The 110,909-nt window shown below is 73.7% G+C and carries 103 protein-coding genes and 3 pseudogenes (1 of these 106 only partly in view); 48 read left to right on the top strand and 58 right to left on the bottom strand.

What is annotated here, in order from left to right:
• The 5 genes from AB0O82_RS12170 to AB0O82_RS12150 all read right to left on the bottom strand — a co-directional run.
• On the bottom strand, nt 1–1,899 hold the 5' portion of the coding sequence (locus AB0O82_RS12170; RefSeq protein ID WP_363582757.1) for an amino acid adenylation domain-containing protein. It extends 1,212 nt beyond the left edge of the window; only the first 1,899 of its 3,111 coding nucleotides appear in the window; its start codon is at nt 1,897–1,899; the stop codon falls past the left edge of the window.
• Between the two features lie 320 nt (nt 1,900–2,219).
• On the bottom strand, nt 2,220–3,494 hold the full coding sequence (locus AB0O82_RS12165) for a non-ribosomal peptide synthetase (protein WP_363582755.1): 1,275 nt from the start codon (nt 3,492–3,494) through the stop codon (nt 2,220–2,222).
• Nucleotides 3,495–3,568: 74 nt separating this feature from the next.
• Nucleotides 3,569–4,861, bottom strand: a complete 1,293-nt coding sequence (locus AB0O82_RS12160; protein ID WP_363582753.1) for an MFS transporter — start codon at nt 4,859–4,861, stop codon at nt 3,569–3,571.
• A gap of 389 nt (nt 4,862–5,250) precedes the next feature.
• Nucleotides 5,251–6,339: a PP2C family protein-serine/threonine phosphatase gene (locus tag AB0O82_RS12155; RefSeq protein WP_363582751.1), complete on the bottom strand. Its 1,089-nt coding sequence runs from the start codon at nt 6,337–6,339 to the stop codon at nt 5,251–5,253.
• Nucleotides 6,340–6,567: 228 nt separating this feature from the next.
• Complete coding sequence (locus AB0O82_RS12150; RefSeq protein ID WP_363582749.1) at nt 6,568–7,221, bottom strand: maleylpyruvate isomerase family mycothiol-dependent enzyme; 654 nt, start codon at nt 7,219–7,221, stop codon at nt 6,568–6,570.
• Nucleotides 7,222–7,292: 71 nt separating this feature from the next.
• Here AB0O82_RS12150 and AB0O82_RS12145 point away from each other — a divergent pair, with 71 nt between their 5' ends.
• Entirely contained in the window at nt 7,293–8,255 is a 963-nt protein-coding gene (locus AB0O82_RS12145) for a LysR family transcriptional regulator (RefSeq protein WP_363582747.1), read from the top strand.
• Between the two features lie 33 nt (nt 8,256–8,288).
• On the opposite strand, the gene AB0O82_RS12140 is transcribed toward AB0O82_RS12145, so the two are convergent.
• Nucleotides 8,289–9,434, bottom strand: a complete 1,146-nt coding sequence (locus tag AB0O82_RS12140) for an erythromycin esterase family protein (RefSeq protein WP_363582745.1) — start codon at nt 9,432–9,434, stop codon at nt 8,289–8,291.
• A 90-nt stretch (nt 9,435–9,524) separates the two neighbouring features.
• Between AB0O82_RS12140 and AB0O82_RS12135 the strand changes: the two genes are divergently transcribed.
• Nucleotides 9,525–10,322, top strand: a complete 798-nt coding sequence (locus AB0O82_RS12135; RefSeq protein WP_363582782.1) for a TioE family transcriptional regulator — start codon at nt 9,525–9,527, stop codon at nt 10,320–10,322.
• 33 nt (nt 10,323–10,355) lie between these two features.
• Here AB0O82_RS12135 and AB0O82_RS12130 read toward each other — a convergent pair whose 3' ends face one another.
• Complete coding sequence (locus tag AB0O82_RS12130) at nt 10,356–11,219, bottom strand: AfsR/SARP family transcriptional regulator (protein ID WP_363582743.1); 864 nt, start codon at nt 11,217–11,219, stop codon at nt 10,356–10,358.
• A 236-nt stretch (nt 11,220–11,455) separates the two neighbouring features.
• A complete protein-coding gene (locus AB0O82_RS12125; protein WP_363582741.1) occupies nt 11,456–12,109 on the bottom strand; it encodes a ScbR family autoregulator-binding transcription factor in 654 nt (217 codons plus the stop codon).
• A 461-nt stretch (nt 12,110–12,570) separates the two neighbouring features.
• On the opposite strand from AB0O82_RS12125, the gene AB0O82_RS12120 reads away from it, so the two are divergent.
• The 3 genes from AB0O82_RS12120 to AB0O82_RS12110 all read left to right on the top strand — a co-directional run bounded on the left by AB0O82_RS12120 (nt 12,571) and on the right by AB0O82_RS12110 (nt 15,272).
• A complete protein-coding gene (locus AB0O82_RS12120) occupies nt 12,571–13,575 on the top strand; it encodes a ScbA/BarX family gamma-butyrolactone biosynthesis protein (protein ID WP_363582739.1) in 1,005 nt (334 codons plus the stop codon).
• A 285-nt stretch (nt 13,576–13,860) separates the two neighbouring features.
• A complete protein-coding gene (locus AB0O82_RS12115) occupies nt 13,861–14,391 on the top strand; it encodes a DUF5959 family protein (protein WP_363582737.1) in 531 nt (176 codons plus the stop codon).
• Between the two features lie 215 nt (nt 14,392–14,606).
• The gene (locus tag AB0O82_RS12110; protein WP_363582735.1) at nt 14,607–15,272 is read left to right on the top strand and encodes a response regulator transcription factor; all 666 of its coding nucleotides are present in this window, start codon (nt 14,607–14,609) and stop codon (nt 15,270–15,272) included.
• A 44-nt stretch (nt 15,273–15,316) separates the two neighbouring features.
• Here the strand turns inward: AB0O82_RS12110 and AB0O82_RS12105 are convergent, their stop codons facing one another.
• From AB0O82_RS12105 to AB0O82_RS12095, 3 genes are all read right to left on the bottom strand, one after another.
• Complete coding sequence (locus tag AB0O82_RS12105; protein ID WP_363582733.1) at nt 15,317–16,633, bottom strand: sensor domain-containing protein; 1,317 nt, start codon at nt 16,631–16,633, stop codon at nt 15,317–15,319.
• Nucleotides 16,634–16,769: 136 nt separating this feature from the next.
• Entirely contained in the window at nt 16,770–18,158 is a 1,389-nt protein-coding gene (locus AB0O82_RS12100; RefSeq protein WP_363582731.1) for an FtsX-like permease family protein, read from the bottom strand.
• Nucleotides 18,155–18,925, bottom strand: a complete 771-nt coding sequence (locus AB0O82_RS12095) for an ABC transporter ATP-binding protein (RefSeq protein ID WP_363582780.1) — start codon at nt 18,923–18,925, stop codon at nt 18,155–18,157. The genes AB0O82_RS12100 and AB0O82_RS12095 overlap by 4 nt, the downstream gene beginning before the upstream one ends.
• Before the next feature lie 317 nt (nt 18,926–19,242).
• Here AB0O82_RS12095 and AB0O82_RS12090 point away from each other — a divergent pair, with 317 nt between their 5' ends.
• The 5 genes from AB0O82_RS12090 to AB0O82_RS12070 all read left to right on the top strand — a co-directional run bounded on the left by AB0O82_RS12090 (nt 19,243) and on the right by AB0O82_RS12070 (nt 24,127).
• Complete coding sequence (locus AB0O82_RS12090) at nt 19,243–21,378, top strand: serine/threonine-protein kinase (protein ID WP_363582729.1); 2,136 nt, start codon at nt 19,243–19,245, stop codon at nt 21,376–21,378.
• 180 nt (nt 21,379–21,558) lie between these two features.
• Nucleotides 21,559–22,104: a hypothetical protein gene (locus tag AB0O82_RS12085; RefSeq protein WP_363582727.1), complete on the top strand. Its 546-nt coding sequence runs from the start codon at nt 21,559–21,561 to the stop codon at nt 22,102–22,104.
• Nucleotides 22,101–23,012, top strand: a complete 912-nt coding sequence (locus AB0O82_RS12080; RefSeq protein WP_363582725.1) for a 2-dehydropantoate 2-reductase — start codon at nt 22,101–22,103, stop codon at nt 23,010–23,012. Before AB0O82_RS12085 ends, AB0O82_RS12080 begins: the two co-directional genes overlap by 4 nt.
• A gap of 186 nt (nt 23,013–23,198) precedes the next feature.
• Entirely contained in the window at nt 23,199–23,600 is a 402-nt protein-coding gene (locus AB0O82_RS12075) for a hypothetical protein (protein ID WP_363582723.1), read from the top strand.
• Between the two features lie 143 nt (nt 23,601–23,743).
• Nucleotides 23,744–24,127, top strand: a complete 384-nt coding sequence (locus tag AB0O82_RS12070) for a hypothetical protein (protein WP_363582721.1) — start codon at nt 23,744–23,746, stop codon at nt 24,125–24,127.
• Between the two features lie 164 nt (nt 24,128–24,291).
• Here the strand turns inward: AB0O82_RS12070 and AB0O82_RS12065 are convergent, their stop codons facing one another.
• The 8 genes from AB0O82_RS12065 to AB0O82_RS12030 all read right to left on the bottom strand — a co-directional run bounded on the left by AB0O82_RS12065 (nt 24,292) and on the right by AB0O82_RS12030 (nt 28,703).
• Nucleotides 24,292–24,555: a hypothetical protein gene (locus AB0O82_RS12065; protein WP_363582719.1), complete on the bottom strand. Its 264-nt coding sequence runs from the start codon at nt 24,553–24,555 to the stop codon at nt 24,292–24,294.
• 124 nt (nt 24,556–24,679) lie between these two features.
• On the bottom strand, nt 24,680–25,249 hold the full coding sequence (locus AB0O82_RS12060; protein ID WP_363582717.1) for a GNAT family protein: 570 nt from the start codon (nt 25,247–25,249) through the stop codon (nt 24,680–24,682).
• A complete protein-coding gene (locus AB0O82_RS12055; protein ID WP_363582779.1) occupies nt 25,239–25,946 on the bottom strand; it encodes a lasso peptide biosynthesis B2 protein in 708 nt (235 codons plus the stop codon). The genes AB0O82_RS12060 and AB0O82_RS12055 overlap by 11 nt, the downstream gene beginning before the upstream one ends.
• Before the next feature lie 19 nt (nt 25,947–25,965).
• The gene (locus AB0O82_RS12050; protein ID WP_363582715.1) at nt 25,966–27,777 is read right to left on the bottom strand and encodes an albusnodin/ikarugamycin family macrolactam cyclase; all 1,812 of its coding nucleotides are present in this window, start codon (nt 27,775–27,777) and stop codon (nt 25,966–25,968) included.
• A gap of 77 nt (nt 27,778–27,854) precedes the next feature.
• A complete protein-coding gene (locus tag AB0O82_RS12045; protein ID WP_363582713.1) occupies nt 27,855–27,998 on the bottom strand; it encodes an albusnodin family lasso peptide in 144 nt (47 codons plus the stop codon).
• Between the two features lie 97 nt (nt 27,999–28,095).
• Complete coding sequence (locus tag AB0O82_RS12040; protein ID WP_363582711.1) at nt 28,096–28,260, bottom strand: hypothetical protein; 165 nt, start codon at nt 28,258–28,260, stop codon at nt 28,096–28,098.
• 27 nt (nt 28,261–28,287) lie between these two features.
• Nucleotides 28,288–28,488: a hypothetical protein gene (locus AB0O82_RS12035; protein ID WP_363582709.1), complete on the bottom strand. Its 201-nt coding sequence runs from the start codon at nt 28,486–28,488 to the stop codon at nt 28,288–28,290.
• A gap of 41 nt (nt 28,489–28,529) precedes the next feature.
• Nucleotides 28,530–28,703 (bottom strand): hypothetical protein, encoded by a 174-nt coding sequence (locus AB0O82_RS12030; RefSeq protein WP_363582707.1) that lies wholly within the window; start codon nt 28,701–28,703, stop codon nt 28,530–28,532.
• A 349-nt stretch (nt 28,704–29,052) separates the two neighbouring features.
• On the opposite strand from AB0O82_RS12030, the gene AB0O82_RS12025 reads away from it, so the two are divergent.
• The gene (locus AB0O82_RS12025) at nt 29,053–29,295 is read left to right on the top strand and encodes a hypothetical protein (protein ID WP_363582705.1); all 243 of its coding nucleotides are present in this window, start codon (nt 29,053–29,055) and stop codon (nt 29,293–29,295) included.
• A gap of 135 nt (nt 29,296–29,430) precedes the next feature.
• Nucleotides 29,431–30,618, top strand: a complete 1,188-nt coding sequence (locus tag AB0O82_RS12020) for a helix-turn-helix transcriptional regulator (RefSeq protein WP_363582703.1) — start codon at nt 29,431–29,433, stop codon at nt 30,616–30,618.
• Nucleotides 30,619–30,641: 23 nt separating this feature from the next.
• On the opposite strand, the gene AB0O82_RS12015 is transcribed toward AB0O82_RS12020, so the two are convergent.
• A complete protein-coding gene (locus AB0O82_RS12015; protein WP_363582701.1) occupies nt 30,642–30,803 on the bottom strand; it encodes a hypothetical protein in 162 nt (53 codons plus the stop codon).
• Nucleotides 30,804–31,218: 415 nt separating this feature from the next.
• On the opposite strand from AB0O82_RS12015, the gene AB0O82_RS12010 reads away from it, so the two are divergent.
• Complete coding sequence (locus AB0O82_RS12010) at nt 31,219–31,503, top strand: hypothetical protein (RefSeq protein ID WP_363582699.1); 285 nt, start codon at nt 31,219–31,221, stop codon at nt 31,501–31,503.
• Nucleotides 31,504–32,091: 588 nt separating this feature from the next.
• Here AB0O82_RS12010 and AB0O82_RS12005 read toward each other — a convergent pair.
• Both AB0O82_RS12005 and AB0O82_RS12000 read right to left on the bottom strand, forming a co-directional pair.
• A complete protein-coding gene (locus AB0O82_RS12005) occupies nt 32,092–32,229 on the bottom strand; it encodes a hypothetical protein (RefSeq protein WP_363582697.1) in 138 nt (45 codons plus the stop codon).
• Between the two features lie 127 nt (nt 32,230–32,356).
• A complete protein-coding gene (locus tag AB0O82_RS12000) occupies nt 32,357–32,890 on the bottom strand; it encodes a hypothetical protein (RefSeq protein ID WP_363582695.1) in 534 nt (177 codons plus the stop codon).
• Nucleotides 32,891–33,162: 272 nt separating this feature from the next.
• On the opposite strand from AB0O82_RS12000, the gene AB0O82_RS11995 reads away from it, so the two are divergent.
• Complete coding sequence (locus AB0O82_RS11995; protein ID WP_363582693.1) at nt 33,163–34,338, top strand: trypsin-like serine protease; 1,176 nt, start codon at nt 33,163–33,165, stop codon at nt 34,336–34,338.
• Nucleotides 34,339–34,416: 78 nt separating this feature from the next.
• Here the strand turns inward: AB0O82_RS11995 and AB0O82_RS11990 are convergent, their stop codons facing one another.
• From AB0O82_RS11990 to AB0O82_RS11975, 4 genes are all read right to left on the bottom strand, one after another.
• Entirely contained in the window at nt 34,417–35,625 is a 1,209-nt protein-coding gene (locus AB0O82_RS11990; RefSeq protein ID WP_363582691.1) for an ROK family transcriptional regulator, read from the bottom strand.
• A gap of 235 nt (nt 35,626–35,860) precedes the next feature.
• Nucleotides 35,861–36,712, bottom strand: coding sequence for an SDR family NAD(P)-dependent oxidoreductase (locus AB0O82_RS11985; protein ID WP_363582689.1), 852 nt, complete (start codon nt 36,710–36,712; stop codon nt 35,861–35,863).
• A gap of 124 nt (nt 36,713–36,836) precedes the next feature.
• On the bottom strand, nt 36,837–37,949 hold the full coding sequence (locus AB0O82_RS11980) for an aminotransferase class I/II-fold pyridoxal phosphate-dependent enzyme (protein WP_363582777.1): 1,113 nt from the start codon (nt 37,947–37,949) through the stop codon (nt 36,837–36,839).
• A gap of 268 nt (nt 37,950–38,217) precedes the next feature.
• Entirely contained in the window at nt 38,218–38,595 is a 378-nt protein-coding gene (locus tag AB0O82_RS11975; RefSeq protein WP_363582687.1) for a hypothetical protein, read from the bottom strand.
• A gap of 483 nt (nt 38,596–39,078) precedes the next feature.
• On the opposite strand from AB0O82_RS11975, the gene AB0O82_RS11970 reads away from it, so the two are divergent.
• The gene (locus AB0O82_RS11970; RefSeq protein WP_363582775.1) at nt 39,079–40,590 is read left to right on the top strand and encodes an LCP family protein; all 1,512 of its coding nucleotides are present in this window, start codon (nt 39,079–39,081) and stop codon (nt 40,588–40,590) included.
• Between the two features lie 116 nt (nt 40,591–40,706).
• On the opposite strand, the gene AB0O82_RS11965 is transcribed toward AB0O82_RS11970, so the two are convergent.
• The 4 genes from AB0O82_RS11965 to AB0O82_RS11950 all read right to left on the bottom strand — a co-directional run bounded on the left by AB0O82_RS11965 (nt 40,707) and on the right by AB0O82_RS11950 (nt 43,681).
• Complete coding sequence (locus tag AB0O82_RS11965) at nt 40,707–41,366, bottom strand: zinc ribbon domain-containing protein (RefSeq protein WP_363582685.1); 660 nt, start codon at nt 41,364–41,366, stop codon at nt 40,707–40,709.
• 258 nt (nt 41,367–41,624) lie between these two features.
• A complete protein-coding gene (locus AB0O82_RS11960) occupies nt 41,625–41,849 on the bottom strand; it encodes a hypothetical protein (RefSeq protein WP_363582683.1) in 225 nt (74 codons plus the stop codon).
• Nucleotides 41,850–42,011: 162 nt separating this feature from the next.
• Nucleotides 42,012–43,016, bottom strand: coding sequence for a signal peptidase I (lepB, locus tag AB0O82_RS11955; protein WP_363582681.1), 1,005 nt, complete (start codon nt 43,014–43,016; stop codon nt 42,012–42,014).
• 68 nt (nt 43,017–43,084) lie between these two features.
• Nucleotides 43,085–43,681 carry a helix-turn-helix transcriptional regulator gene (locus AB0O82_RS11950; RefSeq protein WP_063350727.1) on the bottom strand — a complete coding sequence of 199 codons (597 nt, stop codon included), beginning with the start codon at nt 43,679–43,681 and terminating at the stop codon, nt 43,085–43,087.
• Nucleotides 43,682–43,776: 95 nt separating this feature from the next.
• On the opposite strand from AB0O82_RS11950, the gene AB0O82_RS11945 reads away from it, so the two are divergent.
• Nucleotides 43,777–44,133, top strand: a complete 357-nt coding sequence (locus AB0O82_RS11945; protein WP_363582679.1) for a hypothetical protein — start codon at nt 43,777–43,779, stop codon at nt 44,131–44,133.
• A 127-nt stretch (nt 44,134–44,260) separates the two neighbouring features.
• Here the strand turns inward: AB0O82_RS11945 and AB0O82_RS11940 are convergent, their stop codons facing one another.
• The 3 genes from AB0O82_RS11940 to AB0O82_RS11930 all read right to left on the bottom strand — a co-directional run bounded on the left by AB0O82_RS11940 (nt 44,261) and on the right by AB0O82_RS11930 (nt 48,732).
• A complete protein-coding gene (locus AB0O82_RS11940; RefSeq protein ID WP_363582677.1) occupies nt 44,261–45,772 on the bottom strand; it encodes a hypothetical protein in 1,512 nt (503 codons plus the stop codon).
• Between the two features lie 506 nt (nt 45,773–46,278).
• On the bottom strand, nt 46,279–47,100 hold the full coding sequence (locus AB0O82_RS11935; protein WP_363582675.1) for an SDR family NAD(P)-dependent oxidoreductase: 822 nt from the start codon (nt 47,098–47,100) through the stop codon (nt 46,279–46,281).
• A 462-nt stretch (nt 47,101–47,562) separates the two neighbouring features.
• Nucleotides 47,563–48,732 carry a magnesium and cobalt transport protein CorA gene (locus tag AB0O82_RS11930; protein WP_363582673.1) on the bottom strand — a complete coding sequence of 390 codons (1,170 nt, stop codon included), beginning with the start codon at nt 48,730–48,732 and terminating at the stop codon, nt 47,563–47,565.
• Nucleotides 48,733–49,190: 458 nt separating this feature from the next.
• Between AB0O82_RS11930 and AB0O82_RS11925 the strand changes: the two genes are divergently transcribed.
• The gene (locus AB0O82_RS11925) at nt 49,191–50,528 is read left to right on the top strand and encodes an FAD-dependent monooxygenase (protein WP_363582671.1); all 1,338 of its coding nucleotides are present in this window, start codon (nt 49,191–49,193) and stop codon (nt 50,526–50,528) included.
• A 97-nt stretch (nt 50,529–50,625) separates the two neighbouring features.
• Here AB0O82_RS11925 and AB0O82_RS11920 read toward each other — a convergent pair whose 3' ends face one another.
• Nucleotides 50,626–51,549, bottom strand: a complete 924-nt coding sequence (locus AB0O82_RS11920) for an alpha-L-glutamate ligase (protein WP_363582669.1) — start codon at nt 51,547–51,549, stop codon at nt 50,626–50,628.
• Nucleotides 51,550–51,779: 230 nt separating this feature from the next.
• Here AB0O82_RS11920 and AB0O82_RS11915 point away from each other — a divergent pair, with 230 nt between their 5' ends.
• Nucleotides 51,780–53,381: an ABC-F family ATP-binding cassette domain-containing protein gene (locus tag AB0O82_RS11915; RefSeq protein ID WP_363582667.1), complete on the top strand. Its 1,602-nt coding sequence runs from the start codon at nt 51,780–51,782 to the stop codon at nt 53,379–53,381.
• A 75-nt stretch (nt 53,382–53,456) separates the two neighbouring features.
• Here AB0O82_RS11915 and AB0O82_RS11910 read toward each other — a convergent pair.
• Nucleotides 53,457–53,606, bottom strand: a pseudogene (locus AB0O82_RS11910) (SAM-dependent methyltransferase); the annotation flags it as partial.
• Between the two features lie 239 nt (nt 53,607–53,845).
• On the opposite strand from AB0O82_RS11910, the pseudogene AB0O82_RS11905 reads away from it, so the two are divergent.
• Nucleotides 53,846–54,079: pseudogene (locus AB0O82_RS11905) on the top strand (alpha/beta hydrolase); the annotation flags it as partial.
• Nucleotides 54,080–54,189: 110 nt separating this feature from the next.
• Here the strand turns inward: AB0O82_RS11905 and AB0O82_RS11900 are convergent.
• Both AB0O82_RS11900 and AB0O82_RS11895 read right to left on the bottom strand, forming a co-directional pair.
• A complete protein-coding gene (locus AB0O82_RS11900) occupies nt 54,190–60,384 on the bottom strand; it encodes a DNRLRE domain-containing protein (RefSeq protein ID WP_363582665.1) in 6,195 nt (2,064 codons plus the stop codon).
• Between the two features lie 497 nt (nt 60,385–60,881).
• Nucleotides 60,882–61,085, bottom strand: coding sequence for a hypothetical protein (locus tag AB0O82_RS11895; RefSeq protein ID WP_363582663.1), 204 nt, complete (start codon nt 61,083–61,085; stop codon nt 60,882–60,884).
• Nucleotides 61,086–61,369: 284 nt separating this feature from the next.
• Between AB0O82_RS11895 and AB0O82_RS11890 the strand changes: the two genes are divergently transcribed.
• Nucleotides 61,370–62,356 (top strand): helix-turn-helix transcriptional regulator, encoded by a 987-nt coding sequence (locus AB0O82_RS11890; protein WP_363582661.1) that lies wholly within the window; start codon nt 61,370–61,372, stop codon nt 62,354–62,356.
• Between the two features lie 235 nt (nt 62,357–62,591).
• On the opposite strand, the gene AB0O82_RS11885 is transcribed toward AB0O82_RS11890, so the two are convergent.
• Nucleotides 62,592–64,025: a hypothetical protein gene (locus AB0O82_RS11885; RefSeq protein ID WP_363582659.1), complete on the bottom strand. Its 1,434-nt coding sequence runs from the start codon at nt 64,023–64,025 to the stop codon at nt 62,592–62,594.
• A gap of 362 nt (nt 64,026–64,387) precedes the next feature.
• Here AB0O82_RS11885 and AB0O82_RS11880 point away from each other — a divergent pair.
• Nucleotides 64,388–64,938, top strand: a pseudogene (locus tag AB0O82_RS11880) (hypothetical protein); the annotation flags it as partial.
• A 387-nt stretch (nt 64,939–65,325) separates the two neighbouring features.
• On the opposite strand, the gene AB0O82_RS11875 reads toward AB0O82_RS11880, so the two are convergent.
• Nucleotides 65,326–66,144: a methyltransferase domain-containing protein gene (locus tag AB0O82_RS11875; RefSeq protein ID WP_363582657.1), complete on the bottom strand. Its 819-nt coding sequence runs from the start codon at nt 66,142–66,144 to the stop codon at nt 65,326–65,328.
• 415 nt (nt 66,145–66,559) lie between these two features.
• On the opposite strand from AB0O82_RS11875, the gene AB0O82_RS11870 reads away from it, so the two are divergent.
• Both AB0O82_RS11870 and AB0O82_RS11865 read left to right on the top strand, forming a co-directional pair.
• Nucleotides 66,560–67,342, top strand: a complete 783-nt coding sequence (locus tag AB0O82_RS11870; protein ID WP_363582655.1) for a class I SAM-dependent methyltransferase — start codon at nt 66,560–66,562, stop codon at nt 67,340–67,342.
• Nucleotides 67,343–67,395: 53 nt separating this feature from the next.
• On the top strand, nt 67,396–67,848 hold the full coding sequence (locus AB0O82_RS11865) for a hypothetical protein (protein WP_363582653.1): 453 nt from the start codon (nt 67,396–67,398) through the stop codon (nt 67,846–67,848).
• A gap of 85 nt (nt 67,849–67,933) precedes the next feature.
• Here AB0O82_RS11865 and AB0O82_RS11860 read toward each other — a convergent pair whose 3' ends face one another.
• Nucleotides 67,934–69,052, bottom strand: coding sequence for a DUF6745 domain-containing protein (locus AB0O82_RS11860; RefSeq protein ID WP_363582652.1), 1,119 nt, complete (start codon nt 69,050–69,052; stop codon nt 67,934–67,936).
• A 187-nt stretch (nt 69,053–69,239) separates the two neighbouring features.
• Nucleotides 69,240–69,566 carry a hypothetical protein gene (locus AB0O82_RS11855; protein ID WP_063350717.1) on the bottom strand — a complete coding sequence of 109 codons (327 nt, stop codon included), beginning with the start codon at nt 69,564–69,566 and terminating at the stop codon, nt 69,240–69,242.
• A gap of 200 nt (nt 69,567–69,766) precedes the next feature.
• Here AB0O82_RS11855 and AB0O82_RS11850 point away from each other — a divergent pair, with 200 nt between their 5' ends.
• The 7 genes from AB0O82_RS11850 to AB0O82_RS11820 all read left to right on the top strand — a co-directional run bounded on the left by AB0O82_RS11850 (nt 69,767) and on the right by AB0O82_RS11820 (nt 76,843).
• Nucleotides 69,767–70,723, top strand: coding sequence for an STM4015 family protein (locus tag AB0O82_RS11850; RefSeq protein WP_363582651.1), 957 nt, complete (start codon nt 69,767–69,769; stop codon nt 70,721–70,723).
• Between the two features lie 87 nt (nt 70,724–70,810).
• A complete protein-coding gene (locus AB0O82_RS11845; protein ID WP_363582649.1) occupies nt 70,811–71,755 on the top strand; it encodes an STM4015 family protein in 945 nt (314 codons plus the stop codon).
• 15 nt (nt 71,756–71,770) lie between these two features.
• Nucleotides 71,771–72,910, top strand: coding sequence for an STM4014 family protein (locus tag AB0O82_RS11840; protein WP_363582647.1), 1,140 nt, complete (start codon nt 71,771–71,773; stop codon nt 72,908–72,910).
• A gap of 47 nt (nt 72,911–72,957) precedes the next feature.
• Nucleotides 72,958–73,905 carry an STM4013/SEN3800 family hydrolase gene (locus AB0O82_RS11835; protein ID WP_363582773.1) on the top strand — a complete coding sequence of 316 codons (948 nt, stop codon included), beginning with the start codon at nt 72,958–72,960 and terminating at the stop codon, nt 73,903–73,905.
• Complete coding sequence (locus AB0O82_RS11830) at nt 73,902–75,233, top strand: STM4012 family radical SAM protein (protein ID WP_363582645.1); 1,332 nt, start codon at nt 73,902–73,904, stop codon at nt 75,231–75,233. Before AB0O82_RS11835 ends, AB0O82_RS11830 begins: the two co-directional genes overlap by 4 nt.
• Entirely contained in the window at nt 75,230–76,183 is a 954-nt protein-coding gene (locus tag AB0O82_RS11825; protein ID WP_363582643.1) for an STM4011 family radical SAM protein, read from the top strand. The genes AB0O82_RS11830 and AB0O82_RS11825 overlap by 4 nt, the downstream gene beginning before the upstream one ends.
• A gap of 279 nt (nt 76,184–76,462) precedes the next feature.
• Nucleotides 76,463–76,843, top strand: coding sequence for a VOC family protein (locus AB0O82_RS11820; RefSeq protein ID WP_363582641.1), 381 nt, complete (start codon nt 76,463–76,465; stop codon nt 76,841–76,843).
• A gap of 159 nt (nt 76,844–77,002) precedes the next feature.
• Here the strand turns inward: AB0O82_RS11820 and AB0O82_RS11815 are convergent, their stop codons facing one another.
• Nucleotides 77,003–78,610 (bottom strand): YDG/SRA domain-containing protein, encoded by a 1,608-nt coding sequence (locus AB0O82_RS11815; protein ID WP_363582639.1) that lies wholly within the window; start codon nt 78,608–78,610, stop codon nt 77,003–77,005.
• A gap of 261 nt (nt 78,611–78,871) precedes the next feature.
• Here AB0O82_RS11815 and AB0O82_RS11810 point away from each other — a divergent pair, with 261 nt between their 5' ends.
• Both AB0O82_RS11810 and AB0O82_RS11805 read left to right on the top strand, forming a co-directional pair.
• Nucleotides 78,872–79,201 (top strand): hypothetical protein, encoded by a 330-nt coding sequence (locus AB0O82_RS11810; RefSeq protein ID WP_363582638.1) that lies wholly within the window; start codon nt 78,872–78,874, stop codon nt 79,199–79,201.
• 180 nt (nt 79,202–79,381) lie between these two features.
• Nucleotides 79,382–80,272, top strand: coding sequence for a YhjD/YihY/BrkB family envelope integrity protein (locus tag AB0O82_RS11805; RefSeq protein ID WP_363582637.1), 891 nt, complete (start codon nt 79,382–79,384; stop codon nt 80,270–80,272).
• A 67-nt stretch (nt 80,273–80,339) separates the two neighbouring features.
• On the opposite strand, the gene AB0O82_RS11800 is transcribed toward AB0O82_RS11805, so the two are convergent.
• Entirely contained in the window at nt 80,340–81,047 is a 708-nt protein-coding gene (locus AB0O82_RS11800) for a rhomboid-like protein (protein WP_363582635.1), read from the bottom strand.
• On the opposite strand from AB0O82_RS11800, the gene AB0O82_RS11795 reads away from it, so the two are divergent.
• The 5 genes from AB0O82_RS11795 to AB0O82_RS11775 all read left to right on the top strand — a co-directional run bounded on the left by AB0O82_RS11795 (nt 81,031) and on the right by AB0O82_RS11775 (nt 85,478).
• A complete protein-coding gene (locus AB0O82_RS11795; RefSeq protein WP_363582633.1) occupies nt 81,031–81,489 on the top strand; it encodes a hypothetical protein in 459 nt (152 codons plus the stop codon). The two genes, AB0O82_RS11800 and AB0O82_RS11795, sit on opposite strands and share 17 nt — an antisense overlap.
• A 146-nt stretch (nt 81,490–81,635) precedes the next feature.
• A complete protein-coding gene (locus AB0O82_RS11790; protein WP_363582631.1) occupies nt 81,636–82,244 on the top strand; it encodes a rhomboid-like protein in 609 nt (202 codons plus the stop codon).
• A 75-nt stretch (nt 82,245–82,319) separates the two neighbouring features.
• Nucleotides 82,320–82,850, top strand: a complete 531-nt coding sequence (locus AB0O82_RS11785; RefSeq protein WP_363582629.1) for a hypothetical protein — start codon at nt 82,320–82,322, stop codon at nt 82,848–82,850.
• Between the two features lie 238 nt (nt 82,851–83,088).
• Nucleotides 83,089–84,513, top strand: coding sequence for an argininosuccinate synthase (gene argG, locus AB0O82_RS11780; protein ID WP_063350707.1), 1,425 nt, complete (start codon nt 83,089–83,091; stop codon nt 84,511–84,513).
• Between the two features lie 296 nt (nt 84,514–84,809).
• A complete protein-coding gene (locus AB0O82_RS11775) occupies nt 84,810–85,478 on the top strand; it encodes a GAP family protein (protein WP_363582627.1) in 669 nt (222 codons plus the stop codon).
• Nucleotides 85,479–85,585: 107 nt separating this feature from the next.
• On the opposite strand, the gene AB0O82_RS11770 is transcribed toward AB0O82_RS11775, so the two are convergent.
• The 3 genes from AB0O82_RS11770 to AB0O82_RS11760 form a co-directional block, all read right to left on the bottom strand.
• Nucleotides 85,586–86,275 (bottom strand): hypothetical protein, encoded by a 690-nt coding sequence (locus tag AB0O82_RS11770; protein WP_363582625.1) that lies wholly within the window; start codon nt 86,273–86,275, stop codon nt 85,586–85,588.
• The gene (locus AB0O82_RS11765; protein ID WP_350882705.1) at nt 86,272–86,844 is read right to left on the bottom strand and encodes a sigma-70 family RNA polymerase sigma factor; all 573 of its coding nucleotides are present in this window, start codon (nt 86,842–86,844) and stop codon (nt 86,272–86,274) included. Before AB0O82_RS11765 ends, AB0O82_RS11770 begins: the two co-directional genes overlap by 4 nt.
• A gap of 256 nt (nt 86,845–87,100) precedes the next feature.
• Nucleotides 87,101–87,574, bottom strand: a complete 474-nt coding sequence (locus tag AB0O82_RS11760) for a MarR family transcriptional regulator (RefSeq protein WP_363582623.1) — start codon at nt 87,572–87,574, stop codon at nt 87,101–87,103.
• A 117-nt stretch (nt 87,575–87,691) separates the two neighbouring features.
• Between AB0O82_RS11760 and AB0O82_RS11755 the strand changes: the two genes are divergently transcribed.
• Nucleotides 87,692–88,102, top strand: a complete 411-nt coding sequence (locus AB0O82_RS11755) for an organic hydroperoxide resistance protein (RefSeq protein ID WP_363582621.1) — start codon at nt 87,692–87,694, stop codon at nt 88,100–88,102.
• Between the two features lie 119 nt (nt 88,103–88,221).
• Here AB0O82_RS11755 and AB0O82_RS11750 read toward each other — a convergent pair whose 3' ends face one another.
• On the bottom strand, nt 88,222–88,563 hold the full coding sequence (locus AB0O82_RS11750; protein WP_363582619.1) for an SHOCT domain-containing protein: 342 nt from the start codon (nt 88,561–88,563) through the stop codon (nt 88,222–88,224).
• A gap of 156 nt (nt 88,564–88,719) precedes the next feature.
• Here AB0O82_RS11750 and AB0O82_RS11745 point away from each other — a divergent pair, with 156 nt between their 5' ends.
• Entirely contained in the window at nt 88,720–89,091 is a 372-nt protein-coding gene (locus AB0O82_RS11745) for a hypothetical protein (protein WP_363582617.1), read from the top strand.
• 10 nt (nt 89,092–89,101) lie between these two features.
• On the opposite strand, the gene AB0O82_RS11740 is transcribed toward AB0O82_RS11745, so the two are convergent.
• Both AB0O82_RS11740 and AB0O82_RS11735 read right to left on the bottom strand, forming a co-directional pair.
• Nucleotides 89,102–89,752 (bottom strand): beta-glucanase, encoded by a 651-nt coding sequence (locus AB0O82_RS11740; protein ID WP_363582615.1) that lies wholly within the window; start codon nt 89,750–89,752, stop codon nt 89,102–89,104.
• A 166-nt stretch (nt 89,753–89,918) separates the two neighbouring features.
• The gene (locus tag AB0O82_RS11735) at nt 89,919–90,548 is read right to left on the bottom strand and encodes a CBS domain-containing protein (protein WP_363582613.1); all 630 of its coding nucleotides are present in this window, start codon (nt 90,546–90,548) and stop codon (nt 89,919–89,921) included.
• A 342-nt stretch (nt 90,549–90,890) separates the two neighbouring features.
• Here AB0O82_RS11735 and AB0O82_RS11730 point away from each other — a divergent pair, with 342 nt between their 5' ends.
• Nucleotides 90,891–92,741, top strand: coding sequence for a hypothetical protein (locus AB0O82_RS11730; RefSeq protein ID WP_363582611.1), 1,851 nt, complete (start codon nt 90,891–90,893; stop codon nt 92,739–92,741).
• Here AB0O82_RS11730 and AB0O82_RS11725 read toward each other — a convergent pair.
• On the bottom strand, nt 92,725–93,999 hold the full coding sequence (locus AB0O82_RS11725) for an FAD-dependent monooxygenase (protein ID WP_363582609.1): 1,275 nt from the start codon (nt 93,997–93,999) through the stop codon (nt 92,725–92,727). The two genes, AB0O82_RS11730 and AB0O82_RS11725, sit on opposite strands and share 17 nt — an antisense overlap.
• Before the next feature lie 114 nt (nt 94,000–94,113).
• On the opposite strand from AB0O82_RS11725, the gene AB0O82_RS11720 reads away from it, so the two are divergent.
• The 3 genes from AB0O82_RS11720 to AB0O82_RS11710 all read left to right on the top strand — a co-directional run bounded on the left by AB0O82_RS11720 (nt 94,114) and on the right by AB0O82_RS11710 (nt 96,160).
• Nucleotides 94,114–94,824 carry a TetR/AcrR family transcriptional regulator C-terminal domain-containing protein gene (locus AB0O82_RS11720; protein ID WP_363582607.1) on the top strand — a complete coding sequence of 237 codons (711 nt, stop codon included), beginning with the start codon at nt 94,114–94,116 and terminating at the stop codon, nt 94,822–94,824.
• Between the two features lie 74 nt (nt 94,825–94,898).
• Nucleotides 94,899–95,699, top strand: a complete 801-nt coding sequence (locus tag AB0O82_RS11715; protein ID WP_363582605.1) for a HEAT repeat domain-containing protein — start codon at nt 94,899–94,901, stop codon at nt 95,697–95,699.
• A gap of 191 nt (nt 95,700–95,890) precedes the next feature.
• A complete protein-coding gene (locus AB0O82_RS11710) occupies nt 95,891–96,160 on the top strand; it encodes a GlsB/YeaQ/YmgE family stress response membrane protein (protein ID WP_363582603.1) in 270 nt (89 codons plus the stop codon).
• A gap of 83 nt (nt 96,161–96,243) precedes the next feature.
• Here AB0O82_RS11710 and AB0O82_RS11705 read toward each other — a convergent pair whose 3' ends face one another.
• Entirely contained in the window at nt 96,244–98,145 is a 1,902-nt protein-coding gene (locus AB0O82_RS11705; protein ID WP_363582601.1) for an amino acid transporter, read from the bottom strand.
• A gap of 357 nt (nt 98,146–98,502) precedes the next feature.
• Here AB0O82_RS11705 and AB0O82_RS11700 point away from each other — a divergent pair, with 357 nt between their 5' ends.
• The 3 genes from AB0O82_RS11700 (at nt 98,503) to AB0O82_RS11690 (ending at nt 102,442) form a co-directional block, all read left to right on the top strand.
• Nucleotides 98,503–100,080, top strand: coding sequence for a N,N-dimethylformamidase beta subunit family domain-containing protein (locus AB0O82_RS11700; RefSeq protein ID WP_363582599.1), 1,578 nt, complete (start codon nt 98,503–98,505; stop codon nt 100,078–100,080).
• A gap of 270 nt (nt 100,081–100,350) precedes the next feature.
• A complete protein-coding gene (locus AB0O82_RS11695) occupies nt 100,351–101,091 on the top strand; it encodes a polyprenol monophosphomannose synthase (protein ID WP_063350695.1) in 741 nt (246 codons plus the stop codon).
• A gap of 115 nt (nt 101,092–101,206) precedes the next feature.
• The gene (locus AB0O82_RS11690; RefSeq protein WP_363374742.1) at nt 101,207–102,442 is read left to right on the top strand and encodes an aromatic acid exporter family protein; all 1,236 of its coding nucleotides are present in this window, start codon (nt 101,207–101,209) and stop codon (nt 102,440–102,442) included.
• A gap of 46 nt (nt 102,443–102,488) precedes the next feature.
• Here AB0O82_RS11690 and AB0O82_RS11685 read toward each other — a convergent pair whose 3' ends face one another.
• From AB0O82_RS11685 to AB0O82_RS11660, 6 genes are all read right to left on the bottom strand, one after another.
• The gene (locus tag AB0O82_RS11685; protein WP_363582597.1) at nt 102,489–102,938 is read right to left on the bottom strand and encodes an SRPBCC domain-containing protein; all 450 of its coding nucleotides are present in this window, start codon (nt 102,936–102,938) and stop codon (nt 102,489–102,491) included.
• Nucleotides 102,939–102,942: 4 nt separating this feature from the next.
• Complete coding sequence (locus AB0O82_RS11680; RefSeq protein WP_363582595.1) at nt 102,943–103,416, bottom strand: VOC family protein; 474 nt, start codon at nt 103,414–103,416, stop codon at nt 102,943–102,945.
• A gap of 97 nt (nt 103,417–103,513) precedes the next feature.
• On the bottom strand, nt 103,514–105,505 hold the full coding sequence (locus AB0O82_RS11675) for a phosphocholine-specific phospholipase C (protein WP_363582593.1): 1,992 nt from the start codon (nt 105,503–105,505) through the stop codon (nt 103,514–103,516).
• A 14-nt stretch (nt 105,506–105,519) separates the two neighbouring features.
• Nucleotides 105,520–106,953, bottom strand: coding sequence for an endonuclease/exonuclease/phosphatase family protein (locus tag AB0O82_RS11670; protein ID WP_363582591.1), 1,434 nt, complete (start codon nt 106,951–106,953; stop codon nt 105,520–105,522).
• Nucleotides 106,954–107,306: 353 nt separating this feature from the next.
• The gene (locus tag AB0O82_RS11665; protein WP_363582589.1) at nt 107,307–107,573 is read right to left on the bottom strand and encodes a metal-sensitive transcriptional regulator; all 267 of its coding nucleotides are present in this window, start codon (nt 107,571–107,573) and stop codon (nt 107,307–107,309) included.
• Between the two features lie 144 nt (nt 107,574–107,717).
• Nucleotides 107,718–108,074: a PRC-barrel domain-containing protein gene (locus AB0O82_RS11660; RefSeq protein WP_363582771.1), complete on the bottom strand. Its 357-nt coding sequence runs from the start codon at nt 108,072–108,074 to the stop codon at nt 107,718–107,720.
• Between the two features lie 235 nt (nt 108,075–108,309).
• Between AB0O82_RS11660 and AB0O82_RS11655 the strand changes: the two genes are divergently transcribed.
• Both AB0O82_RS11655 and AB0O82_RS11650 read left to right on the top strand, forming a co-directional pair.
• The gene (locus tag AB0O82_RS11655; RefSeq protein WP_363582587.1) at nt 108,310–109,140 is read left to right on the top strand and encodes an SAM-dependent methyltransferase; all 831 of its coding nucleotides are present in this window, start codon (nt 108,310–108,312) and stop codon (nt 109,138–109,140) included.
• 256 nt (nt 109,141–109,396) lie between these two features.
• Entirely contained in the window at nt 109,397–110,122 is a 726-nt protein-coding gene (locus AB0O82_RS11650) for a DUF4097 family beta strand repeat-containing protein (RefSeq protein ID WP_363582585.1), read from the top strand.
• Between the two features lie 48 nt (nt 110,123–110,170).
• Here the strand turns inward: AB0O82_RS11650 and AB0O82_RS11645 are convergent, their stop codons facing one another.
• The gene (locus AB0O82_RS11645) at nt 110,171–110,821 is read right to left on the bottom strand and encodes a hypothetical protein (RefSeq protein WP_363582583.1); all 651 of its coding nucleotides are present in this window, start codon (nt 110,819–110,821) and stop codon (nt 110,171–110,173) included.
• Between the last annotated feature and the right edge of the window lie 88 nt (nt 110,822–110,909).

The raw sequence follows: 110,909 nt of genomic DNA, 5'->3' as shown, positions 1-110,909 counted from the left end.
GAACAGCAGCACCCGGTCGGCGGTGGTCAGTTCGTAGCGGGCGGCGATCGCGGCGACGTACCCGGCGAGCGCGTCGCGGCCGACCAGGACGGGCTTGGGCACGCCGGTGGAGCCGGAGGTGTGGATCAGGTAGGCGGCGCCGTCCAGCACGGCGGCGGGCTCGGCCTTGGGGAAGGCCGGGCCGTCCAGCAGCGCGGGGGTGACGCCCTCGGCGGGCAGGGCGAGCGCGCTCTGCCGGGTGGCCAGCACCAGGGCCGGGGCCAGCCGGTCCAGCAGCAGGCCGAGCCGGGCGGCCGGGTCCTCGGCGGACAGCGGCGCGTACACGGCGCCGTACCGCAGGCAGGCGAGCAGGGCGACGACGCTGTCCACGCCGCGCGGCAGCACGGCGGCGACCGGCTGGCCGGGGGTGACGCCGGCGGCGCGCAGGCGTTCGGCCAGCTGGGTGACGCGGCGGTCGAGCTCGCCGTAGCTGAGGCGCTCGGTGCCGGCGATCATCGCGATGGCCGTGGGGTCGTGGGCGGCGGCCGGGTCGAGACCGGCCCGGGCGACGGCGATGGCGGGTTCGGCGGCCGGGGCGGGGTCGAGCGCGGCGAGCGTGGCCTCGGGCCGGTCGAGGTAGCAGCGCAGCAGCTGGAGCAGGCGGTCGGCCAGCAGGGTGGCCTCGGCCTCGCCGAACAGGTCGGCGTCGTAGTCCCAGACCAGGGTCATCCCGGCGCCGCCGTGCTTCTCGCCGACCACCCGGCGGTCGTCGGGCAGCAGCACCAGGTCGAGGTCGAAGCGGGTGGTGCCGGTGTTGAAGCCCTCGTACAGCGAGACTTCGAGACCGGGCGCCTGGACGTCCGGCAGCGCGGCGTCGTGCGCGCTGAACATCACGTTGAACAGCGGGTTGTCGGCGCCGCCGGTGTGCAGGCCGAGCCGGCGGGTCAGCTCCTGGACCGGCAGGTCCTGGTACGGCAGCGCACGCAGCAGGACGTCGGTCACCTCGTCGACGGCCTCGGTGCCGGGGGCGGCCGGGTCCAGCCGCAGGTGCAGCGGCACGGTGTTCACGAACATGCCGACGGTGCCCTCGAAGCCCTCCGGGCGGTTGCCGACGGCGGTGCCGACGACGAGTTCGCGGTGCCCGGAGTGCCGGCGCAGCAGTTCGGCGAAGAGCGTGAGCAGCGTGCTGAACGGGGTGTGCCCGTCCTCCTTGCTGCGGGTGCGCAGCCGCTCGGCGAGGTCGGCGCCGATCGACTGGCGCATCTGGCCGCCGCGGTGGCGGCGCACCGCGCCGGGGTTGGCCAGCCCGGGCAGGGTGACCTCGCGCGGGGCGTCGGCCAGCTCCCGCAGCCAGAAGGCGAGCGCGCGCTCACGGGCGTCCGGGTCGACGGCCGTGCGGGCGTGCTGCTCGTACGAGGGCGCCTCGGGCAGCTGGTAGGGCTCGCCGAGGACGTGGGCGCGGTAGACGGTGAACAGGTCGCGCAGCAGGATCGCGAAGGAGTGGCCGTCGTGGACGAGGTGGTGCTCGACGTGGATCAGCCGGTGGTGGTCCGTGCCGAGGCGCACCAGGTGCCAGCGCAGCACCGGCGCCTTCTCGGTGTCCACCGGCTCCTCGGCCTCGGCGGCCAGCAGCTCGCGGAAGGTGGCCTCCGGGTCGGCCTCGGCGGCGAAGTCGCTGCGGCGCAGCGTCGGTTCGCAGTGCTCGGCGACCCGCTGGCCGGGCAGGCCCTCCGGGCGGGCGACCAGTTCCAGGCGCAGGCCCGGGTGGTGTGCGAGGACGGCGGCCAGTCCGGCGTGCAACGCGTCCTCGTCGAGGGTGCCCCAGAGGTCGAGCACGGCGGTGAAGTTGTACGCACGACTGCCGGGCAGCATCTGCTCGTGCAGCCAGACGATCTCCTGCGAGGAGGAGAGCGCAAACATCGGTGACTCCCTTGTGTGGTGGGCGTGTTGGCCCTGTGGTGGCGGGGCGGGCGTGGATGGCCCGGCCCTGGTTCCGGGCACGCCGGGGTGGTGGCGCGGCCCGGCGGTCGGTGTGGGGGCTCGGTGGCGGCTTCGGTCCGGGGCGGGTCAGGCGTCCGGGGCGGGCGTCCTGATGCGGACGTCCGGTGCAGGTCCGGTACGGCTTCGGGTCGGGTCCGGGGCGGCTTCGGGTCGGGTGCGGATCAGGCGTCCGGAGCGGGCGTGCGGATCAGGCGTCCGACGCGAGGTCAGGCCGGGGGGCGGGGTCAGGCCGGGGCGGGTCAGGCCGCCCGCAGGTGGCGGCGCAGCGTGGCGAGCAGGTCGTCGAAGGCGGCGGTGGCGGCGTCCTCGGGGAACCGCTCGCGGTCCCAGGCGAGGCGCACCAGCAGGTCGTCGCCGTGCGAGGCGGCGACCGCGAACGGCGCGGCGAGCGGCCGCCCGGCCAGGTGGGTCTCCCGGCCGGGCACGCCGCCGAACACCAGCGGCGGGCGGCGGTGCAGGTCCTCCAGGGTGAGCATGCCGTCCAGGGCGCCCGTCCACGGGGCGCCGGCGGTGCGGGCGGCCCGGACCACCTCGTCGAACGGGGTGTCGGCGTGGTCGAGGTCGTCCCACCAGGCGTCGGCGAGGTCCTCCAGGGCGGCGGCCGCGCCGGGTGCGGCGGGGTGCACCAGGGTGTTGAGGAAACAGCCGAGCGCGGCGGGCGCACCCGGCGGGCGGCCGCCCCACGGGTAGCCGAGGGCGAGCTGCCCGTCGGTCCGGTGCAGCCGGTGGGCGGCGGCCGCGGTGGCGTCCAGCAGGGCGGGGAAGATAGCGGTGCGAGCGGCCCCCTCGGCGGCGGGCAGCCGGTGGCTGAGCATGCCGGTGGAGCCGGCCGCTCCCCCGCCCGTCCCGGTGACGCCGCCGAGCCTGCGGCCCCAGTGGGCCTGTGCGGCGGGGCCGGCGGCGGCGTCCTCGGCGGCCAGTTGCCGTTCGACGGCCTCCCGGTAGGCCGCCAGGGCGTCCTGGTCGGGGGCGGCGACGGCCTCCTGGGCGTGGTCGTCCCGGGCGTAGGCGTCGGTGAGGTCGGCGGTGAGGATGCCGAGCGACTGCTCGTCGCAGGCGGCGTGGTCCACCGCGAGGGCGAGCAGTTCCTCCTCGCCGTCCGGCTCCCGGGCCACCAGCAGGCGCAGCGCGGGCCCGTCGGCGGGCCAGTCCAGCAGGGCCTCGCGCAGGGCGGAGCGGGCGGTGCCGCCGGGCGGGACGGCGATCCGGGCGGCCTCGGCCGAGGGGGCGCCGACCCGCAGGACGGGCGTGCCGCGCACCGTTCCGAAGCCGCCGCACAGCGCCGGGTGCCGGGCGGCGGTGGCGGCGGCGGCGCGGGCCAGCCGGGGCAGGTCGAGGGTGCCGCCCGGGTAGGCGTGGAACAGCGGGACGACATCGGGCCGGCCCTGCGGCGCGAGCCTGCGGGTGATCAGGAAGCGCCGCTGGGCGCCGGTGAGCGGGAGCAGGTCCATCGGGGAGTCGGCGGCGGCGGAACGGTACCGGGCGAGGTAGGCGGCGGTGATGCTGGCGTGCACGGAACGGTCTCCGGTTTCCGGTTTCGGTTCGGTTCGGACGTCAGGCGGCGGGGCTCGTCGGGCGGCCGGGTGCGTCAGGCGGCGGGGCTCGCGACGGGCTCCTCCCCGGCCGTGGCGGCGGTGTCCGCCGGGAGGTCCCGCAGCCGGCGCAGCGGCGACAGCAGAAGCGGCACCGGGACGAGCAGGAAGCCCGCCGCGCACAGCCACAGCGCGGCGCGCGGTCCGGCCGCGTCGGCGACGGTGCCGCCGACGAGCGCGCCGATCGGCAGCGTGCCCCAGACCAGGAAGCGCATGGTGGCGTTCATCCGGCCGAGCAGCTCCGGCGGGCACAGGCTCTGCCGGAAGCTCACCTGGGCGACGTTGTAGGCCACCGCGCCGAACAGCACCACCGCCGAGGCGATTCCGAACAGCACCACGCCCGCGCCCCGGCCGGACAGCGGCCACAGCAGCGCGAACGGCGCCGTCACCACGGTGGCGAGCCAGATCAGCCGGGCCTGGCCGAGCCACGCCGCCAGCCGCCCCGCGCACAGCGCCCCGGCCAGGCCGCCGACGGCGGAGGCCGACAGCAGCAGACCGATGGCGCCCGGCGCGAGGTCGAGCACCCGCACCCAGAACACCGTCTGCACGGCCGCCAGCACGGCGGCGAACAGATTGGACACGGCGGTCGCGGCGGCGATCGCGCGCAGCAGCGGGTGCCCGAGCACGAAGCGCACGCCCTCGGCGACCTCGGCACGCAGCGACCGTCCGGGCGCCGGCTCCGGTCGGGGCTCCTCGACCCGGATCCGGGCGAGCAGCAGGGCGGAGGCGAGGTAGCCGACGGCGTCGGCCACGATGGCGAGCGACGCGCCGAGCAGTTGGACCAGGCCGCCGCCGAGCCCGGGCCCGACGATCTGCGCCGAGGAGCGGACCGTCTCGATCGCGCCGTTGCCCCCGACCAGTTGCTCGCGCGGCAGGACGGACGGCAGGAAGGACTGGTGGGCGACGTCGAAGAAGACCGTCGCCACCCCGGTGACCAGCGCCACCAGGTAGAGCTGGGCCATGGTCAGCACGCCGAGCGCGGCGGCCGGCGGGATCGACCCGACGGCGAGGCAGCGCACCACGTCGGCGCGGATCAGCACCGGGAGCTTGCGCATCCGGTCCAGCCAGGCGCCGGCCGGCAGGCCGACCAGTAGGAACGCGGCGGTCTCGGCGGCGGTCAGCAGGCCGACCTCGAAGGGTGTGGCGTCGAGCACCATCACCGCCACCAACGGGAGCGCGACCAGGGTCACCTGGCTGCCCGTCTGGGCCGTCGCGGCTCCGGTGAGCAGGAGTCGGAAGTCGCGGTGGCCGAGCAGGCGGTCGCGGCGGGGGCTTGGCGTCTCGTTCATCAGTGCGACTTTCGGTCACCACTTCGCTACTGGGCAAGCATCGCGTCCGTTTCCGGACGAACCACGGGTCGGCCGGATCGCGCCACTCCCGCGACCCGCCCTTACGGACCCCATACGACCGAGCACGCTCCCGCCGGGACGTCCGCGCAGGCCGCCGACCTGGGGCGGACCACTCGCACGGCCACCCGGCGCACCGCGGGCCCCGCACGTCCAATTCGCCGTCCGCTATGCGGGCATTCGCATTCCGGCCACCGGACGCCGTCACTCAACTTGGCTGGATCATGCGAAACACTGACTGTCCGTCATCTGATCGTGATATCGGCCGCGTCGCGGGAGGCCGTGGGAAGAAGCACCCGCGCCGCCGAACGGGCCGGACCGGGCCCCGCCGCTCAGTCCGCCTCCCGGCAGGTCACCGCCAGCACCGCCATGTCGTCGTCCCGCGGCCCGCCCGTCCACCGCTCCACGTCCGCCACCAGCGCGTCGACGGCCTCCTGGGGGCCGTCGAACGGGCCGAGCGGGCCGAGGGCGAGCAGCGGATCGTAGAACTCCCCGGCCGCGTCCCGGGCCTCCGTCACCCCGTCGGTCACCAGCAGCAGCGTGCACCCCGGCGGGAACGGCCGGGTCTCCGGCGCCGGCCGGGCCACGCCCAGCGAGCCCATCCCGAGCGGCAGCCCCGGGTCGGCGGCATCCAGCCGGCGCACCGCCTCCGGCCCGCCCAGCAGGTACGGTCCCGGGTGCCCGCAGTCGAGCGTGCGCACGACGTCCTCACCCGGCGGGAACTCGACCAGCAGCGCCGTGATGAACCCCTCCAGCCGCACCTCCTCGGCCAGCAGCGTGTTCTCCCGGGTCAGCGCCCGCTCCAGCCCGTCGGCCAGCGCCACGAGGTCCGGCGCCCGGTGGGCGTCCTCCCGGAACGCGCCGAGCAGCACCGACACCGCGCCGACCGCCTGCAGCCCCTTGCCCCGCACGTCCGCGATCAGCACCCGCACGCCGTACGGGGTCGCCTGCAGCGCGTACGCGTCGCCGCCGATCAGCGCCTCGGTCTGCGCCGCCCGGTAGCAGGCGGCGACCGACAGTCGGCCCACTCGCGCGGGCGGCTCGGGCAGCACCGCCCGCTGGGCGGCCTCGGCCACCGACCGCACCTGCGCCAGCCGCTCCCCGTGCCGGGCGACGACGCGGTTGACCCAGACGCCGAGCAGCGCGGCGAAGGCCGTGTTCACCAGCTCCAGGTAGCCGTCCTGGGTGCCGATCGAGCCGTCCCGCACGGCCAGCACGAGGATGCCGGTCACATTGGCGACGCCCACCGCGAGGGTGTCCCGCAAGGTCAGCAGGGCGCCGGTCAGGACGGCGGCGGCCGCGAGGAGCGGGTCGCCCCAGTAATCGGCGGGATCCAGGGAGTTCCAGACGAGCCCGGCGACGATCAGCAACCACGGCGCGAACCGCACGTACGGCGGCCACTGCTCGGACCTCGGGGCCATCGGAGACCTTGCTTCCCGTCTCACCGCCTATCCGGAATGGGCGATTCCGATCCTAGCCACCCCTGCGCGCCCCCGCGCGCGCCCGACTGCGCCGCGGGGAGCGAACCGCGCGGTGGCGCCCCTCGGCCACCGGGGCCGGGGCGGGACCGTGGGTCAGCCCGGTGATCTGCTCCGGCACCCGCACGGCGCTCCCGCCGACGGCCGGGCACGCGAGAGCGGACGCGCCCGCTACCCGTCCAGGGTGAACCGCCCCGCGCCCGGGCCGGTGAGGAGGCCGGGCGGCAGCCGGCGCCCGTAGGTGAGCAGCAGGAGGTGTTCGGCCCGGCCCTCCACCACGGCCGGGCCCTCGCCGTACGCCCAGGCGGTGTCGGTGGCCCGCAGGTGGACACCGTCGAGTCGGGCGCCGAAGAAGCGCAGGCTGCGCCGGGAGACGGTGGCGAGCAGGGCGGTGACCCGAGGCAGCGGTAGGCGCGAGGGCAGGCCGAGCGCGGTGGTGATGTCGAGGCCGTGCACGACGTCGTGGGCGAGGGCGGCGATCCGGCCGCCGACCGGGGGGCGCCAGGGGTGTTCGGCGTGGTCGGCGAGAGCGGCGGCGAGTTGGCGGTCGGTGAGGGCGGCGGCGTCGCGGCGCGCCACCCGGTCGGTCATCCGGTGGAGGGAGCCGCCGGCCCGCATGAGGTCCGCGAGACTGCGGGCGGTGGAGTGGCGGAAGCCGGTGCTCATGTGGGCGGCGACCTCGCGAACGCGCCAACCTGCGCACAGCGAAGGGGAGTTCCACTGGTCCGGGGAGAAGGTGGTGAACACCTCGGCGAGTTCCCGGCGTTCGGCCGCGATCTGCTCGCGGACCCAGTCGACGGCCTGGTCGTGCTGCACGGTTCCCATGCCTCCAGCCTGCGGCCGGGACCCTCCGGACGTCCAAGACCGGGGAGTTCTTCCACCTATCATCAGAAGTTATGGAACTCCGGCAGCTCCAGTACTTCGTCACCGTGGCCCAGCAGGGCAGCTTCACCCGCGCCGCCGAACTGCTGCACCTCACCCAGCCCGGGGTCAGCGCCCAGATCCGGCAGCTGGAGAAGGAATTGGGCCACCGGCTGCTGGACCGCGGCGGGCGCGGCGTCCGGCTCACCCCGGTCGGCGAGGCGGTGCTCCCGCACGCGCGGGCGGCGCTCGCCTCCGCCGCGGCGGCGCGGCAGACGGCGCAGGACTTCGGCGGACTGCGGCGCGGGCACGTCCGGCTCGGGCTGGTCTCCGGGGCAGCCCTGGGTCCTGTCCCGCCGGCCGGGGCGGACGGCCTTCCCGGACTCGCCACCACGCTCGCCGCGTTCCGCCGCGACCACCCGGGCATCGACCTCTCGCTGGCCGAGGACGGTACCGCGCGGATGCTCGGCGCCCTGCGCGAGGGGCGGTTGGACCTCGCCGTGATCGGCCTGCCCACCACCGCGAGCGGACGGGACGACGACGACGGCTGGCGGACGCTGGCCGGGCTCGCCCTGCACACCGTGCTGGAAGCCCCGCTGGTCGCCGCCTTCACCGGGCACCACCCGCTGGCCGGCGGACCGGACGGCCCCCTGCCGGTCGCCGCACTGGCCGGGCACGCCCTGGTGAGCACCCCGCGCGGCACCGGCCTGCGGACGGCACTGGAGCAGGCCCTGGCCGCGGCCGGGGCACGCCCCACGGTCGCGGTCGAGGCGTCCGCCCCGCCGCAGCTGGCCGAACTCGCCGCGCACGGGCTGGGCGTGGCCGTGCTGCCGGATCCGCCGCCCGCCGCCGGGCTGCGGATCCGGCCGCTCACCGACCCCGTCCCGCTGGTGCGGATCGCGCTGGCCTGGCCGACCGGCCGCCCCACCGCGCCGCCCACGGCCGCGCTCCTGGGCCACTTGCGGACGTCCTATCCGGGCCCGGGGGCCCGCACCTGACGCTGCCGGGGGTCCGTCCTCCGCAGGCCGCCGTCAGAGCGCGGCGGCGGCGGTCCCGTCGCCGATGTGCAGGATCGCGTCGGCCCCGTCGAGGACCGCCCGGTCGAGCGGGAAGTAGCCCTGCTCCGGCGTGGTGTCGGTGCGCGTCCGGCCACCGGCGGCCGCACCGGGCTCGACCAGTCCCCAGGTGGCGGCCCCGCGCTGGAGCGCGCCCTCGTGGGTGTCCGGCTCGGGCTCCTGGAGCCCGACGGCCTCGCTGCGGCCCAGGCTGCCGGGGACGAAGGTGTACGGCTCGTCCAGGGAGTTCAGGATCGCGCCGACGCCGCTCCAGGTCAGGTCCAGGTCCGCCAGCCGCATGGCGCTCGGCTGCCGCTGCAGGTGGAGGTTGTGGGCGAAGACGAGGGTCCCCCCTCGGCGGGCCTCGCCGCCGCGGATGTCGAGGAGGTTCTGGGCCATGAGCACGTCCCGGGTGCCGAGGAGGCCGGACAGCCGGGCGCCCGGCTCCAGGCGCTCGGCCGACTGCCGGTGGTAGCGGAGCAGACCGAGGCCGGCGGTGAGGTGCGTCCTGGCCCTGAGCCACTCGGCGCGCGAGGTCGCCGCGACCAGTTCCGGGGCCCGCGCGTACAGCAGGGTGAGCAGGTCGTCGGCGACCGTCCGCAGCTTCTCCGCCTCGGCGGAGGCGCCGGGCGACATCTCCGGGTCCAGGACCGCCTCGGGGCGGCTCCAGCGCTGGTCCTCGCCGACCAGGCCGGCGAGGTCGAGGTCGAGCCCGAGGTAGTCGCGGGCGTGTTCGAGGTAGCGCCGCGGGCTGGGTGCGCTGGTGTTCTCCGTCTGCGCGTCGAAGCCGTGGAAGGCCAGACGGTCCGCCGGCGGCCGGCTCCGGTTGTAGTCGCGCATCCAGGCGACCAGCCGCCGGTTGCCGTCCAGCTCTCCGAAGCCGTGGGAGAAGCCCTCGCCCATCACCGAGTCGAGGGTGCCCACCCCCTCCTGGACGAAGTCGTTCACGGTGAGCGCGGCCACCCGGTCGGTTTCGAGGGCGATCGACCGGAATCCCCGGTCGACCAGTTGGGCGAACAGCTCGTTGCGGATCCGCGCGAAGGCCGGTTCCCGGTGGGTGGGTTCACCGAGCGCCAGCAGTGCGCATGACGGAGGGACGAGGTCTCGCAAGTCCTGACTCATGACCCTCAAGCGTATCCTTGAAAGAACGGTTGAGACTTTTCCTGCTCCGACCGCCCGATCCTCCGCTGAAGTCTCAAACCGGTGACCACCATGCGCCCCTCCGACCTCGCCCGCGGGCACGGCCTCTCGACCCAGGCCGTGCGCAACTACGAGCGGGACGGCTTCCTCCCGCCCGCCGAACGCACCGCCAGCGGCTACCGCATCTACACCGAGGTGCACGCGGCCGCGCTCGACGCCTACCGCTCCCTGGTCGCGGCGTACGGCCACGCGACCGGCGGCCGGATCATGACCGCACTCCACCGGGGCGGGCTCGACGACGCCCTGACGGCCATCGACCGCGGCCACGGCCAACTGCTCCGCGACCGGGACACCCTGGACGCGGTGCGGGAGGCCGTGCACCACCTGACGGCGCGACCCGACGCGGCGCGGGATCTCTCGGCGGACCTTGCAGCGGACCTTGAGACGGATCTTGCGGCGGATCTTGAGGCTGGCCCATCGGCGGAGCCCGCGGTGGACGGCGCCGTCCTGAGCATCGGCGAACTCGCCCACCGGCTCGGCGTCACCCCGGCGACCGTGCGCAACTGGGAGGGCGCGGGCATCCTCACCCCCGCCCGGGACCAGGCCACCGGGCACCGCGCCTTCCGCGCCGACGACATCCGCGACGCCGAACTCGCCCACCTGCTCCGGCGCGGCGGCTACCCGCTGGACCACATCGCCACCGTGGTCCGACAGGTGCGGACGGCCGGCGGCACGGCCTCCCTGGCCGACGCCCTCGACAGCTGGCAACGCAGGCTCACCGCCCAGGGCCTGGCCATGCTCGACGCGGCCGCCCGGCTCGGCCACTACCTGGGCCTGACCGGCCACCCGTGGCCGGACCTGGGGTCTTAGTCAGCGATTCGGCGGGCCGCCTCCGTGGCGGGCTCAGCCGACGCGGGTGAGCCGGGTGGTGCGAGGAGGGGTCTGGTCGGCGGGGGTGGCGGGGCCGGCGGCACGGTCGGGCTCGGGGCGATCGGGGTTGGCGAGCAGGATGGAGCGCTGGAGCCGTCGCAGTCCGGCCGAGGGTTCCATGCCCAACTCCCGTACCAGGGTGTTACGCAGGCGCTGGTAGGCCTCCAGGGCCTCGCCCCGTCGGCCGGAGCGGTGCAGGGCGATCATGTACTGGCCGTGCAGGCTCTCGTGGGTGCGGTAGCGGTCGACCAGGACGGTGAGTTCGGCGAGCAGGACGCGGTGGCGGCCCAGCCGCAGGTCGGCCTCGATCCGCTGATCCAGCGCGCAGAGCCGGGTCTCCTCCAACCGCTTGGCCTCGACGGCGAGTTGACCGCCGAGCGGGACGTCGGCGAACGCCGGACCGCGCCACAGGCCGAGCGCCTCGCCCAACTGGCGGGCGGCGAGCGGGAAGTCGCCGCCGTCCATGGCCCGGTAGCCGAGGCCCGCGAGGCGGTCGAACTCCTGGAGGTCGACCAGTCCGCCGCCGCTGTCGAGCCGGTAGCCGCCGGGCGAGGTCACCAGGACGTCCTTGGCTCCGCACGCTCCTCCGGCGTCATCGCGGTGGGCGAGCGCCCGGTCGATGAGGTCGCGCAGTTGGAGGACGTAGGTCTGGACGGTGGTGCGCGCGCTGCGTGGCGGATGGCCGGACCACAGTTCCTCCGCGAGGACGCCCGCCGAGATGACCTGGTCGGCGCGCAGGGCCAGCAGGGCGAGCACTTGCCGTGGTTTCGGCGCCGAGGGCACCACCGACACCCCGCACACCTGGACCCCCAAGGCCCCCAACACCCGGATCTCCATGACGTCCACCCCAATCCAGACGGATCGGCGACCCCGACGGCCACCGGCCGGCCGGTACTGCGGCTACCGCACAGCCGAGCACCAGGTGCTCATCCAAAAACAGGACGGACGGTTTGTCAATACAAAACCGAACGAGCTGTTTGTTTTTGAACGGACCATCGAGCTCCGGACCGCGGCGACCGACCGGACCGACCCGCCGCCGCAAGTGCCGCCGCGTCAGCCCCGGGCGCAAGCCGTCAGGCGCCACCAGCACGGGCCGCCGCCAGCTCGGCCACCACCCGCCCACCACGGTCCGCGCCCAGATCCAGCGCGGCCAGCACCCCGGGGACCGCGATGCTCGGCATCACGTGCCGGTACAACACGGCCACCCGGCGCTCCAGATCCGCCCGGCCGGACATCTTCTGGGACTGGATCTGCACGCCCGTCCAGGCGCCCGTCATCAGCCACGCCGTCTCGGCCGGCAGCACGTGCGGCAGCAGCTCACCCCGCTCACCGGCTGCCGTCAGCACCGCCTCCAGCCGGGCGATCCACCCGGGCGTGGCACCGCCACTGAGGTCGCCGAACACGTCCTGGCCGAGCGAGAGCCGCGCGCCCGCGCTCAACAGCGGGTCACCCGGCATGAGATGGGCGACGACCATCCCCAGGTCGACGAACTCCTGGAGCTTGCAATGCCGTTCGGGGATCTCGTCCCGACCGAACTGCTCCTCCACGACGCCCTGCGCGAGCTCCCGCTTCGACGCGAAGTGGAAGTACACCGCACCCCGGGTCACACCCGCACGGGCGACCACCTCACCGATCGTCGCCCCCTCGTACCCGTGCTCGTCGAAGACCGAGGCCGCCGCCTCCAGGATCAGCCGACGCGTCCGGATCGCCCGCTCCTGCCGCACCACCGCAACCACCCCGCCCGAAACGCTCGGCAAACAAAACCAAACACCCTGTATCTTACCCGCCGGTCAACCGGCGATCCCTCGCCCCCAGGTCGCATGCACCCGCCTTCGAGTGAAGGAAAACCGCGTGGACGCTACAGGGCGGGAAAGCGACCGCCACCCCTCCCCCGGCCGACAGAGCCGGAATCCGGCTCCCCACTTCCGGCCGCATCCCACCGAAAACGGCCCGCCGTGATAATGCACCTGTCACCCCACTTTTGGGGATTCCTTTGCAGGCCAGGCGGCATCCGCCCCAGGTTCAGGCCACCCGGACGGCCATCGCGCGGCACCTGGAGCGACCACCCGACCACGCTCGGCCGCCAACGAACCTTCGTTCGGGCTCCTTGAAAACCAAACCGGAAGGTACGTATCTTACGAGCCCTGAGCAGCCCACCCCGCCCGCCACGGCCTTCCGGAGCGCTCCCATGACCCTGCTTGCCTACCGCGCCCCCGCCATCTCCCGCGTCGCCGGCGCGGACCACGGCACCACCCCCGGCCGCACCGCCGGACCGGCCGTGCCGACCGGACCGGCACCGCGCCTGACCAGCACCGTTGCCAAGGAGTACGTCCACCGGGCCTGTCACGCCGAGGTCTTCCTCACCGGCAGCGAGCAGCTGAACGAGACGACCTTCGCCGTCACCGCGCAGTGGCCGCGCGCCCACACCTTCTTCACCACCCCCGACGGAACCCGGCACGACCCGATCCAGGCCGCTGAAACGATCCGCCAAGCCGGGCTCTACCTCGCGCACACCCGGTTCGGCGTCCCGCTCGACCACAAGTTCATGATGTGGAACCTCGACTACACCACCCGCCCCCGCCAACTGCTCATCGGCGCGGCGCCCACCGACCTCACCATCGAGGCCAGACTCGTCCCACAGCCGCGCCGGGCCGGCACCACCATCGACTTCACCCTCAGCACCGTCATCCGACGCGGCGCCCACCTCGCCGCCACCGGACACGCCCGGTTCACCACCGTGCCGGACTCCACCTACCGGCGGCTGCGCGGGGCACGCCGCGAGGCCGACCCGGCGCCCGCCGTCTCCGGCGAGCCGCTGGCCCCGGGCCGAGTGGGCCGGATCCGCCCCTGCGACGTCGTCCTGACCCCGGCCGACGCACCCGGGACCTGGCACCTCACCCCCGACCTCTGGCACCCGATCCTCTTCGACCACGCCAACGACCACATTCCCGGCATGGTCCTACTGGAGGCCGCCCGCCAGGCCACCAACGCGCTCGTCTCACCGGCCACCGTCATCCCCGCCTCCGCCGCGACCACCTACCACCGGTACGCCGAGCACGACGCCGCCACCACGATCACCGCCCGGCACACCCCCGGTGACGACCCGGACGCCCTCACCACCACCGTCACCGGCCACCAGAACGGCGAGCCGATCTTCACCACCGTCCTGACCGGCCACGCCGACCAGCGGTGACCGGCGCCGCCGGACACTGACGGGCACTGACGGGCGCCGACGGACTCCCGTCGACCCGCGCCGGCCCCGACCAGTCCCGACCAGTCCCGGCCGGTCCCGACCAGGGCGGACCAGCCCTGAACAGCTCTGACCGCCAGCCGGCCACCGCCCCACCCGGCCCGTCCGACCTCCACGGTCGGGCGGGCCGTCGGCGCGCCGGAGACGAACCCCTCCCACGGACTGGCACCGGACGAACACCTGCGCGAGGATGTCAGCCCTTGGATTCGCAGTGACCGGGAGTACACAGTGCGTGAAGTCGCTTCGCACCAGAACGAGTTGATCAGACTGACGGACCGCCCCGGCACCGACGACGCCACCGGGCACGAGGGGCGCACCGGCGGGCGGAGCGTACGGGTGCGGGTGCTGGGGCGGCACGCACCGGGCTCCCTGCTCGGCCACGACTGGCTGGACTGCGAGATCACCGTCACCGCCGACTCGGCCCGCGGGCAGTTCGTCACACTGGTGACTGGACGTCAACTCCAGCAGTGGGAAGCCGCCCTGGAACGTCTGGCGCGACGCGAGGCGGTGCGCTGGCTGGACGAGGAGCACGGCCCGGAGCTGCGGATCGAGCCGGGGCGACCCGGCGGCCTCTGGGTGACCGTCTCCGACGCCGAGGACTCCGGCGTCACCCTCCGGGTCGTCCTGTCCCCCGCCCCCGGCTGGCTGGACGAGCAGCGCGCCCTGCTCAAACTCGTCCGGGACGCCTACCCGTTCGAGGTGGTCGAGGTCGCCCCCGGCGTCCACGCCTGGCGCGCACAGCAGGGGGACGAACACTGACGCACCGTCAATACCATTCTGACGAAGGGGCCGACGCCCCGCGCAGCGAGCCGTCGGGCAGGGCGAGGAGGAGGAGCCGCACGGCACGGGCGGCGAGTTGGACGGCGGAGCCGCACGGCACGGGCGGCGAGTTGGACGGCGGAGCCGGCCGACAGCCGGCCCCGGGCGGCCGGGCGCCGACCGGCGGCGGACCGGCCACCGCCGATAATGGCGACATGATCGAGAAGCAGCTCCGCGTCGTCCTCGCCGAGGACTCGGTGATCCTCCGGGACGGCATGGTCGAACTCCTCACCGCGCGCGGGTGCACCGTGGTCGCCACCGCCGGGACGGCCCCCGAACTGATCGCCGCCGTCGACGAGCACCGGCCCGATGTGGCCGTGGTCGACATCCGGATGCCGCCCAGCCACACCGACGAGGGCATCCGCGCCGCCGTCGAGTTCCGCTCCACCTCGCCCGGGGTCGGCATCCTGGTCTTCTCCCAGCACGCCGAGACCGCCTGGGCGGCCCGGCTGCTCGCAGGTGGCGCCGCCGGCGTCGGCTATCTGCTCAAGGAACGCGTCGCCCGCACCTCGGAGTTCGTGGACGCGCTGCACCGGGTGGCGGCCGGCGGCACGGCGCTCGACCCGGAGATCGTCAACGGCCTGATGCACGGCGGGCGGCGAAACCGTGTCGACGCGCTCACCCCGCGCGAACGGGAGGTACTGGAGCTGATGGCGCAGGGCCACTCCAACCGTTCGATCGCCGGGCTGCTCGTGGTCTCGGAGCGGGCGGTGGAGAAGCACGTCGCCGCCGTCTTCGCCAAGTTCGACCTGCCGGCGACCGAAACCGACAACCGGCGCGTCAAAGCCGTCCTCACCTACCTCGCCGAAACCGGCGGCTGAGCCGGGAGCAGCGGTTCCGTGGACGGCCGCGCCGCGGCCACCCGTCACAGGCGGCTCGGCAGTTCGGCGGTGACCGACGTCGGCCCGCCCGGCGGGCTGTCCACCCGCAGCACCCCGTCCACCGCCGCGAGCCGTTCGGCCAGGCCCGCCAGGCCCGAACCCGAACCGGAGCCCGAGCCGGAGCCCCCGCCCGGGGCGGCGCCCCCGCGGCCGTCGTCGCGCACCGTCAGCCGCACCCGCCCGTCGGCTGCGCTCGCCGCGAGCTCCGCCGCCGCCGCGCCGCTGTGCTTGCCGACGTTGGTCAGCAACTCGGCCGCGCAGAAGTAGACGGCCTGCTCGATCGCCGCGTCCGGCCGCTCCCTCAGGTCCAGCCGTACCGTGACCGGCACCGGTGCGGTGGCGGTGAGCCCGGGCAGCGCCTGGGCGAGGCCGCCGTCCAGCGCCACCGGGTGGATGCCCCGGGTGAGCCGGCGCAGTTCCGCGATGGTGTCGTCGGTCTGCCGACGGGCCCGGTCGACCAGAGTGCGCAGGCGCTCGGTGTCCGGAGCGCCGGGCGGGCCGGGCAGCCCGGTCAGCCCGGGCTGGGCGTCGCCAACGGCCTCGCCAACGGCCTCACCGGTGACCGCACCGAGGGCGTCGTCGGCCAACGAGAGGGTGATGGCGAGCGCGACCAGTTGCGCCTGCGTCCCGTCGTGCAGATCGCGTTCGAGGCGGCGCAACCGGTCGGTGTTCTCGGCGAGCAAGGTGGCCCGGGCGGTCTCCAGCTCGCGCACCCGCTCCTGCGACCGCACCGGGCCGAGCAGCAGCCGGGCGAGGCCCCGATTGGCCGCGCTCACCGCCCGCAGCGCCGCCGGCACCGCCGCCAGTACGGCGAGCCCGGCCGGGGCCCCGGCCACGTCCAGCCAGCCGACCGGTCTGGGCCCCGGCTCCAGCAGCCGCACCCACAGCGGGAAGCCCACCAACCAGACGCAGCTGAGCGGCAGTCCGACCGCGACCAGGAAGCCGAGCACCCCCAGTGGCAGCCGCAGCAGCAGGTAGAGCAGCGCCCGCCAGGCCACCGGGTCGGTCAGCACCGCCCGGCCCCGGGCGATCGCCCCGGACGGCCGGGGCAGCGCGCCCGGGGCCGACACCCGCTCGCCGAGCAGCCGCCCGACCAGTCGCCGGTGCAGCCCGCCCAGCCCGCGCGCCCCGGCCAGGGCGGCCACCACGAACGGCAGCCCGAGCACGGTGAGCGAGAGCAACGCCCCGGCATAGAGCACGGCCACGGCGTAGACCCCGCCGAGCACGCCGATCGGCAGCCCGAGCAGCGCGAAGGCCAACTCGCCGCCGCGCACCGACAGATACCGCCGACGCTCAGCCACCGTCCACCTCACCACTCCCACTCACCACGCTCACCGCACTCACCACTCACCACTCACCACTCACCGCTTCGACGACACACCCAGGCGGCTTCGACCCGGCCCCACCGCACCTGGCGAAGGGCCCGGCCACCCCCGCTCACCCCCGCTCACCGCCGACCGCCTCGACCGCGCGCCCCCGGATCGCCCGCAGGCCGGCGCCCAGGATTCCCGGTACCGTCAGCGCCGCCGCGCCCGCCACCACCCAGCCGCACGCAGCGCCGGGCACCACCGGCAGCACCGACCCCGTCACCGCCCGGGCGAACGCCCCCGTGGCGACGGCCGCCACCGCCGCACCCAGCAGCACGCCGACCGCCGTGGTGAGGGCCGCCTCGACGGACAGCATCCGCAGCAGTTGCCGCCTGGTCGCGCCGACCAGGCGCAGTAGCGCGAACTCGCGCCACCGGTCGGCCGTCAGGGCGACCAGCGTGTTGACGGTGGAGACGGCCGCGAAGCAGACCAGCATCCCCAGTTCCGCCTCCCGGAGCCAGACGTCCGTCACCTTGGTGACGCTGGTCGCGGCGCCGGTCGTACGGACCACGTGCTCGGCGGTGCTCGTCATGATCAACATGGTGCCCGACAGCCCGACCAGGAGCGCGACCGGCACCACGGCCGAGGAGAGCCGGGCCGCGTAGCCGCGCAGGTTGGCGTCGGCGAGCCAGCCCGCCCCGGGGGCCAGCACCCGTACTGGCGCGCCGAGCACGGCGGCCACGGCCCGTGCGGCGAGCGGCCCGAGCAGGGCGAGGGCGACCAGCAGCACCAGCGAGCCGAGCATCGCCGCCCGCCCCGCCTTGTCCAGTTCACCGGCCCCTCTGGTGGCGGCGAGCCGCAGCAGCAGCACCCCGCCCGCCAGGACGGCCAGCCCGGCCAGCACCCGCAGCACGCCCGTGCGCCGCTGGCCCGAGGTGTCGGCGGTCAGCGCGGCGGCCGGGGTGAGCCGGGTGATCCGTCGGGCGGCGAGGGCGGCGGCGGCCAGGCCGACCAGCAGCGCCACCGCCAGTGCGACCAGCATCGGCACCGGCGTCCCGGGGATCCGCAGGCCGGGCGCGGCCAGCCCGCGCCGTCGGAGCGCGGCGAGGAAGCCCCGGGCGGCGAGGGTGCCCGCCGCGCCGCCGGGCACGGCTGTCAGCAGGACGGTCTCCGCGACCTGGGCCCGCACCAGCCGACGCACCTGACGGGGTGTCGCGGCGACCGTCCGCAGCAGGGCGAGGTCGCGGTGCTGCTGGCGGAGGGTGAAGCCGAGCGCGTTGACCACGACGAACAGCGCGACCAGGACGGCGATCTCACCGAACGCCCCCGCGATCAGCAGCAGGCCCGGCCCGGCCACCGCCCGGCGAGCCACCGCGGCGGGGGCCGTGGCCTGGGCGGCGACCAGCGAGCCGAACAGCGTCACCGTCGCCACCGCCAGGAACAGCGCCACCGCCAGCCCGGCGAAGGCGGCCGGTCGGCGCCGGATCTGACCGGCCGCCAGGGAGAGGACGGGGCTCATCGCGCTCCCCCGCCCAGCCGGCTCAACCGCTCGCCGACCTGTGCGGCGGTCGGCCGGTCGAGCTCGTCCACCAGCAGCCCGTCGGCCAGCAGCAGCACCCGGTCCGCGTAGCCGGCGGCCACCGGGTCGTGGGTGACCATCACACACGTCCGCCCGTCCACGTCCACACCGGAACGCAGCAGGTCGAGGACGTCGTGCCCGGTCGCCCGGTCGAGCGCGCCGGTCGGCTCGTCCGCGAACAGCACGGCCGGCCGCGCGACCAGCGCCCGGGCGATCGCCACCCGCTGCTGCTGGCCGCCGGACAGCTGCCCGGGCCGGTGCCGCTCCCGCCCTGACAGGCCGACCCTGGCGAGCGCCTCCCGCACCTGCGCCCCGTCCGGCCGCGCCCCCGCGAGCCGCCCGGGAAGCTCGACGTTCTGCGCGACGGTCATCGCGGGCATCAGGTTGAACGCCTGGAACACGAACCCCACCCTGGTGCGGCGCAGCTGCGCGAGCCGCCGCTCGGGCAGCCGGGACACCTCCGTCCCGCCCCAGCGGACGGTGCCCCGGGTGGGGCGGTCCATCCCGGCGAGGCAGTGCATCAGCGTCGTCTTGCCGGAACCCGAGGGCCCCATCACCGCCGTGAACGTCCCCGGCGCGAAGGCCACGGACACCCCCCGCAACGCCCGGACGGCGGCCGTGCCCCGCCCGTACTCCCGGTGCAGCCCGTCCCCGGTCAGGGCCGCGCCCGCCACCTCACCGCTCGCCGCCGCGGCGGCTGTCGTCATCCCGTTCATGCCCTCCATCCTGGGCATGAACGGCCGCACGATCGATTGGGCTGGCCCCCCAATTCGGGGTTCGGAAAACCGAACCCCGCAGGTGGCCCTACCTCCGGACCCAGGACGCGTACGTCGGGTCGAGGCCGTCGCGGTCCCGTCCCACCCCGGCACCGTCGAGGTCCGGTCCCATCCCGGCACCGTCGAGGTCGAGGTCGACCGACCGACCGACCGACCCGAGCCACCGTCACGGCGCCCGCCGGTGCGGTACTAGGCTGGCTCTCGTTTGACCGGGGGACGGGGGACGGGTGTCTGAGGACGGGGGTCACGTGACCTTGCTGGAGAACGATCCGCGCGAGATCGGCGGGTACCGGCTGGAGGGCCGGATCGGCGCGGGCGGGATGGGCGTCGTGTACCGCGCGCGGTCGCTGTCCGGGCGGCAGGTGGCACTCAAGGTGATCCGCCCCGAGCTCGCCGGGGACGAAGAGTTCCGGGCCCGGTTCCGACACGAGGTCGAGGCCGCCCGCCGGGTGAGCGGGGCGTTCACCGCACCCGTCGTCGACGCGGACCCCGACGCCCCGTCGCCCTGGCTGGCCACCCTGTACGTCCCGGGCCCTTCGCTGGCCGAACGGGTCGCCCGGCAGGGCCCGTTGAGCCCGCCGGAGGTACGGCGGCTGGCGACGGGCCTCGCGGAGGCGCTGCGGGACATCCATCGTGCCGGGCTGGTGCACCGGGACCTCAAGCCCGGCAACGTCCTGCTCGCGGAGGACGGCCCCCGCGTGATCGACTTCGGCATCGCCCGCGCCCTGGACGGCACCCAGCTCACCAGCACCGGCGTCGCCGTCGGCACACCGCCGTTCATGGCGCCGGAGCAGTTCCGGCGCGGCGACACCAGCCCGGCCACCGACGTGTTCGCGCTCGGTTCGGTGCTGGCCTTCGCGGGCACCGGGCGCGGTCCGTTCGGCGCGGACTCCTCGCACGCGGTGGGCTTCCGGGTCGTCTACGAGGAGCCGGACCTCGCCGGGCTGGCGGCGGAGCTGCTCCCCATGGTCGCGGCCTGCCTCGCCAAGGAGCCGACCCGACGGCCCACCCTGGAGACGTTGCTGACGTGGTCCGTCGCGGGCGTGGAGCCTCCCCCGGCCGCGCCCGACACCCGGCCCGCGACCGTGTGGGAGCGGCCCGCCGTGCCGCCCGTACCGACCGAGCCGGACGTCCGCTCGGCACCCCTCGCACCCGCCCTCCCCCCGCCCGCCGGGCCCGCCGTCATACCGGCGCCGACCGACCCCGTCGTCCCCAGGCCACGCCGCCGGACGGCCGCGCTCGTCGTCGCGGTCGCCGTCGCGCTGGCCGCGGCCGGCGGCGCGGCCGTCCTGCTGCGGCAGCAGGAGAAGGACAGCGGCGGTGCCGGTGCCCTGCCCCCGGCCGCCTCGGCTCCGTCCACTCCCGGTCAGACAGGCCGGTCCGGCCCGCCCGACTGCCCCTCGGCCCGCGCCGTCGTGGGCGGAGACGGGCCGTTGAAGACCGTCATGAGCCGTTGGACGGCCGACTACCACCAGGCGTGCCCCACCGCGAACGTGGCCACCGCCGACCTGGGCGGCACCGCCGACCAGCAGTTCGTCGCCGGCCAGGTCGACGCCGTCACCCTCGACGACGCGCCCCTGGGCGACGAGGGTGACGGCCTCGGCAAGCGGTGCACGGCCGCCCGGCCCGCCCAACTCCCGCTCGCCGCCCTGCCGATCGCGGTCGTCTACAACGTCCCCGGGCTCGACTCGCTGGTACTGGACGCCCCGACGGTGGCCCGGATCTTCAACGGCCAGATCACCAGCTGGCGGGATCCCGCGATCGCGACGCTCAACCCCGGCCGGGTGCTGCCCGACTCGGCCATCACCGCGGTCCACCCGTCGGCCGAATCGCCGATCACGCTCGGCTTCACCCGTTACCTCGCCAAGGCCGCGTCCGCCGCCTGGCCGTACCCGACGGCCGCCCGCTCCTGGCCCGCCCAGGCGACGGGCGGTCTGGCGGTCGGCGATCTCGGCGCCGTCCGCCAGACGGTGACCGGCAAGTCCGGCGCGATCGCCTTCCTCCCGCTCAAGGACGCCGACGGGCTGCGGACCGCGAAACTGTCCGCCGGCTCCGGCCCGGTGGCCGCCACCACCGAGGCCGCCACCGCCGCCCTGGTCGGCGCCAAGGTCACCGGCACGGGCGCCGGCCTGACGGTCGACGTCGACTACGCGAACCCCGGCTCCGGCGCGTACCCGCTCGTCCAGGTCGGCTACGCGGTGTTCTGCGACACCAACGCACCGGACAACCGCGGCAACCGCCCGACCCAGGCACTGGCCGGTCTGCTCTCCCACGCGGTGAGCGCCGCCGGCCAGCCGGCCGCGACGCAGCTGGGCTACGCCGCACTGCCGCCCGCCCTCGCCCGTCAGGTCACCGACGCGCTGAACGGTCTGACGGCCGGCTGACCGGCACGGTGGGCGCCCGGACCGCCGCCCCCTCCCGCCCGGAGAGTCGGTGCCGCCGCTCACCGACCGCGACGCCCGACGGCAGGACGCGGTTCGGGCCACCGCCTCGGTACGCCCGCGAGCTGAGCCTCGCCCGCCCCCGGGCCCCGCGCCGCCCATCCGACGAGGGATCATGAACGGGTGACCATCGACCTGCTGCCCGGCCACGGCGTCCGCCTGCCCGCGCCGCTGCCCGGACTGCGCTTCGGCCTCACCGAGGCGACGGTCCGCCGCCTGCTGGCCCCGCACCACGAGGCGCTCCCGGGCGGTGTGCGCCCCATCTTCGTCTGCGGCTCCAGCTGGGCTCTGCACTTCACCCTGCCCGGGGTCGGCGTCACCCTCTGCTCGGGCTCGGGCGAGCGCCTCCGGGCCGTCTTCCTCTCGCGCCGCCCGGTGGAACCGCTGGAGGGTGCGGCCGCCTGCCCGGTCGGCCTCCACGGCGTCGACGTCTTCGGCCGGCCGGCCCACGAGGTGGTCGAGGCGCTGCGCGCCGGGGGTCTGCCCGTCCCCGATCCCGCCCACGGCAACGTCCGGTACGACACACTGCGCCTCAGCCGAAACACCCCCGTGCGCTGGACCCCGGCCGGCGGGCGGAAGCCGCGCCACGAACCGCCGTTCACCTTCGGCCTCGTCTCCCTCTCCGCCCCGGAAGCCCACCCCTCACCCCTTCACCAGGAGTCGACATGACCACCACCCCCGCGTCCACCTCCGCGACCACCCCCTTGACCATCGCCGTCCTCGGGCCGGGCGGCGTCGGCGGCCTGATCGGCGGACTGCTCGCGCGCGCCGGGCACCGGGTGATCTGCCTGGCCGGCGAGGAGACCACCGCCGTCCTCAACCGGGACGGACTGCACGTCCGCAGCGGGCAGTTCGGCGAGTTCACCGCCCGGGTCGAAGCCGCCACCGAACTGCGCGAGCCGGTCGACGCCGCGTTCGTGACCGTCAAGGAGACGGCGCTGGCCGACGCACTCGACCGGATGCCGCCGCAGGCCCTCGGCTCTGCCGTCGTGGTGCCGCTGCTCAACGGACTCGACCACGTCGCGGCGCTGCGCGAGCGCTACCCGGCCGGGCAGGTCGCGGCCGGCACGATCCGGGTCGAGGCCACTCGGACCGCGCCCGGGCGGATCGAGCACACCAGCCCCTTCACCGTGCTCGAACTGGCCGGAACGGCAGCGGACTTGGCCGAGCAGCTGCGGCGCACCGGCCTCGATGTCACGCTTCGCGAGGACGAGACCGCGATGCTCTGGAGCAAGCTCTCCTTCCTCGCCCCGTTCGCGCTGCTCACCACCCGCCACCGCAGCGAGGTCGGCGTCGTACGCACCGAGCACCGGTCCGAACTGCTCACCGTCCTCGACGAGATCGCGGCCGTCTCCGGCGCGGCGGGCGCCCCGGCGGACGCACAGGCACTGCTCGCCGCCTTCGACCGGGTGCCCGGGTCGATGAAGTCCTCGATGCAGCGCGACGTGGAGGCAGGCCGTCCGATCGAACTGGACGCCATCGGCGGCGCCGTCCTGCGGGCCGCCGCCGCACACGGGGTCGACACCCCGACCCTCGCCGGACTGGTGCGCGACCTCTCCGGACCGGCCAACCGGTAGCAGTCCCGGCCGACTTCACGTCATGGGCAGCACCCCTGACGTGAAGTCGGCGAAGTCGAGTCCGGAATCTGATGTTCCATCAACTCCCTTTCCTGGCCGACAGTAAAGGTTCACCCATGATTCACCCGATCGGGCGGAACCACGAGCGGGCGATCAGGCGTTGTTGCCGGCGGGAGGGATACAGACATGACAAGGAAACCGTACCGACTGGCCGCCGCCGCACTCGCGCTGCTCGCCACCGCTCCACTGCTCAGCGCATGCAAGGACGTCGACCAGGCACTCGACTGCGGCAAACAGGCCGTCAGCATCACCGGCGACATCCAGGACCTCGCCTCATCGGCCATCAACGTCGGCCAACTCACCGACCAGGATCGCCGCAAACACACCTCCGACGCCCTGAAGAAGGTCGGCGACGACATCAAGAAGCTCCGCGACCACAACAGTGGGGACAAGCTCGACAAGGCCACCGACAAGCTGAACAAGGCCGTCTCCAGCGCCCAGGACAACGTCTCCAAGGGCAAGATGCCCGACATCGGGGCGATCACCGACGCCGCCGGCGACGTGACCAGCGCCTGCGCCGGGTCCTGAGCCACCGACCGCACCGCCCGCTCCCGGCCCCGCACCCGCGGGGCCGGGAGCAACCCGGGGCCCGCCCCGGCCTGTCGCCACCGACCGGGCCCCGCCAGGCGGTAGGAATGGCACCGGGACCGAACCGCACCACGGAGGCACCGGTGAACCACCCGATCCTCGACCAGATCCGCGACCTGCGCGCCGAGTTGGCGCCCGGCGACGCCGCCCCGGCACTCGTCACGGCGCTCGCCGACGGCACGGCGCCCCGCTCGGCCCTGGCCGAACTCGCCGCCCAGCAGCACCGGATCATCGCCTCCGACCGGCGCAGCCTGCTGCTGCTCGCCACCCGCAGCGCCGACCTTCCGGTGAGCGCCTGGTTCGCCGCCCTCGCCGGGGCGAGAGCGCCGCGCTGCGCACCCTGCCCGGCCTCGCCGCCGCCTGCGGCCTCGGCCCGGACGAACTCGCCACCCGGCCACCACTGGCCGGCTGCCAGGCCTACCCGGCCTACCTCGCCTGGCTCGCCTACCTCGCCTGGCTCGCACTGAACGGCGAGCCCGCCGCCGCGGCCGCCGCGCTGGTCGCCAACTTCGCGGCCTGGAGTAAGTATACAGACGTAGACTTAACCCCTGGCCTGCGGAAACACGCACAGCTCACCAGCTACGCGCTCGTCGCGTGAGCTTGGAGGCTCCGGTTTGAGCGGGGCGCCCAATCAGGGCATCGTCTTCCGCCCTGGCATGCTGATAGGCATCCACGGCCAGGGTGCGGGGCGCAGACCGGTTGCTTCCTCAAGCGGCCGGACGCGGTACCCGGCCTTGATCATCTGGGCCTGGAGCCAGTTGGAATCGCACCCGTAAACCGTCGCGAGCCTTCTGACGCCGACGCCGGAGGCGTACCGGAGGGCGATGGCCGGCAGCGCGGCGATCACGAGTGCCCTGAGCATGGCCTGCCGGTCTTGTTCGGTGGTGGCCCACATGGCTACTCCTGAGGAGGGTGGAGAGTCCTCCGCCCTGCGGCAGCGGGGGCAGCCGCAGGGCGGGGGTGGGCCCGCCGCTGGGGGTTGAGGGCGGCGGGGGTGCGAGGTGGTCAGGACTCGCCGGTCAGTCTGCCGATGCCAAGACGCTGGGGCCCGAGAACTCCGAGGCCAACGCGTCCATGATCAGCTCGTCGCACACCGCGCCGCGCCAGTACCCGGCCTGGCGCATCGCGCCGACGTGCTTGAAGCCGGCCTTCTCGTAGACGTGGACGGCGGCCTTGTTGGGCGCGAGCACCTTGAGCCAGATGGACCGAAGGTTGGCGACGTGGAACCCGAAGTCCAGCGTCAGCCGGGTGGCTCGGGTGGCGAGGCCCTTGCCGCGCGCCTCGGGCGCGATGACGAGGATGTATTCGGCGGTGCGGGCGTAGGTGTCGGGCTGGAGCGTGGTCATGCCGCTGGGCACCGGGGTCTCGGCGTCCGTGAGGTCGTAGACCGTGAACCTGATGTTCCTGCCGGCGAGCTGCTGCTGAAGTCCCTGGGTCCGGCTTTGCAGCGACTCGGGAACCGGGCGGCCGAACCCGATCAGGGAACTCGGGTTCTCCTCCCAGCGCCAGTACTGCTCTGCCAGGTCAGATCGAAGGGGGCCGAGCCCGCAGGTGCCATCGGAAAGCCAGATCATCTGTTCAACGGACATAGTGTGCTCCGGGGATGCTAAGAATCGCTGTGAACAGCCCAACTGACGTGGACTCGGCGACGGGCGTGCCGTCCATGGTCTCGATCCAGGCGTGCAACCGTATCGGGTCAGGCGCGACGCCATGACGCCAAACCGCGGCCTTACCCGTGAGCTGGAGCAGCAGCATCGCGGCTGCCGACTCCTCCAGGCAGTTGGTTCGTCCGGGCGAGTACCAGCCCGCGCTACGTACGGCGTGGACGGCCTGTTCGGCTTCGCTGGCGGTCGCCGGCCTTCTCCGCCCCGTCGTGCTGGCGGAGTGAACCAGCTTGAGAACACGGCCCATCGCCTCATGCTCCGGGCCTGCGGCCTTGATGGCGTGGACCACCGAGAGGGCGGTAGCCGCCGCCAGTGTCCGGGTACGCGGGACGGGCACGGGAGGAGTCAGCCCGGCCCGGAACTCGTCGCCGCCCCAGCTTGCCTTCGGCGCCTCCACCTCGCGGACGCTCCGCCACGGCCGGGGCCGGTCAGTCACGACCAGCAAGCCCGCCGCCAGCAGCGACTTCAGTAGCGGCTTCGGGATGTGCTGGGCGTTGCCGAACTCCGCCGCGTGACGGAGAGCTGTGCCGGCCGACGCGGGGAGCGTGCTGACCTGGCCGTTGTAGTAGTTCACCAGAACAACGGCGTGCCCAAAGTCCAGACCACGGACATGGCGGGGCATGCTCACGAACGAAGGCGAGTCAGTCACGGTCTCCTACTTCCTCGATCCATTGCGGCTCCGACTCGCGGTCAAGCGCCAGAAGCCATGCCTCGACGGCGAGTGTCCGATCCAGAATCCCCATCGGCACGGGCATGCCCATCGCGGCCTGCTTCAGTACGCGGCGAAGAGCCCTGGGCTCGACCAGACCGAGGGCGGAGAGGAACCCGTCCGCCAAGCCGAGCAGGGCATCCAGGTTCTCCCGCCGGCCGGTGTAGAAGTCGGCGTTGAACGAGCCCTTGGTACTGCGGGCGGCGAGCGGGGCCGGCAGCAGATCACTCATCGCCCGCACCAGTTGCGGCTTGTAGGCGTACACGGATGGGCGGGCTTCGAGCGGGACACGCAGCAGGGAGTTGACCACGCTGGCGTCCAGGAACGGGTTGCGAAGTCGGATACCAACTTCCTCCGCCAGCGCGGCATCCGCCTGTGCCGTCCGGGCTATCTCACGAATCTCGTCAACAACCGTGCGGACCCCGGCATCGAGTCCCACGAGCGGGTCCGGAGCGGCGGCCACCCGCTCAATCTCACCCCGCAGTTGCGGCAGGATCTCGGCACCAGCCCAGGCAGGGAGCTGCACGGGCGCGAACCAGTGAACGGTGCCGACCGCCGAGGACGAGCCTTGAACGATCCGTTCGGCAAGTACGGACAGTGCGTCGGCCCGGGAGAGTCGAGCCGACGCGACTGCCTGCCGGAGAATGTTCGAAAGCGGAAGATGCCGAAGCCGGGCCCAGCCCGCGGCCTGGTGGAAGGCGGCCTGGAACTGCCGGTGTCGAACCAGATCCGCGATATGGACCGGCGGCTGCGAGCAGACGCTGTCCCCGCCGTCACCGGTCAGATGAAGCGCGGTGTCGAATCGCTCGGCCATCCACTCCAACTGCCGAAGCAGCCCAGCCCAGGCCATCGTGGACGGGGCCGGTTCATCAGCGGCGGGCACGTCGGTGATCCCGGTGTAGGGCAGATGCCCGCGTTGCGTGGGCAGTAGGTGATGTTCGATCCTGCCGGGCATCGAGTTCGCCACGAGCCGAGCGAATCGAAGGTCTGCTCCCGACTCGTCCCCTTCAGGGTGGACCGTGACGGCGTTGACGCACACGTTGTCGGGTGTTCGGCGAGCTGCCAGGAGGGTGATGGACGATGAGTCGAGTCCGCCCGACAGGTCAGTGCTGAACGGGCCGTCGCCCAGTCCTAGGCCCACCGCCTTCTCAAGCTCGACCCGGAAGCGCCTGGTCGGCTCGGGTCCGATGTCCGACTGCGGCAGCCACAGGTTCGTGATCTGAGGTGCTGTGCCCGGAGCGAGCCGGATACGCGCGCCCGGCGGCAACTGCTCGACCCCGGAGAAGTACGACCGGCCCGCAACTAGAGCGGGGAGCAGCGGCGCGAACACCGCTGTCACGAGCCGCCGCGTATCGACAGGGGCCCTGTTGAGCCCCGCGAGGAGTCGCGCCGACGACGACCAGGCCCACCCCGAACCGAAGCGGGTGACATAGACCGGCTGCGCGGCAGCAGGGTCGGTGAAGATCACAGTTTCGTGTTCGGCCTCGCTCACCACGGCGTAAGCCCCCGGCCAGCGCCACGCCAGATCGGTCGGCAGAGGCCCAGCGCCCAACGCCTTCAGATCCGCCGGCCGCGCACCGCTCAGCCCGAGGACGAACAGCCGACGGGCCGGTCCACCCTCCGTGACGTGGAGCTGAGTCAGCGTCATGCCGGTCATCCATACGCTCGACTGCGGATGCAGCCGTGTCGCTCCTGACGGGCGTGGCGTGCCCGTTGCGGAGCCGCTGAAGCCCCCGAAAGCCATGGTGGCCCTCCCCTTGGCAGATCAATGGCAGAAAGCGGAGCGGTGCGGCCCCGAAGGGCCGCACCGCAGAAGGCGGATCAGCCGGCGTACTGGTACACGTACCGCTTGCCCTCGCCGCCGTCGGAGGTGCCGCCCACGGTGAGGGCCGCCGCGTCGCCGATCACGGTGACAGCCACGTCGTCGTCCTCGTCGGCCGTGACGATGGGCTCGTTCACGCTCATCTCTCTGTTCCTTCCTGCCAGGTGGTGCAACGTTCCACCGGGGATTCCCGGTGGAGCCCAGCCCAGAGGACTTCCCCATCCAACTGGGCTGGGAGCTTTAGGGGTCGGCGGCTTCGAGGCCGCCGACCGAGGCGCAGATCCGCGTACACCGTCTTGCCGCGAGCAGCGAAACCGTGTAGGCGACGGCGACCGTCACGGGGGTCGGGTCCCCACGGGCGGACTTCCTGGCCGTGTCCCGGTAGTCGTCCTGGCCGTCGTCCACGGGGGTCTCCTCGTCTCGACACGGGACCTACGCCGGGCGCTTGTCGAGCGCGGCCCGCAGCGCGGCACGGCGGTGGGGCGTCCGGGCGCGGATGATGCAGTCGTTGCAGATCGGGTGGCAGGTGCTCTGGGGGTCACCGGGGGCCTGGAGCGAGGTGCCCGCGCAGACCAGCGTCTCCCGGGAGCAGACCCAGCACGTCCCCTCGCGGTAGCCGTCGGGCCGGTCCACGACGCGCCCCTCGCCCGGAGGCCAGGAGGGCGGCAGCGTGTTCAATCCGCGGCCTCCAAGTCCACCAGCAGGACCATTTCCGGGTAGGGATCGCTGGAGCTGTCCCGGTTCACCCAGGCGTGGTTAGCGAGCCTGCTCGGGGTCTCCGCGACGGTGCCCGTCCATCCGTCCTTGCGGTGCCGGACCGGGTCGCCCTGGATCACACCGACTTTCACAGTTGCACCTCTCCATCGGGAACTCATGCAGTGCCCCTGCGGGCAACGCAGTTGACACAGGAGCACGACGACCGCACGGCGGCGATTTGAAGGAAAGCACCCACGGACGGGGCCCGGTCGGCCGCGTTCGCCGCCCTGTAGTCGTCCAGCGGGTTCCAGCCGGCGGGGGCCTGCTGCAACTCGGACTTCGAGGGCCCGGTTACGACCTCTCGGTACTCACGCTTGGGGGTGCGTCGCGCCATCGGCCGGTCCTCCTTCACCGCGGGCGGCTGTGTATGGGGGCGGCCCTCGGAACTCCTGCGACACCTGGGCTTGTGCGCTCCGGTGTCTCGATCGCTACTCTGCGTTCATGTCCGCCGAGCCGTTCATCACCAACGACGACGATCACGATGCATGCTGGATCTGCCCCAGCCTTCGGCTCCCCGATGAGGCGTTCGATGTGCTCGAACACCCCAGCGCGGAGTACCCGTTCAACCCGGCCGACAGCTTCCGGTACAGCCGGGAGGGAATCCCGGCCTGTGTGCACGGAGACCGCATCGGGCTGCCCCCCGGCCGGTACGCGAGTGCCGGCCAGGAGCCGCCCGAGGGCTAGAAGGTGATGACTTGCTTACTGACTGCAATCATTCAACGGCGGATGACCAAGATCAGTTAACACAAAACTTGCACAACAACCCTTGCGGAACCTGATGTGCCATCATCTAGCTGTCGAGTTGGGATGATTGATTGCATGGGGAACACAGCACCGTCAGCTGGCGAGAACATCGCGGTACTCCGGAAAGCGCGCGGCCTGAGTCAGGCCAAACTCGCCCGGGAAGCCGGCATCACGCTCTCTTACCTTTCCAAGATTGAAACTGGGCTCAGGCCTGCGACCCCTGCGGTGGTGGCTGCCGTCGCTCGGGTTCTCCACGTCACCACCGCCCGCGTTTACGGGAATCCCTTCGTCGGCCCGACCGAGCAGACGGACCTGCTCAACGAGCTTCGGAACACTGTTCGTCGCCACACCCTTCCGCGAGAGAGTCCGCTCTCCCCAGCCGAGACCACTGTGGCCGTTCAGACCGCCGCTGACCTGAGGGCCAGTACGCAGTACCTGGAATTGCTGCGGATGCTGCCCGCGCTCCTCGGCCAAACGACCGCCTCCGCTCTCGACTCCCGAGGCGAGGCGACGGCATGGGGCTACGTCGCGGATGTGTACAGCTGCGCGTACACGGTTGCACACCGACTCGCACAACCCGATCTTGCCGACATGATCGTGTCTCGCCAGATGTGGGCCGCGCAGCAGACCTGGAACCCGTCTGCCGAGGCAGCAGCAGCGTGGAATGAGGCGGGTACATACCAGTCTGCTGGCCAGTATGAGGACGGGTTGGCCATCATCGAGAGGGCTATCAGCCGCTACGAGGCCGTACCCGCGAGTGGCCCCTTTCGGACCATCCACCTCGGCTCTCTCCATCTGCGCGGCGTCGTGCTGGCGTCGAGAGCCAAGGATGCCAACGCCACCCGTGACCATCTGCGGCACGCATGGACCCTGGCCGAGACGCTTCCGGACGGCAGGGACCTGGTTCAGCACCATCTGACGTTCGGCCGGGGAAACACCGCACTGTACGAGCTGGCGTCCCACGTCGAACTCGACGCCCCCGACCGCGCTGTCCAGATGTCCGGTTCACTGATCGCATCCCCACCAGCCGGGCTGAAGCCAAACCGCCTAGGCCGGTTGTACATCGACGTTGCGCGCGCCCGGTTGGCCGTGCGCGACTACGCCGGTGCCGAGGAAGCTCTCAACGCCGCCCATGCCGTCGCTCCGCAGATGGCACAGATACACCCGATGGGTCGCGAGGTGCTACGGGTGCTGATCGTCATGCACCAACGCTCTAAGCCCGGTCTGCTCGCTATGGCGAAGCGGGCAGGGTTGGCGCCTTAAGGTTTGCATGGCGAGGGCCGCGCTCAGGAGGGGGCGGGCCCTGGGTCCACTCGGTACTTCTCCTCTTCCTCCGGCGGCGGGAGCGGGACGGTGATGGACAGCTCGATGGCCGCGACCCGGCGGGTGAGGTAGCCGCGTCGGCCGGCGGCTGCCCCGACCCAGGCTCCGGCGGTGTCCTTGGGCATCCAGACGCCTCCGTGCTTTTCCACGGTGCCGATCTGTTCGCCGAGGCCCCGTACGACCCGGTAGTGGCCTCTGCGGCCCTCGTAGTCGAGTTCGAAGCACCGCGGATTCCATCGGCCCTCGGCCAGGACGTTGTCGGGGTGAATGCTCAGGGATGGTGCCTTCCGTTCGGGTGGGTGGGGGTGGGGCCTGGTGCCATCGGCCGGCGGGGCTGTCGACGGCCGACTGGGTGGGTGGGGCGGGGGTGGGCTCTGGTGTCCGCTCGCCGATTTCGACGCCGTCGGCGAGCAGTTGCCGGACGGCGGCCTCGGCCTGGTGCTCGTAGCGGTGGCGGGAGATGAAGTAGCCGTCCTCCCGGATCTCGTACATCTCCGCCGCGAAGTCAGTGGTGTTGAGGGTGGCGTCCAGGCGGCGGTCATGGCCGGCACCGGTGACGCTCCAGCGGCCGGCACCCACCGCGGACCACGTGAGGCCGATGTCCGCACCGGTGCGGGCCCGCTCCGCGCGCTCGCGCTCGGCCTGCTCGTCGGCGCTGCGATGGCGGGCGGCCTCCAGCTCGGCCTGGTGCTGCTGCTCGGCCTCCTCACGACGCCGCAGGAACTCGGCCCGGCTCTGGGCGGCCTGGCGTTCCAGCTCCGCGAGGCGCTGGCGGGCGGCTTCCCGGCGGCGGGCGGCTTCGTGGCCGCCGGGCAGCGGGGGTAGGGCCTGGGGCTCCGCGCGGGCTGGCCAGAGCTCGGCGAGGTCGGTGCGGTGGTGCCGCCAGATGGTGAGCATGGCGCGGCCGTCCGCTGTGGCGACGACGTCGCCGTTCTCCTCCTGCTGGAGAAACCCGGCGGCGATGACCAGCTCGACCACCTTCCGCCGTACCCGGCGGCCCTTGGCGTCGAGCCGGGCCCCGGCGGGGACGAGGCGGTAGCCGGTGCCGTCCCACCACACGCCGCCTTCGCTGGGGTGCAGGCTGGCCGCCGCGACGAGGCTGTACACCCTGCTGGTCCACCCGGACTGCTCGCGGGCCCCGGGTGCGCTCGGCGGCGACGACCCGGCTGAAGTCGGCTTCGTGGTCGTCGGCATGGAGGCGGGCGGCGTGGCGGGCGTCGTCACGGTGGCCGTGGTCGTCGCCGACCTGGGCGGGGCGCCCGGCGTACCGGTCACCGCACTGAAGGCACCAGACCACCCACCACTGCACCCGGTCGGTTCCGGCGGGCCCGACGCCGACCGGGCAGGGGTTACGCAGACCCCACCCCAGGGCGCTGCCGCCTCCGGGTATCCAGGGGGCGCGGGTGGGGGTGGTCACTGGGGTACTTCTTCGCCCAGCCCGCTCCCGCGCTCGAACAGCAGGCCGCCGACGCCCTCGGGCCGGATCCGCTGGACGGGCCGACCCTGGCCGTGGCCCGCGAGTACGGCCGACTGCTCCAGGCGTACGAGCACCTGTTCTGGGACACCCTCGGACAGCTCGACTAGGGTCCGGGGTCTCCCGGGTCACGCCGACGGGCCGACGGGCCGACCGGTCGCAGGGGGGCCGAGGCGTTCATCCCCCGCACCCGGTCGGCCTCGCTCAGGCCTGCCAGTGCGGCTTGCCGCTGACCATCCGGCAGTAGATCATTCCCCCGTTGGCGTCATGGGTGCTCTTGCCGAGATCGGCGTTGCGGCAGAACTGCCCGGCCGCGTAGCAGTTCCCCGCGTTCGAGCGGAGCTCGCACTCCGCACCGCCGGCCGCCGCGGTGTGCTGCGGCTCCGGGGCGGTCGGCGGCTGGGCCGTGGTGGTCTTCGGCTGCGGCGCCTTCGGGGTGGGCGACGGCGCGTGGGTGCTGGGGGCCGCCGCTGCGGGGGCGGTCGGCGTGCTCGGCGCGGGGTCCGACGCCGACGGCGGCGTGCCGGCCGGGGACGCGGCGGGCGGCGCCGCAGGCGGTGCGGCCGGCGGGGTCGACTGGGTGGTGGCGGCCGCCGGGGCGGTCACCGGGGGCGAGGCCTTGGCTCCGCCGTCGGCGGCCGACGGGTCGCAACCGGTCAGCGCCAGACCGACGGTGAGGACGAGTCCGGCGAAGCCGGCCAGGCCGGCGCACCGACGCCCGCGTATGCGTGAAGGCATGGGTGGAGAACGCTCCGTTCCGTTTGGATGAGGTGTGCGATTCAAGCAGAGCTCGCACACGATCCGCGCACGGATCTCCCACTCGTTGGCAGATCGAGATCTGCCGGCTACCGAGCGTCGCCGCCCTCCGGTCCGCCGTCACGCTGCGCCGAACCGCCGACCGCCCCAACAGGGGTATAGCGCCGGAGCGCAGGGGAATTCGGCATGTTCCTGACATGGCCAGCGGATCGCTACCGTTCCGGCAACCCCCACGCCGAACGAGGAGATCCCCCATGCTCCGCATCCGTGTGCTCGCGGTCGCCACCGCGCTCGCGGGCGTCGCCCTGACCGCCGCCCCCGCCGTCAGCGCGCCCGCTGACGACCCGTCCACAGTCGCCGCCCTCGCTTCCCCCGCGGCCCGGACCGCCCCGGCCCCGTCCGCGCTGCTCCCCGCGCTCCAGCACGACCTCGGACTCTCCCCGCAAGCCGCCGCCGACCGGCTGGCCGGGGAGAGCCGGGCCGCCCGGGTTCGGACCGCGCTCGCCGCCGCCCTGGGCTCCCGCTGGGCCGGGGCCTGGGTCGAGGGGCCGGACGCCGCCCTGGTGGTCGCCACCACGGACGCCTCCGTCGCCCGGACGATCACCGCGCACGGCGGCCGGGCCACCGTCGTCCGCAACGCCCTGGCCGCCCTCGACCGGGCGAAGGCCGCGCTCGACCGGGCGGCCCGGGCCGCCACACCCACCGCCACGCCGTTCTGGTCCGTGGACGTCCGCACCAACGCCGTCGTGGTCCGGTCCTCCGACGCCGCCCGGACCGAGGACTTCCTGCGCCGCTCCGGGGTGGACCGCGCGCTGGTCCGGGTCGAGCGGGCCACCGCCACGCCCCGGCCGCTGGCCGACCTGCACGGCGGCGACGCGTACTACATCGACAACGCCGCCCGGTGTTCGATCGGATTCCCCGTCACCCAGAACGGCCGGCCCGGCTTCGTCAGCGCCGGACACTGCGGGCAGCCCGGTTCCAACGCGACGGCCTCCGACGGCAGTTCGATCGGCACCTTCCAGGGCTCGACCTTCCCCGGCAACGACTACTCCTGGGTGCAGGCCGGCCCGGGCTGGACGGCGCAGCCGCAGGTGAACGACTACGCGGGCGGCGCGGTGACGGTCGCCGGCTCGACCGAGCAGCCCGTCGGGTCCTCGGTCTGCCGCTCCGGCTCCACGACGGGCTGGCACTGCGGCACCGTCGAGGAGGTCAACGCCACCGTCACCTACCAGGAGGGCAGCGTCTACGGCGTCACCCGCACCAGCGTGTGCGCCGAACCCGGCGACTCGGGCGGGTCGTTCATCTCCGGCAACCAGGCGCAGGGCGTCACCTCCGGCGGCTCCGGCGACTGCACCTCGGGCGGCGAGACCTACTTCCAGCCCGTCAACCCGATCCTGAGCGCCTACGGCCTCACCCTGGCCGCCGGCTGAGCGGCTGAGCAGCCGGGCACCCGGGCGAGCCGCCGGCCGAACCGCTCGCCGAACCACGGGCCGCCGTGAGGACAGGACCTAAGGCAGCCCCGCCGTCCGGCGCTCGAACACCTCGGGGCGCGCGGTCTCCAGGGCGGTGGCGACCGCACCGAGGAGGACGGCCTCCTCCCCCAGCAGGCTCGGCGCGAGCGTCGGACGCATCGGGGCGATCCGGTGCAGGGCCTGCTCCAGCGGTTCCAGGAGCAGGTCCGCGCTGTTGCCTATGCCGCCGCCGAGGACCACCAGGTCCGGGTCCAGTACGGCGGACAACACGGCGACGGCGTAGGCGAGTTGGCCGGCCTCATGGCCGACGGCCCGGACCGCCGCCGGGTCGCCGGCCCGGGCTCGTTCGAAGACCTGTTTGGCCGTGGGGGCGCCGCCCAGCCCGAGGTCCTGGGCGGTGCGCACCACGGCGTCCGCGGCGGCCTCCTGCTCGATGGTCGCCGGAGGCTCACCGGGGCGGGCGGGCAGCGGCACCAGGCCGATCTCGCCCAGTGCGCCGTGTGCGCCGAGCAGCAGTTCGCCGTCCTTGACCACGCCGACGCCCAGGCCGGTGCCGACCAGCAGGTAGGCGAACATCCGGCTGCCCCGGCCTGCGCCGAGGGTGTACTCGCCGAGCGCGGCCAGGTTGGCGTCATTGGCGACGGTGACGGCCACGCCCAGGCCCTCCCCGATCCGGTCGAACAGACCGGGCCGGCCCCAGCCGGGCAGGCTGGTGGCGTAGCGCACGCCGCGCCGCTGCTCGTCCCACACGCCCGGGGTGCCGATCACCGCGTGCACGATGTCGTCGGCGGCCAGGCCCGCCTCGTCGATGGCCTCGTGGGCGGCGGCGACCACGGCGTCGGCGACGGCGTTCGCCGAGCGGCCCCGGTTGGCCACGTCGCGGCGGGCGACGACCGTCCCGGCGAGGTCCGCGACGGCGACCCGCAGCCTGGCCCGCCCGATGTCCACGCCGAGCACGTGCCCGGCGGCCGGGTCGACCTCGTACAGCACCGCGGTGCGGCCGCGCTCGGGGGCCAGCCGACCGGCCTCGCGGACCAGCCCGGCCTGCTCCAGGGCGGCCAGGGCGGCGGACACGGTGGGCTTGGACAGGCCGGTGTCCCGGGCGAGTTGGGCGCGCGAGGAGCCGCCGCCGGTGCGCAGCAGTTCGAGCAGCAGCCATTCGTTGTTGCTGCGCAGCCGCTGCCGGTTCCACGGCACTGCCGGGGCCCCGGCCGCCGGGCGGTGGGTCGGCAGGTGGCTGCTCATCGGTTCCTCCGGTCTGGGCGGGAAGGCTGGCGGGCGGGCTGCGCCGGGTGGTGCCGGCACGGCCCGCGGCGTCCGGTGTCGGGTGCCGCCGCCCAAGTATGACCGGTGATCATTCCGTTCCCACCCCGCCTGCCGGCCCCGCGCCGCCCCGAGCAGGACCCTCGGGCCCGTCAGGACCACCAGGCCCGTCGGACCTGTCGGGCCCGTCGGGCGTGTCAGACCCGGGCCGGACTCGTCAGACCACCCAGCCGCCCGTCATCCGCCGCACCGCCGAGCCGTCCAGGTCGGCCAGCTTGGTGCCGGCGAAGGCCCGGGCCGCCTCGGAGGTCTGCACCCGCAGCGGCGGCCGCTCGGCGGTGAGGGCCGCGACGATCGGGGCGGCCGCCTGCTCCGGGGTCTGGGCCTGGGCGAAGGCCTTCTGCGTGCGGTCGACATAGGCCCGCAGGGCGGGGGCGTACGGGCCGGCCGCGGCGGTCAGCGCGGGCAGGTCGATGGCCTGGTTGCCGATGAACTCGCTGGCGACGGCGCCCGGTTCGACGACGGTGACGTGCACGCCGACGGTGGCGGCGACCGGCGCCAGCGACTCCATGAAGCCCTCGACGGCGAACTTGGCGGCGCAGTACGCCTCGTTGAAGGGCTGCCCGACCACACCACCGACGCTGGTCACGGTGACGACCCGGCCGCCGGAGGCCCGCAGGTGCGGCAGTGCGGCCCGGGTGACCTCGACCACACCGAAGAAGTTCACCTCCATGGCGGCCCGCACCGGCGCCGTCCCGTCCTGCTCGATCGTGCCGACGTGGCCGGCGCCCGCGTTGTTGACCACCGCGTCGAGCCGGCCGTGCCGGGCGAGGACGGCCTCCAGGCAGGCGGTGACGGAGGCCGGATCGGTGACGTCCAGCTGCTCGACGTCGATCCGCCCGTCGACGCCCGCCTCGGCGGCGGTGCGCCGCAGGGCCTCGGCCCGTCCGGTGTCGCGCATGGTGGCGACGACGCCGTACCCGGCGCGGGCGGCGGCCACGGCGGCGGCGAGGCCGATCCCGGAGGAGGTGCCGGTGATGAGGACGATCGGGGCGGCGTCGGTGTCCATGGAAGTCTCTCCTCGGATCTCCCCGGCTTCTCCGGGGAAAAGTGTGTGCGTGCGCACGCACCATACATTTAGGTGCACGCGCACGCAACCGGTCGACAGCCCGGCGGCGCCGGTCGGGCGGCCGTCACACCTTCGCCAGCGCACCCTCCACGTCCGCCCACAGGTCCTCGGGGTGCTCGATGCCCACCGACACCCGCACCGTCCCCGGGCCGATCCCGGCGGCGGCCAACTCGGCGTCGTCGAGCTGGCGGTGGGAGGTGCTGGCCGGGTGGAGCACGAGGGTGTGCACGCCGCCGAGGGAGGGGGCGAGGGCGGCCAGGCGGACGGACTCGGTGAAGGTGCGGGCCGCCTCGCGGCCGCCGACGAGGTCGAAGGCCAGGACGCCGCCGTGGCCGTCGGGCAGGAGCCGGCGGGCGAGGTCGTGGTCGGGGTGCCCGGGCAGGCCCGGGTAGTGGACGGCCCCGACCGCGGGGTGGGCGGCGAGGCGACCGGCCAGGTCGAGGGCGCTCTCACAGTGCCGGCGGACCCGCAGGGCGAGGGTCTGGAGGCCGCGCAGGGTCAGCCAGGCGGCGAACGGGTCGACGGCGGCGCCGAGTTCGATGGCGTAGTGCCAGACCTTGCGGTGCAGTTCGGCGTCCGCGAGAACGGCGACGCCGGCCAGGACGTCCGAGTGGCCGCCGAGGTACTTGGTGGCCGAGTGGATGACGACGTCCGCGCCGTACTCGATCGGCCGGCAGAGCAGCGGCGTCGCGAAGGTGTTGTCCACGACGCTGACCACCCCGGCCCGCTTGGCGACGCCGATCAGCCCGGGCAGGTCGGTGACCCTGGTGGTGGGGTTGGAGATGGTCTCCAGGTGCAGCAGCCGGGTGGTGGGCCGCAGGGCCGCCTCGACCTCGGCCGGGTCGTCGCCCCCGACGTGGGTGACCTCCACCCCCCAGCGCTCGGCGAGGTCGGCGAGCACGGCGAAGGTACCGCCGTACAGGCTTCGCTGGGCGATCACGTGGTCGCCGGAGCGCAGCAGGGCGAGCAGGACGGTGTTGATCGCGCCCATGCCGGAGGCGGTGGCGATCGCACCGGCGCCGCCTTCGAGGTCGGCCACCGCCGTCTCCAGCGAGCGGACGGTCGGGTTGCCGTAGCGGTTGTAGAAGAAGGCCCCGCCCGGGCCGCTGAAGGCCTGGGTGAGCGCGTCGCTGGTGTCGAAGGCGAAGAGGTGGCTCTGGTGCAGTGGCACGCCCATCGGGCGGCTGCCGGTGATGTCCGCGAGAGGCGGGTGGACGATCCGGCTCTCGGGGCGCAGCGCGCCGGGGGCCCGGTGTCCGTCCGGAGCCCGGTGTCCGTCGGGGGTCTGCTGTCCGCCAGAAGCCTGCTGTCCGTCGGGGGCCCGGTGGCCGAGGTAGTCGCTCATGCCGCCCATCGTCGGGCCGGTCGCACGCCGCGCCCAGGGCCAATCGCGCCCGGGTGGCCCGCCCCGGTGCCGCTGCGGCGCCGGGGCGGGCCACCACGGCTCACTTGCGGCGGCCGAAGATCCGCTTCGCGGCGTAGACGATGCCGACGATCAGCAGCACGAAGAACAGGATGATCAGGATGACCACGACGATCAGGAACTTGCCGAGCTTGGCGAAGAAGCCCGACTTCTTCTTCTCGTCCTTGGCCGCGAGGTGGGCGGCCGGCGCGGTCTGACCGCTCCGGGTGCTGACGGAGACGGCCGGGCCCGCCGCCGGGGCGGCCGGGCCGGAGCCGGTGACGGAAACGGTGGTGGCGGCGGCCGCGACGGGCCGGGGTGCGGCCGTCGCCGTCGCGCTCGACGCCGCGGCGGTGAGGCCGACGGCGGCCAGCAGTGCCACCAGGGCGCCGGCTATCGAACATGCGATCCGGTGAGTCATCGTGCTCCTCGTACGGGTTCTGAGCAGCGCGGAGGAGCCTGGCCGACCGGATCCGCTGGTCTGACCAGGTGGTTTTCTCATCTGCGCCTAGTATGCTCCACTGAGTTTCTACAGCGGTGTAAAAGTTTAGCGACGGGCCTGCCCGGATCGGCTCCGGCCCCGGTCACGCACGCCCGCCGGTTCGACGGGGGTTTCGTGGCAACTGTGGAGGATGACGACGTGTCTGGTCGCAGGGGTTCCCCCGGAGCCGGAAAATCGCCGCGCCGGGCAACCGGCGGCTCGCCGGAGGGCCGCATACCCGACGGCCGCATACCCGACGGCCGCACCGCGGAGGGCCGCCCGGCGGACGGCGGCCAGGCCGGCCGGACCGGTCAGGCACGCAGGACCGGTCAGGCGGGCGGGGCCGGCCAGGCAGGCGGGGCCGGCCAGGCGGGCCGCACGAGCCGGGCGAAGCCGAAGGCCAAGCGCAGCACCAAGGAGAAGGTGCTCTGGGTGACGGCCGGCTGCACCGCCCTCCTCGTCCTCGGCGGCTGCGCCGTCTACTACCGCCTGAACAGCAACCTCACCACCTTCGACGGCGATGCCCTCAGCAAGGACCGGCCGGCCGCCGCGGCCCCGGACGCCCAGGGCCGTACCCCGGTCAACGTCCTGCTGATCGGCTCGGACAGCCGCGGCAACGGCAACAGCGACCTGGGCGGCGGCGGGGACGGCGGCGCCCGCTCGGACACCGCGATCCTGCTGCACGTCTACGCCGACCACAAGCACGCCGTCGGCATCTCCATCCCCCGCGACTCCCTGGTCACCATCCCGCCGTGCAAGCTCCCGAACGGCAAGTGGACCAAGGAGCAGACCAATGTGATGTTCAACAGCGCCTTCTCGGTGGGCGACAGCGACCAGGGCAACCCGGCCTGCACCCAGAACGCCGTCGAGAAGCTCACCAACCTGCGGGTCGACCACACCATCGTGGTGGACTTCAACGGCTTCGCCTCGATGACGAAGGCGGTCGGCGGCGTCGAGGTCTGCCTGCCGAACGACATCCACGAGGGCGATCTGAACCCGAACCTGGGCAAGAAGGGCAAGCTGGTCTTCCCCAAGGGCAAGCAGAAGGTGGAGGGCCAGTCCGCGCTCGACTTCGTCCGAGTGCGGCACGGCATCGGCGACGGCTCCGACATCGGCCGCACCAAGCGTCAGCAGGCCTTCCTCTCCTCGCTCATCAAGGAGGTCAAGTCCCGCGGCATGGACCCGACCACCCTGCTGCCGCTCGCCGACGCCGCGACCAAGTCGCTCACCGTCGACCCCGACCTCGGCTCGGCGGCCAAGCTGCTCTCCTTCGCCATGTCGCTCAAGGACGTCAACCTGCACGACGTCAAGTTCGTGACGGCGCCGTGGCGTTACGAGGGCCCGCGAGTCGCCCTCGTCCACCCCGACGCGGACCAGCTCTGGGCCGCGCTCAAGGCCGACCGCACCCTGGACGGCCAGGACGCCAGCGCCACCGCCGCGGACTCCGCCGCGCCGGGTACCCCCGCCGCCGAGGCCACCCCCAGCCCCACCGCCACCACCCCCGTGCCGGACGCCAAGGGCGGCGAGGCCAAGCCCGCCGACGTGAAGGTCGCCGTGCTCAACGGCACCGGCGCGACCGGGCTCGGCGGCAAGGCCGCGGAGGCTGTCAAGGGCGCCGGCTACACCGTGACCAGCGTCGGCAACGCGACCGGCAAGCCGCGCTCCACCACGGTCGTCGAGTACGGCGCGGGCGAGCGCGCCGCGGCCGACGCGGTCGCGAAGCTGTTCCCGGGTGCCACCGTCCAGGCCGGCGGCAAGGGTGTCAGCGTGGTGCTCGGTCACGACTTCGCCGCCGCCAATCCGGCCGGTGCCGCCGACCCGGCCGCCTCCGCGTCGGCCGGCGCCCCGGCCGCTCCGGCCCCGGTGCCCAGCAGCGTCGCCAACGCCGCCCGGTCGGCCGACGACGACCCGTGCGCCAACGTGTCGTACGGCTGACCCGGACGGGACGCACGACGACGGCGGGGCGCCTGCGGATCCCGATCCGGAGGCGCCCCGCCGTCGCGAGGTGCGCGGGGCGTGCTGGGCCTGCGAGGTCTACGAGGCCTGCGGGGTCAGCGCCTGGTGCCGCAGGACGGGCAGAACGCGGCGCCCTCCGGGATGTCCTGGTGGCACTGGCCGCACTGGGTCGGCTGGGCGAGCCGGTGGCCGCAGCCCGGGCAGAACGGCGTGCCGTGCGTCTCCGCCGAGCACTGCGGGCAGACGAGCTGGCGCGGCGTCCGCACGTCGAACTCGGCGCCGGACTGCTGGCCCTGCTGGTAGGAGCGGTCGGACACCATGTCGTTGAGGCCGCGCCGCTGCGCCGCCATCGCCTCGGCCGCCGTGTCCGGGGCGCAGTTGTGGCACAGGCCCTGGCCCGGGTCGAAGCAGCGGCCGCAGACGTAGTGGGTGCAGCGGGCGCAGCGGTTGAAGTGCACCTGGGCGTTGGTGATCGCGCGCTGGAAGGCGGCGTCGCGCGCGTTGCCCCAGGTGTGGCCGGCCAGGCCGTCGGCGGCGTTGCTGATGGTGTTGGCGTTGCCGCCGATGAGGTTCCAGGCGGCGCTGACGCCCTTGCCGATCCAGCCCGCCACCTGACCGGTGGTGAACGCCTCGAACGACGAGCGCCAGGTGTCGGAGCAGCGGTAGCAGGAGAACTCGAACTGGAAGCCCGCGCCGGTGCCGTGCTGCTCGCACAGGTCGCGGTAGTTGCTGCTGAAGTAGATCTCGGAACTCACGTCGTCCCCGGTCGATGAAGTGGCATGTCGGCAGTCCCCGGGCCCCCCAAGGTGCCGACACGGATGGGGCGGGTCACGGGGGCGCTGCACAGAATCGCACATGCCGTCATATTTTGTGAATCTCTTATGGACAACGCCTCGCGATCGCCGCACCGAGGGACGTCCGGGCCCACCAGTCCGGTTCCGATCATGCCGGTACCGATCAGGCCGGTTCCGGTCCGATCGGAACCGGTCTCGTCGAAACCGGCCGACGTCTCTTCAGAGCCCGGCGACCGGCAGCAGCAGGACCCGCGCCGGATCGAACCGCTCCCAGCCCGCCGGCCGCCCGCTGCGACTCACCCGCAACCGGCACCACCGCTGCCCGGCGGAGTCCTGCCACCAGCCGCTGATCCGCCCGGACGCCCAGGTGCCGTCGCCGAGGTCCACCTCGACCGGCTGGTACACCCACTGGACGTCCGGGTCCGCCGGTTCCCCGACGGCCACAGGACTGCGCCGACTCTCCACCACGGTTCCGCCTCCCGACCCGACCCCGGCGCGCGGCCTCCCCGGTCGGGCGGCCACGCGACCAGGCGTGCAGCTCACCCCGGAAACTCTACAGGCGTGTAGAGAAGGACGGGAGGAGTTCCGCCGAAGCCCTCACCCGGCTCAGCGGCGGCTCCGGCGCGCGCCACGGCGGCGGCGCCACAGGGCGAACGGCACGACGGCGGCCAGCCCGAGCGCGTCCGGCGCCGACGGCGCCTGCACCGGCGCGGCCGCGCCCGCCGGCACCTTGCCGAAGGTGTCCGGGACGGGCAGGGTGGACCAGTCCGTGAGCGGCCACGCGACGACGAACGCCCGGCCGATCACGTTCCCCACCGGCACGAAGCCGTCACCGGTCTCGTTGTGGTGCGGGCGGGAGTCCCGCGAGTTGTTGCGGTGGTCGCCCATCACCCAGAGCTTGCCCTTGGGGACGGTGACGGTGCCCACCGGGTCCTGGTCGCAGGGCGCCGAGCCGGGGAACAGGTACGGCTCGTCCAGCGCGACGCCGTTCACCTTCAGCGGGCTTCCCGCCTTGCACTCGACGGTGTCCCCGCCGACCGCGATCACCCGCTTGATCAGGTCCTTCTCGTCCGCCGAAGGCATCAGGCCGACGGTGCTCAGCACCTTCTGGACCGAGCTCATGACCGAGCCGTCCGCGTGCGTCGGCACGCTCTCCAGCCAGCCGCCCGGATCACGGAAGACCACCACCTCGCCACGCTCGGGCTCGGCACCGAACCACGGCGTCAACTTGTCGACCAGCACCCGGTCGCCGATCGCCAGGGTCTGCTCCATCGAACCGGAGGGGATCGAGAAGGCCTGGACGAAGAAGGTCTTGATGCCGAGCGAGAGCAGCAGGGCGATCACCAGCAGAATCGGGAGCTCCTGCCAGAACGGGCGCTTCTTCCGCCCGCTCTTGGCGTCCGGCTCCACACCGCCGGTCCCGTCGGCCCCACCGGTCGGACCGCTGCCGCCGCTGCCGTCGCCGCCGCCGGAACCACCGCCGGCCCGGCCGGATCCGCCGCCGGAGGCCCCGAAGGCCCCCGCCGCGCCCGGGACTTCGGGCGCACCCACCGCACCGCGCTCCCCGGTTCCACCGCTCTCGCCGGACTCCGTGCTCTGCTGGACACTCATCTTCTCGGCCCCTCCCGACGGCCTGGCGGGAGACCGGAACGGAAAACCCCCGCTGTCAGGGAACGAACCTACCGAACGGAGGTTCCCGGGCGCGCCCTGACATGGATCCGCTCACCCTGAGGACCGAACAGACTGAGGAACTCCACCGGCTGCGGCCCGGCGTTGCCGAAGGCGTGCGGGGTCCGGGTGTCGAACTCGGCGGCCTCACCGGCCGTCAGCACCAGGTCGTGCGAACCGAGCACCAGCCGCAGCCGGCCGGACAGGACGTACAGCCACTCGTGGCCCTCGTGCACCTTCAGCTCCAACTCGGGCTCGGTGCCCCGGCCGGGCGGCATGATCTGCTTGAAGGCGTGCAGACCGCCGAGGTGGCGGGTGAGCGGGATGATGGTCTGGCCGTTCCTGGTCACCGGGCGGGGATGGACCCGGGGGTCACCGGTGGCCGGGGCGCCGACCAGTTCGTCCAGCGGCACCCGGTACTCCCGGGCCAGCGGCAGCAGCAGTTCCAGGGTCGGCTTGCGCTGCCCGGACTCCAGCCGGGACAGCGTGCTGAGCGAGATCCCGGTGGCGGCGGCCAGTTTGGCGAGGGTGGTGCCGCGCTCGCGTCGCAGGGCGCGCAGCCGGGGGCCCACTGTGGTGAGGACGTTCTCGAAGTCTTCGTCGGCCATGCCTGCCATTCGCCGGGACGGCAAGGGTGTTTGTCAAACCGGCACACCGGTGCACGGGCGCGCGGGCCCGTCGGCGCGCCCTATGCTGTCCGGCCATGCGCATCCACCTCACCCGGGACAGCGTCGCGGCCGGCGACGACGCCGACGCCCCGCACGCCGCGGCGCTCGCCCTACCCGACGGCCTCGACCTGCCGGAGGCGCTCGCCGCCCTCGGACTCCCCCGGCCGTACCTGCCCCTGATCGGCGGCGGCCGCGCCAGCTGGATCCTGCGCTCCGGCGACGGCACCCCGCTCGCCGTACTCGCCCAGCAGTGGCCGCGCGCCCGGCCGCTCCCGGGCGTCCGGGGCCCGCTCGCCCGTCTGGCCGGGCCGGAGGGCGACGTCCGGCTGCACGCCGAGTACCAGCGCCAGCTGGACCCGGACGCCGAGTACGACCGGCTCGCCGCCGGCTGAGACCGGGGCACCGGAGCCCGCCGGGGCTCCGCCGACGCCCGCCCGGGGCATGACCGGCTGCCCCGCGGCGGGGCCCGGTGGCGGTGTGCGTCGCTACCGGGCCCCGCCGCGGGGTCGGTGCCGGCGGCTACCGGTACTCGCGCAGGCGCGGCCGGACACCCAGCGCGGTGAGGGCGAGCGCCGCCGCCAGCGCCCCCGCGGCCAGGGCCGCCGTGCTGGCGTCGAGGTCGCCGTCGGTCGCGGCGACCGCCGAGTCCATCGCCATGGCGTTGACCGCGATGGTGTCCCCGATGGCCGTGCTCAGCTGGTCGAAGTCGTAGTTGGACTGCCCCTGGGAGAGACCGGTGTTGAGCGTCACCGCCTCCTTGAGCCGGCCCTCGTCGCGCAGCGCGCGGATCTTCCGGTCGTCCTGCTGGTACTGCTGGAAGGCGGCCAGCACCCGCTCTGCGGCGTCCTGCTCGCCGGGGAAGGTGATGTTGTGCAGTTCGGTGCCGAGGTAGCCGCCGAAGGGGACGGCCGCGTGGTCGGCGCGGTGCCGGGCGGCGGCGGCCGCCAGTTGGGCGTTGTAGTCGGCGAGGGTGGCGCCGTCCAGGCGGGCGATCGCCTGGGTCTTGTCGAGGAAGCTCTGCTCGTAGGCGGCCGCGCGGGACGGGTCTGTGAGGTAGCGGCTCTCGTCGGCGTTCAGGTCGAAGGCGACGGCACGGGCGCGGCTGAGCGCGATCACCGAGTCGTAGGCGTTGCTCTTGGCGGTCACCAGGTGGTCGTCGGCGCGGCTGACCAGGTGCAGGCCGATCGCCAGCACGACGCCGGTGAGCAGCGTGACTGCGGCCAGCGCCGGGTTGACGACGCGGTGGTAGCGCACCGCCAGGACGCGCTGGAGCCCGAGCAGCGCGGCGAGTGCGAGCAGGCCGACCGCGAGCAGCCACCACCAGCCGCTGCCGAGGGCGTCGCGGCGCTCGGTGTAGACCTGCTCGACGGTGGCCTCGTTGGCGGCGGTGACCTGGTCGGCGGCGGGCAGCAGTTGCTGGCGCAGCAGGTCGGTGGCCTGGCGGTAGGCGTCCAGGGCGGCGGGCGAGGGCTGGCCAGCCGGGGCCTTGGCCTGCTCCTCCAGCAGCTGGGCGCGGGCCACCAGGGCCTCGTAGCTGCCGAGCTGGCCGAGCACCTGCTGGACGGCGCTCTGGCCGGCCGGGTCGGCGGCGGCGGCCTGGGCGGCCTGCTGGAGGTCGCCGTCGGCCTGCGCACGGCGCTGCTCGTAGGTGTCGAGGGTCTGCTTGCGCAGCGCCGTGTAGTCGGGGTCGGCGCCGACCAGCAGCAGGTTGGCGGCCTGGGCGTCCATGTCGCTGAGCGCGAAGTAGAGGTCGGCGGCGCGGGTGGCCTGCGGGGCGGCCCGGTGGCCGATGGTGTCGGTGCCGTCGCGGGCCCCGCCGAGGACGGTGGTGGCGGCCGCGCCGAGGCCGATCAGGGCGGCCAGGCTGAGCGTAGTGAGGCCTCGGACCAGGCGCGGAGTGGTCCAGTAGGCGCGGCCGCCGACCGTCCGTGCGCCGTGCCGGAGCCGGGCCAGGGCGCTCGGGGCGGCCGTTGTCCGAATCGCTGTCCGGGCCGATGTCCGGGCCGTTGTTGTGGCCGTTGTCCTGGCCAATGGTCCGGCTGGGGCCGGTTCCCCCGCCGGACCGGTTTCCGTCCCCGGGGCCGCCTCCCCCGTGGTGGCCGTCGTGCCCGCTGCCGAGGTGGTCATGGCCGCACGTTCCTCTCCCCCGCTGCACGGTCCGCCGGGGTTTCCTGCTGAAACCGGAGCAGAACCGTTTCTCTCCGCCGGGCGACGCTAGTGCCGCGCCACCTGCGGGAAGCCGCCCCCTGACGGCTCCTTGACGCCGCCGGGCGCCGTTCTTGACGCATCCTTAGCGACCGTCCCCGGCGCCCGGCGGTGTCCGCCGGTTCGCGGTGGTTCTCGGCGGTGGTGAGTGGTGAGTGGTGAGTGGTGAGTGGTGAGTGGTGAGTGGTGAGTGGTGATGGGTGGTGGCCCGCGGTGGTGGGCGGGTCAGCCCTGCCCGGCCCGGCGGCCGCGGTTCGCCGTGTTCTTCCGCCGGGCCCTCTTCTTGCGGGCGCGCTTGGACATCGCGTGCTCTCCGATTCCGGGGAAGGGCTTCAAGCGGCCTGGCCGACCAACTGGTCTGCCAGCTTGACCAGGCGCTTCAGCGAGCGCTCCTCCTGGGCGGCCTGCGCCACCGGCGCCACCGAACCGCCGTCGTAGTAGGCGCCGTTGGCGACCGCGACGTCCGGCAGGCAGAGCCGGACGACGGCCGCCGCACCCTCCGCCGCCGGCGCGCCGGCCCGCCCGTACAGCGGCAGCAGCGCCGTGTCGCACAGGCCCGGGTTGAGGCTGACGGCGGTGATGCCGGAGCCGGCCGGGGCCATGTCGGCGGTCGCCATGGTGAGCGCGAGCTGCGACTGCGCATACGCGGCCACCCGCGAGTACCTCTTCACCCGGTGCGGGTCCGACCAGTTCATCGAAGCCGTCCGGTGCAGCGAGGACGAGACGTTGACGATCCGGGCGTCGCCGGATGCCGAGAGCGGCGCCCGCAGCAGCCTGGCCAGCAGGTGCGCGGCCAGGAAGTTGACCTGCAGCGAGACCTCGTTGCCGTCGTCGGTCAGCGTGCAGCGCTCGGGCGCCATCGCGGCGGCGTTGTTGACCAGCAGGTCCAGCGCCGGGTAGTGCTTGACGACCGTACCGGCCAGCACCGCGACCTCCGAGAGGCGGGTGAAGTCGGCGGCCAGCTCGACGAGTTGGTCCCGGCGGGCGCCGGCGTCGACCAGCCGGGCGACGGCCGCCTCGGCCTCCGGGGTGGTCCGGGCGTGCACCAGCACGGTGGCGCCCAGCCCGGCGAGCAGCCGGGCGGTCTCCCAGCCGATGCCGGAGGAGGCGCCGGTGACGAGGGCGGTACGAGCGGACAGGGCGGATTCGGACATGACCGTTCCCAGGGTGCGGGGCACCGCCGGCCCTGTCCGGGCCGGGGTGCGGGCTCAAAAGACCTGATGAGATGCGGAACTCGCGCGCCCGCCCGCACCCCGCGCCGATCGGGCGACGGGGCGGGGCGCGGCACGTGCCGTGCCCTCCGGCGGGGAGGCGCGGATCAGCGCACGGCGATGGCGGCCGCGGCGACGCGGACCGGCGGCCGCGGATGCGGCGGGCGGTCGTGGTGGCGTGCCGGGCGGTTCATGCTCCTCATCCAACCGGCGGGCGCGGACCGGGGCAAGCGCCGCGCCGCCGCCCTGACGAATCCCTGACGCCGGGCGAACAGCCGTGCGGCCGACGCCGGTTGCGGCCGCCGGTCAACCCGCACCGGATTTCGGCGCACGGCGGAGCCGGTCGCGAGCACCGCGCCCGAGCCGACCGCGCCGCGCCGCGCCGCGCCCCACCCCGCCCCGCTGTCAGAGCCAGTTGCGGCGCTTGAAGACCACGTACAGCCCGGTGCAGACCAGCGCCATCAGCCCGATCGCGAACGGGTAGCCGAACGCCCACTTGAGCTCCGGCATGATCTCGAAGTTCATCCCGTAGACGGTGCCGATCAGCGTCGGCGCGAAGAGGATCGCCGCCCAGGAGGAGATCTTCTTGATCTCGTCGTTCTGCACGTGCCCGGCCTCGGCGAGCTGCTTCATCTCCTCGTTCTGCCGCTGCGAGACCAGCGTCGCGTTCACGGTCAGGATGTTCTGCAGCATCTGCCGGAAGCCGTCCACCCGCTCGGCGGCGTAGGTGGCGTGGTCGGCGACGTCGCGCAGGTAGCGCTGCAGCTCGTCGTCGGTGCCGTACTTGCCGAAGCCCGCCTCCAGGCTCCTCATGATCTCCAGCAGCGGCCGGGTCGCCCGCTGGAGCTCGATCACCTCGCGGGACAGCTCGTAGATGCGCCGGGAGACCTGCGGGTCGCCGCCGAACACCTCCGTCTCGATCTCGTCGATGTCGTGCTGGAGCCCGGCGATCACCGGCGCGTAACCGTCCACCACGGCGTCCAGCACCGCGTACAGCACCGCCTCCGGGCCGAGCGCGAGCAGGTCCGGGTCCGTCTCCAGGCGGCGGCGCACCGCGGACAGGTCCGGCGCCTGGGAGTGGCGGACGGTGAGCACGAAGTCGGGGCCCACGAAGAGGTGGATCTCGCCGAAGTCGACCTCCTCCGCCTCGTCCAGGTAGCGCGCGGCACGCAGCACCACGAACAGCGTGTCGCCGTAGCGCTCCAGCTTCGGCCGCTGGTGGGCGACGATGGCGTCCTCGACGGCCAGTTCGTGCAGGTTGAACCGGTCCGCCGCCTCCAGCAGCTGCGCCTCGGCCGGGCGGTACAGGCCGATCCAGGCCATCGCGCCGGGCCGGTCGGGCAGTTCGCGGTAGATGTCGGCGAGGTTCGCCGGTGCGTCGATCCGCCGCCCGTCCCGGTAGACCGCCGCGTCCACCACCGAGCGCTCCAGGGTGACCGGCTCGACGGGCTGGTCGGGCCGCGGATCCATCGAGTGCTCCGGCGCCGGCTGCGTGTCGACGGGGCCGGAGCCCCCGACGGGGCGGGAGAACGGACGCTTGCTCGCGCGCACGGCGCGCACACGCCAGTCGGACATGGCGGATACCTCCACGGTGGGTGCCCGGGCCGCCGTCCGGGGACAGCGGGCCGGAGGCGCCCGGCCGGCCACCACGCGCACGGCGCGACCGGCGGCACCTCGTCGAGGACGAGGTCAGCGCCGCGCGGGAGCCGTACGGGAGGAGGAACGCCGGGTGCCGCGAATGGTGCGGGACAACCGGGGGCGGGGCCGACTTCGACCCGGACTACTGCACTCCACGGCTCTCACCTCCTCGGCTCCGCGCGCCCGCGCACCGAAAGGGGGGCCTGCACAACTCCCGCCGAGTGTAGTACCCGCTCCCGGGTGCCTCCCACCGCCCGCCCCCGGGGGCCCCCGCGGCAACATTCCGGGCCGGTCGTGCGCCCGGCGCGTTCGGGCTCCAACGGCCGCCCGCACCCTGCCCGTTCGTCCCGCCGATGCGACTACGGGGCCGCCACCGCCCGACTACGCTACGTGTCATGACTTCTTCGGAAACGGCCCCCGGGCGGGGCACGGCGGTGGTGATCGGCGGCGGACTGGCCGGCACGGTGGCGGCCTGGGCCCTGCGCGGGTTCGCCGAGCGGATCGTGGTGGTGGAGCGGGACCGCTACCCGGCGGAGCCCGCGTTCCGGGCCGGGGTGCCGCAGGGCCGACACGCGCACCTGGTGCTGGAGGCCGGGCACCGGGCGCTGGAGGAGATGATGCCCGGCATCAAGAAGGAGCTCACGGAGGCGGGCGCGATGAGGGTCGCCGTCTCGGGCGATCTGAAGTGGCTCAGCTCGGCGGGGTGGATGGCGCAGTACCCGGCGCAGCTCGCCTTCCTCTCCTGCACCCGGCCGGTGCTGGACAAGGCGGTGCTGGACCGGGTCCGCGCCGATCCCACGATCGAGTTCCTGGAAGGCGCCGACGTGGTCGGCCTGCTCGGGTCGGCCCGCACGGTGACCGGCGTCAAGGTCCGCGACCGCGGGCCAGAGCGCGGCGAAGTCCGGGAGATCCCGGCCGAGTTGGTGGTGGACGCGGCCGGCCGCACGACCTCGGTGCCGGACTGGCTGGCGGAGCTGGGCCACCCGCCGGTGCCCGAGGAGCGGGTGGACGCGGGCGTCGCGTACTCCTCCCGGCTGTTCCACCGCCCGGCCGGCGTCGACATCGGCTACAAGGCGATATACCTGCAGACCAAGGCCCCCGACGCGCCCCACCTGGGCGTACTGCTGCCGGTCGAGGGCGACCGCTGGATCGTCAGCGTCGCCGGCATGCGCGGCGCCGAACCCGAGCCCGGCGAAGCCGGGTTCACCAAGCAACTGGCCCGGCTGCGCGACCCGAGCATCCGCGAGGCGCTCCAGCAGGCCGAGCCGGCCGGCGAGGTGCGCGGCTTCGTCCCCGGCCCCGGCATCCGGCGACACTACGAACGCAGCGCCCCGGACGGCCTGGTGGTGGTCGGCGACGCCGCCAGCACCTTCAACCCGGTGTACGGGCAGGGTGTCACCGTCGCCCTGTTCTGCGCCCGGGAGCTGCGCCGCACCGCCCTGCGCCACGGCGGCATCGGCCACGCCACGGCCCGGGACGCCCGGCGTGCGATCGCGGCCGTCTCCAAGAACCCGTGGGTGATGTCCTGCACCGAGGACGTCCGCTTCGCCGCCACCACCGGCGGCCCCTCCGGCGCCCTCCTCGCGTTCCAGCACCGCTTCCTCGACAAGGTGCTGGCCGGCGCCGCCCACGACCCGGCGGTCACCGCCGCGTTCCACGAGGTGATGTCGCTGGTCGCCCCGCCGACGCTGCTGTTCCGCCCGTCGCTCCTCGCCGCCATCCTGCGGAGCTGACCGGCCGGGGGCGCCCTCGGGTGAGGAGAGCCGGCCTGCTCCGCACAGGCTGCCGACCAGGGGCGCGCCCGGCCCGCCGTGCGCCCGGCCGGAACCGTCAGACGGGCTCCAGGTGCGCGGCCACGTACGGCACGGCGACCTGCTCCAGGGCGCCGCGGCCGAACGCCGGGTGGACGTTGACCTCGAAGACCACACCGCCGCTCTCGGCGGCGAGGTCGACACCGGCCAGCGGCAGGCCCAGGCAGGCGACCGCGCGGATCGCCAGGTCCGCGAGCCCCCGGGGCAGTTCGGCGGCGGCGAGCGGGGCGGAGACGGCGCCGCGGCTCTCGTTGCAGGGGGCGTCCGGATCCGCCTGCACGTGTTCGACGACCCGGACCACCCGGCCGTCGAGCACCACCACCCGGTACTGGTGGCGGCGGCCGTCCGGGGTGAAGTTGCGGGCGTCCCGGGCGATCAGCCAGTCCGCCCCGTCGTCCTCGTAGTGCCGTGCGGCGGAGGCGAGTTGGGCGTGGGTGGTGACGTGGAAGACGTCGTCGCCGCCCATGCCGACGCAGGGCCGGGCCCAGACGTCGCCGCCGAGCCGGTCGAAGGCCTCGGCGGCGGCCCGCGGGCTCGGCCGGGACAGCGAGACGGTCGGCATGTGCGCGACGCCGTCGCGGGTGAAGCGGGCCACCGTGAGGTCCTTCTCGGTGGCCGCCCGCCAGGCCTGCACATCGGTGCCGAGTGAGCGGGCGCCGTGCGCGCCCAGCAGCCGCTGGAAGGGCGCGAAGTCGCGCCGCCGGTGCGGCGGGATCTCGTAGACCACGACGGCGTCGGCCGCCACGCTGCGGCCGTCCGCCTCCAGGCGCAGCCCGCCCTCGTCGTCGGGGCGGATCCGGCCGCCCCCGCCGGTCATGAAGTGCCGGGCGTCGAGCAGCACGGGCGCCCGGCCGGTGAGGGCCCGGGCGGCGGCGACGAGGACGTCCCGGCTTCCTTCGGTCGAACTGTGATCAGTCAGGAGAACGAGCTCACGTCGACCCATGCGGGTCATGGAAGCCCGGGGCCCGCGCCCCGGCAAGGGGGCCCCACGAGCCAACACCCGCCCCACTGGCCGAAACCCGCGCGGACGCGGTGCGCTCCCCCGGTAATTCGGATGCGGACGCTTCACCCGCCCCGCTACCCTGGCCGCATGTCTACGCCCCGAATTTCCTAGCCGACGGACCCGCCTCCACACCACCCGTGTGTCCGTTCGCTGTTTCGGAGCGTTATCCCATGATCACCACCCGTGGTGTCGACCTGCGCGTCGGCGCCCGCCTGCTGCTGTCCGACATCACCGTCCACATCGCCCCCGGCGACCGGATCGGCCTGGTCGGCCGCAACGGCGCCGGCAAGACCACCCTGCTCGCCACCCTCGCCGGACAACTGCCGCCCGCCGCCGGGACGGTCACCCGCACCGGCCCCGTCGGCTACCTCCCGCAGGACTCCCGCGCCGCCGACCCGTCCGCCACCGTCACCGACCGCATCCTGTCCGCCCGCGGCCTGGCCACCGCCGTCCGCGCGCTGCGCGCCGCCGAGGAGGCGATGGCACAGGCCGACGGACCGCACGACCAGCGCCAGGCGATGGACGTCTACGTTCGCGCCGAGGCCGAGTTCCAGTCCCGGGGCGGCTACGCGGCCGAGGCCGAGGCCGCCCGGGTCGCAGCCGGCCTCGGACTGCCCGCCCGGGTCATGGACACCCCGGTCGGCACCCTCTCCGGCGGCCAGCGCCGCCGGGTCGAGCTGGCCCGGATCCTCTTCGCCGACCACGGCACCCTGCTGCTCGACGAACCCACCAACCACCTCGACGCCGACTCCGTCGCCTGGCTGCGCGGCTTCCTCGCGTCCCACCAGGGCGGGCTGGTCCTGATCAGCCACGACCTCGGTCTGCTCGCCGACACCGTCAACCGGGTCTTCCACCTCGACCCGCAGCGCGCCGCGATCGACGTCCACAACACCGGCTGGCGGGCCTACCTCGACCAGCGCGCCGCCGACGAGCGCCGCCGCACCAGGGAACGGGCCAACGCCGAACGCAAGGCCGCCGCCCTGCACGCCCAGGCCGACCGGATGCGGGCCAACGTCGCCACCGCCACCAGCGCCCGCAGCATGGCCCGCCGCGCCGACCGGATGCTCGCCGACCTCGAACCCGCCCGGCAGGCCGAACGGACGGCCCGGATCCGGCTGCCCGAACCCGCCCCCTGCGGCCGGATGCCGCTCGGCGCGATCAGCCTCGCCAAGGCCTACGCCGGCCGCCCGGTGCTCACCGGCCTCGACCTGGCCGTCGACCGGGGCAGCCGGATGGTCGTGCTCGGCCTGAACGGCGCCGGCAAGACCACCCTGCTGCGCGTCCTGGCCGGCCACGAGAGCCCCGACACCGGACGGGTGGTGCCCGGCCCGGGCCTGCGGCTCGGCTACTTCGCGCAGGAGCACGACACCCTCGACCCGGCGCGCAGCGTCCGCGACAACCTCGCCCAGGCCGCGCCCCACCTGAGCGACGGCGAACTGCGGCACGTCCTCGGCGCGTTCCTGTTCCGCGGCGACGACGCCGACAAGTCGGCCGGGGTCCTCTCGGGCGGTGAGAAGACCCGGCTGGCGCTGGCCGGCCTGGTCCACTCCGGCGCCAACGTCCTGCTGCTCGACGAGCCCACCAACAACCTCGACCCGGCCTCCCGGGCGGAGGTGCTGGCGGCGGTCGGCACCTACCCGGGCGCGATCGTGATGGTCACCCACGACCCGGGTGCCATCGAGGCCCTGCGACCCGACCGCGTCCTGCTCCTCCCCGACGGCGACGAGGACCTGTGGCACGACTCCTACCTGGAGCTGGTCGCCCTGGCGTGAGCGGCGCCGCCCGCCCGCCAGCCCGGCCGCGCCCCGCCGGTCTCCCCGGCGGGGCGCGGCCGGGCCTGAACCGCCCTACGGCCTGCGCGCCTCGATCAGGAAGCGCGCGGAGTGGGCGACGAACGGCCCCTCCGCCCGGATCAGGGCGTCCAGTTCGCGCAGCCGGTCCCGGTAGGCCGCCACGGTGAAGCCCGGAACCATCCAGATCACCTTCCGCAGGATATGGCGGGACTGACGTTTCCGCCCAGCTCAGGGGCATGATCGACCATCCGGAGTCAGCAAAAGGTCAGCAAGACTCCCGGAGGTTCCAACCACCATCGCGACCACAGGCCTCACCCGCGGCATGGGCAGCTTCTGCAAGGAGTGCGAGCACCCCGAGTCCCGCTGGAGCAAGTACCCGCACGAGTACAAGATCAGGTACCGCAACGCGGCAGGACGCCAGACGGAGGAATCCGGCTTCGCCACTCAGGACAAGGCCAAGCGAGGAGGCCGTCCGCAACAGCTGGAACACCGCGGCCGCCGGGGGCTCCTACGTCGTCTCCGCCGCACCTTCCACCTGGTACACAGACTTCCGCGCCGACATCGCACGCATCGACGTACCGGTCCCGATCCTGCACGGCACCGGCGACCGCATCCTGCCCGTCGACAACACCGGACGGCCCTTCCGCCGGGCACTGCCGTCCGCCGAGTACGTCGAGGCGGCCGGCCCGGGGGCATCCCCGGGCCGGCCGGCCTGCTGGTGCGGAGCGTCGTGGTGCGGTGCGTCCGGACCCGGCCCGGTCGGGTCGGGTCGGGTCCGGACGCGGGCTCAGTACCTGGTCTTGATCTCGCTCCGAGGGTACGGCAGCGTCCAGTAGTGCTTCTGCCAGATGCCGAGGGTGAGGATCACCCCCTTGCTGCCCCGGCGGTTGTTGGCCTCCGCGATCCCCTTGCCCATGCTCTTGACCAGGAAGCCGAGTGCCTTGAGGATGCCGCCGATGATCTTCGCCACGAAGTGCGGGAAGAGTCCGACGATCAGGCCGATGATGCTGCTGATCGAGCCGGTGTTCTTCAGCAGCTTGGCGACGCGGGCGGCGCCCGCCTTGCTCATGGTGGCGCTCCAACTCTTCAGCCAGCGCAGACCGTCGAGGTCGGCCATGGTGATCGGGTCGACCGGGTAGCCGTAGGCGTTCGGCGAGCCCTCCAGGACCGGGTCGGTCTGGAGGAAGCGGCCGGTGGCCGGGTCGTAGACCCGGACCCCCATGAGGATCAGGCCGCTGAGCGAGTCGCTGGCCCGCAGTTCCCCGCCGTGCCAGCCGTACTCGGTGGTGCCGGTGGCGTCGGCGACGTTGCCGTACTCGTCGTAGTGGTAGACGGCGAGGTCCTGGGTGCCGTCGGGCGACATCTGGACCGAGGCGTCGCCGTGCAGGTTGGTGAGGACCAGGACCGCGCCGCCGTCGGTACCTGTGGCGGCCACGAGCTGACCGCCGAGGTCCGTGACGTTGCGGGTGAGCTTGCCGTTGACCTCGCTGGTCCAGGTCGGCTTGTCGTCGGTGCCGTCGTAGTGGTGGGTGGCCCGGGCCGTGACGGTCCAGGTGCCGTCCTCGCCCCTGGTCTCCGTGGTGGCCGTCGCGAGGCGGCCCGCGGCGTCCAGGTCCCAGGTCTTGCGGGTTCCGCCGAGCGTCTCGCTGCGGATCAGGTCGGTGGCGTGGTAGCTCAGCTGGGTGCCCCGGGGCAGCGTGGTGGTGCGGCCGAAGGCGTCGTACGCGTAACCGGGGTCGGTGATCCGGTCCGCGGCGTCGTAGCCGTGGTTCTCAGCGGTGGTGACGGCGTCGGCGGTGGCCGGGTCGCAGTCGTCGCCGACCGTGGTGCGCTTGGTGCGGTTGCTGCTCCGGTCGAATGCGTAGCTGCGGGTGGCGCAGTCCAGGCCGTTGCCGGAGACGGCCTTCAACAGGCGGCCGGCGGCGTCGTAGGTGTAGTCCTCGCTGGTGCTGTTGCCGTCGGTCTGGGTGCGTCCGGCCTGCTGCCCGTGGACGGTGAAGCCGGCGGTGTCGGCGAGCAGGACGGTCCCGGCCTGGGTGGCGTAGGTCTTGCCGGTCTGGATGCCCCGGCTGTCGTAGGAGCTGGTGAGGGTGTTGCCGCCGGGCAGCGTCTGGGAGACCAGGCGGCCCTCGACGTCGTAGCCGGCGGTGAAGGTGCCCGCGACCGAATCGGTCATGCTGGTGGGCAGGCCGCGCGGGTCCTTGGCGGTGTCGTAGCCGTAGGTGACGGTGGAGGGCACCGAGTCGGACTTCTTCACCACCCGGTCGAGCCGGTCGTACTCGGTGGTGGTGACGCTCCCGGCGCCGTCGTCGTAGGAGACGGGGCGGCCGAGCCGGTCGTAGCCCTGGGTGACGGTCGCCGTCCCGTTGCCGGTGGTCGACGGCTGGCCGGTGGCCTGGTCGTAGCCGTACACGGTGTCGGGCACGGCGGTGCCGGTGCCGCCCGTCACGGAGACCTTGGTCGGGCGACCGGCGCCGTCGTAGGTCCGGGTGGTGGTGCGGGTGACGCCGTTGGCGGACTCGGTGAGGACGGTGACGTTGCCCCAGCGGTCGTACTGGTACGTCTTGGTCGGCAGCTGCGCGGGGGCGCTGCCTCCGGTGACCGCCGCGGCCGGGGCGGTGGAGCAGACCAGCCCGGCCCATTCCGGGCGACCCGCGCACGAGCCGGTGGCGCCGGTGCCGTAGTAGGTGGTGACGGTGGTGCCCGCGTCCGAGCCGTCGGAGTTCGGGCGGGACTGCGAGACCACGCGGCCGCTCGCGTCGTAGCCGGTGGCGGTGGTGATCTTCAGACCCATCGGGTCCTGGACGGACCGGGTGGGCAGGCCCTGGGCCCAGTCGTAGCCGGTGGCGGTGGTGCGCACGTCCGCGTCGGCGGCGTAGCCCTCGATCCTGGCGCCGACCGCGACCGAGGTCTCCCGGTCACTGACCGCGGCGTTCGCCGGGCGGTTCTCGTCGTGGGTGGTGACGGTGTGGGCGCGGGCCGGGACCTCGTCGCCCGCGACCAGGGCGGGGCTGGTGCCGGAGGCCGCCAGGTCGTGCTCCAGGGTGACGAGCTGCAGCGGGTCGTACTGCTCGACCAGTCGCTTGCCGTCCGCCGAGTACACCGACAGGGCGGACAGCATCTGGGCGCGGTCGGCGGTGGAGCGGCCGGCGATGCCGAGGGCGCGCAGTTTGCCCAGGCCCTCACCGGTGGCGGCCAGGGCCAGGATGCGGTTCTCGGCCGAGAGGGTTCGCACCGGGCTGCCGTGGGCGTTGTACTCGGTGGTGACGATTCCGCCGCCGGGGGTAGCGATGTTGACCTCGCGCCCGGAGGCGTTGGTGTAGGTCACCGAGGCGCGGGCGTAGGCGGCGGTGCCGAGGGCCTTGCCGTCGTGGCCCGCCGGTACGGCGTCGGGCGGCAGTACGGCGGTGGCGTCGGTCGGGGCGTCGCTCTGGCCCCAGGCGGCGACGTCGGAGGGGCCCAGCGGGTACGGGGCGTTGGCGCCCGACAGCGGCACGTCGTACACCATCGAGGTGGTCGCGGCGCCGTCGGTGACGTCCTTGCTGCCCTGCTTGAGGGTCGCCCGGGAGGCGGCCAGCAGCATGCCCTCGCCTGCGGTGGCGGCGTTGCCGGCCTTGCCGTACTCCAGCGTCCAGGGCAACTCTCCGGGCTGGGCCTCGGTGGCGACCCGGCCGGCGGCGTCGTAGGTGTAGACGGTCTTCAGCGCGGGACTGATCAGCGGGTCCCAGACCTCGCGCAGGAGGCCCTGCTCGTCGTAGGCGTACTGGGAGACGGCCACGGGGGTGGCGCTGCTCGCGGCGGGCTCGGTGGACCACAGCCGGATCTGCTTCACTTGGCCGGCCACGTCGCCCAGGGCGGCCGGGGTGGCGGTGGTGGCGGTGGCGTAGACGTACTCCAGGACGCGGCAGCCAGCGGTGGCGGGCGCCGCGGCGCAGTCGGCGGAGGCGGTCCCGGCGGTCGGCGCGATGACGTACTTGGGGCGGGCCAGCGTCCGGCCGCCGGCCACGACCTTCTCCGAGACCACGGAGGTGGTGGAGTCGGCGCTGGGCAGCGAGGAGCCGGTGGCCTGCCAGGTGGTGGCCGCCGGGTCGACCTTGCCGAAGGTGACGGTGGTACCGGCGGTGTCCTTCAGCGTGAAGGCGCCGGTGAACGCACCGCTCAGGGTGAGGTCCGCCGCGCCCGGCTCCGGCTTCCAGCCGCCCGCGCCGGTCGCGGTGAAGCCGATCTCACCGCCGGCCGAGGAGACCACCGACACCGAGGTCGGAGAGGTCTGGCGGACGTAGGAGTAGGCGGTCTCGGTGAGTTCGGCGGTGGTGCCGGAGCTCCACTGCGGGCCGAAGATCGCCGCCTGGCCCTCCTGGGCCGAGCCGTTGAGCGGCCGGCGGGAGGAGAACGAGCGCTCGGCGCTCAGGCCGAAGCCCTGGGCGTCGGTGGCCGAGAGCGTGAGGTCACCGGTGAGGGTGTTGACCTGGCCGGGGCCGACCGGGGTCTCGGGGGCGTCGCCAGCGTGCCGGTCGACCGTGACGGTGGTCGGCTCGGTGGCGTCGGTGGCGGTGCCGTCGGTGAACACTGCGCGCACGTCCACCGGGCCGTTCTCGGCCAGGGTGTCGGTGATGTTCCAGGTCAGCGCGGCCGGCTTGCCGGCGGAGGCGGCGAACGGCCAGGCGGCCACCGGCTTGCCGTCGGTGGTGGCGACGTTGGCGACCGGCACGTCCTTCCAGGCGTCGGTCTCACCGCGGCGGTACTGGTAGCGCACGCCGGTGTAGGTGCTGTTGCCCTCCGCCTGGAGCGAGGTGCGGCGGGCCGGGCGCTCGCCGGGGCCCGGGGCCACCAGGGCGGAGCCCTTGCCCGCGTAGAAGGCGTGGGTCTTGTCGGCGGAGACGTTGCCCGCCGCGTCGCGGGTGTGCGCGGTGACCTTGTGCGCCCCGGCCTTGAAGGTGAGCTTGGCCGAGACCGGCGCGCCGGTGGTCGCCACCGTCGCCCAGGCGCCGCCGTCCAGCCGGTACTGGACGTCCTTCACGTCGCTGGTCGGCGGGGTGAAGGTGAAGGTGCCGCTGTAGTCGCCGTTCGCGTCCGGGGAGCCCGCCCACTGGCCGGCCGGGAAGTCCGTGGAGGAGACGGTGGTGGCGCCCGGCGCCGTGGTGTCCACGGTGAAGGTGCGGAAGCCCGACCACGCGCTGTTGGCGGTGCCGTCCCAGGACCGCGAGCGCCACTTGTAGGCGCCCGGCACCAGCGCGGTGCCCGGCGTCCAGGTGAAGGTCGAGCCGGAGGCGGCGAGGCCGGTCCGGCCGGACTGGAGCGCCGCGGTGCCGGTGGACGTCCAGACCTCGAAGTCCAGGGCGATGTTCCCGCCGTCCGGGTCGGTCGCCTTGGCGGACAGCGTCGGCCTGGCCTCGTTGGTCAGCGCGGCGTTCGCCGGGGAGACCAGGGTGGAGACCGCCGGCGGGGTGTTGTACGTCACCGACAGGTACGGGGTGTTGGACGACGCGTTGCCGGAGTTGAACTTCTTCCAGCCGTACGGGTCGGCCTCGTCGGTGGCCCGGATGCCCAGGGTGTTGTTGGCGTTGCCGTTCCCGGCCCAGGCCTTGACCAGGGCGGTGATGTCCTGGTTCACCCAGCCGTCGTTGCAGGAGCTTGAGTAGCCCTTGGTCGCGGTGGAGGTGGCCCACTTGCGGTTCCAGTTGGGCTGCGCCGTCCAGCGGGTGGCGGTGGTGGCGCTGCCGGTGTCCCAGACCTCCCAGCTCTTCGCCGTGCAGGACCAGCTGTGGAAGTTCCACAGGTTGAGCTTGCCGCCGGTGATCTGCTTCCCGCTGATCTTCGCCATCGGGAACTGCAGGAAGGAGCGGGCCACCTGGCCGGAGCCGTTGTTGCCCAGCTTCAGCTCGGTCTGCGCGGAGACGTCGGTGCCGTAACCCTGCTGCACGAAGGTGTCGAAGCCGACGCCGATGTTGACCGCGGGGTCGACGGTCACCGGGTAGACGGTCCTCGGGTCGGTCAGGAAGGCGGCGTCCGGGGTGAGCGTCAGATCGATCGCGTCGCCGTCCTGGGTGACCTTCAGCCCGACCGGCGCGGTGCGGGTGTGCTCGCCGCTGCGCTCGTCGACCTGCGCGTCCCACATCACCGGCGCCGGGAGCTGGCCGGCCTCCTGGCCGGTCTTCGGGTCGAGGAACGACACCGAGCCGTCCGGGTTCTGCCGGGCCCGGAGGCCGTCCGCGTCGAGGGTGAGCGTGACGCTGCCGTTGGCGGCCACCGCCGAGCGGTCCTTGAGCTCCAGGAACTGCTCGAAGCCGGTGCGGGTGGACTCGATGACGAGGTCGGTGGCGGTGAGCGCGTCCGCGTACCGGGCGCGGGCGCCGTCCAGCGTGGGGGCGGGCAGGGCGCCGCGCCAGGACAGCGACATGGCGGTGCCGTTGCCGTTGTCCAGCGACACCAGCGGGGTGCTCGGGGCCTTCTGGTCCCCGGCCTGGGCACCGGCGGCCTTGAACGCCGACACGGCGGCGGGCGGGGTGGCGCCGGCCAGGGCGAGGTTGAGCGGGTGGCCCTTGGCCTTGACGCTGCCGTCAGGCTGGCGGGCGAGGTCGACGTCGATCGGCTGCAGGCGACCGGCCGCGTCCTGGTAGCGGACCGGCCCGGAGGCGACGTCCAGGGTGGTGGTGCCGTCCGGGTTGATCCAGGTGGTGGTGGACTCGGTACGCTCGTCGACCACCTCGATCCGACGGTCCTCCAGCCGGGCCTTGAGGTGGGCGGTGGCGAGGTCCTTGGCCTCGGCCGGGCCCAGGGACCGGGTGGGCCGCGGGGCCTGCTCCGTGGTGACGGCGACGGCCTGACCGGTCGTCATGATGACGACGGCCGACTCGGCGGCGAGCACCACGGCCAGGGCGACGGCGGTGTTGCGCAGCGCGGTACGGCGGCGGGTCGGCAAGGGGGACGGCGCGCCGGTTGCGGCCCGGTGCCGTGGCGGTTCGCCCGTGGGGCGTGGCATGGAACTCCTCGATGGTCTGTGTGGGTGACGGTTCTTTGTGGTGTCGACGGTTCGTCGGGTGAGGGCCGGCGGTTCGGGAGGGCCGGTCGTTGGAGGAGAGAGGAAGGATCGACATGACGAGCCCATGAGAGTCATGGCGAAGCAAAGCAATCGCAATGAATCAGCCAAATTGCCAGGCGGTCGAAATCGATCGAAAACCGTCCGGAAGATTGGAAACCATTCGAGCCCGGCTACCGCGGATCGAACGGATGCCGACCCCTGGCGGCCCGTGCCCGGGCCACCAGCGCTCACGCCCTCGAACGGGCCGCCGTCCCGTCAAGAGCGCGGACGTGGAGCACCAGGCCTGCGCCGACGACGACGGCGCAGGCGCGCGTGCTCCAGGCCGCCGCCGGGACCGGCACACGACCACAGGGCGGCCTGGACCTTCGCGGCGACCGCATCGCCCGACGGCCAGGCGGAACCGGCCGACAGGGCCAGGTGGACCGGTAACACCGAGGTCAGGACCGCCCGGAGGCCTCGGCGGCAGGCGGGGTGTCCCAACCGATCGACCTGGCGGAGGGGCCGTCCCAGCCGATCCCGCCGCCCGCACCCCCGGCGGCGAGGGCCAAGGCGGCGGAGGCGGCGAGGGTGGCGAGAGCGGGGACGACCGGGGCGGCGAGGGCGAGGGACACGAGGACGGTGGCGAGCGGGCGGACGGACACGACGGAGTCCTGTTCTGTGCGGGAACCAGGGCGAGGGCGCCGGAATTCTGGGTGTCCGGGCTTTGGCGAGAGAGCGCGCACGGCGAATCCTCCCCTCCACGAACCGTCACGGGAAGCGGATCCGGCAGGCAGGATCAGGCCAGGCAGCTTGCTGCAAAGAGGCCCGGACGACCTGGGCGGGGGCGTTGACCGGATCATGCCTTGCAAGGGTGTCCACCCGGCGGAAAGATCGACAACGGGCCGATCGGGAATACCGAATCGACCACGGGGATCGGGGGCGCGGAATGCTGGAACTGCTGGGGTTGGACACCACCGCGGAAGCGGTCTACCGGGAAATGCTCACCGACCCCGACGGAGGGATCGCCGAAATCTGCGACCGGCTCGCGCTTCCCGAGGCCGCCGTGCACACCGCCCTCGACCGGCTCGCGGACCTCACCCTGCTCCGGGCCTCCCGCGATCGGCCCGGCGCGCTGCGACCGGTCAGCCCGGAACGCGGGCTCGACCTCCTGCTGCGCCGACAGGAAGAGGAACTCGCCTGCCGTCAGCAGGAGTTTGCCGCCTCCAAGGCGGCCGTCGCACGCGCCCTGGCGGCGTACGCGACGCTGCGCACCGACACCCCGGTCGGCGGCCGCGAACGGCTCGTCGGGCTGGACGCCATCCAGGAGAAGCTGGAGATGCTGAGCGCCCGGCTGACCACCGAGGCCCTGGCGGTGATGCCCGGCGGCGCCCAGTCCGCGGCCAGCCTGGCCGCCTCCCGCCCCCTGGACGAGGAGGCCCTGCTGCGCGGGGTCGGCCTGCGCACCATCTACCAGGACAGCGTCCACGACGATCCGGCGACCCTCGGCTACGCCCGCTGGCTGGTCGGCCTCGGCGGCGAGGTGCGGACCGCTCCCGTCCTGCCGCCGCGGATGCTGGTCTTCGACCGGAGCACCGCGGTGGTACCGATCGACCCGCAGAACACCCGGGCCGGCGCCCTGTGCACCAGGGAGCCGGGGATCGTCGCCCCACTGGTCGCCCTGTTCGAACGGACCTGGGAGGCCGCCGTCCCGATCGCCGACGACCGCGCCGGTGGGGAGCCGGTGGGCCTCAGCCCCGGCGAGCGCGAGGTCCTGCGCCTCCTCTCCACCGGACTCACCGACGAAGCGGTGGCCAAGCGGCTCGGCGTCTCGGTCCGCACCGTCCGGCGCCAGATGGCGGCCCTGATGGAACGCCTCGAAGCCGCCAGCCGCTTCGAGGCCGGGCTGAAGTCCGCCCGGCGCGGCTGGCTCTGACCGGGCCGAAGGCGCGGAGGCCGGTCACGGAGAGGCTTCCGAAACGAGAACCGCTTCCGGGAGCAGCTGCACATCGGCGACCACCACACCCCGAACACTCCTGCCGAGACGCATCCCGACTGCACGGGCAGCATTTCGGGGAGGCGGCAGACGCGCACCCGGCACTGGTGCCGATCCGCGCTGAACGCTGCCGGCAGCGTCTTGGGCGCGGCGTCGCGTCCCTGGTCCCGGAGCCTCAACCACCTGCGGATGGGCCGCCTTCGACCGTGGGTGCCGACGGCACCGGAGGGGAGCCTCCCGGTTCGGAATCCAGGAACTCCCGGATCGCGAACCCGGCCAGCACCACGACGACGATCCACAGAACCACGACCGCCGTCGGGTAGTTCCAGGTGGCGAGGACGACCGCTGCCACAACCAGGATGGCGGCGCCGATCCAGCGCTTGCAGCGGTGCACGAAGCGGCCCACCGGCCCGAGGCGCATGCCGTGTGACGTCGCCACCTCGCGCAACGCGCCGATCGACGAGCTGCAGGCGCTGCGGACGGCGACGGCGGCCCTGGACGGGCCGATCAGGAACGCGCCGGCAGCCGCCACCAGCGCCGTCACGCCGACGACCCGGATGCCTGCGCGCAGGAAGCGGATCAGTGCGTCGTAGATCGCGCCGGCGGCGGCCTGGGATGCCCCCGGCGGCAGGTGATCGAGGTAGAACGACCGGAAGACCGTCAGCACGGCTCCCAGCAGGAGCATGGCGACGGCCACCCCGAGGGCGGCACCGATCAGGCCGCGACGCCGGTTCACGGCGGTGAACACGCCGGCCGCGGCGATCAGCACCGCGATGACCGGGAGCCAGGACCCCATGATCTCCAGAAGCCGGAAGTAGCTCTTGACCTTGCCGATGTCCTTCGAGGCGAACACCACGAAGCTGGTGTGCACCTCCGGAATCTTCGCGGCGGGTCCGAAGCCGGAGCTCACCAACTGGTCCTTGACCTTGGCGACGATCGGCCCGATATCGATGGCGACCTGGTTGTTCTCCAGCGAGACCGCTCCCCCGCCCTTGCCCGTCAGCGCCTTGTCCAGCGAGGAGTGCACCACCCGGTTCGCGTCGACCCACAGGGTCGCGAACTGATCGCTGGTCACCACCTTGTTCACGGTGGTGCTGACCAACTGCGTGAGGCCGCTGGTGATCGGCCCGCTCAGGCCGCCGATCAGCTTGCCGAGCTCGGGTGGCGCACCCTGCTGGACGGCTGCCTGGGACAGCTCGTTCACCACGGCCTTCACGTCGATCTGGGCCAGGACCTCCGACGTGACCCGATCGGTGAGCGCGGCCTGGACATCCGGATTGCCGGCCAGCGGCGCGACCGTGGCGACGTACCGGTCGGTGTCGCCGACGATCGAGTTCGTCCAGACCGCGATGACCGAGAGCAGCGCCAGTAGAGAGGAGATGACGATCAGGACGACCGCGCCCGACGTACGAAGCCGGTGGTGCCGGTCCCCTGACGGCTGTGCGGACGCCTCCAGGGCGCTGAGACGGTGCCGCAGCTGGTCCAGCTCACTGCGTTCGCCCGTCGAGAGCTCGGCCGGCTCGGGCCGCCCGCCGTGAGCCGACCGCTCGCCCTTGCCGTCCGGCGGCCGCGCGTCCCCCGATCCCCCCCGGATCCGGCCCTGACGCATCGGCGGGCATCACATACTCCCTGGGTCAACTGTCCTGGACGAGATGGTTGACGATCGGCTCGCCCCCTCCAGGAAATGCCCGACGTGCCGGGACCGCCACCGGGAGCGCTCACGCAGGTGACCAGCGCAGCCTGCAGCCCAACCAAGACCATCGGCGCCGGGACTTCCGCCGGTCCCGCACTCGACGGGTCCACGTTCTCGGATCGATGTCACCGGCTGCTTCCACCGTGCCGGTTGTGACCCGAATCCGCGGCGTGGCCCGATGAAGAGCTCATCGCGAGGATCCGTGAGTGGTGCTTGTGGAAGCGTCACTCGACTTCGGTGACGGAGCCGTGCACCGCCAGGCCTCGGGTACGGGCGCGATGCGGTGTCCTCTCGAACCCCTCGACGCCCGTGTCGGCCGACTCACCGGGCTGGCCGACACGGCCCCCGGCAGAACGATCCGGGCCTCGCCTCCACCGTCTTCAACCAGGCCGCGCTCCTCGCCTCCGACCTCGCCCTGCCCGACTACGCCCGCGACCTGTGCCACCGCCACGCCGCCCTCTACCTCACCCGCGGCCCGCTCCCCTCGACGAGCGCCATCCGCGGCCTGGAGCCGATCGTCAACCTCGCCCGCCTCCACATCCGCGCCGGCCACCACCGCCGCGGCCGCCAACTCCTCCTCGGCCTCTACCGCGCCGTCACCACCGCCACCAAGTCCTCCCTTGACGGCATCACCGTCCCCGCCCACCTCACCGAGACCGGAGAGCAGCGCAGTGAAGTCCGCCAGTGGCTGTGGCGGGTCATCATCGCCGACGGAACCCGCGCCCTCACCTCCACCGGCCGCTGGACGGACGCCTTGCACCACATCGAGGAACACCCCGGCATCGGCCAACGCATCTTCGACGGCCGCCAGGTCGCCATCCTCGCCGCGCCACCACCGCCGGCCTGCCCGGCCTGTTGTGAGCCACAGCGCATATCTGATGGTTCATCAGATATGGTCAGCAAGAGGTCAGCATAGGTACGAGCAGACCCTGCCCAACAAGCCCGGACGCGAGACTCGGCCACTGTCAGCACCCTTACCCGCGGAGGCCCCCAGCTGGAGGCCCATGGGTCCCATCGCACTGGCTGAGCAGGCCGCCCAACACCTATCGAATCGCTCTCGACGCGGGACTGCACGGGACATCTCTCCAGTTCAGAGCACTTTTCGAGCTGTCTCCCGGACAAACGGTGCTCACACTGGCAGGGGCGGCCAGCCGGACCTTCCAGACTTCCCTCGACTCTTCCATATCTGTACGATGCGGACACCGGATCAGTCGATCTACCTGCGCGCCTCCATCAGGAAACGCGCCGAGTGGGCCACGAACGGGCCCTCGGCTCGGATCCGGGCGTCCAGCTCGCGCAGCCGGTCCCGGTAGGCGTCGACGGTGAAGCCCGGGACCATCCAGATCACCTTGCGCAGGAAGTACACCACCGCGCCGATGTCGAGGAACTCCATCCGGAGCCGCTCGGAGCGCAGGTCCACCACCTCCAGCCCGGCGGCCCGCGCGGCGGCGCTCTCGTCCTCCGGGCGGCGGGCCCGGCGTGCCTCGGGCTGCGGGCCGAGGAAGTACTCGACCAGTTCGAAGCCGGACGCCGGTCCCACGTGCTGGGCGCAGTAGGTACCGCCGGGCCGCAGCACCCGGGCGATCTCCGACCACCAGGCCTTCACCGGATGACGGCTGGTGACCAGGTCGAAGGCCCCGTCGCCGAACGGCAGCGGCGGCTCGTCCGGGTCCGCGACTACCACCACGCCCAGCGGGTGCAGCAGGCCGGTGGCGCGCGCGACGTTCGGCGGCCAGGACTCGGTGGCCGCCATGGTGGCCGGAAGCGCTCCGCGCTGCGCGGGGGCGGGCGCACCGGGGGCGGACTTTCCTGCGACGGGCTTCGCAGCGGCGAGCCGGGCCGCGCCGGCCAGCACCTCGCCGCCGCCCGTCTGGATGTCCAAGGCCGCCGAGGCCCGGCCCAGCTGCTCGGCCAGCAGCCGCTGGTAGCCCCAGGACGGCCGTTCCTCGGTGGCGCGGCCGGAAAGCCAGGAGAAGTCCCAGCCGTCCACGGACACCGCCTCGGCCTCGGCGATCAGCTCTTCGAAGGTGCGCATACCGGCATCATCCCCGTGGCCCGCCCGCCCGGCGAACCGTTTCACCCTCCGGGTCATCCCCTCGTACCGCAGGGCGGTTCCCCGGACCACTCGCAGACCGCCTGCCGCGATCAGCCCGGTCACCGGCTCCGAACCTCCGCCGTCCGCCTCGAAGGCGGCCAGCACAGCCGGCACCTCCCCGCACTGCCGCTCGACGCATCCCGTCCCGCCCGACGGATACTCGTTCGACACTCGTTCCACCGTGCCGCCCCATCGTTCCCCGCCCTCGGAAAACCGGTGTCCGCCCCCGGTACGACTGGGCGAGGATGACGGCGTGACGAACGGGCAGGCGAGGGCCCCGCCTACCACCTCGCCCACGTCAACGCCCGTCGTGCCCGCTCTTCACCCCTCTCTCCACCGTGGAGCCTCCGACGCCATGACCCCCTCCCCACAGTCCCCCGTCGGCCGCTTCTACGACGAGTTCGCGGCCGGGTACCACCTCCTCTACCCCGACTGGGACGCCTCCGTCGCCCGCCAGGGCGCCAGCCTCGACGCCCTGATCCGCGCCGGCCTCGGCGATCGCCCGGTCGACGTCCTGGACTGCGCGTGCGGCATCGGCACCCAGTCCCTCGGCCTCGCCGCCCTCGGCCACCGCGTCACCGGCACCGACCTCAGCCCGGCGTCCGCCGCCCGGGCCGCCGCCGAAGCCGCCCGACGGGGCCTCCGTCTCCCCACCGCGGCCGCCGACATGCGCCGGCTCCCCTTCGCCGACGCCCGGTTCGACGTCGTCGTCTGCGCCGACAACGCGCTCCCCCACCTACTCACCCCCGAGGACGTCCGCACCGCCCTCACCGAGATGCGCCGCATGCTGCGCCCCTGCGGTCTGCTCCTGCTCACCACCCGCCCCTACGACGACCTGCGCCGCTCCCGCCCGGCCTCCACCCCGCCCCAGACCAGCGAACGCGACGGCCTGCGGTCCGTCATCTTCCAGCTCTGGCACTGGCACGAGGACGGCGAGCGCTACGACCTGGAGCTCTTCCGCCTCACCCCGGATGCCACCGGCCACTGGCAGACCGACATCCGTCGCTCCACCTACTGGGCGCTCACCCAGTCCCAGCTCACCACCCTCGCCTCCGAGGCCGGCTTCACCGCCTCCCGCTGGCAACCACCCGCCCGAACGGGCTTCTTCCAACCCGTGCTCATCGCCCGCGCCCCCTGATCCCGGCCGACCCCGACGACTGCGCGATCCGCACCGGCCGGGACAATTCCGGGGTGCTGTTGACATGGATCGCCGAAATAGCGGACGAACCGCTGGTACTGGAGCCGAGCGACCGGCGGGTCGAGTGGCGGACCAACACCTGGTACCTGAGCGCGGAGGACGAGGACAAGCGATCCTTGTCCGTGACCGAGGTCGTCGCCGCCTTCGAACGGACCGCTCAGGCCATCCGGCTCCGTATCCATGCGCTGGGCTTCGCCGGGGTGGCGACCTTCTACGTGTGGCACGACGAACAGGTCGATCAACTCCGCTGCTCCACCGGATCGGTGGCCGTCGATGAACTGCCGTTCGGCGGCACCTACCTGACCTCCGACGACCTCGCTCCGGTCGTCGAGAGCTTCCTGAGCGACCGACGGCCAGCCGGGACCAACCCGTCGGACCAGACCGCGCCCAACGCCATGACCCCCTTCCCCGTCTGGGTCCGCAACGTCGGACCGACCCCACGCTGACCTGTCCCGCAGCCCGCCGAGGGCGGCGGCGGGAGCGGCCGGCCGAGATTCGCAGCTCAGCGGCCTGCGCCGGGGGCCGGGCCGGTCAGGTCTCGCGCTGTGGGTGGTACTCGGACTCGGGTATGCCGAAGGTCCAGGCGACCCCGGCGCGGGCGGTGCGGGTGCTCGGCGGGACGCGCAGCCAGTAGGTGCGGAAGGTGCCGTCGGGCTCGGCGGTCGAGTTGACGACCTCGACCATGACCACCGGTTCGTCGTCGGGCAGGGTGATCCGCCAGAGCACGCCGGTCTCGTCGCGGTGGATGGGCTCGGCACCGGAGTCGGCCAGGTAGCGCTCGTAGCCGTAGTGCTCCAGCAGGACGCGGCGCAGTTCGGCGTTCTCCTCGGTGCGGATCCGCTCGACGGTGACGTCGGCCAGCCCGGCCAGGAACTCGGCGGGCACGGGCATGCCGCGCCAGGCGTGCAGGGCGAAGCCGTCGGCGTACTCCAGGGCGGGGCCGTCCGCCCGGTCGAGCCGCCCGGCCTCGTCGCGGTGCAGCGCGACGGGGCGCTCGCTGACCAGCGCGACGTCCTGGTACGGCCACCACCAGCCGGCCTCGCGGGCCACCCCGGCGAGCGGCGCGACGGCCTCGGCGCTGCCCCCGGCCGCGTCGGAGGCGGCCTCGAAGGCGGCGAACCAGGGAGCGTCGTGCTGGCCGCGCACGGCGTCGAGCAGGGCGAGCCGTACGGTGGTGCGCCGGGCGCGGGCGGCGGCGGCCACGTCGTCCGAGGCCTCCTCACGGTCGACCTCGGGGGCGAGCCGGTCGAGGACCGCCGTGCGGATGCGGTCGGCGAACGGGGTGGTGACCGGGCCGAGCTCGCCACCGGTGAGTGCCCAGTGCGCCGCCCACCCGGCCGCGCCGACCTCCTCGACGGCCCGCCGCCGGGCCTGTTCCCAGGGCCCGGTGCGCACGGCCTCGCGCACGCTCACCGCGCCGGCGGCCCGCAGTTGCAACGCCGCCTCGGCGGCGGCGAACGGCGAGCCGAACCAGCGGACGGCCGTGGGCTCGGGCAGCCCGGCCGCCCGGTAGGCGGCCCGGACCGCGTGCTCGGCCGCCGACCGGTCGGCCGGACCGGTGGCCGCCGCAGCGGCCCGCCAGCGGGCCGTCACCTCGGCGGGCCCGGCCGTCACCGCGCCCGCCGGGCGGTCGGGAATCGTCGTCTCCATCGTCTGCTCCGTTCCCGGCCGGGCTCCCCGCCCGGCCGCCTGCTTCCGTTCCGTTCGGCACTGCGCGTTCCACGCTGCACGTTCCGCGTTGCACGCCGCGCCCGCCCACCCGTCTGCGCGCCGCCTGCCGTCGCCCGACGCCCGGTCACCCGCCCATCAGCCACCGGTCCGCTCGTCGGGCCCCGCGTCAGTCCGCGACCACCCGCACTGCGCCCGGGGTGTACTCGCGCTGGCGCACCACCCGGTACCAGCTCTTCGGCAGCGGTATCGCCGCATGCTCCTCGTGCACCACCCGGCCGCCCTCGGGCAGGTGCAGCCAGCCCGCGCCGAACGGACCGGCCTCCCGGCGCAGTTCCCCGGGACCGACCACGGCGTGCGCGTGGCCGGTGACCTCCCCGAGGGCCAGCACCATCCGGCCCCGGCCGTCCCGGGGCTGGACGGCCAGCGCGGCCACCCGGGGCGGCACGGCGCCCTCCTCGACCGGCACGATCAGCACATCACCCTGGCGGTACATCAGTCCCCCTCGCCGTACGGCCGGACCCCGGCGGCTGCCGGAATCCCGGGCTCCGCCGCGCTGTTCGCGGTCACGTTCCGGAGCCACGACCAGAACGTAGGGCATGGGTCTGACAACGCGCCCGGCCCGCCACCCGGCCACCGGATTGTCGGACCCGACTGGTAGACACGTGTTCGGCCCCGACCCCTGAGGAGCAGCGCATGACCGTCAACCACCACATCGAGCAGTTCCACGGTCTCCCGGTCTTCGACTTCGTCCAGGCCCTGGACGAGGCCGCCGACGGCGGCGACGCGGCAGCCGTGACCCTGCCGGAGCCGGCGTCGGCCGCCTGGCGGATCGGCCTGCACTACGACTCCGAGGAGGCCTTCACCGAGCGCTGGCGGCAGTTCCTCGACACGGTCGACACCGAGCGCGTGACGGCCGTGGTGATCGGCCCGTGGTTCTCCGACGAGCCGGAGCAACTCGACGCCGCCCTGGCCGCGATCGTCGAGGCGGCGGGCCGGCTGCCCGCGCTGCGAGGGCTCTTCGTCGGCGACGTCACGTACGAGGAGAGCGAGATCTCCTGGTTGGAGATGTGCGACGTCACCCCGCTGCTGACGGCCTACCCCGAGCTGGCCGAGCTGGTGGTGCGCGGCGGCAACAACCTGGAGCTGACACCCGTGCGCCACGAGGCGCTGCGAGCCCTGCGCTTCGAGGCCGGCGGCCTGCCGGCCCGGGTGGTGCGGGCGGTGGCCGGCTGCGACTTCCCCGCCCTGGAGCGGCTCGAACTCTGGCTCGGCGTCGACAACTACGGCGGCGACGCCACGCTGGACGACCTCGCCCCCTTCCTGGACGGCACACGCTTCCCCGCGGTGCGCCATCTGGGCCTGCAGAACAGCGAGTTCGAGGACGACATCGCGGCCGCCGTGGCGCACGCGCCGGTGGTGGCCCGGCTGGAGTCGCTCAGCCTCGCCATGGGCGTGCTGACCGACCAGGGCGCCACCGCCCTGCTGGAGGGCCAGCCCCTCACCCACCTGCGCGCCCTCGACCTGCACCACCACTTCCTCACCGGGGAGGTGCAGCAGCGCCTCACCGAGGCCCTGGCGGGCGTCGAGATCGACCTCTCCGAGGCCGGAAAGCCCGACGACCGGTGGCGCTACGTCGCCGTGGCCGAGTAGCCGTCACCGACCGCGCGCGCCCGACGCCGCCGCACCGCCGCACCGCCGCACCGACCAGCCCACCACGCCCATCCGTCTGGAACCGACATGACCGTCTCCCTCCACCCCGACCGCTTCCACGACCTGCCGATCCGCGACTTCACCCCCGACGACGGCACCCGCACGCCGCCCGCCGCCGGCTCGGTCGCCTGGCGGCTCGCCCTGGACTACGACGCGAAGCACGACTTCGCTCAGCTCTGGCAGACCTTCCTCGACACCGTCGACCCTGCCGGAGTCCGCGCCCTGGTGATCGGCCCCTGGTGGCGCGGCGACTACGTCTCCGTGGCCGCCACCGTCGCCGCCATCACCACGGAAGCGGAGCGCCTGCCCGCCCTGGAAGCGCTCTTCCTCGGGGACGTGACCTACGACGAGTGCGAGATCTCCTGGATGGAGATGGGCGACGTCACCCCGCTGCTGACGGCCTTCCCCGGGCTGACCGAACTGACCGTCCGCGGCGGCACTGACCTGAGCCTCCAGCCGGTGCGGCACGACCGGCTGGCCGCGCTGCGCTTCGAGGCCGGCGGCCTGCCGGCCCGGGTGGTGCGGGCGGTGGCGGGTTCCGAGCTGCCGGCACTGGAGCGCCTGACGCTCTGGCTCGGCGTGGACGAGTACGGCGGTGACGCCACGATCGACGACCTCGGGCCCTTCCTGGACGGCGCCCGCCTCCCGAGCCTGCGCCACCTCGGGCTGGCCAACAGCGAGTTCCAGGACGAGATCGCCTCGGCCGTCGCGCACGCGCCCGTGGTGGCCCGGCTGGAGTCGCTCGACCTGTCCATGGGCGTGCTCTCCGACGACGGCGCCGCCGCCCTGCTGGAGGGCCAGCCGCTCACCCACCTGCGCGCCCTCGACCTGCACCACCACTACGTCGGCGAGGAGATGCAGCAGCGCCTCACCGAGGCCCTGCCCGGGGTCGCGCTCGACCTCTCCGAGGCCGAGGACCCCGACGAGGACGACGAGGACGACGGGGACCGCTACGTCGCGGTCGCCGAGTAGGCGGGTGACGGCACGATGACACCGCGGCTGACCGTCCTCGGCAATCCCGGGCACCGGCGGGTGACGCTGTTCGCCGCCGCCGCCCGGGCCGCCGGGCTGCCCGAGCCCGCCGTCCTGCCCTGGCTGGACGTGCTGCGCGGCGACTACCGGCTGCCCGAGGACGGCCTGCTGCGGATCGAGTCGCCCGGCGAGGAGGCCCTGGTCGACGAACTGCTGCGCGGCCCGGCGCTCGGCCCGTCCTACGCACCGACCCGGGTCGAGGGCACGGCCGCCTGGTACGCGGGGGTGACGGCCGCGCTGCGCGAGCTGGCCGGGCGCCCCGGCGTACGGCTGCTGGGCGATCCGGGGGAGATCGCCGTGATGTTCGACAAGCGGCGGGCACACGCGCTCCTCGCCGCCGCCGGGGTGCCGGTACCCCGGGCGCTGGGCGGCGAGGTCACCGGCTGGGAGCAGTTGCGCGGGCGGCTGGCCACAGCCGGCCTGCGACGGGTCTTCGTCAAGCCCGCACACGGCTCCTCCGCCTCCGGGGTGACGGCCCTGCAGTTCGGGCCGCGCGGGCAGGTCCTGGCCACCACTTCGGTCGAGCTGGCCGACGGGCTGCTGCACAACTCGCTGCGGGTCCGCCAGTACCGCGGCGAGCGGGAGGTGGCCGAGATCATCGACCGGCTGGCACCGGACGGGCTGCACGTCGAGCAGTGGATCCCGAAGGCCGCGCAGTCCGGCCGCTCGGCCGACCTGCGCGTGGTGGTGGTCGCCGGCCGGGCCACCCACGCGGTGGTGCGCACGAGCGCGCAACCGATGACCAACCTGCACCTCGGCGGCGCCCGGGGCAGCCTCGACCTGGCCCGGGAGGCCGCCGGGCCCGCATGGCCGGCCCTGCTGGAGACGGCCGAGCGCGCGGCGGCCTGCTTCCCCGGCTCGTTGATGGTCGGGGTCGACGTCCTGCCCACGGCCGGCTGGCGGCGCGCCCTGGTCGGCGAGGTCAACGCCTTCGGCGACCTGCTCCCCAACCTCACCGGCCTGCCCGGCGGCCCCGCCGAGGGCCTCGACACCTACGGCGCCCAGCTCGCCGCCCTCACCGGGGCCACCGGCCGCACCACCGGAACGCCCCTCCCCACCCCGACGGACCACCAGATCACGGAACCCTCCCGATGAACCACCAGACCTCCCCCCACACCCAGGCCCCCGCTCCGACCCCCGACATGAACGCGGTCGTCGGCACGCACGACCTGCTGCTCGTCACGCTCGACACGCTCCGCTTCGACGTCGCCGAGGAGCTGGCCGCCGCAGGCCGGATCCCGCACCTCGCCGCCTTCCTCCCCGGCGGCCGCTGGGAGCGCCGGCACGCGCCCGGCAGCTTCACCTACGCCTCCCACCAGGCGATCCTGGCCGGTTTCCTGCCCACCCCGGCCTCCCCCGACGGCCCCCACCCGCGCCTGTTCGCAGCCCGCTTCGCCGGCTCCGAGAGCACCGCCCCGCGCACCTGGGTGTTCGACGCACCGGATCTGCCGACCGCCCTCGCCGCCACCGGGTACCGGACGGTCTGCATCGGCGGGGTGGGCTTCTTCAACAAGCAGGGCCCGCTCGGCTCGGTACTGCCCGGCCTGTTCCAGGAGAGCCACTGGGATCCCGGGATGGGCGTGCCGTCCCCGACGTCCTTCGAGGAGCAGGTCGCCCGGGCGGAGCGGGTCGCCGCCGAACAGCCCGCCGGGCAACCGCTGTTCCTGTTCCTGAACGTCTCGGCGCTGCACCAGCCCAACTGGTTCCACCTGCCCGGCGCCACCCGTGAGCACGGCGACTCCCGGGCCAGCCACGCCGCCGCCCTGGAGTACGTGGACGCCCACATCGGCCGGCTCTTCGCGGCGATGAGCTCCCGCCGCCCCTGCTTCGCGATCGTCTGCTCCGACCACGGCACGGCGTACGGCGAGGACGGCTACACCGGGCACCGGATCGGCCACGAGGTGGTCTGGACCGTCCCGTACGCCCACTTCACCATCCCCGCGGCCGTCCCCGATGCCGACCCCGCCGCCCCCGCAGCTCCCGCAGCTCCCGCAGCTCCCGCAGCTCCCGCAGCTCCTGCGGCCAGCCCAGCCGCCGCTGCCGTCCCTGCCACCGCCACCACCGCCACCACCACCGAGGAGCGCGCATGACCACCGCACCCCCGCGCCCCGACTCGCCCTACCAGTCCTACGTCTACGCCTACCCGCACAAGACCGCCTACCGCCCGCTGCCCGAGCGCCCGGGGCTGCGCGAGCTGTGGGCCGGCGAGGCGCAGGACGCGCTCTCGCTCTACCTGCACATCCCGTTCTGCGAGGTCCGCTGCGGCTTCTGCAACCTGTTCACCAGGATCGGCAGCCCCGAGGGCCTGACCACCGCGTACCTGGACGCCCTGGAGCGCCAGGCGGTGGACGTCCGCACCGCGCTGGACGAAGGCGCGCGCTTCGCGCTGGCCGCCTTCGGCGGCGGCACACCCACCTACCTGACGGCCCGCGAGCTGGAGCGGCTGTGCGACATCGCCGAGCGGCGGATGGGCGCCGACCTGCGGGCGATACCGCTCTCGGTGGAGGCCTCCCCCGCCACCGCGACCGCCGACCGGCTGGAGGTCCTGGCCGCCCGGGGCACCACCCGGCTGAGCCTGGGCGTACAGTCCTTCGTCGACGCCGAGGCCCGCTCCGCCGTGCGCCCGCAGAAGCGGGCCGAGGTGGAGGCCGCCCTCGACCGGATCCGTGCCGCCGGGTTCCCGGTGCTCAACATCGACCTCATCTACGGCATCGACGGCCAGTCCGAGGCCAGCTGGCTGCACTCGCTGGACGCCGCGCTCGCCTGGCAGCCCGAGGAGCTGTACCTCTACCCGCTCTACGTGCGCCCGCTCACCGGCCTGGCCCGGCGCGGCGAGCAGGAGAGCCACTCCGCCTGGGACACCCGCCGGCTCGCGCTCTACCGCACCGGCCGCGACCACCTGCTGGCCCAGGGCTATCAGCAGGTGTCGATGCGGATGTTCCGCCGCGCCGCTTCCCCGCAGGCCGGGGCGAGCGAGTACGCCTGCCAGACGGATGGCATGGTCGGCCTGGGCTGCGGCGCCCGCTCCTACACTTCGCGGCTGCACTACTCCTTCGACTACGCGGTGAACGCCACCGAGGTGCGCGGAATCATCGACGACTTCGTCGCCACCGAGGACTTCCACCACGCCGAGGTGGGGCACCGGATGAGCGGCGGGGAACCACGCCGGCGGCACCTGGTGCAGTCGCTGCTCCAGGCCGAGGGCATGCCGTTGGCCGACTACCGGGCCCGGTTCGGCAGCACACCGGCCGCCGACTTCCCGGCGGAACTGGCCGAGTTCACCGCGCGCGGCTGGCTCGCCGATGACCGGGACCGCCTGGTGCTCAGCCCGGAGGGCCTGGCGCACTCGGACGCGGCCGGGCCGATGCTGTTCTCGCCCGAGGTCCGGGCCCTGATGACGGCCTACGAGGCGAAATGACCTTCCTCGGCCTGCCGTCCACCACCCCGCCCGCACCGCGCACACCGAGCGCCGAGAGCGCACCGACCGACGCGGCCGACCGCGGGCGCGACCTCACCCTGCTCTACCGTGGCCCGCTCGCCTCCTGCGACTACGACTGCCCCTACTGCCCGTTCGCCAAGCGCCGCGACACACCCGATCAACTGCGCGCCGACCGCGCGGCCATGGAGCGGTTCACCGGCTGGGCGGCCGGCCGGGCGGGCAGCGGTGACACCCTCGCCCTGCTGTTCACGCCCTGGGGCGAGGGCCTGGTGCGGTCCTGGTACCGACGGGCGCTGGTCGAGCTGAGTCGGCTCCCGCACGTACGCCGGGTGGCGATCCAGACCAACCTCAGCTGCCGGACCGACTGGCTCGCCGACGCCGATCCCGACACCCTCGCGCTCTGGGTGACGTACCACCCCGGCCAGGTCACCCGGGAGCGTTTCCTCGCCAAGTGCCGGGAGCTGGACGCCATGGGCGTGCGCTACAGCGTCGGCGTGGTCGGCCAGCCCGAGCACCTGGCCGAGGCCCGCCGGCTGCGCGCCGAACTCGCCGCAGGCGTCTACCTCTGGGTCAACGCCGCCGAAGGCCGCACCTACACCGACGCCGAGGCCGCAGACTGGGCAGCCGTCGACCCGCACTTCGGCTACAGCCGGCACGCCCACCCCAGCGCCGACCGCCCCTGCCGAACCGGCGAGTCCGTGCTCTCCGTGGACGGCGACGGCACCGTCCGCCGCTGCCACTTCGTCCGGGACGTCCTCGGCAACCTGTACGACGGCTCCTACCGCACCCAGCTGCGGGCGCGCGGCTGCCCGTTGCCGGTCTGCGACTGCCACATCGGCTACGTCCACCTGGAGACCCTGCCGCTGTACGAGCTGTTCGACGCCGGCGTGCTGGAGCGGGTGCCACACGACTGGCCACAACGCGGCTGAGACCGGGCGGCGGGACGCGACAACCCGATCGCCGGACGGGGCCGCCACCCGCGAAAGCACACGAACGACCGTGCAGAACCCTCCGCGCCCCGCTCGTCCCGCTCGACCGCACCTCTCCGAGCGCGGCGACACCCGGCGACCGCCCGCACACGCCCCGGCTCCGCCGGCTCCAGCCCGGCTCGCCCCGCCGCCGCCCGCCGCCACCCATCGCCGCCCCCGCCCCCGTGGGCGCCCGCCCGCCAACGTCCCTAGCCTGGAAGCAGGAGGAGGCGAAGCACCATGCTTGGAGACGCACCACTGCAGGCCGTCATCCCCGCCGCCGACCTCGCCCGCGCGAGGAGTTTCTACACCGACACCCTCGGCCTCAAGCTCGCCGAGGAGACCGACGAGGAACTGGTCTGCGACTGCGGCGGCACCCAGTTCACGATCTACCACACCCCCAGCGGCGGACAGGCCGCCCACACCCTCGCCAGCTTCAAGGTCGCCGACCTCGACGGCGCGATGTCGGCCCTGCGTGAGCGCGGCATCACGTTCGAGGAGTACGACTTCCCCGGGCTGAAGACCGTCAACGGCATCGCCGAACGCGACAACCTGCGCGCCGCCTGGTTCAAGGACAGCGAGGGCAACATCCTCTGCCTGGCCCAGTCCGTCAGCCGGTAGCGCAACCCCCCAATCCCCACCCCCCGGGCCGAATCCGCTGCCCCGCCCGCTCACCACGAGCGGGCGGGGCAGCAGCCTCGCGACCGCCGGACGACCGGCCCTCACCGCAACGGCTGGGCCAGCACAACCGGTTCTGCTCCTGCCCGGCCCGGACAGGGGTCAGCGCATGCCCTCGTGCCGGGGAACCCCGTGCCGCAGCCGGTGCTCCGCGAGGCGCTTCCGGTCGACGACGTGATCCGCCGCCTCTCGCAGCCGGCCCAGCACGGAGCTGTCGTCGCGACTCACCACCGTGAGGTCGTCGTTGACGATCAGCATGCCGAAGTCGAACAGCACGTGGTGGTTGGCACACAGGCAGAGAACGTTGTCGACGGTGTCCGACCCGTGGTGCGGTCTCCCCAGGGGCGTGATGTGTGCGGCCTCGGCGTAGGCGCCGCCCGGGACCACCATGCGGACACCGCACACCTGGCAGGTGTAGTCGTGCGCACGTTTCACGTGGGTGGCGATCGCGGTGTTCCGGACGACGCGCTCGATCGATGTCGCGGATCGGACCGGCCCCGCCTCCCGACCGTCCTCATCCGTCGGAGCCGTCACCCGATCCGATACCCGATCCGTCACCGGAGCCGCTACCTGAGCCGTCACCCGATCCGATACCCGGGCGACTGCCGCAGCCTGTTCGGCCGGGGGAAGGGCGACCAGGCGGAACCGCCACACGAGGAAACCGTCGGAGGAGGTCTCGGACCAGAGGTCCTCGACCCGGAAGAGCCCGTCGTAGCGGTAGAAGGAGCGGGTCGCGGTGGTGACTCCCCGGACCACGCGAACCGGGGCCCCGGTCGCCGCGCTCGTCGCCAGGGCCGCGTTGCCGCGCGTCAGCTGCTGGTTCCGGGCCGGCTGCCCCGTCTGCGGGCTTCGCCCGCCCTCCCCGGTGTAGAGGATCACATCACCGAGGTCCTCGCCCTCCTCGTACCCACCGGAGACCACGATCGATTCCGCGCCGAGCTCTCGCAGACCGCAGATACCGGCCTGGAGCGGCCGGTGCACACCGGCCAGCGAGAGCGTCCGCCGGTTGTCGAACTCCTGGCCCAGTCGTACGCCCGGCACCGGCCCGATGCCGTCGGGGAACGGGCCGAACTCGACGGGAGCCTGCCCTTCCGGGAGGGCCGTGGCCAGTTCCCTGACCCTCGCCCGCTCCTCCTGCCGCGCCGTCTGGGCGCGGAAGAGCACCTCCCCGATGAAGGTGTCCCGGGTGGCCGCCAGCCAGGCGCTGTCATCGGCGCGCAGCGCGGACAGCCCGTCGAAGAGTTCGCGAAGCCGCGACTCCGTCGGAATGGTCCGTCCGTCCAGGTAGGAGTCGAGGGTTCGCGCGCTCAGGTCGCAGTGGCGCGCCACCCGTTCGGTCGACGGGTCGCCGACCTTGCTCCACAGTCCGCGCAGCGCGCGAGTGAAGTCCTCCTCCTCGGGTGTGCGGCCGGCCGTCGCCGCGCCCTGCCGCCGGGCCGCCTCCGCGAGGCCTTCCTCGGCGGAACGTCGCCGGTCGTGCCACTGCCGCCGTTCGAGCTCGCTGCCGCTGCCCCACGCCTCGACCATGGCGTCCAGGTTCTTGGCGCTCGGCAGGCGGGATCCGTTCAGGGCGGCGTAGACCGCCGTCCGCGAGGCGCCTCGCGCGACGACCGTCTCGACCGTGCCCCGGGAGCGTTCCTTGAGTTCGCGGAGCTCGCGGGCAAAGGAGACCAGCGGGCCCGTTCCACTCAGCGGGAGCCTGCGCGCCATATCCCCACCGTGAGATTCCTCACAGTTCCTCTCCCATTTCCTGTGATGTGAGTCACATCGATGACGCCAGTGCGCCTCTGACCTGGACCAACATCAACTTTCTCAAGTCCCGCGATGTTTTCTGCGGTTTTTTGGCCTTCCACGGCTCTGTCATCGTAGCCACTGTCGGTACGAGCCGTACGCCCCACAACGGAGCGACGGCTCCCTGCGTCAACAGGAAGCCGTCATCACTCGTAGCCCCATCAACACCCGGAGAACTACATGCACGAGGGTACGGGGATTCCCGCGTCGGGCGGAAGCGCCCAGGCCACGGGCACCGCACCGCCCGCACCGGGCCCCCGCTGGCTCGCTCCGGCCGGAGTCGCCGCGACCGGCGCAGGCCCGGTCGCGGCCGGATTCCAGAGCAACAACACCATCGCGATCATCTCGGCGGCCCCGAGCCTCGTCGTGGTGTTGCTGTTCTTCTTCGGGGTCGTCTGCCCGGCGGTCTGGTCGCGCAAGGCCCAGCGCAAGAAGGCGGCCCTCAACGTGCTCAACACGCTCATCGGGCGGAGTCCCACGAGCCCCATGAGCCCGCCGCCCCGACGGTAGACCCACGACCACACCACACCACACCCGTTCCCCGTCCCCGTTCCCCGTCCCCGATCCCCACACCCGATGCCGCCGCCCGACGCCGCCCACCCGCCTGCGGACGGACACCTCCGGTGGCGGGGCGGGCCGGGCTGGCCTTGACTGGGGCGGATCGTTGCCCCGCTGCGGGAGGACCGAGGGATGAGGTCGGTGAGGGAGGCCGCCGGCCGTTGGGGGGAGCGGCTGGCCCGGGGCCGCGGGCAGTGGGAGCGGGCACGGGTCGAGGCCGAGCGGCGCTTCCCGGTGATCACCGAGCTGACGGCCCGGCTGCTCTCCCCCGGACTGCTGGACGCCGCCACCCGGATGGCCTCCCAGATCTTCCTGACCTCCGTACCACTGCTGTTCGCGGTGGCCGCGTTCGCCCCGCCCGATGTGCGGGACCAGCTGGTGGCCTCGCTCCGCGCGCTGTTCGGCGTCTCCGGCGCCTCGGATCAGGAGCTGCGCCAGGCGCTGTACGGCACCGGGGACCTGCGAGGCACCACCGGAATCATCGGCGTGCTGATGGCACTGCTGTCGGCGACCAGTTGCAGCCGCGCGGTGGCCCGGGTCTGCGAGCACGCCTGGCGGCTGCCGAAGGCCGGTACCCGGGCGGCGGCCTGGCGGTGGCTGCTGTGGATCGTGGCCTGGCTGACGGTGCTGCTCTTCCAGGGCTCGTTGCGGGACGGTTTCGGTGTCGGCTTCTGGCTGGGCCTGCCGCTCACCTTCGCGGCGTCCTTGGTGGTCTGGTGGTGGACCACCCACCTGCTGTTGAGCGCCCGGGTCGGCTGGCTGCCGCTGCTGCCCGGCGCGCTGCTGACGGCCGCCGCGGCCACCGCGATGTCACTGACCGCCCGGGTCTACATGCCGGGCGCGCTGAACCGCAGTCTGGCCCAGTACGGTTCGCTGGGGCTGGTGCTGATACTGCTGTCCTGGCTGATCGCGCTCTGCGCCGCCGTCACCTTCTCCGTCACGGCGGGGGCGGTGCTGGCCCAGGGGCCCCCGCTGAACGTCTACCTGGGCACGCCCGCCCCGGACCCCCCGCGCACCGGCTGATCCGTCGACGCCGCCACCACCACGGAGCAGCCACCAAGCACCACCGCCGCCACCACCACCACCACCGTCAACGCCGGCGCAGCCGCCGTCGGACGAGCCGGCCCGTGGCAACCGGGTCCCAGGAGCCCGGGCGGTCCCGGGTCAGCGGGTAGCAGGCCAGGCCGATCAGCACGGCGCTGAAGTGGCCGATGCTGGTGTAGTCCCGGCTCTGCGCGACGCCCAGGCCGTAGAAGACCAGCACGCCGGCCACGTACAGGTACCGCCAGGGCCGCACGATCAGATAGGTGAGCACCGCGACCACCCCGGCGAGCGCGTAGCTGACGCCGTAGTCGAGGGTGTAGACGGCCCTCGGCGGGGCGATGCCGCGGTGGATCGCCCACCCGAGCAGGCCCTCGCTGAGGTAGGTCGCGCCGACGTGCGCGATCATCGCCACCGAGATCCAGCGCAGGGTGCCGAGCCAGCGTTCGGCGGGTACGTGGAAGAGGTTGTAGAGCAGGAAGTAGCTCAGCCAGCCGCCGCCCGCGATCCACAGCGCACTGGTGATCAGCACGCGCACCGGTGAGACCTGGAGGTGGTGCAGGTTGGTCGAGCGCCGTTCCAGGATCCGGTCGGCGGTCGCGCTGTCGACGTGGCGGATCACCTGTGTGGTGGCGAGCAGGATCGCCAGCCAGACGTAGGTGCCCGGGGCCCGGCGGACGTAGGTCCGGACCGCGTGCGCGAGGCGTGCCCACCAGGGGCGCCGGTGTCCGGGCGCGTTGGTGGTGCCACCGGTCATCGGCGCCTCCTCGACGGTTCCCTTCACCCTCACCCGGGGCGGCCCCCGGCGCGTCTACGCGGTGCGCCCTTCGAGTGACCGGGTCTCGCGGACGGTCTACGCACCGGCCGCCGGGGCCCAGCAACCCCCGGCGCACGTCCCGACCCAGGCCGACCCGGCGCACGGCGCCAGCCCATTCGCGGCGACCAGCACGGGCGCGGTGATCCGGCGGATCGTGGACACCGGGCCCGAGCCCGCCGCGCCGGCCGCCGTCCACGCCCTGGACCCGGCGCCGGCCGCCGTGGTGGTCCGCGCGCTGAACGCCGACCCGGCCGGGCGCCCGGCGGACGGCGCGGCGCTGCTGGAGCTGCTGACGGCCGCTCCGGCCCCGGGCGTCCCGGCACCGAACGCGAGTTCGGTCCGCGAGGAGATCACCCGGGGCTGGCGTACGCTGGCGCTCTGACCGCCCGGAACGGGCCGCCGGGGGCTGCCGGGCGGCACCACCGGGACCGCACAGCGAGGGCGACGGGCACGATGAGCGAGCGCGGCACGACGACCGCACCTGCGGGTATCGACGCCGGTCCCGGAGCTCGGCACCCGGCGCTGCGCGTGGCGGACCGACTGCGGCTGACCACGGTGTACGTGCTGCTGCTGACCGCGACGGCCTGCTGGCTGGCCGGCCAGAGCCACGGCGCCCGGGCCCGGTTCGTCCGGCACAACAGCAGCAACGTCCACCACATGGAGGTCGGCAAGTGGTGGACGATGTTCACCAGCGGGCTGGTGGTCGACGGGGTGCCCGCCTGGGCGGGCATCGCGGCGGTGGCCGTGGTGCTGGGCCTGGCCGAGTGGCGCTGGGGCCCGGCCCGGGCCGGCGCGGTCTTCGTCTTCGGCCACCTGGGCGCCACCCTGCTCACCGAGGGCGCCATGTGGGTGATGCTCACCGCCCGGATCCCGGGGGCGCTGTCCCGGGCGCGTGACGTCGGGATCAGCTACGGGCTGGTCGGCACCGCCGGCTGCCTGCTGGCCCTGGGCCCGGCCCCGCTGCGCCGGTTCGGGCTGCCCGCGCTCGGGCTGGGGCTGGCCGTGACCTGGGCGCTGGACCAGCAACTGGCCGACGCCGGGCACCTGGTGGCGCTAGGCCTCGGCGCACTGGCCGCCCGGACGCCCTGGCTGCGCATCCGGGCCCGGGCCCGGATGCCGGTCTCCGCCGCACGCTGACGGCCCTCCGACACTCCCCCCGGCGCTCCTCCCCGGGGTCTTGCGATCACCCCCACCCCGAGTAATGCTGATTACATGATTACAACCTCACCCGAAGAGCTCCGGGGGTGGTTCACCGGCCGCCTCCCCGCCGACCTGTTCACCGATCTCGTCGAGATCACCGCGGACCGCGAGGAGATCACCGTCGTCGGCCGCATCACCGAGCCCACCCTCGACCGGACGGCCTCGGACGCCGAGCGCGAAGCGGCGTCCGAGGGCCGGATCGCCGAGTTCCGCGACCGGACCAGGGACGCCCGGATCGCCGTCGCCCGGGAGGCCGAGCGCCGCTACGGCCGCAAGGTCTCCTGGGGCGCCGAGTGCGGCGACCTGAGGGGCATGTTCACCACCGTCTCCGCCCCCGTCATGACCCGGCTGCGCCAGCCCGAACGGCAGGTGCTCGACACCCTGGTGGAGGCGGGCGTCGCCCGCAGCCGCAGCGAGGCGCTCGCCTGGTGCGTCCGCCTGGTGCAGCGCCACTCCGACACCTGGCTCACCGAACTGCGCGAGTCGCTGGAGAACGTCCGCCGCCTGCGCGCCCAGGGGCCGGACGCCGACAGCGCCTCCTGACTCCTCTCCCCGGCGTCCGGCCACCCAACGCGCCTGGGAGAAAGCCGGGTTGAGGCCAGGCGACCACCGATCGGCCACGGCGAGGGGCGGCAACAGGAGCGGCCACCCCTCGCCGAGCCGATCGTATGCTCTTGCGATACTCTGCAAACCTATGCCAGAGTGCGGGCATCGGATACGCCGAATCCCCTCACACGTCGCTAAGTCAGGAGCCCGCGCCTCGCGGGTCAAGGGTGCATGCATGTCGAAGGTCTTGAGCAAGCTGCCGGTCGGTGAACGGATCGGCATCGCATTCTCCGGTGGATTGGACACCTCCGTCGCCGTCGCGTGGATGCGCGAGCACGGCGCCGTCCCCTACGCCTACACGGCCGACATCGGCCAGTACGACGAGCCGAACCTCGCCGACGTCCCGGCCCGCGGTCGCGCCTACGGCGCCGAGCAGGCCCGGCTGGTCGACTGCCGGGCGGCGCTGGTCGAGGAGGGCCTGGCCGCCCTCGCCTGCGGTGCCTTCCACATCCGCTCCGCCGGGCAGACGTACTTCAACACCACCCCGCTCGGCCGCGCCGTGACCGGCACCCTGCTGGTCCGCGCGATGCGCGAGGACGAGGTCTCCATCTGGGGCGACGGCTCCACCTACAAGGGCAACGACATCGAGCGGTTCTACCGCTACGGCCTGCTCGCCAACCCCAGCCTGCGGATCTACAAGCCGTGGCTGGACCAGCGGTTCGTCACCGAACTCGGCGGCCGCAAGGAGATGTCCGCCTGGCTCTCCGAGCGCGACCTGCCGTACCGCGACTCCGCCGAGAAGGCCTACTCCACCGACGCCAACATCTGGGGCGCCACCCACGAGGCCAAGCGGCTGGAGTACCTGGACACCTCGATGGAGATCGTCAGCCCGATCATGGGCGTGGCCTTCTGGGACCCGGCGGTCGAGATCCAGACCGAGGACGTGACGATCGAGTTCGAGTTCGGCCGTCCGGTCCGCATCAACGGCCGGGCGTTCGCCGACGCCGTCGAGCTGGTGCACGAGGCCAACCGGATCGGCGGGCGCCACGGCCTGGGCATGTCGGACCAGATCGAGAACCGCATCATCGAGGCCAAGAGTCGCGGCATCTACGAGGCCCCCGGCATGGCGCTGCTGCACACCGCCTACGAGCGGCTGCTCAACGCGATCCACAACGAGGACACCGTCGCCACCTACCACACCCAGGGCCGTCGGCTCGGGCGGCTGCTGTACGAGGGCCGCTGGTTCGACCCGCAGTCGCTGATGCTCCGCGACAGCCTCCAGCGCTGGGTCGGCCAGCCGGTCACCGGCAGCGTCACGCTGCGACTGCGCCGCGGCCAGGACTACTCGGTGCTCGACACCCAGGGCCCGAACCTCAGCTACCACCCCGAGAAGCTGTCCATGGAGCGCAGCGTCGACGCCGCGTTCGTCCCGGACGACCGCATCGGCCAGCTGACCATGCGCAACCTCGACATCGCCGACTCGCGCAGCAAGCTGGAGCAGTACGCGGTGCACGGCCAGCTGGCGCCGTGGAGCGGCCTGATCGGCGAGCTGGCGCCCGGCGGGGCGGCACCGATCGCCGCCGCCGGCCCCGACGCCGAGGCGCTGGCGGCCAAGTCCACCGCGCTCGACAGCGCTGCGATCGAGTCGGGCAACGACTGATCCGCTGCCGTGACCACGTCCGAGGGCCGCCGCACCACACCGGTGCGGCGGCCCTCGGCGGTTCCGGGCGAGCTGCGGCCGTTCCGGGCCTGAGCCCTCCGGGCCTCACCCGCACAGCGGCCCCGGCCGTGCACGGCGGCCCCGGGCGTAGCTGAATGGGGCAGACGTGTGCCCGGCGGGAGCAGGGCCCGGGCGACGGCTTCACCGGACGCCCCGGGCAGCGGCTCCACCGGAGGCGGGCCCGGACGGCGGCCCCGCCGGGCGAGCCCGGGCGACGGCGAGGAGGCGGGAGCGGGATGGGCGAGGCGGTCGGTTCGATGCTGGCGTCGGCGGTGGGCATCGCGATCAGCCCGCCGGCGCTGGTCGCGGTGGTCCTGATGCTGGCCGCACCGCGCGGGCGGACCATCGGGCTCGCCTTCGCGGCCGGCTGGGCGGCCGGCCTGGCGGCGGTGGTGGCGGTCGTGGTGGCGGCGGGCAGAGCACTGGGTTCGGGTGGCGGCCGGCCGGACTGGCCGTACTGGCTGGAGCTCGCGCTGGGCGTCCTGTTCGTCCTGATGACCTGGAAGCGGTGGCGCGACCGGCCCCGCGCGGGGCACGTCACCGCGCCGCCGAGGTGGATGCGGGAGGTGGGCCGCTTCAGCGCGGGCCGGTCGGCCGGTCTCGCGGTGGCCCTGGTCACGACCGGCCCGAAGAACCTGGCACTGGCCGTCGGCGGCGCGGCCTCGATCGCCGCCAGTACGGCCGGGATCGGCGGCACGGTGGTGGCCGCCGCGCTGATGGTGCTGATCGGCTCGCTGTGCACGCTGCTTCCGCTCGGGGTCCACCTGCTCCGCGGGGACCGCTCGGCGCGGACCCTCGGGGAGTGGAAGGCCTGGCTGGCCACCCACAGCACGGCGATCACGACCACCGTGCTGGCCGTGATCGGGGCCGAGTACGTCGGCGACGCCATCACCGGGCTCGCGTGAGCCCGCCCTCATCACCGGGCTCGCGTGAGCCGCCCCTCGGCGGCCGGCCCGCTGTCAGAGCCGCCGGGCCCCACACCACCACAGCCCTCCACCCACCAGCGCCCGGCTCACCGGATGCGCACCACCCCTCTCCCCCGCACCGACCGCAGGCCCAGCCGTCCGCCGTCCGCCCCCGGGCGCACCGCCAACACGTCCCTGAGCGTCAGCAGGATCTCGCCGTCGTAGCGCTCGGCCAGCTCCCGCGCCAGCTGCGCGGCACCGCCCGGCCCGGCGTCCGGGGCCAGGGCGGGCAGGTGGCCGGGGGCGCTGAGGTCCTCGGCCTGGGCGGCCCAGCGGGCCGCGTCCCGGGTCTCGCCCTCGGCCGCATAGTGGACGGCCAGGCAGTGCACGGCCAGCCGGTCGCCGTACTGCGTCGCGATCCGCCACCAGAAGACGCCGTCCGCGGTGCGGCCCATCCCGTAGAGCAGGCAGCCGAGGGTGCGGAAGGCCGTCTTCTCGGCGAGTTCGAGGTCCAGCGCCAGTTCGCCCGGTTCCACCGCGCCCGCCACGGTGGCGCACAGGTGCCGCAGGTCGCGTCGGAGCTCCGTCCGGCCGCCGGCCCACGGGGGCTCGCCGAAGGCGTGCGGCGGCCGGGCGTTCGCGGGCGGGCGGGCCGGGCGTTCGCGGGCAGGCGGCGCGGGCCGGCGGGCGGCGGCGAGCCGCTCGGCCAGCCGACGGGTGAAGGCGGCCGGGTCGTGGTCGCGGAACTCGCGTTCCAGCAGGGCGGCGTCCGCCCGCAGCAGTTCGGTGACCTTCACGGCGCCTGCCCGTCGTCCGGCTGCTCCAGCAGGTACTCCAGGTGGCGTCGCCCGAGGCTGTAGTAGGTGCGGGCGGTGGTGTGCGCGATGCCGAGGCTGCGGCCGATGTCCGGGTAGGACAGGCCCGCCTGGCGCAGCCGGACGACGTCGGCCTGGACCGGGGCGGCGCGCGCGAGTTCCTCCATCGCCCAGTCCAGCGCATCGAGTTCGGCGAGCTGGTCCAGTTCGTCCTGGCTGGTGTCGGGCCGGCGCTGCGCGATGACGCGCAGCCGTTTGCGTTCGGCGCGGCGGCGCTCGCGCAGGAGGTCCACCACCGCGTCCTTGACGACCTTGAAGGCGAAGGCCTGCGGGTCGGCGCTGGCCAGGGCGCGGCGCCAGTTCTTGTAGAGCGTGGCGCCCGCGTTCTGGACGGCGTCCTGCGCGTCCTCGCGATGTCGCAGGCGCTGCTGGGCGTACCGGAGGTAGCCCGGGTGCTCGCGGGTGAAGAAGGCCTCGAAGTCGGCCGGCAGCGCGCCGAGCGGGTCCGCCCGCAGGTCCCGCTTCTCGCCCGGCCCGGGGGTGTTCAGCACACGCGCCCCCCTTTCGTGGGTCAGCTGGCCGGCCCACCGGGTGGCACGCCGACGGCCCCTGGGGGCTCGTGGTGTAACCGTCCGGGCGGCCCGGGTTGTTGACCGGATCGGGCGGACAATTGGCGACCGTTTCCGTTCACTTTCGAACACCGGCGCTGACCTGCCGGTTCGGCCCCGACAGGAGCCCGGGACCCAGGCGCACGTGACCCACGTCACAGGCTGCGGGCCGTCCGACTTGACAGGGCGAATGCCGCGACTACGGCGCCGGCTCCACCACCGCCGAGTCGAGCGCGGCGGTCACCCGCTCCAGCAGTACGCGCAGCGCGGCCAGGTCCTCGACCGGCAGCCCGGTCGCGTCGAACAGCCGGCGCGGCACCTGTCCGGCCCGCTCGCGCAGGGCGGAGCCCTCGGCGGTGAGGCTGACGGTGACCGACCGCTCGTCCTCCGGGCTGCGCTCGCGCCGCACCAGTCCGGCCGCCTCCAGCCGCTTGAGCAGCGGGGAGAGCGTGCCGGAGTCGAGCCGCAGGCGCTCGCCGATCCGCTTGACGGGCAGGTCGCCGTCCTCCCAGAGCACGAGCAGGACGAGGTACTGGGGGTAGGTGAGCCCGAGGTCACGCAGCAGCACCCGGTAGACGCCACCGAAGGCCCGGGAGGCCGCGTTCAGCGAGAAGCAGATCTGCTGGTCGAGGCGGAGCAGTTCCTCGTCCGCCATGCCGGGGAGCGTGGTCATGGCTCCATGGTACCGATCACCCTCACGCCATTTAGTTGTGCGCAATTGAATTGCGTGCTCTACTTATCTCCAGAGGGCGGCCCGGGCGGCCGCCGGAACACACGAAGGGAACCGACCATGGACGCGCTCTACACCGCAGCCGCCACCGCCAACGGCCGGGAGGGCCGCGCCGTCAGCTCCGACGGGCAGCTGGACCTCGCGCTGGCGATGCCGCCCGCTCTCGGCGGCAGCGGCCAGGGCACCAACCCGGAGCAGCTGTTCGCGGCCGGCTACGCGGCCTGCTTCGCCAGCGCCCTCGGCCTGGTCGGCCGCCAGGCCCGGGTCGACACCAGCGAGGTCTCGGTCACCGCCGAGGTGTCCATCGGCAAGGACGGCGCCGGTTTCGGCCTGGCCGTCGTGCTGCGCGTCGAACTGCCCGAGGCGCTCGCGGACGGGACCGGCGAGCAGCTGGTCAAGCAGGCGCACGACGTCTGCCCGTACTCGCGCGCCACCCGCGGCAACATCCCGGTCGAGCTGGTCGTCGAATAGGCCCAGCAGGCCACGCACGCCGAGTAGGCCGAACGGGCTACGCAAACGCCGGCCAGGCCGCCACCACAGACGGGCCCGCCACACGTACCACCGTGTGGCGGGCCCGCCCGCGCCCCGGCTCAGCCGTCACCCGGCCCGTTCACCGAGCGCAGCGTGTCGAGCCTGTGCCGGTACTCCTCGGTGTCGATCTCGCCACGCGCGAACCGCTCCGCGAGCAGTTGCTCGGGCGTCGGCCCGGCCACCGCGCCGTGCGGCGCGCCCCACCCCGGCCCCGCCGCACCCGAAGCCGCCGCACCCGGACCCGCCGGGCCGTGCGGCAGCGGCCGGCGCGACCGCGACACGTACCGGAACAGGGCGATGGCGGCGAGCACCAGGACCAGCAGGACCAGCAGAGTCAAGATCGCCATCACGCCGATGCCCCAGCCACCCAGAACGTGGCCGTGTCCGTGCCAGTACCTCATCGGGACCTCCTCCTCCGGCCCCGTAGCCGGGGCCCGCCGAGGTGACCAGCGCCTCACCACCATCGTGCGCCCGCACCGGACCGAAGCGCCCTGAAGAAAGCCTGAGAAAACGTTCCGGCGCTCAGCGCCCGGCCCACCGGGGTAGCGTTGCCGCCCATGAACCACCACCCGCCGGCCGACGACCGCTCGCCCGAGCAGCTCGTCGCGGCCGGGGTGCTGCGGCGCCACGGGGACCACCGCCCCCACCCCGCGCTCGGCCACTCCCCGATCAGCTACGTCTCCACCGCGCTCTGGGCCGAACTCACCGTGCTCGCCATCGCACCGCCCGCGGCCGAAGCGACCGCCACCGCCCTGTTGCGCGCCATCGCCGCACGCGCCGTGGACGCGGCCCTGGCCCCCGGCAACGAACGCGCCCCGCGCGACGACCTGTACGTGGCCCACCCCGCGCACATCGGTGCGCACCGCCGGACGGTCTGGTTCCAGCGCTCCGGCCCGCGCGGCCCGGTCACCGCCACCTTCGCCCCGTGAGACGGGACGCTCAGCGCTCGACCTGAAGGCTGTGGCAGACCCAGCTGAGCCGGTCCGGCCCCTGCAGCGGCGGCCGGTCGTGGTACGTGCCGTCCGCGACCGACAGGTTGACGATCAGGTACGCCTGCCAGGCGGGACCGACCCCGTGCAGGTCCGCGTAGACCAGCTCGTCCCCGACGTACCAGTCCACCGAGTTCGCGCCGAGCACGACCCGCAGGTCGAAGGTCGCCCCGGGTGCGATCCCCGAGCCGGCGCCGTGCCAGTACCGGTACCCGCCCCGGACGTGGTTGGAGAACTCCAACAGGTCCGGATGGTCGGGGTGGTACTCGAAGAGGTCGACCTCGTTGCCGCCGCCCCGCCAGGTCCAGACGGCCGGCCAGGCACCCAGCCCGACGGGCAGCGTGATGCGTGCCGACAGTTGGTCGCCGGTGCGGGCCTGGAAGCCGTCCGGACTGCCCTCGGTGGTGAGCAGGTTGCACGTCCAGAGCCCGCCGACGAGCCGCCGGGTGGCGCTGAACACGCCGCCCGGGCAGTAGCCGCGGCCGAGATAGTCGAGCTTGTGGTCGCTCCGGTTGGTCGGCCCCATCCGGGGGTAGGCACTGCTGCGCCCGGCGGTCCACTGTCTGGCCGAAGTGAAGTCCGCGTCGAACACGACCGCCACGGCCGCCTCCCCTGTGCTCCGGCGCCCCGGCAGTTCGACCCGCCAGGCACACAGGGTGAGTTACCCGATACGCTCCGCAGTATGCGGAGCGGAAAGCCTGGGCCGGAGCAGCGCGCAGCGGTCGGATCGCAGGATCTCGGGATCGACGGATCGACGGATCGACGGATCAGCCCACCGGAGCGGCCGTCCCGCCCGCACCGAGCCGGTCGGTGACCGAGACCACGCCGTCGACCGAGCGGCACAGGTTGAGCACGATCGGGACCAGGTACGGCTCGGGCACCGTACCGCTGAGCACCACCCGGCCCTGATCGACCTCGACGCCGATCTCCGCCGGGCTCACCCCGTCGATCCGGCCGAGCACCTCCTCGACGATCTCCCGCCGGATCACCACGTCCTCGCGTAGGAAGACCCGCAGCAGGTCCCCGCGGCTGACCATGCCGGTCACCCGCCCGTCCTCGTCCAGCACCGGCAGCCGCTTCAGCCCGTGCCGGCTCATCAACCGGGCCGCCGCGACCACGCTGGTCCCGGGGGTCGTGCAGACCGGCTGCCCGGTCATCAGGTCGGCCGCGGTCACGGCACCGCCCGGGCCGGCCTGCGCCGCCTCGGGGGCTGGCAACAGAGCGCCCGGATCCTCCTGCGCGGCCAGCGTGCGCAGCAGGTCGGCCTCGGAGACGATCCCGAGCGGCCGCCCCTCCGCGTCCACCACCGGCACCCCGGTGATGTCGTACTCGGTCAGCAGCGCGACGATCTCCCGGAAGCCGGTCTCGGGCGCAACCCGGACCACGGGGCTGGTCATCACAGATTCGACGGTGGCATGCCGCACGCCGGTTCACCTCGTCCACGACACTCTTGCGGCCGGGCGCGGATCGTCCCGACCGGTACCGGCAGCATCGCGCCCGGTGGCACGGGCCGCCAGGGGCCAAGGGGCTGAACGGGTGGGACCTTGGGCCCGCCCGCCGAACGCGGATCCGACACCGTGCCGAACCACCGCCTGCCCGGCGCCTCGCCGAAACCACCGACCCTGCGATCCGGCGACCCGGTGACCCGGACGGCGCAACCATCACATGATCGACTCGTTGGACCGTCCACCACGACAGCACGAACGGCATCCGGGGAGGGCACGTTGGCAGGACGGACGATGGGCGCGGCATCGTCGGCGCAGGGCGCCGCGGCGCGCCCGGTGGCCCAGGCCGAAGCCGCGCTGGTGCGCCACTACCGCCGGCTGGCCCGGCTGGCGTACCTCGCGCTGCCCGCCGACCGGGACCGGCACAGCCGGGTGCTGGCCGCGCACGCGACCGTCCAGCGCGCCCTGCCCTCCCGCTGGACCCGCCCGGCCGGTCCGCCGGCGGCGGACGAGGACCCGGTGTACGCCGCACTGCGCCTGCGGGTGCTGCGCGCCGCGCTGCGGCCGCACCCCGCGCGGCGGCTGCCCGCTCCCCGGATCTGGGGACTGCGGCTGTTCACCCCGCACGGCGGCGAGGAGGACGCGGCGCTGGACCGCGCACTCGCGGCCCTCGACGCCCCCGCCCGGGCGGCCTTCGCCCTACGCGCGGTGGAGGGGCTGACGCCGGAGCAGACGGCCGGGGCGCTGCGACGGGCCGGGGTCGAGCACCCCGAGGAGGCCGTCGCGGCGGCGGCCGGCGTGACCGCCGGGGCGGACCCGGAGCCCCCCGCCTTCGACCCGTGCGCGGTGCGGGTCCAGCCCACCGACCTGCTGCGCCGCCGCCGGACGTGGAGCGCCGCGCTGCTGGTCGGCCTGCTCGGACTCAGCACGACGGCGGCCGTGGTGGCCGACTCCGGGCCGGCCGCGCCCGTGGCCCGCCCCGCGCCCGCCCCGTCCGGCACCGCGGCCGACCCGGCCCGCCTGACCCGGGTCGAGCCGGACCGGTGGCAGCACACCGCGCGGGTCGACTTCACCGCCTGGCCCGCCCGCGGCGACCGCCGCGACGACGGCGCGCTGCTCGGCCGCGCCCTGGCCGCCTGGGAGCGGCCCGGCCCGCAGACCCGCGGCGAGCCGGGCGTGGACGCCACGCCGCCCGTCGCCCCGCCGGCCCTGCTGTTCGCCGGGACGGTCGACGGCACCGCCCTGGTGGTGCTGTTCGACGGCCGGCGGCTCGCCCGCTACGCCGACGGGCGCGACGGCGGCCTGGACCTCGCCCGGGCCGACGACTCGGACGTGACCACGGCGGGCGCGGTGGTGCTGCGTCGCCAGGGCACCGCCGTGCGCTATCTGCTGGCCCCCTGGGTGGACGCCGCCGAGACCCGCCGGATCGACCAACCCGACTCCCCCGCGCGGCCGTTGGACCACCCTGACGGGGTCACGGCGGCGGTCCCGGGCGGCGGGCTCGCGGACTGCCACGGCGCCACGGTTCTCCAGCTGCACTCCTCCCCCGCCATCGCCGAGAAGCACGCCTTCCTGCTGACCGACCTCGGCGGGCTCGTCCCCGCGCACCTCACCTACTCCCCGCCGCCGGACCGCGCCCAGCCGGCCCGCGAGCCGCGCGAGGCCACCGGCCAGGACGCGCTGCTGGCCTGGGCCCGCGCGGGCTGCGCCGTCCCGGACGGCACGCCGGGCGTCAAGCAGCTCAACCTGTGGGCCTTCGCGGTGCAGCCGCTGCCGCAGAACGCGGGCTCGGCGTCCTGGGTCTGCCTGCGCGCCGACCGCTGGACCGGTGAGGGCAGCGCCGCCACCGCCGTCCTGCTGCCGACCGCCCGCGGCCCGCAGCGCACCGGCGGCGGCCCGGGGCGGGCGTGCAGCCGGTTCGAGCAGGACGTCGTCGGCTGGGCCTGGTGGCGCTCCCCGCAGGGAGCGGAGTTCCTGCTCGCGGCGGGCAGCCGGCGGGTCACCCGGCTCGCCGTCAAGGGCCCGGACTGGTCCGCCGACCGGCCCGTCCCGGACCACACGCTGGCCGTCGAGCGCCCGGCCCGGGCGACCGTCCAGGTGGAGGCGGCCCTGGACGGCGGCACCCGGATCAGCCCGCCGCGCTGAACCGGCCGGCCGACTCGCGCGCGTACTCCGGCAGCTCGTCGCCCGGCAGCTCGCTCTTCGGCAGCTCGTCGCACGGCAGCTCGCTCTTCGGCAGCTCGTAGTCCGGCAGCTCGACGCTGGAGACCTGCTTGCCGAGCTCCAGCATCCGGTTCAGCACCCAGCGCCGGTTCAGCAGCCCGTTGCGCACGCGCAGGCCGGTGGCGGTGCGCGGCGCCAGGAACGGTCCGGTGCGGTCCCCGCCCTTCTGGCAGCCCTCGGCGTAGCCGCGCAGCAGCCGCTCGTACCGGGCGAAGGCGGTGCGGTGGTCGCCGCGGGCCCGGGCCAGTTCGCCGGCCAGGACGTACGCGGCCACCACGGCGGTGCCGGTGCCCATGCCGCCGATGGTGGCGCCGCAGGCCGCGTCGCCGAGCAGGGCGATCCGGCCGCTGGACCAGGTGGGGACGTCGGTGCGGCTGATCGAGTCGAAGTAGAGCTCGGGGGCGTGCCGCAGGCTCTCCAGCAGGCGCGGCACCTCCCAGCCGAGGCCCGCGAAGGCGTCCCGCACCAGGGCCTTCTGCTGCTCCGGGTCATGGCGGTCGTAGCGCAGTTCGGGCGAGGCGAAGAGGCAGAAGGCGCCCGCGCGGGCCGGGTCGCGGTGGTCGGCGCCGATCGAGGCGAGCCGGCCGGGGACGTTGAGGCCGACCGAACCGGGCGCCAGGCCGAGGTCGTTGGGGAACTGCCAGGTGGCCGCGTAGTAGCCGAGGTGTCGGACGTAGCGCTGCTCGGGGCCGAAGGCGAGCCGGCGGACGTTGGAGTGCAGCCCGTCGGCGCCGATCACCAGGTCGAACTCGCGCGGCGCGCCGTGCCGGAAGGCGGCCCGCACACCGCTCGGGGTCTCCTCCAGGGCGGTGATGGAGTCGCCGAAGACGTACTCGGCGCGGGCGCGGCTGTGCCGGTACAGCAGCTGGGCGAGTTCGCCGCGCGGGATCTCCAGCTCGCCGCCCGCGAACTCGGCGGGCAGGTGCAGGAGTCGACGGCCGTCTGCGCCGAGGAAGGTCATCGGGCTGCCGCCGGTGTCGAGCGCGCGCAGTTCGTCGAGGACGCCCATCCGCTCCAGCACCGTCAGGTGGGTGCGGCCGCGGAAGTCGACGTTCTGGCCGCCGCCGCGCAGCGCCGGGGCGAGTTCGACGACGGTGACCTCGAAGCCGTACCGGCCGAGCCAGTGGGCCAGGGCGGGGCCGGCGATGCTCGCGCCCGAGATCAGGACCTTGGTGCTCATGGGAACCACTCCGTCCGAGAGGGTCGAGAAACTGTGTCCGGTGGATACCGTTTTCTGCTGTGTACGGTAGACGCAGTTAGGTCGGACGAGCAACCCCCAGAACGGGAGCGGACTGTGAGCGAGGCGGCGAACGACATGGTGCGGCTGCTCTGGGGCCCCCCGGCCAAGCCCACCCGCGGGCCGAAACCGGCCCTCAGCCTGGAGCGGATCGCGGCGGCGGGCGTCGAGATCGCGGACGCCGAAGGCCTGGGCGCGGTCTCGATGCAGAAGGTCGCCGGGCTGCTCGACTTCACCAAGATGTCGCTCTACCGCTACGTGCCCGGCAAGGCCGAACTCGTCGCCCTGATGGTCGAGGCCGCCGTCGGCGAGCCCCCGCAGGGCCGGCACGCCCACGACTGGCGGGCCCAACTCGCCGCCTGGGCACACCACTTGACCGAGTCGTTCGGCCGCCACCCGTGGCTGCTCGATGCCACCGTCGGCCCCCGGGTGATGGGCCCGAAGGAACTCACCTGGCTGGAACGGGTGGTGACCGCCCTCGACGGCCACGGACTGACCGGCCCCGAGCGGATGGACGCCGCCGTCCTGCTCGCCGGACACGTCCGCAGCATCGCCCAGCAGTCCCGCGCCGCCGGGCCCGACGGCTCCCCCGAAGCCGAACTCCTCACCGCCCTCGGCACACTGGTGCACCAGCACGCCGACCGCTACCCCGCCCTGGCCGCCGCCATGACCGGGGAGGACGGGCGCGACCAGGCCCTGGACTTCGGCCTGGACCGCATCCTGGACGGCCTCGCCGCCCTGATCACCCGCCGAACGGGCACCGCCTGACGCCACCTGCCCCGCCGCGCCTCGCGAGGAAATCCGATGGGCCTGCGTTCGGTCAGCCGCTAGCATCCCGGACCATGGCGATGTTCGTGCACCTGACCACCGCGGCGAACGCGCCGCGGATCCGCCGTGCCGGGATCCGGGCCGACAGCCGGGGGCAGGGCGGGGTGCGCGGGCTGTACTGCTTCCCGGTACTGCCCTCGTACCCGCTGACCCACCAGTGGCTGCGCGAACTGGCCCGGTTCGGCACCGGGGGCTCGCTGGTCGCGGTGCACCTCCGGCTGGACGACGCACAGCAGGTGCTGACCGGGCACTACCGGGACCGCGCGAGGGGCGCCCAGCAGTGGGTGCCCGCCGCCGAGGCGGTGCGGCGGGTCGCCGAACTGGCGGACCCGCGCGGCTGGGAGGTGTTCGTGCCGCGCGCGGTGGGCGCCCGCGAGGTCCACCGGATCCGCGGCGTGCCGCAGGTCGCCGGCTGGCGCTACCAGCCGAACGCCCACGGCACCCGGCCGTGCCCCTGCATGGGCTGCCAGCCCGTCGGCGGGTACGGCAGCCGTCGGCTGCGCGAGCGCCACCAGCACCCGCTGGACGCCCCGCCGCCGCCCGTGCCCGTCCTGCTCGCCCGGATCGAGGCCGCCGGCGAGCCGGGCGACCCCGCCGAACTGCTCGCCGCCCTGCAGAGCTTCGGGCGCCGCCGCCGCGGCCCACTGGACCGCCTCGCCCGGTTGGCCGCCCACCCGGACCCGGCCGTGCGCGAGGAACTGGTGTGGGCCGTCGCCGGCTGGTCCACCCCGGGCGTCGCCGCCCTGCTCGACGGCCTCGCGAACGACCCGCACCCGGACGTCCGCGAGGCCGTCGAGGCGGCGCTGGAGCGCTGAGGGCCGGCCGTCAGGAGACGCGCTTCGCTGCCAGGAGTCGTCGGTGAAGCTCGGGACCGAGCAGGCGCGGCCGGAGCCGTAGAAGCTCCCGACGTGCCCGTTCGGCCGATCCGGGCGATCATGGGACGAACCGCGTCTCGGCGATTCGGCGCACCGGTGTCAGTCCGGCCGCGCCCGGAAGGTGGACTGCGATGTTCCAGCTCCTGTGGATTCTGCTCATCGGCTTCGTGCTGGGCGTACTGGCCAAGCTGATCCTGCGCGGGCCGCAGTCGATCCCCTGGTGGCTGACGATGCTGCTCGGCGCCGCCGGTGCCTGGCTCGGCAACGCCGTCTCCGGATGGATCGGCGTCCGCCACACCTCGGGCATCGACTGGATCCGGCACCTACTCCAACTCGGCTTCGCCGTCGCCCTGGTGGCCTTCGTCGCCCCGGCCTGGAGCAAGTCCCACCCGAGCCGCTGACCCGGACGGCCCAGGCTGCCGCCGCCCCGGACCGCCGGTGGCAGGAGGCGGAGGCGGCCGACCCGTTCGGCGGGGAGGCGCCGTCAGCCGACGTGGACGGCCGGGCGGCGGCTGCGGTCCGGTTCGGCCTCGCGCAGGACTTCGCGGGTGACGGGGGCGATCTCGCCCTGGCCGAAGAGGAAGAACCTGAGGAACTGGGCGAAGGGGTTGCCCTCGGTCCACTCGAAGTAGATGTGCGGCTGCTGCCCGGTGAGGTCCCGCACCCGCAGCAGCAGGGCGGCCAGCGCGTTCGGCACGCTGGAGCTCTGCAGCGTCAGCACCCGGTAGCGGTCGTGCAGCACCTCGCCGCGCACGGTCAGTTCGGCCTCGAAGTCGGACGGGTCGAGCACGGTGACCTCGACGAAGACCAGGTCGTCCTCGGTCGGGATGTCGTTGTCGGCGCGGATCTGGCGGATCTTGTCGCGGTACTCGGCGAGGTCCCGGCTGTTCGGCTCGTTGGCGATCAGCCGCAGCGGGCGGTACGTGTAGTCCCGGACGAAGCGTTCGGCGACGACATCGAGCACCACGTCGGTGACGCGCAGTTCGAAGGCCCGCTTGAGCCGGGAGAGGAAGGAGACCAGCATGATGCCGGCGATGAAGCAGCCGCCGATCTTGACGCCGTCCGGCCGCTCGGCGATGTTCACGGCCGTGGTGTAGAGGAAGACCCCGGCGATCGCGGCGAAGCCGACCGTCCTGCGGCGCTGCCCCGACTTGTGGGCGGCGATGGTGACGGCGATGGCGGCCGAGCTGATCAGCACCAGCACGCCGGTCGCGTACGCGCCGCCCTGGGCGTCCACGTTGGCGTCGAACAGCCAGGTGACCAGGAAGGCGATCAGGGTGAGGACGATCACGGTGGGCCGCACCGCGCGGGCCCAGTGCGGGGCCATGCCGTAGCGGGGCAGGTAGCGCGGCATCAGGTTGAGCAGTCCGGCCATCGCGGAGGCGCCGGCGAACCAGAGGATGGCGATCGTGGACAGGTCGTAGACGCTGCCGAAGGTGTTGCCGAGGTTCTGGTGGGCGAGGTAGGCGAGCGCCCGCCCGTTGGCCTGCCCGCCGGCCTTGAAGGCGTCCGCGGGGATCAGCAGGGTGGTGATGAGGCTGGTGGTGATCAGGAAGCAGCTCATGATCGCGGCCGCGGTGGTGAGCAGCTTGCGGGCGCCGCGGATCCTGCCGGTGGGCTTCTCCTCGGTGTCGTCCGGGTCGCCCTCGATGTGCGGCATCACGGCGACGCCGGTCTCGAAGCCGGACAGGCCGAGCGCCAGCTTCGGGAAGACGATCAGCGCGACGCCGATCATCGCGATCACGTTGCCGTGCTCCGCGGTGAGCGCGTCGGTCCAGTCGCCGACGACGTGCGGGGCCTTCAGCACGTGCCAGAGTCCGTTGGTCACCACCACGACGTTCAGCGCGAGGTAGACCGCGACCAGGACGACGGCGATGCCGATCGCCTCGCTGAAGCCCTTGAGGAAGACCCCGCCGAGCAGGGCCACCATGATGAGGGTGATCGTCACCTGCTTGCCGGTCAGCAGGCTGTGCAGATGCGGGTTCTCCACCAGGTGCGCGGTCGCGTCGGCGGCCGACAGGGTGATGGTGATCATGAAGTCGGTGGCCGCGAAGCCGAGCAGCGTGAGCACGAAGAGCTTGCCCTGCCAGAACGACAGCAGCCGCTCCAGCATGGCGATCGAGCCCTGGCCGTGCGGGCTCTCCTGGGCGACCCGCCGGTAGACGGGCAGGGCGCCGAGCAGCGTGACGATCACCAGCACGATGGTCGCCAGCGGCGAGAGCAGGCCGGCGGCGAGGGCGGCGATGCCGGGCTGGTAGCCGAGCGTGGAGAAGTAGTCCAGGCCGGTCAGACACATCACCCGCCACCAGCGCTGGCCCTTGACGTGCGGCGCCTCGGCGTGCGGGCCGGGGTGCTGCTTGGCCATGTCCGACAGGCCTTCCAGCATCCACGCCCGGAACCTCGCGCCGCGGGTCGCGGGTGCCACCCCCGGATCGGCCGAACCCGACGACACCACGTGCACCCCTGTCCACCAGTCGGCCGGCCGCGCTCGGCTCCGGCCCCCCAAAGGCCGCCGGACGGCGGGCCTGGTCAGGCTAGGGGACCGGACCGGTGCCGCCGGGGAGCAGCGCGTCCGGACACGCCAGGGGTGCCCCGGACGGCCCTCAGCGGTGGCGGACGGCGCCCCGTCGTGCCGGCCGTCCCGGCGCGGCGGGCCGCACGCACTGCCCGGAACGGGCGAGGATATCCGCGCGATCGACGGATGCGTGCAGGTTTGCCGAGAACGGACACCAGGGAGGCAGCGGTGGCGGAACCGAGTCGGCGGGGCATTCTGGGCCTGGGCCTGCTGGCGGCGGCCACCGCCTCCTGCGGCACCCACCGCCCGGACCCCGCCCCGCACTCCTCGTCCGACGGTCCCGCCCCGCGCCCCTCCCCCGACGACGCCGCCCCGACCGCCGCCGCCCAGCACGTGGGCGTCCCGCCGGAGCAGTCCCTACCCGGCGCGCCCGACTGGGAGATCACCGACCCCGGCCCCGCCGACGCCATCGAGGGCTTCGCCGACCGGGTCAGCGTGCTGCCCGGTGAGCAGTTCGGCCTGCACGTCTCCACCCCGGCCGCCGCCTTCACCGTCTCCGCCTACCGCACCGGCTGGTACGACGGCGCCCGCGCCCGCCTGGTCTGGCGCCGCGAGCACGTCCCGGGCGGCCGGCAGCCCGCCCCGCGCGTGGACCCCGCGACCAGGACTGTGCTGACCGGCTGGCAGCGCACCCTCGCCGTGGACACCACCGGCTGGCCCGAGGGCGCCTACCTGCTGCGCCTGGACGCCGAGGACGGCTCCGGCCAGCGCTACGTCCCGCTCACCGTCCGCTCCGCCGCCACCGCCGGGCGGACGGTCGTGATGAGCGCCCCCGCCACCTGGCAGGCGTACAACGAGTGGGGCGGGTACAGCCTCTACAACGGCCCCACCGGCGGTCTGGCCACCCGCTCGCTGCGGGTGGTCTTCGACCGGCCCTACGACTACGACCACGGCGCCGGGCTGTTCCTGGTGTACGAGGCGCCGCTGGTCGCGCTCGCCGAGCGGCTCGGGCTGCCGCTCGCCTACACCACCGGGATCGACGTGGCCCGGGAGCCCGGGCTGCTGCACGGCGCGAGTGCCGTCCTCTCCCTCGGCCACGACGAGTACTGGTCCCCCGAGCAGCGCGCCCAGGTGGTCGCGGCCCGGGACGCCGGCACCAACCTGGCTGTCCTGGGGGCCAATTGCTGCTTCCGCCGGGTCCGCTTCGAGCCCTCGGAGCTGGGCCCGGACCGGACGGTGGTCTGCTACAAGGACGCGTGGGCGCAGGACCCGGGCCACCAGGCCGGCGCCCCGGCGACCACCGACTTCCGGGCCGGCCCGGGCGCCGACCCGGAGAGCTCGATGCTCGGCGTGATCTACGACGGCTACCCGGTGGACGCCCCGTACGTGGTCGGCTCGCCGGAGCACTGGGCGTTCGAGGGCACCGGCGTCGCCGCCGGGGCGTCGTTCCCGCACCTGGTCGGCGTCGAGTACGACCGGGTGGACACCGCCTTCCCCACCCCGCGTCCGATCGAGGTGATCGCGCACTCCCCCGTGGTCTGCGAGGGCCGCCGCTCGCATTCCGACACCGCGTACTACACCGTGCCGGGCGGCGCCGGGGTGTTCGCCTCCGGGACGATGCGCTGGGTGGAGGCCCTGGACGCGCACGGGCCCGGGGGCGGCAGCGCCGACCACGGGATCGACGCCCGGACCGGGGACCTGGTCCGCCGGGTCACCGAGAACGTCCTGCGCACCTTCGCCGCCGGCCCGGCCGGCCTGACCCACCCGGCCCGGGACAACCTCGCGACCGTCTACGACGGGGCGTAGCCCGTCGGGGGCTGCGAGGGACCGTCTGCGAGGGGCCGTCGCAGAAATTTCCCGGAACGACGGATCGGGGCGGTGCCGCGGCGCCCCGGGCACGCATCGCGGTCGAACGGATTTCCGGGCCGTGGCCGGCCGTGCCCAGCCCGTCACCCGGGGCGAGGAACCGTCCGCCGCACCGATACACTCACACGGTCTCATCCACAGCAGGTCGTCAAGGACAACCGTCCGGCGTGGCACGGGTGCCGGCCGGAAAGGGCACGAGGGAAACAGAACATGGTCGAGGCCTCCCCGAAGGTCGTTGTCGTCGTCCCCACGTACAACGAGCGGGAGAACCTTCCGGTCCTCGCGGGTCTTCTCGCGGACCTCCCGGTACCGGGCCTGCACCTGCTGGTGGTCGACGACAACTCGCCGGACGGCACCGGCGAGATCGCGGACAAGCTCGCCGCGGAGTCCGGCGGCACCGTCGGCGTGCTGCACCGCACCGAGAAGGACGGCCTCGGCCGCGCCTACCTGGCCGGCATGGCCCGGGCCCTGGACGAGGACGCCGACGTCGTGGTCCAGATGGACGCCGACCTCTCGCACCCGGCCTCGGCGATACCCGCGATGGTCCAGGCCCTGCTGGCCGACGACACCGCCGTGGTGCTCGGCTCCCGCTACGTGCCCGGCGGTTCGACCGCCGCGGAGTGGCCCTGGCACCGCAAGGCCCTCTCCGCCTGGGCCAACCTCTACGTCAACACCATCCTCGGCCTGGGCGTCCGGGACGCCACCGCCGGTTTCAAGGCCTGGCGGGCGAGCACCCTGCGGGCGATCGACCTGCCGACCGTGCAGAGCAGCGGGTACTCGTTCCAGGTCGAGATGAACTACCGGGTCGTCCAGCGCGGCCTGACGATCCGCGAGGTGCCGATCCGCTTCGAGGAGCGGATCGAGGGCGCGTCGAAGATGAGCATCGGGGTGCAGGTCGAGTCGGCGCTGGCGCCCTGGAAGCTGCGGCTGAACCGCCAGGACCCGCGGTAGGCCGTAGCCCGCCGGGCCGTGACCCTCACCCGGGTCAGAGCCAGGGCCCGGGCATACGGGTGCCGGTCGGACGGCTCGGCGGTGTGAAGGGCGACCACGGGGAAAGAAGGGCGACATGGCCCTTCTCCCGGAGTCCCTCACGGCCCTGATCCGCCGCGGTGCCCGAGAACCCTTCGTCGTCCAGACCGTGCGGGCCACCGTGGCCGCCACCCTCGCCTTCGCGGTGGCCACCCGGCTCAGCAGCGAGCCGGCCCCGCTGACGGCCCCGCTGACCGCGCTGCTGGTGGTGCAGGTCACCGTCTACTCGACGCTCAAGACCAGCATCCGCCGGGTCAACTCGGTGGTGGTCGGCGTGCTGATCGCGACCGGCTTCAGCGCCGTGGTGGGGCTCTCCTGGTGGAGCCTCGGGCTGATCATCCTGGCCTCGCTGGTCGTCGGCCGGTTCGTCCGGGTCGAGGAGTTCGTCCAGGAGGTCGCGATCAGCGCCATGCTGATCCTCGGCGTCAGCGGGCTCGCCTCGCAGGCCTGGGACCGGGTGCTGGAGACACTGATCGGCGCCGCCGTCGGCCTGCTGTTCAACCTGCTGTTCGCCCCGCCGGTCTGGGTGGACACCGCCGGGGAATCGATCGAGGACCTCGCCCGGCGGGCCCGCCAGCTGCTGCTGGACATCGCCGAGCAGTTGGGCCGTCCGACCCCGGTCGCCCGGGCCGCCGAGCAGCTGCACGAGGCCCGCCGGCTCGACCACGCCATCGCCGACGTGGACGTGGCACTGCGCCAGGCGGAGGACAGCCTGCGGCTCAATCCGCGGATCAACGACGGGCTGCTGTCCCGGCTGGTGCTGCGCACCGGGCTGGACACCCTGGAGATCTGCGTGGTGGTGATCCGGGTGCTGGCGCGCTCGCTGACCGACCTGGCCAAGCGGCGCGCGCCCGGCGAGCGGCTGTTCCCGCCGGACGTCGCGGTGGGCCTGGAGGAACTGCTGGCGCACGTCGGCGGGGCCATGGTCAGCTTCGCGGTGCTGGTCACCACCCAGGTGAGCCGCAGCGCCGAGGAGGCGGAGCGGCGGCTGACCGCCGAGCTGGCCGCGGCCTGGACCTGCCGGGAGAACGTCGCCCAGGTGCTGCTGCAGAAGGTGCGGGAGCACCCCGAGGCGTGGCAGTTGCACGGTTCGATACTGGCCGAGGTGGACCGGATCCTGGACGAACTGGACCTGGAGCACCGCAGCCGGCGGCTGATGGAGGAGCTGGACCGGGCCTCGGTGGCGAGCCGGGAGCGGTTCTCGCGGTTCGCCGGGCTGCGCCGGTTCGTCCGGGGCGAGCGGGCGCGCCCGGCGGTGCGGGCCGGGCGCTGAGCCCGCGTCGGACTCCGGGGGGCGGGGGCTTGGGGGGCTTGGGGGCTCAGGGCATCGACCAGGGTTCCTGCGGGAGCGGGTGGCCGGTCTCCAGGTAGGTCTTCAGGTTGGACAGCACCGCCGACCAGCCCCGCTCGACGTCCGCCCGCTCGGCCTCGTCGGCCAGCTGGTCGTGGGTGACGGTGAGCCGGGTGAGGTCGTGCCAGCCCCGGAGTTCGAAGGTGACCTTGGAGGGACCGCCCGGGCGCCGCTCCCCGGGCGCCGCCCAGGTGGTGACCAGCCGGTGCGGGCGGTCGGCGGCCTCGACGACGCCGATCGCGTCGGCCGTCCCGGAGCCGTCGGCGCGCTGGTGCTCCCAGGGCGCGCCGGGCAGCCAGGTGGAGACGTTGCGGTGGCCCCAGTAGAGGCCGGACTCGTCGGCGTTGGTGAGGGCGTGCCAGACCCGCTCGGGGGTGGCGCGCAGGTAGAGGGTGCTGCGGAGGGCGGGCGCGGCCATCGCGTCAGCCCCTGGCCGCGTCGAGCAGCGGCTGGACCTCGATCTTCTGCATCCGCATCATCGTCGCCATCACCCGGCCGGCCTTGGCCCGGTCCTCGTCGGCGATCAGGTCGAGCAGGACGCGCGGGGTGATCTGCCAGGAGAGGCCGAAGCGGTCCTTGAGCCAGCCGCACGGGCCCGCCTGGCCGCCGTCGGCGGTGAGCTTGGCCCAGAGCTCGTCGACCTCCTGCTGGCCGTCGCACTCCACCTGCAGCGACATGGCCTCGGTGAAGTGGAACTCGGGGCCGCCGTTGAGGGCCGCGTACTCCCGCCCGGCGAGTTCGAAGGCGACGGTCATGACCGAGCCTGCTCCGCCGGGGCCGGTCTCGGGGTAGCGGGTGACCTGCGTGATGCGGGAGTTGGGGAAGAGCGAGGTGTAGAAGGTGGCGGCCGCTTCGGCCTGGTCGTCGAACCAGAGGAAGGTGGTGATCTTCTGCATGCGCCCGACGGTAGCCCCGGGCCCCGCCCGGACGGCCGAGCCACGGCCGGGGGTCACCGGTTCGGCGCCCCCGGCCCGCGGCCCGCCCGCCACCGGGTCAGTGCACCCAGCCCGCGTAGCGCTGTACGAAGCGCAGGCCGGTGTGGGCGGTGACGACGACGTCGTAGCGGCCCTGCTTGTCCAGCGGCCAGGACAGGTTCGCCTGCTGCCCGGGCTTGACCCGGACGGTCTGCGCGGTGCCGGCGAAGTCGTTGGGCGCGGCGGTGAAGGAGACGTCGGTCATGCCGTCGTTGGCCACCTGCAAGGTGAGCCGCACGCTGCCGTGCAGGTCGGCGGTGACGATCGGTACGCCGATGTCGTTCTGGCCGTCCTGCCCGTCCCGGACCACGGTGCCGGCGAAGCGGCGGACGAAGCCGTCCGGGCCGTGGACGGTGAAGTCGTAGCGGCCGTTGGTGGCGGCGGCGTCCCAGACGTACCGGGCGGTGGCGCCGGGGGCGACGGTGTACGGGGTGCCCGCGAAGGGCAGCGCGATGTTCGGGTAGACGGTGTACGGGAAGGCCACCGAACCGTCGTTGCTCATCGTGCAGGTGACCTTGCCGGTCTTGCGGTCCACCTCCACGTCGGCCCACGGCTGGTAGGGCAGCGGGCGGTGCGGGCGCTCGCCGCGCTCCTGGACGGGCATCGCCTGGGCTCCGACCGCCGGGAGGGCGACGCCGGGCAGCTTGGTGCCCGCGTCGGCCCTGGCCATCAGGGCCGTGGTGTCGGGCAGCGACGGGACGGACGGGTTCGGCGCGGCGAAGTCGAAGCAGCTGGTGAGGTCACCGCAGACGGACCGGCGCCAGGCCGAGATGTTCGGCTCGGCGACGCCCGTGACCAGCTCCATGAAGCGCAGCACGGAAGTGTGGTCGAAGACCTGGGAGTTGACCCAACCGCCGCGCGACCAGGGCGAGACGACCCACAGCGGGACGCGGTTGCCGAGGCCGATGGCGCGGCCCTGGGTGAACTCCTCGGGGGTGCCGGGCTCGGGGGTGGGCGGGACCATGTGGTCGAAGTAGCCGTCGTTCTCGTCGTACATGACCAGGAAGACGGTGTGCTGCCACACGGCCGGGTTGGACATCAGCGACTGGAGGGCCTGGTCGACCCAGTGCGCCCCGTACGCCGGGCCGGCCTCCGGGTGCTCGGAGAAGAGGTAGGGGGCGACCAGCCAGGAGATGGTCGGCAGGGTGCCGTCCTTGCAGTGGCGGTCGAAGGCGGCCGGGTCGAACTTGGTCATCGCGTTGATGTAACGCGGGTCGGTGGGAGGGAAGTTGTGGAACTGCTTGAAGTAGGAGAGGGCGTTGTCGTCGTAGTCGCCGGTGCGGTCGTCCTTGCTGGGGTTGTGGTAGACCCGCCAGCTGACGCCGGCCTGTTCCAGGCGCTCGGCGTAGGTGGTCCAGTCGGCGACGGGGTTGTCGGTGACCGGGGTGTTGTCGATCCAGGGCCCGGTGGTGCCGTCGCGGCCGGGACCGGAGGTGCCCGTCCAGAGGTAGAGCCGGTTGGGGTCGGTCGGGCCGGCGAGGGAGGTGAAGTAGGCGTCGCAGAGGGTGAACGCGTCGGCCAGGGCATACTGGTAGGGGATGTCGTCCCGGGTGAAGTAGCCCATGGTGCGCTCGCCCTTGGCGGCGATCCACTTGTTCATCGCGCCGTTGTTGATCGCCTGGTGGCCGGTCGCCCAGTCGTGGGGCAGGCCGCCGGCGTTCTGCGCGTTGTACTTCGAGGTGTCCATCCGGTACGGCAGCATGGCGCCGCCGTCGCTGCGACGGCTGTCCGGCTGGCGGAACACGTCGGCGCCGTCCGGGAATTGGAGCGCCTGCTTGTCGCCGAAGCCGCGGACGCCGCTGAGCGTGCCGAAGTAGTGGTCGAAGCTGCGGTTCTCCTGCATCAGCACGACGACGTGCTTGACGTCCTTGATGGTGCCCGTCAGCCGGCCGGAGGCGGCAGGGGCGGCGGCGGGGGCTGCCTCGGCGGGGGCGGCGCCCAATCCGGTCAGGGCGGTGGCGCCGACGGCCGCGGTGGCGCCGACGAAGGTGCGGCGGGAGAGCTCGGACATCACGAACTGGCCTCTCAGAGCTGGAAAGTGGCGACGGCGGCGGCGGTGTCGGAGGGCCACTCGTTGGCGGCGGTGTTCGGCTCGGGCTGCGGCCAGTCGGCGACCAGGGTGTGCGCCTCGACCAGCTTCAGCGGGCCGGCGTACTGGACGTAGTCGATGCGGTCCTGCGGCTCGGGCTTGGCGCCGCGCTGCTTGCGGGTGGGCGACCAGGTCGCGCCCGGGAACCTGACCGGGTCGCGGTGCTCCTCGCGGAAGGTGTCGGTCAGCCCCGCGCCCTGAAGGGCCACACTGACGGGCCAGTTGAGCACCCCGACGCCGCCGTGCGCGGCGGCGGTGGCGGCCGTCCAGTCCAGGTGGGACGGCGAGGAGAGGGCGCCGGCGAGCACCACCGGGGTGCGCCGGGCGATGTCCGCGCGCACCGCGGCGGCCAGGGCCTTGGCCTGCTTCAGGCGGAGCGAGGCGGTCTCGGCGGCCTCCGCCTGGGCGGCCGTCCGACCGTCCTGGAGCGCGTACGGGCCGTAGCCGGCCTCGTCGAGGTGCGCGGTCCAGAAGCGGACGGTCCGGCCGCCGGGGAGCTGCACGGTGGCCCCGGCGGCGGGCAGGTCGGCGGTCGGCGGGGTGACGTCGGCGAGCGGGTAGCGGCTCAGGATGCCGACGCTGCCGGGGCTCTGGTAGGCGTACCAGCCGAGCGCGTCGGCCAGGGTCTTCGCCCGCTCACCGGCGGTCTCCTGGAGGGCGAGGACGTCCAGGCCCTGGGTGAGGACGACCCGCAGCTGCTTCTCCAGGGCGTCGGTGTACCCGGCGCCGGCGTCGTGCAGGTTCCAGCTGGCGGCCTTGAGGCGCGGCGGCGCGGCGGGGTCGACCACGGGGATGAGGACGGTGACGGTGTCGACGGCACCCGCGCTGTCCTTGACGCCGACGACGGCCAGCTCGGGGCTCTTGCCCGCCGCGGGCGCGGTGCCGGTGAGCGTGCCGTCGGCGGTGACGTTCAGCCAGGACGGCCCGCTGACCTTGCGGAAGACGGCGGTCCCCGCCGGGTTGCCGACCGGGCGGGACCAGAGGCCGCCGAGCTTGACGGAGACCGCCGCGCCGGGGGCGACGGGCGCGGTGGTGAGGGCGTCCACGGCGCTGTGCGGGCGGACGACGGCCGGCTTGGCGCGGAAGCTGAACGGGGCCGTCCGGGCGAGGACGCCGTAGCCGTCCTTGGCGAGCAGGTAGGCGGTGTAGGGGCCGCCGGTCAGCGCGGAGGTGTCGAGCTGGAGGTCGCCGGAGGTGCCCGGGACGTACTTCCAGAGGAGGGAGCCGCCGTTGCCGGGCTGGCGGTCGCCGTCGTACACGCCGACCCAGTTCTTGGCGTCGGGGGCGTCGGTCGTCCAGTGGAAGGTGAGCCGGTCGCCTTCGGTGGGGTTGGCGGAGGAGGTGAGGGTCAGGGCGCTGCCTGCGGCCACGGTTGTCCTGTCCGCCGCCCGGGGCCCGGTCCGCCGGGGGTCGGCGCCGGGTCCGCGCGCGGCTGGTCACGGAGGCTGGGGAAGGGAGGGCCCGGCAGTTGGCTGTACAACTGTGGGCGGCCCTCATTCATCCGAAAGTCAGCGACCGGGACGTGAACGGCGTGTGACGGCCCATCGGGCGGTTCGGGAACTCCATGGCGGGCGGCGGGAATTCTCGGCGGAGACGCCGGGGGCCGGGGGCCGGGGGGCCGGGGGCCGGAAGAGCCGGGAGGGCCGCGACGGGATCCGTCGCGGCCCTCCGGCGCTGCTGCGCCTCTCGGCTTCTGCGCTTCTCGGCTTCTTGACTTCTTGGCTTATGCCAGGGCGAGGAACAGCTTCTCCAGCTCGGCCTCGCTCATCGGCGGGGTGTCCTCGTCGGAGGCGGCCATGCACTGGCGCATGCCGCTGGCCACGATCTTGAACCCGGCCCGGTCCAGGGCGCGCGAGACCGCCGCGAGCTGGGTGACCACGTCCTTGCAGTCACGGCCCGCCTCGATCATCGCGATCACCCCGGCCAGCTGGCCCTGGGCACGGCGCAGCCGGTTCAGGACCGCGCCGACCGACTCCTCGTCCACCTGCATGTCCGGGCCGCCTTTCGCATCGACTGTCGACTGACAACTGTACCCGGTGGGGTATCCATTCCCGGGCGGGGCGATGCGGGCGGGGGCACTGGGGTGTTCGGCGGTTCAGCGACGGTGTTCAGCCGCTTTGCTCGGCGGCTGTGCTCAGCGGCGGGCGAGGCGGCGCTCGCCACCGGCGCCGGTCTCGTACGGGAGCCCGTAGTGCGCGAACACGGTCGGTTCGTCCTCGGCGGGCAGGACGTCGTCGGTGCCGATCGACGGCGCCTGCTTGACCTGGTTCTTCGGGAACGCCACCTGGACGTAGTCCGGCCCGACGACCGCCCCGTCGAGCGGGACGAACACCAGGCGGCGCCTGGTCACCAGGCCGACCGCGACGGTGGCGAAGAACGGCTGGTCGGTGGCCGTCTCCACGTAGACGGACTCCAGCGAGCCGATGCGGTGGCTCTTCTCGTCGACCACGGCGTGGCCGCGCCATTCGCGGATGTCTGCCATAGCGATCACCACAGCGTCGGACCTCCTGTTCCCCGGTCTTTCCGCTTCCGTCGCCCGACAACGGTTCGCCGCCGGGACCTCCCATCCTCCGCCGGGACGACCAGGGGCGCGCGATGGGCGACGAAAACGGACATACAGGGGTGACCTGACCAACCGCCACCAGGGCCGTGACCTGGGCTTTAGGCTGTCCGCCGAGGGAGTTGCAAGCAGATCACCCGATCGTCAACAGACGGAGGCAGCGGCCGTGGGACACGACGACCTGTGGGAGTCCGGCGAGGCCGGAACCCCGGCCGACCTGCGGCCCGACATCCCGCACCCGGCCCGGATGTACGACTACTACCTCGGGGGAAAGGACAACTTCCCCGCCGATCGGGCCGCCGCCGAGAAGGCGCTCGCCGCCAATCCGGAGTTCCGCTCCACCGCGCGGGCCAACCGGGGCTTCCTCACCCGCGCGGTGCGCTGCGTCGCCGACCTCGGCATCGACCAGTTCCTCGACGTCGGCACCGGCATCCCCACCGCCGGCAACACCCACGAGATCGCCCAGGCCGCCGATCCCGGGGCGCAGGTCGTCTACGTCGACAACGACCCGATCGTGCTCAGCCACGCCCGCGCCCTGATGTCCGGCACGGGCCCGGGGCGGACCGCCGTCCTCCAGGCCGACCTGCGCGAGCCGTCCGCCGTACTCGCCGTCGTCGAGGCCGCGGGGCTCCTCGACTTCTCCCGACCGGTCGGCCTCGTCCTGGCCGCCGTCCTGCACTTCCTGCGCGACGAGGACAAGCCCCATCAGGCGGTCGACACACTGATGGACGCGCTCCCCTCCGGCAGCCACCTCGTCCTCTCGCACGGCACTGCCGACTTCATCCCCGCCGAGGTCCGCGACCGCGTCACCGGCATCTACGACAAGGCCACCGCCCCCCTCGTCGGCCGCACCCGGGACGAGGTCCGCGCCTTCTTCGACGGCCTCGACCTCCTCGACCCCGGCATCACCACCGTCCCCCTCTGGCGCCCCGACACCGCCCCCGCCTCCGGCGCCGACCGCGTCAGCATCTACGGCGCGGTGGGTCGCAAGCCCTGACAGCTCCCCGGAACGAATATACCGACCGGTCTACAGATTCATCCCGGGGCGACGGCGGGGGCGACGGCGGGCGCGGGTAGGCCCAGGTGGGGGTGGGTGGAGCGGCGCCGGGGGGCTGGCTGGAGTCGCTTTAGGGGGGTTAATACCACCGACCGGGGCCACCACGTGCGGTTACTGTCGTCGGGACGGCTCCGGACGGGGGCGGTCATCAGGGGCTATCGCGCAACAAGCAGCGCAGGACACATGGGGGACGAACATGGGCAGGTACCACCGTTTCGCGGGGGCTCTCGTGGTCGCCGGGCTCTCCGCCGGGGTGCTCAGCGCCTGCAACCCGATCGGGACCAACTTCACCGACGACGCCACCGTCACGGACAAGATCACCGGCATCCGCCTGGACAGCGACGCCGGGGAGGTGACCGTGCGCGGCAAGGCCGGCGCCACCCAGGCCGCCGTCCACCGCAACATCACGTACCGGAGCGGCAAGCCGGGCGCGAGCACCCGGGTGGACGGCGGCCTACTGGTGCTCGGCGGCTGCGGACGCAACTGCTCGGTGGACTACACCGTCGAGCTGCCGCCGGGGCTGCCGATCACCGGGGGGACGTCGGCGGGCGGGATCAAGCTCACCCAGGTCGGCGACGTCTCGGTGCACACCAGCTCCGGCGACATCACGCTCGACGACGTGGCCGGGCCGGTCGACGTGCGCACCGACAACGGTGAGATCAAGGGCACCTCGCTCAAGGGTGACCGGGTCAGCGCCAAGACCGACAACGGCGGGATCAAGCTCACCCCCGGCAAGGCCCAGAACATCACGGCGAAGACCTCCAACGGCGAGATCAACGTGACCGTGCCGACCGCCTCCTACCACGTCACCGCCTCGACCGACCTGGGCGAGAAGCACATCGGCGTCCAGAACGACCCGAACGGCCAGTACAAGCTGGACCTCGGGACGAACATCGGCGAGATCACCGTCAAGACGGGCTGACCGCCCCGGCCCCGCCGGGGGGCGTAGCGGGGCCGGGGGCAGGGGTGGTCAGAGACCGACCTGGACCTCGGCGCGGTGCCGGATGTACTCGTCGGGGTGCGCCCTCGCGATGGCCACCGCGGCCTCCACCAGGGCGTGCAGCCGCGACGGGTAGGCACGCGGCACCAGGGGCAGCCCGGGGAGGATGCAGCGCCGCACGTCCAGGTCCTCGTTGGCGACGAACTCCCGCAGCGCGGCCTCGTACCAGGCGTCCCGCACGGTCGACCCCTCGTCGGCGGCGGCCGTGCTGCGGCCGTCCCCGACCGACAGGGACGTCCAGTACCAGGCCCGGGCGGCGCCGGCGCGCTCGGCGTCGGTGCCGGTGTGCAGGTAGCCGAGCAGGGTCAGCCGCACCCGGCGCTGGCCGAAAGCGAGCAGGGCCGGCTCGACGAAGCGCCGGTTGAAGCTCGGGTTGGGGTCGTAGACCGCCGCCTCCAGCAGTGCCTCGAAGTACTCCTCGGGCAGGTCGGTACGCCCGGAAAGCGCCTTGTGGACCTCCCACCGGGCCGCGCTCGGGAAGTCCGCCCCGTGCGCGGCCTCAGCCCCGAGCAGGCGGAGCAAACGCGTCAACCGCAGGTCGAACTCCTGCGATCCGTCCGCCGTGCGCCCGGGCAACGGCTGGAGAATCCGCACCTCGCCTGCCGTGTCCTTGGTTTCCACGAACACCCTCCTCATCCTGAGTCATCGGCAGACTACTCGCTGATACACCAGTTCGGAGGTCGTTTTCGGGCAGGCTGGAATTCAGATC

The sequence above is a fragment of the Kitasatospora sp. NPDC088264 genome (assembly GCF_040685715.1).
GTDB lineage: Bacteria > Actinomycetota > Actinomycetes > Streptomycetales > Streptomycetaceae > Kitasatospora.
The sequence above is the reverse complement of the archived record's forward strand: the minus strand, read 5'-3'. Positions and strand labels throughout refer to the sequence as shown.

Excerpts from the sequence above, each read along its gene's own strand:
- AB0O82_RS11725 (WP_363582609.1), bottom strand. The coding sequence starts at position 93,999 with ATGAGCACCAAGGTCCTGATCTCGGGCGCGAGCATCGCCGGCCCCGCC.
- AB0O82_RS11745 (WP_363582617.1), top strand. The coding sequence starts at position 88,720 with ATGAACCACCACCCGCCGGCCGACGACCGCTCGCCCGAGCAGCTCGTC.
- AB0O82_RS12160 (WP_363582753.1), bottom strand. The coding sequence starts at position 4,861 with ATGAACGAGACGCCAAGCCCCCGCCGCGACCGCCTGCTCGGCCACCGC.
- AB0O82_RS12155 (WP_363582751.1), bottom strand. The coding sequence starts at position 6,339 with ATGGCCCCGAGGTCCGAGCAGTGGCCGCCGTACGTGCGGTTCGCGCCG.
- AB0O82_RS11945 (WP_363582679.1), top strand. The coding sequence starts at position 43,777 with ATGCGCATCCACCTCACCCGGGACAGCGTCGCGGCCGGCGACGACGCC.
- AB0O82_RS11920 (WP_363582669.1), bottom strand. The coding sequence starts at position 51,549 with ATGGGTCGACGTGAGCTCGTTCTCCTGACTGATCACAGTTCGACCGAA.
- AB0O82_RS12055 (WP_363582779.1), bottom strand. The coding sequence starts at position 25,946 with ATGCCCCGCCATGTCCGTGGTCTGGACTTTGGGCACGCCGTTGTTCTG.
- AB0O82_RS11760 (WP_363582623.1), bottom strand. The coding sequence starts at position 87,574 with ATGACCACGCTCCCCGGCATGGCGGACGAGGAACTGCTCCGCCTCGAC.
- AB0O82_RS11850 (WP_363582651.1), top strand. The coding sequence starts at position 69,767 with ATGACCGTCAACCACCACATCGAGCAGTTCCACGGTCTCCCGGTCTTC.
- AB0O82_RS11750 (WP_363582619.1), bottom strand. The coding sequence starts at position 88,563 with ATGAGGTACTGGCACGGACACGGCCACGTTCTGGGTGGCTGGGGCATC.
- AB0O82_RS11870 (WP_363582655.1), top strand. The coding sequence starts at position 66,560 with ATGACCCCCTCCCCACAGTCCCCCGTCGGCCGCTTCTACGACGAGTTC.
- AB0O82_RS12060 (WP_363582717.1), bottom strand. The coding sequence starts at position 25,249 with ATGTCCGTTGAACAGATGATCTGGCTTTCCGATGGCACCTGCGGGCTC.
- AB0O82_RS11805 (WP_363582637.1), top strand. The coding sequence starts at position 79,382 with ATGAGGTCGGTGAGGGAGGCCGCCGGCCGTTGGGGGGAGCGGCTGGCC.
- AB0O82_RS12020 (WP_363582703.1), top strand. The coding sequence starts at position 29,431 with ATGGGGAACACAGCACCGTCAGCTGGCGAGAACATCGCGGTACTCCGG.
- AB0O82_RS11730 (WP_363582611.1), top strand. The coding sequence starts at position 90,891 with ATGGGCGCGGCATCGTCGGCGCAGGGCGCCGCGGCGCGCCCGGTGGCC.
- AB0O82_RS12150 (WP_363582749.1), bottom strand. The coding sequence starts at position 7,221 with ATGGGAACCGTGCAGCACGACCAGGCCGTCGACTGGGTCCGCGAGCAG.
- AB0O82_RS12095 (WP_363582780.1), bottom strand. The coding sequence starts at position 18,925 with ATGACGACAGCCGCCGCGGCGGCGAGCGGTGAGGTGGCGGGCGCGGCC.
- AB0O82_RS11695 (WP_063350695.1), top strand. The coding sequence starts at position 100,351 with ATGGTCGAGGCCTCCCCGAAGGTCGTTGTCGTCGTCCCCACGTACAAC.
- AB0O82_RS11885 (WP_363582659.1), bottom strand. The coding sequence starts at position 64,025 with ATGCGTCAGGGCCGGATCCGGGGGGGATCGGGGGACGCGCGGCCGCCG.
- argG (WP_063350707.1), top strand. The coding sequence starts at position 83,089 with ATGTCGAAGGTCTTGAGCAAGCTGCCGGTCGGTGAACGGATCGGCATC.
- AB0O82_RS11990 (WP_363582691.1), bottom strand. The coding sequence starts at position 35,625 with ATGAGCAGCCACCTGCCGACCCACCGCCCGGCGGCCGGGGCCCCGGCA.
- AB0O82_RS11800 (WP_363582635.1), bottom strand. The coding sequence starts at position 81,047 with ATGACCGGTGGCACCACCAACGCGCCCGGACACCGGCGCCCCTGGTGG.
- AB0O82_RS12100 (WP_363582731.1), bottom strand. The coding sequence starts at position 18,158 with ATGAGCCCCGTCCTCTCCCTGGCGGCCGGTCAGATCCGGCGCCGACCG.
- AB0O82_RS12010 (WP_363582699.1), top strand. The coding sequence starts at position 31,219 with ATGGCCGGCACCGGTGACGCTCCAGCGGCCGGCACCCACCGCGGACCA.
- AB0O82_RS11775 (WP_363582627.1), top strand. The coding sequence starts at position 84,810 with ATGGGCGAGGCGGTCGGTTCGATGCTGGCGTCGGCGGTGGGCATCGCG.
- AB0O82_RS12050 (WP_363582715.1), bottom strand. The coding sequence starts at position 27,777 with ATGGCTTTCGGGGGCTTCAGCGGCTCCGCAACGGGCACGCCACGCCCG.
- AB0O82_RS12080 (WP_363582725.1), top strand. The coding sequence starts at position 22,101 with ATGACCACCACCCCCGCGTCCACCTCCGCGACCACCCCCTTGACCATC.
- AB0O82_RS11980 (WP_363582777.1), bottom strand. The coding sequence starts at position 37,949 with ATGGGCGTGCCACTGCACCAGAGCCACCTCTTCGCCTTCGACACCAGC.
- AB0O82_RS11710 (WP_363582603.1), top strand. The coding sequence starts at position 95,891 with ATGTTCCAGCTCCTGTGGATTCTGCTCATCGGCTTCGTGCTGGGCGTA.
- AB0O82_RS12015 (WP_363582701.1), bottom strand. The coding sequence starts at position 30,803 with ATGCCCAAGGACACCGCCGGAGCCTGGGTCGGGGCAGCCGCCGGCCGA.
- AB0O82_RS11715 (WP_363582605.1), top strand. The coding sequence starts at position 94,899 with ATGGCGATGTTCGTGCACCTGACCACCGCGGCGAACGCGCCGCGGATC.
- AB0O82_RS12025 (WP_363582705.1), top strand. The coding sequence starts at position 29,053 with ATGTCCGCCGAGCCGTTCATCACCAACGACGACGATCACGATGCATGC.
- AB0O82_RS12000 (WP_363582695.1), bottom strand. The coding sequence starts at position 32,890 with ATGCCTTCACGCATACGCGGGCGTCGGTGCGCCGGCCTGGCCGGCTTC.
- AB0O82_RS11915 (WP_363582667.1), top strand. The coding sequence starts at position 51,780 with ATGATCACCACCCGTGGTGTCGACCTGCGCGTCGGCGCCCGCCTGCTG.
- AB0O82_RS11995 (WP_363582693.1), top strand. The coding sequence starts at position 33,163 with ATGCTCCGCATCCGTGTGCTCGCGGTCGCCACCGCGCTCGCGGGCGTC.
- AB0O82_RS12140 (WP_363582745.1), bottom strand. The coding sequence starts at position 9,434 with ATGAGTCAGGACTTGCGAGACCTCGTCCCTCCGTCATGCGCACTGCTG.
- AB0O82_RS12075 (WP_363582723.1), top strand. The coding sequence starts at position 23,199 with ATGACAAGGAAACCGTACCGACTGGCCGCCGCCGCACTCGCGCTGCTC.
- AB0O82_RS11675 (WP_363582593.1), bottom strand. The coding sequence starts at position 105,505 with ATGTCCGAGCTCTCCCGCCGCACCTTCGTCGGCGCCACCGCGGCCGTC.
- AB0O82_RS11830 (WP_363582645.1), top strand. The coding sequence starts at position 73,902 with ATGACCACCGCACCCCCGCGCCCCGACTCGCCCTACCAGTCCTACGTC.
- AB0O82_RS12120 (WP_363582739.1), top strand. The coding sequence starts at position 12,571 with ATGACCCTGCTTGCCTACCGCGCCCCCGCCATCTCCCGCGTCGCCGGC.
- AB0O82_RS11680 (WP_363582595.1), bottom strand. The coding sequence starts at position 103,416 with ATGCAGAAGATCACCACCTTCCTCTGGTTCGACGACCAGGCCGAAGCG.
- AB0O82_RS11900 (WP_363582665.1), bottom strand. The coding sequence starts at position 60,384 with ATGCCACGCCCCACGGGCGAACCGCCACGGCACCGGGCCGCAACCGGC.
- AB0O82_RS11930 (WP_363582673.1), bottom strand. The coding sequence starts at position 48,732 with ATGTCCGACTGGCGTGTGCGCGCCGTGCGCGCGAGCAAGCGTCCGTTC.
- AB0O82_RS11985 (WP_363582689.1), bottom strand. The coding sequence starts at position 36,712 with ATGGACACCGACGCCGCCCCGATCGTCCTCATCACCGGCACCTCCTCC.
- AB0O82_RS11875 (WP_363582657.1), bottom strand. The coding sequence starts at position 66,144 with ATGCGCACCTTCGAAGAGCTGATCGCCGAGGCCGAGGCGGTGTCCGTG.
- AB0O82_RS11840 (WP_363582647.1), top strand. The coding sequence starts at position 71,771 with ATGACACCGCGGCTGACCGTCCTCGGCAATCCCGGGCACCGGCGGGTG.
- AB0O82_RS11855 (WP_063350717.1), bottom strand. The coding sequence starts at position 69,566 with ATGTACCGCCAGGGTGATGTGCTGATCGTGCCGGTCGAGGAGGGCGCC.
- AB0O82_RS11785 (WP_363582629.1), top strand. The coding sequence starts at position 82,320 with ATGATTACAACCTCACCCGAAGAGCTCCGGGGGTGGTTCACCGGCCGC.
- AB0O82_RS11685 (WP_363582597.1), bottom strand. The coding sequence starts at position 102,938 with ATGGCCGCGCCCGCCCTCCGCAGCACCCTCTACCTGCGCGCCACCCCC.
- AB0O82_RS12110 (WP_363582735.1), top strand. The coding sequence starts at position 14,607 with ATGATCGAGAAGCAGCTCCGCGTCGTCCTCGCCGAGGACTCGGTGATC.
- AB0O82_RS12065 (WP_363582719.1), bottom strand. The coding sequence starts at position 24,555 with ATGTGGGCCACCACCGAACAAGACCGGCAGGCCATGCTCAGGGCACTC.
- AB0O82_RS11735 (WP_363582613.1), bottom strand. The coding sequence starts at position 90,548 with ATGACCAGCCCCGTGGTCCGGGTTGCGCCCGAGACCGGCTTCCGGGAG.
- AB0O82_RS11825 (WP_363582643.1), top strand. The coding sequence starts at position 75,230 with ATGACCTTCCTCGGCCTGCCGTCCACCACCCCGCCCGCACCGCGCACA.
- AB0O82_RS11820 (WP_363582641.1), top strand. The coding sequence starts at position 76,463 with ATGCTTGGAGACGCACCACTGCAGGCCGTCATCCCCGCCGCCGACCTC.
- AB0O82_RS12130 (WP_363582743.1), bottom strand. The coding sequence starts at position 11,219 with ATGGAGATCCGGGTGTTGGGGGCCTTGGGGGTCCAGGTGTGCGGGGTG.
- AB0O82_RS11975 (WP_363582687.1), bottom strand. The coding sequence starts at position 38,595 with ATGACTCACCGGATCGCATGTTCGATAGCCGGCGCCCTGGTGGCACTG.
- AB0O82_RS12145 (WP_363582747.1), top strand. The coding sequence starts at position 7,293 with ATGGAACTCCGGCAGCTCCAGTACTTCGTCACCGTGGCCCAGCAGGGC.
- AB0O82_RS11950 (WP_063350727.1), bottom strand. The coding sequence starts at position 43,681 with ATGGCCGACGAAGACTTCGAGAACGTCCTCACCACAGTGGGCCCCCGG.
- AB0O82_RS11665 (WP_363582589.1), bottom strand. The coding sequence starts at position 107,573 with ATGCAGGTGGACGAGGAGTCGGTCGGCGCGGTCCTGAACCGGCTGCGC.
- AB0O82_RS11755 (WP_363582621.1), top strand. The coding sequence starts at position 87,692 with ATGGACGCGCTCTACACCGCAGCCGCCACCGCCAACGGCCGGGAGGGC.
- AB0O82_RS11890 (WP_363582661.1), top strand. The coding sequence starts at position 61,370 with ATGCTGGAACTGCTGGGGTTGGACACCACCGCGGAAGCGGTCTACCGG.
- AB0O82_RS11705 (WP_363582601.1), bottom strand. The coding sequence starts at position 98,145 with ATGCTGGAAGGCCTGTCGGACATGGCCAAGCAGCACCCCGGCCCGCAC.
- AB0O82_RS11815 (WP_363582639.1), bottom strand. The coding sequence starts at position 78,610 with ATGGCGCGCAGGCTCCCGCTGAGTGGAACGGGCCCGCTGGTCTCCTTT.
- AB0O82_RS11935 (WP_363582675.1), bottom strand. The coding sequence starts at position 47,100 with ATGTCCGAATCCGCCCTGTCCGCTCGTACCGCCCTCGTCACCGGCGCC.
- AB0O82_RS12045 (WP_363582713.1), bottom strand. The coding sequence starts at position 27,998 with ATGAGCGTGAACGAGCCCATCGTCACGGCCGACGAGGACGACGACGTG.
- AB0O82_RS11810 (WP_363582638.1), top strand. The coding sequence starts at position 78,872 with ATGCACGAGGGTACGGGGATTCCCGCGTCGGGCGGAAGCGCCCAGGCC.
- AB0O82_RS11835 (WP_363582773.1), top strand. The coding sequence starts at position 72,958 with ATGAACGCGGTCGTCGGCACGCACGACCTGCTGCTCGTCACGCTCGAC.
- AB0O82_RS11860 (WP_363582652.1), bottom strand. The coding sequence starts at position 69,052 with ATGGAGACGACGATTCCCGACCGCCCGGCGGGCGCGGTGACGGCCGGG.
- AB0O82_RS11925 (WP_363582671.1), top strand. The coding sequence starts at position 49,191 with ATGACTTCTTCGGAAACGGCCCCCGGGCGGGGCACGGCGGTGGTGATC.
- AB0O82_RS12135 (WP_363582782.1), top strand. The coding sequence starts at position 9,525 with ATGCGCCCCTCCGACCTCGCCCGCGGGCACGGCCTCTCGACCCAGGCC.
- lepB (WP_363582681.1), bottom strand. The coding sequence starts at position 43,016 with ATGAGTGTCCAGCAGAGCACGGAGTCCGGCGAGAGCGGTGGAACCGGG.
- AB0O82_RS11690 (WP_363374742.1), top strand. The coding sequence starts at position 101,207 with ATGGCCCTTCTCCCGGAGTCCCTCACGGCCCTGATCCGCCGCGGTGCC.
- AB0O82_RS11845 (WP_363582649.1), top strand. The coding sequence starts at position 70,811 with ATGACCGTCTCCCTCCACCCCGACCGCTTCCACGACCTGCCGATCCGC.
- AB0O82_RS11650 (WP_363582585.1), top strand. The coding sequence starts at position 109,397 with ATGGGCAGGTACCACCGTTTCGCGGGGGCTCTCGTGGTCGCCGGGCTC.